This is a genomic window from Litorilinea aerophila (assembly GCF_006569185.2).
GTDB lineage: Bacteria > Chloroflexota > Anaerolineae > Caldilineales > Caldilineaceae > Litorilinea > Litorilinea aerophila.
The window spans coordinates 57,672-172,461 of sequence record NZ_VIGC02000004.1; the positions used below are offsets into that span (position 1 = coordinate 57,672).

A 114,790-nucleotide genomic window follows, 5' to 3' on the forward strand; every position below is an offset into this window, starting at 1 on the left:
GTGGGGGCGGTGCTGGGCGGCGCCTATGGCCTGGTCTGTGAGCAGCTTTTCCCTGGGCTTCCGTTGGCGCCGCCGGCCTTCGCCATGGTGGGCATGGCCGCGGTGCTGGCCGGTGCGGTCCATGCGCCGCTGACGGCCATCATCCTGCTCTTTGAGATGACCAACGACTACCGCATCATCCTGCCCTTGATGTTTGCCGTCACCGTCAGCATCCTGGTTTCCCAGCGGCTGCAGCGGGATTCGGTCTACACCTTGGGGCTGGCCCGCCACGGGATTCGCATCGAGCGGGGGCGGGACGTGGAGGTGCTGGAAGCCATCACCGTGGGCGAAGTCATGCAGCGGACGCCTGTCCTGCTCTTCGAAGATGATACCCTGGAAGAAGCCACTGACAAGCTCATGGAAATTCGTGCCCATGGGCTACCCGTGTTGAATCGGGACGGTGAGCTCACCGGCATTTTGACCGTGCAGGACATCGAGCGGGCCCAGACCGCGGGTAAGACCCGGGTCAGCGAGGCCTGCACCCGGGAGCTGGTGGTGGCGTATCCGGATGAGAGCCTGGCCGTGGCCCTGCGGCGCATGGGCGTGCGGGATATCGGCCGGCTGCCGGTGGTGGACCGGGACAATCCCCGGCGTCTGCTGGGCGTCCTGCGGCGGACGGATGTGATCCGGGCCTACGACCTGGCCTTGACTCGCCGGGAAGCCCTGCGCCACCGGGCCCATCAGGTGCGGTTGGGTGCGGTGAGCGGCCTGAACGTGGAAGAGATCCGCATCGGCCAGGGGGCACCCTGTGCCGGGCGGCGGGTGAGCGAGGTGCCGTGGCCTCGGGACTCGGTCATCGCCACCCTGCGACGCAAACGGAAGACCCTCATCCCCCACGGAGACACCGTGCTCCAGCCCGGGGACATCCTGGCTGTGGTGGCTGAAGGGGAGGCGCTGCAGGAAGTGCGCAGCCTTTGTGGCGACGGAGGCGCAGCACACCGTAACGGTCGAAAGTAAGTCGAGGGTAATCGGTGGGCAGGGAAAGGAGGAGGCCATGGAACTGCTGCTGGGGATTGACATCGGCACCACCAATGTGAAGGCGGTGTTGGCCACCCCGGAAGGGCAGGTGATCGCCCAGGCCTCCGTTTCTTATCCCCTGGCCCATCCCCGCCCCGGGTGGGCAGAACAAGATCCTGCGGACTGGTGGCAGGGAGCTGTCCAGGTCGTCCGGACCCTGGTGGCCCGGGCCGATGTTCGGCCAGAGCAGATTCAGGGGATCGGCGTGAGTGGCCAGGGCTGTGCCGTCACCCTTCTGGATGGGCGTGGCCGCGTGGTTCGCCCGGCCATCATCTGGATGGACAGCCGGGCGGAACCCCAGTGTGATGTCTTGCGGGCCCGGTGTGCTGATGTCATCCTGCAGCGCAACGGCAAGCAGCCTTCTCCCTACAACGCGGATCCGTCCCTCATGTGGCTGCGCGACCACGAGCCGGAATCCCTGGCGGCGGCTCAGGTCAGCCTGACCACGACGGGATACATGAATTTTCGGCTGACAGGCCGGCCTGTGGAAAATCTCTCCGATGCCAGTATCCTTTTTGCGTTTGACCTGGCAACGGAGAGCTGGTCGGAGGAATTGATCCATTGTTTTGGCCTGCCCCGGCACCTGTACCCGCAGTTGGTGCGCTGTCAGGAGGTAATCGGCCCCTTAACTCAACAGGCTGCCGCGGATCTGGGGCTGAGGCCAGGTATCCCGGTGGTGGGCGGGGGCGAGGACACCTCATCAGCCGGGCTGGCCATTGGCGTGGTTTCTCCGGGCCAGGCTTTGCTGTCGCTGGGTACCGCCGGCACCCTGTACACCGTCCAGGATGAGCCGGTTGTGGACCGACACCTGATCGCCTTTCTACATGTGTTGGAGGGTCAGATTTTGTTGGGGGGCTCCATGACGGCGGTGGGCGCTTCCCTGGCCTGGTGTCGCCGCTGGATAGGGGAGGAGCTGGACTACCAGGCCCTGGTGACGTTGGCAGCCCAGAGCCGGCCTGGAGCAGGCGGCCTCCTCTACCTGCCTTACCTGAGTGGCGAGCTGCAACCCATCAATGATGGGTATGCCCGGGGTCTTTTCTTTGGGCTCAACATGGGGACCGACCGGAGTGATCTGGTGCGGGCTGTGCTGGAAGGGACGGCATTTGCCATCCGCCACAACTTGCAGGTGACCCTGGACGCAGGGGTAGCCGTTCACGAGATCCGGGCTGTGGGAGGGCCCACCCGGAGCCGCCTCTGGTGTCAGATCATCGCTGACGTGACAGGACAACCTGTCTCGGTGTTGGCAGAGGGAGCCGGGGCACCCTTGGGCAATGCCCTGCTGGCCGCAGCCGGTATTGGCCTGATCGCCGATGCCGGGGCCACTGCCCGTCGCGCAGCCCGGGTGCAGGAACTGTTCGCGCCGGATCCCGAGGCGCATGCCCTCTATGACCGCCTTTTTCCCATTTACCGTTCCCTCTATCCGGCTCTGAAAGAGCAATTTGCTGCTTTGGTTCGGGCGGCCCAAGCGTAGCCGACCCGTCTTCCCTGGTCGCTCAGCATCGGCGGGAGGGGCATTTTCCCTCGATTTGGCAATCCTGCCAACAGTTGTTATGATTGGGAAGCTATCCCATCAAGTGTGATCGACATCCGAACGAGCTGCCAATCCCCTTCAGCAGCTTTATCGTCACCGGCCCGCGAATTTTCGCATAGCAGTCGCGGTCATCTTTGTGCCCATGCCGCTTTCTTCCCAGGGTGTGGCGCTGGGTGACATCCTGTGAGCTGGCGAGACCTACAGGTGTGGACCCGCCGTCCAGTGCCTGAGTCGACCCAATGGCCGGCGGTACCCGTCCCCAGGGAGCGCTGTGCCTTTCCCTTCCTAATCGGGCAATCCTCGGTACCCCCTGACCGATGGTTGTGTGGTGTACAGATCCGCTATTACCATCAAAAGGAGGAACGACTATGGCGTTTTCCCATCTTTCCCGCCGGCGATTCTTGAAACTGTCGGCCGTGGGCGGAGTTGGCCTGGCCCTGGCGGCCTGCGCGGCTCCGGCGGCGCCAGGAGGCAGCGAGCAGGCAGAGAGTGCTGCTGCTCCTGCCCAGGAGACCACTACCATCCGCTTTATGTCTCGAGCGGGAGCCCGCTATTTGCCCACCTATGAAGAGGTCCTGGCCACCGACTTCCGGGAGCAGAACCCCAACATCGAGGTCCAGATCGAACCGGCGCCCGATGGCTGGCAGGACAAATTGCTGGCGCAGATGGTGGCGGGCACCGCCGTGGACATCTTCCAGGCCTGGGGCAATATCTTCTTCAACTGGACGGAGCGAGACCTGATCCTGGATGTTCAGCCCTATGTGGACCTGACCATGACCGACGAGGAAGTCGCCGACTACAACGAGTTCCAGTGGGAAGGTCTGGTGATGCGTGGGATCCGGGTCGGCATGCCCAAATACATCAACCTGATGACGGTCACCATCAACAAGGATCTTTTCGACCGCTACGACGTGGAATATCCGCCAGAAGACGGGGAGTGGGACCACGACGATTACTACGACATGGCCAGGCGGCTGACCGAGGCAGCCCGCAAGGAGGGCGAAGAAAACCGATGGGGCGGCTGGATTCCAGCCTGGGCCTGGGATCGCTTCTGGTACCGGGTGGACATGTTCGGCGGCCGGGTGGTCGACGAGAAATACGGCACCAAATGCATGTTGGACACGCCCGAATCCCAGGCAGCGCTGCAATGGATCTGGGACGGTATGTGGAAGGACAACTATTTTGCCCAACCGGCCCAGGTGGAGAACCAGTGGTTCCGGGCTGCCATGACCCCGGGCTTCGTCTGTATGGCCGAGAGCGGCACCTATCCCATCTCTACCGAAGACGAACTGCGCCCTGCCTTCCGCTGGGATATGCGCCACGTGCCCAAGGGGCCCACGGGCATTCGCAAGGTCTTGGGCACGACAGATGCCTGGTCCATCACCAAACAGACCAAGCATCCAGACGAGGCCTGGGCCGTGCTCAAGTTCCTCTCAGGTCCCATCTTCCAGCGCAAGGCCATCGTGGGCGCCGAGGGTATTATCCCCGTGCTCAAGTCCTTGATCAGCACGTTCATCGACGACGTGCGGGCCCTGCGGCCGGAGCTGGAGGACGTCCGCCTGGAGACCATCCAGGAGATCCTGGATTGGGGCTATGCAGAGGATACCTTCTGGTTCAAGAACCAGAACGCCGCCTACGAGATTATTAACCCGGCGCTGGAAAAAGTATACATAGTGGGTGACGTGGGTCCCGAGTATTTCATCGAGATCTGCCAACAGGTCAACGAATCTCAGATGGAAAGCTGATCTGGCCATGGCTGGAGGGGGCGCAACCAGGAGTGTCGAGACCTGGTTGCGCCCCCCGGGTTCACCAATGCCCCGCCCAAGGGGTCAGTCCCGCGGAGCTGACTGTTGCGGCGTGGTGTGAGCTGCAGAGGAGTTATGGAATGGCCGTGCAATCTAAGCGTGGGGATCGTCCGGGTCGACCTCGTCGCTTCTATCTTTCTCCCCAGGCTCGAGATAACATCGCTGGTTTTCTGTTCATCTCTCCCTGGCTGATCCATTTTTTGGGGCTCATCGCCTTTGCCATGATCTTCTCGTTCGGGATCAGCCTCACCAAAACCGATCTCCTGACCGGCTTTACCTTTGTCGGTTTCGACAATTATGTTCGTATGTGGAACGATCCTCTCTTCTGGAAATCGTTCCGGGTGACGGCCTACTACACCTTCGTGTTGGTGCCGGCCAATGTGGTGGTTGCCCTGGCCATCGCTATCCTGATGAACCAGAAAGTGGCCTTCATCGGCCTGTGGCGGGTCGTCTACTACCTTCCCTCGGTGGTCAGTGGCGTGGCCGTGGCCCTGCTGTGGGGGTATGTCCTGAATCCCCGTTTCGGCCTCTTAAACGCAGGCCTGGCTGCCATCGGTATCGAAGGACCCCGCTGGCTCTATTCCGAAGAATGGGCCGTGCCCGGCTTCATCTTGATGGGGCTGTGGGGAGCAGGAGGCGCCATGATCCTGTATCTGGCCGGCCTCCAGGGAATTCCCACGTCCCTGTACGAAGCCGCGGAGATCGATGGTGCAAACTCGTGGCACCGTTTCTGGAATGTGACCATCCCCTTGCTGACACCTACCATCTACTTTAACGTGCTGATCAGCATCATCGCCTCCTTTCAGGTCTTCACCCAGGCATACATCCTGACCTCGGGCGGCCCGAACAACGCAACCCTGACCCAGGTACTCTACCTCTACCGTAAAGGATTCCAGGACTTCCAGTTTGGCTACGCCTCAGCCCTGGCCTGGGCGCTCTTCCTGATTATCCTGGTGTTCACAGTGCTGGTAGTTCGGACCTCCGAGAGCTGGGTGTATTACGAAGGGGAGCTGCGCAAATGATCGAGCATGGCAAGGCGTATCCATCGTATCCAGCCCGCCGCGGCACTGACTGGCCATTGGTGGTCACCAAGATCACCGCAATTATTGGCCGAATCCTGCTCTATGTGGTCCTGGCCACAGGGGGGATTCTGTTCATCATGCCCCTGCTGTGGATGATCTCCACTTCAGTCAAGCCGGACCATCTGATCTACAACATCCCCATCGTCTGGATTCCGCCGGAATTGGACTGGCAAAATTACGTTAACGGGTGGACAGCGTTGCCCTTCCCTCGCTTCTACGCCAATACCATCTTCGTGACCATTGTCAACATCATCGGTCTGGTGCTCTCCAGCTCCCTGGTTGCCTTTGGCTTTGCCCGCATCCGGTTTTGGGGACGGGATGTGATTTTTCTGATCCTGCTGGCCACCATGATGCTGCCAAGCCAGGTCACCTTGATCCCCCTCTACCTCTTCTGGTCGAAGCTAGGCCTGGTCAACACCTATTGGCCCCTGATTGTGCCCCAGTGGCTGACCAATGCCTACAATGTTTTTCTGTTGCGCCAGTTCTTCATGACCATCAATCTGGAGCTGGATGACGCCGCCCGCATCGACGGCGCCGGCTGGTTTACCATCTACTCCCGCATCCTCATGCCCCTGTCCAAGCCGGCCCTGGGTGTCATCGCCATCCAGGCCTTTGCCTGGAACTGGAACAACTTTTTTGATCCCCTCATCTATCTCAACGAGCCCAAGAAATACACCATCGCCATCGGCCTGCGCCTCTTCCAGACCACCCAGTCCCAGCAGATTGCCGAGACCATGGCCATGACCCTGGTGGCCCTGATTCCTGTCCTCATCGTCTTCTACATCGCCCAGGCCCGGTTCATCCAGGGCGTGGTCATCACCGGAGTGAAAGGGTAGTTTTCATGCAAATTGGACTCAATTCAGGCATTTTCCCCGCCACCTGGTCGCCCGCCGACAAGGTGGATGCTACGGCCCGGGTTGGGGCAGCCGGGTTGGAGTTGAACATCGATGCCGGCCAGCTATGGACCCAGCGCCTGGATCGGGCTGCCCGCCAGGCGCTGCGGCGTCAGGCGCAGGATGCCGGCGTGGCCATTACGTCCCTCTGCCTCAATGCCCACTGGATCTTCAACCTGGCCAGCCCGGACGTGCGCATCCGGGATCTGGGCGTCAGTTTGCTCCTGGATGCCATCGACATGGCCGCGGAATTGGGCGCGGGCGCAGTCCTGGTACCCGGCTGCGACCAGGAGGAGTCGCCCGAGCACAAGTGGCAACTCTTCCGGGATGGCGTCATGCAAGGGATTGCCCGGGCCGAAAAGGCTGGGGTGACCCTGGCCCTGGAGGCGGTGGGCAAGCCCTTTCTCTTCAACACCGAGAAGCTCCTGCGCATGATCGAAGATTGTGGCGGCTCCCAGGCCCTGGGTATCTACCTGGATGTGGGCAACGCCACCCACGGCGGCATGGACCCGGCAGCGGAAATCCGCGCCGCACAGGGACGGGCCACGCTGGTCCACGTGAAAGACTGGAATCCTGCCCAGCCCACCGAGCGGCGTCTGGGCGCCGGCGGCGTCGATTTTGCATCCGCCCTGGCCGCACTGCGGGCCATCGGCTACGACGGCTTCCTGGTGGTGGAACTGCCGCCAGATCCGGCCGACCCGGACGCGGTGGCCCGCCATTCGGTCCAATTCCTCCAGGAGGTTCTTCATGGCTGAGCAAATTGGTGTCGCCATCATCGGCTGTGGCGGCATTGCCCATTCCCACCTGGACGGCTGGCTGGCCGCCGCAGATCTCTGTGCCGTGCGCGCCCTGGCCGATCCCAATCCGTCGGCCCTGCAGGCTCTCCATGCCAAAGTGCCCTCGGCCAGCGCCTACGCCGATTACCGGGAAGCCCTGGAGCGGCCGGATGTGGCCGTCGTCGAGATTTTGACCCCGCCAGGGCTTCACTACGAGATCGCCCGGGATGCCATCGACGCGGGCAAGGACGTGCTGATCATCAAGCCCTTCACGGTGGAGCTCTCCCACGCCGACGACCTCATCGCCCGAGCCAGGTCCAGGGGGGTGCGCCTCATGGCCGGGCAGCCCATGCGCTTTGATCCCCACTTTGCCAAGGCCCGTGAGCTGATCCAGGCCGGACGCATCGGCACCCCCACCCGCTTCTACAGCCGGGGCTTCATGCGGCAGGAGTGGCTGCGCAAGGCCACCCACTGGTTCTCCAACCTGGCCATCAGCGGCGGCATCACCATCGAAAATATCGTCCACCAGACCGACGCCATGGCCTGGATGGGCGGCCCGGTGCGCTCGGTGTTTGGCCTGGCCGGCACCTTCCACACGGCCGACTGGCCTGGCGGCGGCCTGCCGGATGATCAGATCTCGTTCCTGATGCATTTTGCCAGCGGCGCCATCGGTGTGGTGGAAGGGGGCACCGCCCAACCCACCGGCATGCCATCCTTCATGTTCGAAGTCGTGGGCACCGAAGGCGGCATCTATCTGGACCATGGCGCGCTGGTGGTGGGCCGTGGCGTCCGGGAAAGCGACGGCTATGCCGAGCGCTATGAATTTCGCCGCGGGCGCAGTGAAGCGGCCATGATCCGGGCCTTCCTGGAAGCCATCCACGCCGGCGAGGATGTACCGGTGCCGGCCGCCGACGGACGTTACGCGGTGGAGCTCTGCTGGGCCGCCCTCCAATCTGCCCGTAGCGGGCAGCCAGTCTCCCTTCCCCTGGACCCGGCCCATTACCCCACGTATGCCACCAGTCACTGAAAAACCACAACGGAAGACTTTATGGTAGAGGCGCGCGGCCGCGCGCCTCTACCGTTCACCCAGATATGGCCATAATTTCCTTCTGCATCCGTCCGTGATAGACTGATGGTATCAACCGACGTCCACATTCACCGACAGACGTGCTGCAGAAACTCCCCAGCATCCATCCTTAACTGCGCCCATGCCACGGCGCCTAGAGGAGGTAACCCATGGCCAAACGCAAAGTCCTTGTCACCGGCGCATCTGGTCTGATCGCCGGTCTCTTGTTGCCAGCGTTCCAGGAACGCTACGACCTGACCCTGTTGGACGTGCGCACCACCAACCGACTTGGCCAGGAGATCCCCGGCATCCAGATCGCCGACCTGACCGACCGCAACCGGGACAACTACCGCCACCATTTCCAGGGGGTGGACACTGTAGTCCACTGCGGTTTTGTACGCGCGGCGGACGAAAACGACCCAGACCAGCGCTTCTGGGCCGAGTTCGCCAACGTGCAGATGGCCTACAACGTCTACCAGGTATCCTGGGAAGAGGGCGTGCGCCGGGTGGTGGTGGCCAGCTCCAACCACGCGGCCGACTACTACGAACCCCTGATCCTGGACCACAAAATGGACGTGGTCACGCCGGACATGCGGGCCCTGTCGGACAACTACTACGGCTGGGCCAAGGAAGCCTACGAGCACCTGGGCTTCGTCTTTGCCGTGGGCAAAGTAAACGCGGCCCTGGCGCCGGGCGTGCAGCAGCGGATCGGCCACCACGGCGGCGCCACCATCCTGGACCGGGCCCAAGGCCGCCCCCTGGAAAATGTCCAGATCCGCATCGGCGGCCCCCGGGAGACCGACGTGGCCAACTGCCCCAAGGGCGACCTGCGCTGCATGCGCCGCGCCCTGGCCGCCTACATCAGCCAGCGGGATCTGCAACAGCTCTTCATCAAAAGCATCGAAACCGAGGACATCCGGGACGAGAATGGCGTGCCCTTCCAGATCTTCTACGGCGTCAGCAACAATCCCCACGCCTTCTGGAGCATTGTCAACGCCCGCAAGGTCATCGGCTACGAGCCCCAGGACAACAGCGAAGTGCGCTTCCATGCCCTGGTGACCGAGCACATCCGCGCTGCCCAGGAAAAAGAGAGGCAGGGCACACAGAAACCGGAAACAGAGTAGCAGGAAAAACAGTCCAGGTCTGCTGAATCACCCCACCTACACCCACATCCACGGAGGAACCACCATGTCCCAACCCTGGCGAGGGATCTTCGTCATCGTCGTGACGCCCTTCACATCCGGCTACGAGCTGGACGAGGAGAGCCTCCGCAAAGAGGTGCGCTACTGCATCGAGGCTGGCGCCCATGGCCTGGTCGGGCCGGCCAACGCCAGCGAGTTCCCCACCCTCTCCGACGACGAGCGCCGGCGTTGGATCGAGATCGTGGTCGCCGAAGCCGGCGGCCAGATCCCGGTCATCGCGGCCACCACGTCCGGCCACTGGCTGCCCGCCCTGGAACTGAGCCGCCATGCCCAGCGGGTGGGCGCGGATGGCATCATGGCCATGCCTCCCCATGTCCTCCACCCAGATGCCGAAGGCTGCTATGCGTACTACAAAGCCCTCTCCGACGGCCTGGAGATCCCCATCTTCGTGCAAAATTACATCGGTCCGGTGGGCACGCCCATGAGCCCCCAGCTCCTGGCCCGCATGTGCCGGGAACTGAAGCACGTGGATTACCTGAAGGAAGAGACCTTGCCAGAGCCCAGGCAGATCAGCGCCACCATCGCCGCGGCTGGCGATGCCTGCAAAGGGGTCTTTGGTGGGCAGGGCGGCATTTACATGCTGGATGAGTATCGGCGGGGCGCCTGTGGCAACATGCCCGCCAGCCAGGCCACCGAGGTGCACGTGGCCATCTGGGAGAAGCTGGAGCAGGGCGACGAGGCCGGCGCCCGCCAGCTCTTCAACCGCTTGCTCCCGCTCATCAACTTCGAGCGCATGCACGGCGTGGCCGCCTACAAAGAGGTGCTCTACCGCCGGGGCATCTTCGCCACCCGCCTCTCCCGCGCGCCGGGCAAATACCTGGACGACCTGGATCGGGTCGAGCTGGATGCCATCCTGGCCGATGTGGAACCATTGTTTACAATATCGTAAATTTCTTTGAGGGAGGTTGTCCATGAACCCCTTGGGGATCCGGGCTGAACGGAGCATCCACATCCCGGATTGGGCGCTGCGTCAGCGCCACCTGATCGCTGTCATGAACGAAGCCGCGCCCCTGTACCAGGAGCGCTACACCCGCCAGGATGGCACCTTTGTCTGGCGGGAATCCTGGCCCGGGATGGATGGCTCAGACGACGGCTACGAGAGCTATCACAACTGGCCCCTCTTCTACGCCCTGGGCGGCGACGAAGAACTCCACCGGCGCAGCCGCTTCCTCTGGGAGGCAGTGACCCGCCAGTTCACCCAGTATGGCCAGATCTACCGGGAGTTCGACGCCTACTACGACTGGATGCACCACGGCGAGTCCTCCATCTATTTTTACTACTTTGGCCTGGCCGATCCCAACTGGGAGCCGGATCGAGCCCGGGCCTTGCGCTTCGCCGGGTTCTACATGGGCGATGATCCAACCGTGCCCAACTGGGATCCGGAAAAGCGCATGATCCGTTCGCCCATCAACGGCAGCAAGGGGCCTCGCTTCGAAAATTCCTGGGACGACTGGTCCACCCACCGGTGGGTCCTGGCCGAATATCCCGTCCCCTTCGACGACCTGGACGTCCCCACCGAGCTCAAACCCTGGCGCGGGGAGATGGTCCCCATGGCCGACTGGAACGACGACGCGGTCTACGCCGTGATCCTGGAGGCCCTAAACCGGCGCCAGATGCGCTGCGACGTGCCCCTCAACCTGACCGCCACCAGCCTGATCACCCACGCCTTTCTCTACACGGGCGAGGACCGCTATCGGGCATGGGTGTTGGACTACCTGGAAGCGTGGGCGGACCGTATCCGGCAGAATGGCGGCATCTGCCCCGACAACGTGGGGCCCAACGGCATCATCGGTGAAACCATGGACGGCAAGTGGTGGGGCGGCTACTACGGCTGGCGCTGGCCCCACGGCTTCATGACCATCATCGAGCCCCTGACCATCGCCGCCATGAACGCGGTGCTCCTCACCGGCGACATGAGCTACCTGGACATCCCCCGGGGCCAGCTGGATCGGCTGTTGGAGCTGGGCCGGGAAGAAGGAGGCCAGCTTCTGGTGCCCTACCGCCACACCGACGCCGGCTGGACTTCCTACCGGCCCATGCAGCCCCACCACGCCGCCCAGATCTGGTACATGTCCCAGGATCCCCGAGACCGGCAGCGGCTGGACAGCATCCCCGAAACCCGGACCACCTGGCTGGAGGTGCGGCCCGGCCGGGGCAAGGGGGATGACATCCACTTCGGCCCCTGGTACTGCTACCTGGATGGGCGCAACCCGGACTACCCCCGGCGCATTCTGGAGGAGCAGTACGCGGAGGTGCTGCGGCGCATGGACCAGATCCGCAACGACCACGGCGACCCGGAGACGTGGGACGTGCACCACTGGCAGAATGTCAACCCGGTGCACACCGAGGCCCTGGTGCAGCTCACCTGTGGCGGCCCCCAGATTATCTACCACGGCGGCCTGCTCCACGTGCGCCTGCGCTACTTTGATGCCCAGGCCCGACGCCCCGGCCTGCCGCCAGACGTCTCTGCCCTGGTCTCCCACCTGGACGCCAACAGCACTACCGTCACCCTGGTGAACACCAGCCCCATCCACGAGCGCCGACCCATCCTGCAGGCGGGCGCGTTCGGTGAGCATCGCTTTACCGCCGCCACCGAGCTGGATGAAGCCGGCAACGCGCTACCCGGCCGTACCGTAGCAGTGAACGGCCGGCATCTGGCCGTGACCCTGCCGCCGGGTCGGGCCCTGACCCTGCGCCTGCAGATGGACCGCTACTGCCATACGCCCGACTATGCACAACCTGTGTGACTTGTAAGTCTGTGGATAAATCTATGGACATGTTGGGACAGGACATGTTGGAGCAGGATATGCTGGAACACACCCTCAACCCCTTCAACGGCGTCGTTGTGAATACCGACGCGCTGCCGGCCGATCCGGAGGATTTCCGGCAGCAGCTGTTGCCCTCCCTGGAAGCCTGGCAGGCGCGGGGCCACCAGGTAGTCTGGCTGGAGCTGCCCATCGAGCGCGCCCGGCTGGTGCCGGTGGCCACGGAGGCGGGCTTCCGCTTCCATCACAGCTCCGAGGAAGCCTTGACCCTCACCTACCGCCTGCAGCCCGAAGCCCTGATCCCCCATTTCGCCACCCACTACATTGGCGCGGGCGGGGTGGTCCTTAACAGCCGCCAGGAGCTGCTGGTGGTCTGCGAGCGCCACCGGCGGGATCGCAGCCGGCCCTACTATAAGCTGCCCGGCGGCGCGCTTCACCCGGGCGAGCACCTGGTGGATGCCGTGATCCGAGAAGTGTACGAAGAGACGGGCGTCCAGGCCCGGTTCGAGGCGCTGGTCTGCTTCCGCCACTGGCACGGCTACCGCTACCACAAGTCCGACATCTACTTCATCTGCCGTCTCTCGCCCATCAGCCAGGAGATCACCATCCAGCCCTCTGAAATTGAAGAGGCCTGCTGGATGCCCGTGGCAGAGTATCTGAACAGCGAGTATGTGAGCGTCTTCAACAAGCGCATCGTCCAGGCCGCACTGGAATGCCCAGGCATCGTGCCCACCTGGATCGACGGCTACGACGACCCTGCGCGCTATGAGTTTTTTATGCCAGTGAATGGGGTAGACGGTAGACAGTAGACGGTAGATGCCCCCGTCGCGTCCACTACCGTCTACCGTCTACTGACTACCGTCTACCGACTACCCTCGACCCACCCACCCACAGGAGTACCCTATGGCTAAGCCTGTCACAATTGAGGACGTCAAAGTCATCACGACCCAGCCTGCGGGCTCACGGCTGGTGATCGTCAAAGTCATCACCTCGGAGCCGGGCCTGTACGGCCTGGGCTGCGCCACCTTCACCCAGCGTTTCCACGCGGTGGTTACCGCCATCGAAAAGCACCTCAAGCCTTTCCTTCTGGGCCGAGATGTCTCCCGCATCGAGGAGATCTACCGCATGGCCACGGTGCACAGCTACTGGCGCAACGGGCCGGTGCTGAACAACGCCATCTCCGGCGTGGACCAGGCCCTGTGGGACATCAAAGGCAAGATGGCCAACATGCCGGTCTACGACCTGTTGGGCGGCAAGTGTCGGGAGGCAGCTGCGGTCTATGTCCACGCGGATGGCCAGACGCCCCAGGAAGTGGCCGAGAATGTCCAGCGCTTCATGGAGCAGGGGTACCGCTACATTCGAGTCCAGATGGGGGGGTATGGCGGCAAGGGCGCGGCCATGGTGAAGCCCGAGGGGGCTCCCGAAGGCGCCTACTACGATCCCCGGGCCTACATGCGCAACATGGTGAAGATGATCGAATACGTGCGCAACACGGTGGGTGAGGAAGTGGAGCTGCTCCACGACATCCACGAGCGGCTCCAGCCCATCGACGCGGTCCAGTTCGCCAAGGACGTGGAACCCTTCAAGCTCTTCTTCCTGGAGGACGCGCTGGCCCCCGAGGACATTGAGTGGTTTGCCCGCATCCGGGAGCAGTGTGCCACGCCCCTGGCTATGGGCGAGCTCTTCAACAATCCCCGGGAGTGGCAGCCCCTGATCGCGGAGAAGCTCATCGACTTCATCCGCATGCACGTCAGCCAGATGGGCGGCATCACCCCGGCCCGGGAAGTGGCCCTCTTCGCCCGCATGTACGGCGTACGCACCGCCTGGCACGGGCCGGGTGACACCTCGCCGGTGGGCCATGCGGCCAACCTGCATCTGGACCTGTGGGCGCCCAACTTCGGCATCCAGGAGTGGTGCCGCTTCCCCGAGCACGTCTATGAGATCTTCCCCGGCCTGCCCCAGGTGCGCAACGGGTACATGTACCCCAACGACAAACCCGGGCTGGGCATCGACATCGACGAAAAGCTGGCCGCCCAGTACCCGTGCCAGGATCAGGTGGAGTTCTGGACCCAAACCCGCTGGCCGGACGGCAGTCCCGCCCGGCCATGACCGGGTTTCATGACGATTCCAGTAGGGGCGGGGCTTGTCCCGCCCGGCTTGCCCTGCCCGTCCGGGCAGGGCAAGCCCCTGTCCCTACAGGGATTGGGGGCGGATGGCCAGCATGCGCAGGCCGTTGGTGACCACCACCAGGGTGCTGCCTTCGTGGCCCACCACGCCCAGGGGCAGGGGCAGGTAGAAGCCGGGGATGAAGATGGGCAGGACGATGGTGGCCAGAACCAGGCTCACGATCACGGCGACGGAGAAAATCACATTTTGGCGCACGATCTGTTCGGCCCGGCGCCCCAGGTGTAGCAGGAAGGGCAACTTGCTCAGATCGCTGGCCATGAGGACCACGTCCGCCGTCTCCAGGGCCACGTCGGTGCCCCCCGCGCCCATGGCGATGCCCAGGGTGGCCGTGGCCAGGGCCGGTGCATCGTTCACCCCGTCGCCCACCATGGCCGTCTTCCCCTCCTGCACCAGTTGTTGGACGATCTCCACCTTCTGTTCCGGCAGCAGTTCGCTGTAGACCTCTTCGATGCCCACCTCCTGGGCGATGTTGTTGGCCACGGCCCGGTTATCGCCCGTGAGCATGACGATCCGTTGGATCCCCTGCTTTCGTAAGGCTTCCACCGTGGCCCGGGCCTCTGGGCGGACGGTGTCGGCCACGGCGATGTAGCCCACCACCTCCCAGTCCCGCTCCGAGCCCAGGGTATCCTCCACCGTGCTGCGGCGCACCACCAGCATGGCCGTCTTGCCCTGCTTTTGCAGCGCGTCGCCGATGACCCGAATGGCCGGCGAGAAGTCCATCTTTTCGTTCATGAAAAGCTTATCATTGCCGATGAAGATGGTCTCGGTGTGATCTCCCCGCTCGAAAGTGGCCTGGATGCCGTGGCCGGCCACGGCATGGAACTCGGCCGGCGTCTCCAGGGGGATCCCTTCCTGCTGGGCCATTTCCACGATGGCCCGGCCGATGTGGTGTTCGCTGAGCAACTCGGCGCTCCCCGCCAGCCGGAGCAGATCTTCCCGGCTGTGGCCGCTCAGGGGGTGGAGGTTGGTCACCACCGGCTTACCGTGGGTGAGGGTGCCCGTCTTGTCGAAGGCCACGATGGAGATGTGGGCGGCCTTCTCCAGATAGGCGCCTCCCTTGAAGAGCACACCGCCCCGCGCGGCGGCTGCGATGGCGCTCAAGATGCTGGCCGGCGTGCTGATGATCAGGGCGCAGGGGCTGGCCACCACCATCAGGGTCATGGCCCGGTAGAGGGTGTCGCTGAAGGGTTCGTCCACCCAGAGCCAGGGGATGACGATGGCCAGCAGCGTGGCGATGATCACCCCGTAGGTGTAGGGCTGGCTGAAGCGGTCAATGAACCGTTGGGTGGGCGAAGCGTCCTGCCGGGCCTCTGCCACCAGCTTGATGATCTTGCTCAGGGTGCTCTCGGACGCGGGCTTGGTGACCTCTACCTCCAGGGCCCCGCCTCCGTTGATGGTCCCCGCGTAGACCTGGTCGCCGGGCTCTTTGTAGACGGGGACGCTTTCGCCGGTGATGGGGCTCTGGTCGATGTGGGTGGTGCCCTTGATTACCACGCCGTCCACCGGGAGCCGTTCGCCGGGGCGCACCAACACCACGTCGCCTACCACGAGCTCTTCCACCGGCAGGGTCAGCTCCTGGCCATCCCGGCGCACCACGGCCACCTCGGGCCGCAGGTCGCTCAGGGCCTCGATGGCCTTGCGGGTGCGGTCCATGGCGAACTCTTCCAGCGCGCCGCTGAGGGTGAAGAGGAAGAGCAGGAGCGCCCCTTCCTCCCATTCGCCGATGGCCGCCGCACCCAGGGCAGCGGTGATCATCAGGAAGTCGATATCCAGTCGGCCCTGTCTGGCTTCTTCGATGGCGCCCATCAGGCCGGAGTAGCCGCCGGCCATGAAGGCAACCACCGCGGCCATGGTGACGGCCCAACCCGGCAGCACCTGGGTCACGCTGCCGCCCAGCCAGCCTATCAGCAGGGCCACCAGGGTGATGGCGGCCAGAAATAGCTCGTAGTTGGACTTCCAGACAGCGAAGACCTGGCTGGCCGAGAACGATTGGGCGCTGACCTGGGCGCCGGCGACGCTGCTCTTAACTGACTGTGTCGTCATGATTCCCCTCCTGCTTTGAGTCATCTGTTGTGCCGCGTTGACTGTGCCACTGGGCCAGAATCTCAGCCTTTTTCCGTTCCCGACATTCCCGACAGAAGCCGACCACCTCCACCTTGGCGGCGACGGGCTGGAACCCGGTCTCTCGCGCCATCCACTCCTCATCGCCCAGGGCGGGCAGGGGCCCCTCGTAGTCTATGATCTTGTGACAGCGCAGGCAGATCAGGTTGATGTGGGGCGCCGGGTTGGTCTCGTAGTGGGAATGGCCGGCGCCGAACCCGATCTCCACAATGACCCCCAATTCCTGGAGGGTGTTGAGGGTGTTGTAGACCGTGGCCCGACTGATGTCCGGGTGCTCTCGGGAGAGTTCCTCGTAGACCTGGTAGGGGGTGGGGTGGGAATGGGTCTGGGCCAGGTATTCGCAGATGATGCGCCGTTGAGGCGTGATGCGATACCCTGCCTGTTTGAGGGCATTTAGAAATCGGTTGGCCTGGGTCATGGTGTTTCCCCCTGACACGCTTCTCTGCCGGATCGACACCGGCGAGCTGATCCATGGGATCTCATGGTGTTAATTAGAATCATTCTAATTAATGCTGGCTGTATTATAGCGCTATCTGCTGCCTCTGTCAAGTTAGTTTAGAACGAATCTAATTTTGATCCGTCGTTCTGTTGACAATTTTTCTGAACCCTGTCATAATAATTGCCGCCGCGGGGCATATTCGTGTGGATGTGGGAAACCGACGAAATGTGGCCGCGTGTTGTATCTGCGCCGGGCGGCGGCCGAGGGGCGCTCTGGCCCACCACCACCGAGGAATCAGGCCCCGGCCAGCCGGTGTTTGTTTGACATCTTTTGTGAACTCTGGTACAATCGCCGCCGTCCATGTCCACCTTCAGCGATCGGGCGTCCGTTGTGTTGCGCAAAATTTTGACCCTGGCCATTCTCATCAGCACCGCCCTCTGGCTGGTCCTCAGCTACCTTCCCGGCGTCCGCTCCTTGCTTCCCCAATTTTCCTGGCAGGCTTTGGGCGCTGGGCGCGCTTTTTCCTGGCTGGCACTCTTCAGCCTGGTGGCCTTCGTGGCCATTCAGCTCTGGCTGCTGTGGCACACCCTGCACCTCTTGCGGGGCCAGCGCTCTAGTAGCCGGGGGGACGTGCAGGGGTTTCCCATCCGTCTGGACATGGAGCTACTCTGGACGGCACTGCCGCTGGTGCTGACCTTGGGCCTGGCCGTGGCCAGCTATCGGCTCTGGTCTTCCCTGGCCGCGTGGCCATGAACGGATCATGAACCATTCATGAACCATGGCAGTGTTACGGGAAAGGCGGGCCCGGGTCGGCGCGCTTGAAAGGACGTCGGTCGGCTCTCAATATGTGCACTCTTGGCAGACTGGTTGTATAATCGGGATGCCACTTTCTGAAATGTTTTCGCCGCTGTGGACAGCGGAAGAGCCATCGCCAACCTGGCCAGATGGGCCGCAAAAATCAGGAGCGAATCGATAGCTATGCCCAAGTCCTCAACAGACAAGCGCCATTTCATCATCGTCGCCGCGCTGATTGCCATTTCGACCGTTGTGCTGGATTGGCTGCTGCGGACGGTGTTGCCCCTGCCCGTCCAGGCCAGCCTGGAGGCGATGACGGTGGACTGGCTGATCGGCCTCCACCTGCTTTTGATCTCCTTCCTCTTTTCCCTGGTCGTGGTCTTCATGCTCTACGGCCTCTTTGTGTTCCGCAAGCGGGATGGGGATGAAGAAGACGGTGAGCACTTTCATGGCCACACCACCCTGGAAATTGCCTGGACCGTCATACCGTTGCTGCTGGTGCTGGTTTTCGGCTTTATCGCCATGAATGCCCTGGCGGACATCACCCGCAGCGAATCGGATGAAGTGACGGTTCAGGTGACCGGTTTCCAGTGGGCCTGGCGTTTTGACTATCCGGAAGGCTTCAGCTCCCAGGAGCTGGTACTGCCGGTCAACCGGCGGGTGCGCCTGGAGATGACGGCGACCGACGTCATCCATTCCTTCTGGGTGCCGGAATTCCGGGTGAAGCAGGATCTGGTCCCGGGCATGACCACCACGCTACGCTTTACCCCGGTGGAGGTGGGCGAATACAAGGTGCGCTGTGCCGAGCTCTGCGGGCTGAGCCACTGGAGCATGTTGGCGCCGGTCCGTGTGGTCGAGGAAGCAGAGTACCGGCAGTGGCTGCAGGAGAAGACCGCGGGGCTGGATCCCGCCCTGGTGCAGGGTGAGTCGGCCTCGACAGAATAGCATAGCGCTGAAAACAAATCCCAGTCGTTCTGAAGCCTGTGATTTACAGAATGGGTTGGCACGAGAGTATCCAGTGGTAAGGAGAACGTGACATGTCGCTTCTGTCGTTAGGCATTGTGCGTGGCCTGATCGGCCAGCTGGTGGGCACCGCCGGTGGCATGGCCCTGACCATGCTCATCCGCCTGATGTTGGGCCTGCCCGCCTGGAAGGAAGAGCCGGTGTGGGTGGTGGGCCTGATCCTGGGCGGTATCGGCTTTCTGATCGGCGTCGGTGCTGTTAGCGACTGGTTCAAGTGGATGAAGGGGATCGAGACTCCTCTGCACCACGGCCCGCCGGCCGACAAGCCCGCCTGGACCCGCTATTTCGGCGTAGACTACAACCACAAGGTGATCGGCATCCAATATGCGGTGACGGGCCTGGTCATGCTCATCATCGGCGGTAGCTTTGCCGTGATCTTCCGCACGGAGCTGGCCCGTTCTGGCCTCCAGTTTTTGACGGCCAACCAGTTTAACTCCTTCCTGGGCATGCATGGCTGGGCCGCGCTCTTCGGCATCTTCATCAGCATCGGCGGCATGGCCAACTACCTGGTGCCCCTGATGCTGGGTGCGGAGGATATGGCCTTTCCCCGGCTGAACGCCTTCGCCTACTGGCTGAACGTGCCGGCCATCGTCATGCTGCTGGGCGCCGTTTACTTCGGCTGGGATGCGGGCTGGACGGTCTATCCGCCCTTGAGCACCAAGGGGCCGGTGGGCTTCCAGTTCCTCTTCTATGCCGTCTTCTTCCTGGGGATGTCGTCCATCCTGGGTTCGTTGAACCTGCTGGTGACCATCTTCCGCATGCGCCCGCCGGGCATGAGCCTCTTCCGCATGCCCATCTTCTGCTGGGCCATCGTGGCCACCAGCCTGATCCAGCTCACGGCCACCCAGCTGATCGGTATGTCCTTCCTCATGCTCTCGGTGGAGCGGGTGTTGGGTATGGGCTTCTTCGACCCGGCCAAGGGGGGGACGCCCATCCTCTTCCAGCATCTCTTCTGGTTTTACTCCCACCCGGCCGTGTACGTCTGGGTGTTGCCCGGCCTGGGCATCATCAGCGAGATCCTGCCGGTCTTTTCCCGCAAGCCCCTCTTCGGCTACCGCTGGATCGCGCTGTCCAGCGTGGCCATCGCCCTGGTGGGCTTCCTGGTCTGGGGGCACCACATGTTCGTCTCCGGCTATAGCGACTATCTGCGGGTGCCCTTCATGATCTCCACCATGCTGGTGGCCGTGCCCACGGGTGTGAAGTTCTTTAGCTGGCTGGGGACCATTTGGGGCGGCAAGATCTCCTTCCCCACGCCCATGCTCTTTGTCCTGGGGGCCATTTCGGTCTTCCTCATCGGCGGTTTGAGCGGCCCCATCCTGGCCACCGTGCCCACCGACCTGCACCTGCATGACAGCTACTTTGTGGTGGGCCACTTCCACGCCACCATTTTTGGCGGCTTCGTCTTCCCCTTCTTCGCGGCCATCTACTACTGGTATCCCAAGATCACGGGGCGCATGTACGATGAGCGGCTGGGCAAGCTCCACTTCTGGATCATGACCCCGGGCTTCTGGCTGCAGAGCATCGGCCAGATGTCGGTGGGCGTCATGGGCATGCGCCGTCGCATCGCCGACTATGATCCTGCCCTGGGCATTGAGCCTGGCCACATCCTCATCACCATTGCCGGCTTCGCCATTGCCTTCTCCATCCTGCTGATGATCTACAACCTGTTCCACAGCGCGGATGTGGGCGAGCTGGCCGGTGCCAACCCCTGGCGCTCCCGGTCGCCCGAGTGGCAGATCCCCTCGCCGGTGCCGGAGCACAGCTACGCCAGCCCCATCACAGTGGTGGGTGAGCCCTACGACTACGGCCTGGCCGGTTCGACTTACATCCGTATGGCGCCGGCCTCGGCAGGACATGACTGAAACGGAAGGAAGACGGGTTTATGAAGGAAAAGCGTGCAGCCGCCTATCGCCTGAGTGCAACGGTAGCCCTGGTCCTGGCGGCCCTGACCGTGTTGGAGTTCTTCGTGGCCGTCTATATGGCCAGCACGGCCCTGTTGTTTCTGATCGCCCTCTTCAAGGGGGCCGCGGTGGTTCATTTCTTCATGCACGTATCGCGCCTCTGGAGCCAGGAAGGAGGCCACTGAGCCATGAGTGCAATTGCTGAAACCGTTGAAAACTACACCGACCAGCTTCGCAACAATCGACTGGGCCTGTGGATGTTCTTCATCTCCGAGGCCTTCCTCTTCGGGGGGCTGCTGGTCACCCGCTTTTACCTGTGGGGAAACACCCGCCCCGAGCTGGATCAGACCATCGGTCTGATCGTCACCTCGGTGCTGCTGCTGAGCAGCTTTTCCATGAACCTGGCGGAGACGGCCATGGAACATGGTGACCGCAAGACCTTCCTGCGGGGTCTGGTGGCCACGGCCGTGCTCGGGCTCATCTTCCTGGTGGGCGTGCTGGTTTTTGAGTGGGGGCTCTTCCCGTTTCTGTACGAGGGGCATCTGAAGCCCTGGGAAGATGTCTATGGGGCGGTGGTCTTTGCCATGACGGGCATGCACGCCCTCCACGTGGTCAGCGGGATCGTCTTCATCGCCATCGTCTGGAATCTGGGCCGCAAGGGCCACTACTCGCCCGAGCGGCACTGGGGGGTGGAAGCCTGCGCCATTTACTGGCACTACGTGGACCTGGTCTGGATCTTTTTCTACCCGGCCCTATACCTCATCGGCACGGTGGCCCACTGATTGGTGTTGTGTAGAGGTGCCGGCCACGAACGGTGAACGGCCCCAGCCCACGGGTGGGGCGCCTGTTCCACAAGTTCGTGGCCGGTTTTTTCACCCGGCTTGCCGGCGGGGTGGTTTCCTATGCATCCATTGGTTCGAGCGCTCCTGAGCGCATGGGAATGGCGCCCAGAGGTCCTGATCGTTCTGATCACCCTGGGCACCTTGTATGTGACGGGCTGGCGCAGGCTGCGCCGTCAGCGGCCGGGCTCCCGGCTGGCGTCGGTGCCCCGCCTGGCCGCCTACCTGGGAGGGCTGTTCGCCCTGGCCGTTTCCCTGCTCTCGCCCATCGACCGCCTGGGTGGACAGCTTTTCTACATGCACATGATCCAGCATCTGCTGTCCATCATGGTGGCCGCGCCCCTGCTGTGGCTGGGCATGCCCTTCCCGGTGGCCCTGTGGGGCCTGCCGGCCCATTTGCGGCGCGCCGTTGCCCGTTTCTTCGTGCGGGACTCTCGCTTTCGGCAGGGGTTGCGGCAGGCCACCCGGCCAGCCATTGCCTGGCTGGCCTTCATTACCATCTACGTGGGCTGGCACGACGCCAATCTCTACAACCTGGCCCTGGAGCGGGATTGGGTACACGACCTGGAGCATATCACCTTTTTCGGCGCGGCTCTTCTCTACTGGTGGCATGTGGTAGGGGCAGGGCCCCGCATCCACGGCCGCTTCCCCGCCTGGGCCCGCATCGGTTACCTGATCGGGACCGTGCCGCCCAACATGCTGTTGGGGGTCATCATCGCCTACAGCGACTCGGTGATCTACACCTACTATCTCTCCGTACCCCGGATCTGGGGCGTCACCGCGCTGCAGGATCAGATGATCGGCGGGGTGATCATGTGGATCCCGGGGAGTATGATGTTCATCGTCGCGGCCCTCATCGTCCTGGCCCGGGCCCTGGACGGTGATGAGCCCCAACCCGACTCTCGGGCGGGCTGGGACGACGAAGCCCACATGGTGGCGCCGGGGCTGGAGCATCGGGTGACCCAGAACCGGTGGCGCCGGCTGCATGCCTCCCGGACTCGCACGGTTGATGCCCCATGAGGAAAAGCCGACACGGGCAGCGTGGGGGGACCAGTATGATGGGCTGGCTTCTGATGCTGCTGGCCGCCCTGGCTGCCTGCTTTCCCCAGGTGGCCAATGCCCATGCGGCCGGCACGCCCCAGCTTTCCAACGTGCCCGCCGGCCCGTATCGGGTTTACGTCTGGACCGACCCGGAGCCCTTGCGGGTGGGCGACATGCACCTCTCGGTGTTGGTGACCATGGTGCCCGAATCCGGCGACGCGACAGATCCGCAACAGCCGGAGCGCCCGGTGGAGGATGCCCAGGTGACGGTTCAGTTCGTGCCGGCAAGCGGCGAAGGCGACCCTCTGACCTGGCATCCCGTGCCCCAGGAGAGCCTGGGCACCGTTTACTACGAACTGGACGCAACCTTGCCGACCCCGGGCGACTGGCTGTTTAAGATTCAGGTGGAAGGGCCCGAGGGCGAAGGTGCCGTCGATTTCCAGGACGAGGTTGCGCCGGCCCGCGAGGTGAACTGGGGATTGCTGGCTGTTGGTGCCCTGGTTCTGCTGCTGGCTGTGGCCCTGGCCGGGCGCTGGTCTCGCCGGGGGGAGGCACAGACTATCCCGGCGAGGAGAACCCGCCGATCCAGCCAGGGGCGAACCGGTCCGGACCGGGTTTGACGAGATCGGTTATCGAGGAGTGAACGGTGGTTGTGTTGAAGCTGTTCAATCGTCGTTGGTGGTGGACCACGCTATTGGTAATTGCCGGCGTGGCCGTTCTGATTCGCCTGGGCTTCTGGCAGCTGGATCGCCTGGAGCAGCGCCGGGCCTTCAACGCCATGGTGGCCGAGCGGTGGAAGCAGGAACCCTACGACCTGGCCCATAATCCGCTGCCGGCGGACCTGCAGGAGCTGGAATATCGGCGGGTGGAGGTCGAGGGGGAGTTCGACTACGAGCGGCAGCTCGTCCTTGTTAGCCAGACCCGCTCCGACGGTGCGCCCGGGGTGATCCTGGTGACGCCCCTGGTCTTTGAGGATGGCCGGGCGGTGTTGGTGGCCCGGGGATGGATTCCCTCTGATCTGGCCGCCCCTGAGAACTGGCCCCAGTTCCAGGAGCCGCCTGGCCAGCCGGTGATCGGCCTGATCCAGGAGTCCCAGATGCTGCCCAACGGCGAGGCGCCGCCAATTCCGGATTCCCCCCAGACGGAGTGGTTCCGGATCAACATCGACGCGATCCAGCCTCAGATGCCCTACCAGCTGCTGCCCGTGTTCATCCTGCAGCTGCCCGAGGAAGGTCGCCCCTACGACGCGCTGCCCTACCGGGAGGAGCCGCTGCGGCTGGATGAAGGTTCGCACCTGAGCTACGCCATCCAATGGTTCACCTTTGCCGCCATCCTGGCCTTTGGCTATCTCCAGTTTATCCAGCATCAGGAGCGGCGGGAGCAGATGCTCCAGGCTCAGGCGGTTGCGGCAGAAGAAGCGACCGCGGTGGAAGGAGAGGCACCCTCTGGCACCCTACCTTCCGGTGTGGATACGCAGGCCGGGGGGCTGCCGCGCCGGGAAGGCCACGCCTGAGGGAAGTGGGCCGGCCGAGAACTTGGATCCCAAACATCGACCATCCCCATGGGCATTACTGACATGGGCGTGCACTGAGGAGTAAGGCAGACCGGATGCAACTGCAAAGTACCATCGCCGAATCGATGCATAAGGTAGAGCAGCCCACTTCCGAGGCGGGCATGGGGCGCGAGCAGGCCTTGCTGCGTCTGGCCGTCAGCGACTATCTGACCCTGACCAAGCCGCGCATCATTGCCCTCCTGCTGGTGACGACCTTCGTGCCCATGTTCCTGGCCGGCAACGAGCCACCCAGCCTGGCGCTGGTCTTCTGGACCTTGCTGGGCGGCTTTCTGGCCGCCGGCGGCGCGAATACCATCAACCAATATGTGGATCGGGACATCGACTACGTGATGGTGCGCACCCGGCGTCGGCCCCTGCCCTCCGGCCGGCTGACGCCCCAACAGGTGCTGGCCTTCGGCATCGCCCTCAGCCTCCTCAGTGTGCTCCAGTTATGGTGGACGGTCAACCCCCTCACGGCCCTGTTGGCGCTGGCCGGCATTCTCTACTATGTGATTTTCTACACGGGCATTCTGAAGCGTACCAGCACCCAGAACATCGTCATCGGTGGCGGGGCGGGCGCCATTCCGCCTCTGGTGGGCTGGGCTGCCGTGGCCAACGAGCTTTCCCTGCTGCCCATCTTTCTTTTCATGATCGTCTTCTATTGGACGCCGCCCCATTTCTGGGCGTTGGCCCTGATGCGCCGCAAGGAATACCGGGCCGCGGGCGTGCCCATGCTGCCGGTCCTGGTGGGGGAACGCCCCACCCACCTGCAGATTCTCCTCTACAGCGTGTTGCTCCTTTTGATCTCCCTGGCGCCCGTCTTCCTGGGGATGTTCGGGCCTGTCTATCTGGTCTGCGCCCTGATCTTAAACGGCCTCTTCCTGTGGGACGCGGTGGCCATCTGGCGTGTCCCCTCCAATGGCCACGTCTGGAGGCTGTACAAATACAGCCTCCTCTACCTGGCCCTCCTCTTCCTGGCCATGGGGATCGACCACCTCTTCTACACCATGCCAGCCGCCGCGCTGTCGCCCAGTTTTCGTCTGCCCTTCTGAGGAAAGTGTGTGGGGGGCTGCCTCAGTGGTCGATGGCAGCCCCATCGTCGGGGTGGAACAGGCCCGGATGTCGCCGGGGTTCCCCAAAGCGTTGCTGGACTGCCTCTTCGTCCAGCTCGATACCCAGGCCCGGGCCGGTGGGCAGGGGTAGGTACCCGTCCACCACCCTGAAGGGCTCGCGCAAGTAGCCCTCCCCCAGGTGAATTTGCTCCTGGGCCAGGAAATTGGGGATGGCCGCATCCAGCTGCAGGCAGGCTGCCAGGGAGATGGGACCCAGGGGACAATGGGGGGCTACCGCGCCGTAGTAGGCTTCCGCCATGCCCGCGATAAGGCGCCCTTCCCAAATGCCGCCGGCGTGGGAAAGGTCGGGCTGCACAATGGAGGCGCCCCCTTTTTCCAGCAGTTCCCGAAAAGCCCATTTGGTAAAGAGCCGCTCTCCCGCGGCAATGGGGATGTGGGTCTTGCGGGCCAGATCCGCCATCACTTCCACGTTCTGGCACTGGACGATCTCTTCGTAGAACATGGGGCGGATAGGTTCCAGCGCCTTGATCAGCAGGCCTGCCGTCTGGGGGCTCACCGCGCCGTGAAAATCCACGGCGATATCGATCTCTGGCCCAACAGCCTCCCGCAGGGCGGACAGCCGCGCGACCACCCCGTCGATGAACCCGGGGGTCTCCACCACCCGGGCAGGCCGCGGTCCGTGGATGCCCGTCTTCAGGGCGGTGAAGCCCTGGGCCACCAGCTCCTGGCCATGACGGGCCAGCGCCTCGGGGGTTTCTCCCCGGCAATGGGCATAGACCCGGATGCGATCCCGCAGGGGCCCGCCCAGCAGTTTGTAGACCGGCACACCCGCGGCCTTCCCGGCCAGGTCCCAGAGGGCGTGCTCCACGCCGGAGAGCGCGCTGGTGAGGACCGGCCCGCCCCGGTAGAAGGCGTGTTTGTACATGGCCTGCCAGTGGTGCACAACCCGAGTGGGATCCTTGCCGATCAGGTAGGGTTCCAGCTCGTGGACCGCCTGCGCGACGGTATAGGCCCGGTTCTCCAGGGTAGGTTCGCCCAGGCCGATCAAGCCTTCGTCCGTGTGGACGCGCAAAATGACCCAGCGGGGTTCAACAATCCACGTTTCCAGTTGGGTGATTCGCATGGTGGCGCTCCGTGAGATGATGGCGTGGTGAAAGGGTGGAGAGCCGCCGGGTCCGCAGCGTCCCGTTTCCTGGCAGGAAGCTAAATCGCTCGACGCCCGGCCCAGGATCGGCCCAGGGCCCCAGCCATGGCCGCGTGCCACCGGGTCTGCGTGTCCGGTTGCCGGGCATGAAATTGGTAGCCCACGTTGCGCAGGGTGATCAGCCGCTGTGGCTGGGACGGATCTTCCTCCAGTTTACAGCGCAGACGCCGAATGGCCAATTCCACGATGTTTCCTCGACTGTCGGCAGGGGCATAGCCCCAGACCTCTTCTAACAGTTCAGCTTTGCTGACCGGCCGATGGGCGTGGCGCATCAGGTATGCCAGGAGCCGACATTCGGTTTCGGTGAGGGTCTGGGTATGGCCTGCCACGGTGACGGTGGATAGCTCCTCGTCCAGGGAGGTATCGCCCTGGACAAGCAGGTGCCGTGCGTGATGGGCAGGATTGCCCTGGAGGGTACGCCGGAGCAATGCTTCGATGCGGGCGTGGATTTCGCTAAAATGAAATGGCTTGGTGACATAGGCATCCGCGCCCATCTCCAGAGCACGGACAATGTCATCGGCCCGATTGAGTGCAGAAATAATCATGATGGGCACGCTGGAGAAGTGCCGCAGTCGAGTGCACAGCTCGAACCCGTCCACATCCGGCAGAAGCAGCTCAAACAAAACCAGGTCGAACTGTCGCTCCCGGACCAGCTCCAGGACGGCCTGACCACTGGTGGTGCTGACCACGTGGTAGCCCTGGCGCTGGAGGGATATGGAGAGGAGCCGGTTGAGGTTTATCTCGCTATCCGCCACCAGGATCTCCACCGGACGTTGGACCGTCCAGGGGACCGTGAGCCGATCTGAATACCGCAGTTGGGAGGTCGGGCGGTCGTCCTCCGCTGCGGAGATCACCGAGTGCTGTTCCATTGTGTTTCCTCCTCGGGTTTGTGTTGGATTGCAGGTGCAGCTCCGATCTGTTTGGTCCGACATACAAGTATACGCACCAGTATACCGGGCAAGCGTGACTGCTTCGTGACAATCGCCCACCGGTTCACTGACAGGAGAACCGGGCGCCATGTGTCCGCTGTTGTCCTTTTGTCCTTTGTCCTTTTGGACCAATTGACAAACATCGCCCCCCTATGTTAGCCTTGAGCCGACAGAATGGTCAGATCATTTTGCCGAAGGTCTGCCTCTGTCTGCCCGCACTCTCCCTGTTTGCAAACCTGTTTGCAAACAACGTCTCCCTCCGGCCCCAACCCCAGAAAATTCCGGCAGAAATTCGCCGGTGGGCCAGAGGCAGGGCTGCCGAATGGCTGCCGTGATGTTGACGCAGGCTTGCATGGGTTTCCTGGGAGAGGGGGGACCAGGCGGCAGCGCCGCCATGCCCGACGACCGTGATCTCCATGCCAAAACCAGACAGTCCGGAGCGGTAAATGGCCATGTCCCAACCTGCGCGTCCCAACCTCCTCTACATCCACACCGACCAACACAACCCGTTCGTGACCGGCTGTTACGGCGACCCCCTGGTGGAGACGCCCCACCTGGACCGACTGGCCGCCAGCGGTGCCCTCTTCCAGCATGTTTACTGTACTTCGCCCATCTGTGTGCCCTCTCGCATGTCCATGCTCACAGGCCGCCATCCGCATCAGAATCAGGTGTGGACCAACAACCACATCCTGGATTCGGGTATCCCCACCCTGGCCCATGCCATGGGCGCTGCCGGCTATCGCCCGGCCCTCATCGGCCGCATGCACGCGGTGGGGCCGGACCAGCTCCACGGCTATGTGGAACGGCTGGTGGGCGATCACAGCCCCAACCACATCGGCGGCAGCCCGGTGGACCGGGGGGCGCTGGATGGGACCGCCGGCCCGGAGCGCATCAGCCTGGTGCGATCTGGGGCCGGCCAGTCGGCCTACCAGGTCCACGATGAATATGTGGCCGCAGCCGCCGTCGATTACCTGAATCGTCTGGGCATCGAGAAGCGCTCCCGGGGACATCTGGAGCCGTTCAGCCTGTCCGTGGGCTTCATGTTGCCCCACCCGCCCTACGTGGCCCGTCGGGAGGACTTCGCCCGCTACGCGGACGCCATCACCCTGCCCCGCAAGCCCACCCCCTTTGATCAGGTGCAGCACCCCTACCTGCGTCGGTGGCGGGAACACACCGGCATCGTGGAGGTGAGCGAGGAGGAGATCCTGCGCGCCCGGGCCGCCTACTGGGGGTTGGTCCACCGGGTGGATGCGCTCATCGGCCAGATCCTGGCTGCCCTGGAGGCCAACGACCTGGCGGACAACACCCTCATCGTCTACACGTCGGACCACGGGGACATGCAGGGTGAGCATGGTCTCTGGTGGAAGCACGTCTTCTACGAGGAGTCGGTCTGCGTGCCCCTGATCATGGCCTGGCCCGGTGTGATCCCGGCAGGCCAGCGCTGCGACCGGGTCGTCAGCGCCCTGGATGTCACCGCCACCCTCCTGGACGCCCTGGATGCGCCCCCGTTGCCCCAGTCGCCCGGCCGTTCCCTCCTGGGGCTGGTCAGCGAGCTGCGGCCCACGCCCCAGTGGGAGGACGTGGCCTTTTCCGAGTACTGCGCCGACCAGTATGCCCCCGATGGCGAGACCTACCAGCGTATGATCCGCCTGGGCGACTGGAAGCTGATCTATTACCACGGCTACGAACCCCAGCTCTTCAACCTGGCCGAAGATCCCGGCGAAGAAGTGGACCGGGCTCAGGATCCCGCCTGTCGGGCCATCCGGGACGAACTGGTCGCCCGAGTGTTGGCCGACTGGGATCCCGACCGGATCGCCCAGATCATGGCGGCCAAACGGGCCGACAACGCCATCCTCCAGCGTTGGGCCCGACAGACCCATCCCCCGGACCAGTATCGCTGGCCCCTGCGGCCGGAGATGAACTACCTGGAGCCGAGCACCTGACCGCGCCCCGGGGTACGGGCATGGCTCCGTACACGGGATAAACGCGGTATCTATCTCCCATCCCTTTCAACCGTCGGGTGTCTGCCCCATGAAGGGACGCACCCCAACCGACTCATCTGCAGAGGAGGAAACCATGCAGAACCTGCGTATCCGCTTCCCCATGCTTGGCGCGTTGCTCCTGCTCTTGATCCTGGCTGTGGGCGCGTGCGCGCCGGCAACCCCTGCGGCTCAGGAGCCAGCCGCCGCACCGGGCGGCCAGGAGGAAGCCACGCCCGCCATGGCCGAGGGCGACGTCTTCACCTATTGGGGCGGCCTCATCTTTTCCGACGCGGCCAACCAGATGCTGGTGGATCGCATCGAGCAGTGGGGCCAGGAACGAGGCGTGGAAGTCGACGTGGTCATGATCAACCAGAACGAGACCGTGCAGCGGGTCTCCGCGGCCATCGAGGCCGGCACCATGCCCGACGCCCTGGACGTGGGCCGGGGGCACATGCTGCTCTTGAGCGAGAGCGGCCAGCTGGAGCCCCTGGACGACCTCTACGATGAGATCGGCGAGATGGTGGGCGGCTGGCTCCCCGCGGCCGACGAGGCCACCAACCCGGAGCGCTACGGCGGCCACCGCTATGGCATCCCCTTCAGCCTGGGCGGCAACGTCCTCTACCGCCGGGCCGACATCCTGGAGCCGGCCGGCTTCACCGAGCCCCCCGCCACCTGGATGGAACTGGCCGACATGGCCCGCCAGACCCAGAAGCCGCCGGAGTACTACGGCATGGGCTTCGCCCTCTCCAACGTGGGGGATGGCAACCTGACCACCACCATGCTCCACTCGTGGGGAGGACGGGTGGCCGACGATGCCGGTGAGAACTGCACCCTGGATTCCCAGGAGACTCGGGACTTCCTCCAGTGGATCACCGATGCCTACAACGAGGGCCTCTTCCCGCCTGGCGTGACCACCTGGGACGGCGCCGGTGACAACGTGGCCTACCAGTCCGGCAACGCCATCTTCATCGCCAACCCGGGCAGCGTCTACCTCTACATGCGGGACAACGACCCCGAGCTGGCCGCAGCCACCAAGTACTCCGCGCTCCCGGCCGGCCCCAAGATGCGGGTCTCGCCGGTGGACGCCAACGTGCGGGTCATTCCCACCTCCAGCAAGCACAAGGAGCTGGCCCGGGACCTGCTCAAGTATCTCTCCGAGCCGGAGTTCATGAAGGAGTACTACTACAACGCCATCTACGGTCCCTCGGCCGTCGCCTACCAGGACGCGCCCATCTTCCAGGAGAGTGAAGTCCACCAGGGGCTGTTGGACCTGGCCCTCAACGGCACCTTCGGCGCTTATCCGGATGTGGACAACCCGGCCTTCGCCGAGTATCAGACCAACTTCCTCACCCCCCGCATGATCCAGCGGGTGGTGGTGGACGGCCTGAGCGTGGACGAGGCCGTGCTGGAAACCCAGCAGGCCTGCCAGGATATTTACGACAAGTACAAGTGATGTCCGTCTGAACCGGCAGGGAGAGCGGACCTTCCCTCTCCCTGCCCACCTGACTGCCCATGACCAAAGAAATCGTATCCGATCTGAACAAAGCAGGCGCCGCGCGCCCGCGCCTTTCCATGGGGCAACGAACCAGCCTGATGGGCTATCTGCTGGTGGCGCCGGTGGTGATCTGCCTGTCCATCCTGGTGATCTACCCCTTCTTCTTCGCCATCTGGATCAGCTTCACGGACCGCATGGTGGGCCGGGAGGGCCACTTCATCGGCCTGGGCAACTACATCTACCTCCTCAACTGGGTGGATTTCCGGGCCACGGTGCGCAACACCATCGTGCTGGTGGGCTCGGTGCAGACCCTGAAATTGGTGTTGGGGTTGGGCATTGCCCTGCTCCTCAACCAGCCCATCCGGGGCCGACCCTTCTGGCGGGGGCTGATCCTGCTGCCCTGGGCCATGCCGGCCTTCGTCGCTTTCATCACCTGGAAGCTGCTCTTTGCCCCCCAGGGCGGCGCTTTCAACTACATCCTCATCAACACCGGCCTGGTCCAGAGCCACGTGGACTTCTTGAGCACCAAGGCCCTGGCCATGCCCAGCGTGATCACGGCCAGCTTCTGGCGGGGCTTCCCGTTTTGGGTGATCTCCTTCCTGGCCGCCCTTCAGAATGTGCCCCCGGAGCTCTACGAGGCCGCCGCCATCGACGGGGCCGGCGCCTGGCAGCGTTTCCGTCACGTCACCCTGCCGGGGATCCGCCATGTGGTGCTGGTGGTGGTGCTGCTATCTACCATCTGGACCACCAACAGCTTTGAGGCGGTGTGGCTGCTGACCCAGGGCGGTCCATCGAACGCGACCATGACCTTCCCGGTTCTGGCCTACTACGGGTTGCAGAGCCTACGCATCGGCGAAGCGGCCGCGGTCTCCGTCTCCATGCTGCCCGTCTTTGCCGTGCTGGCCTTTATCATCGCCAAATTGCTGCAGGAGGAGTAGCTGTGTTACACAAATTAAGCCCAGGACAGAAAATTCTGTACTATACCCTCCTGTGCCTGTTGGCCCTGATCATCCTGTTTCCCATTTACTACATGTTGTCCATTTCCCTGAAGTTGCCCCGGGATATTTACCGATCCCCGTCCCTGTTGCCCATCAACCCGACCCTGCAGAACTACATCGATCTCTTCACCAAAATGCGGTTCGGGATTAACATCCGCAACAGCTTCATCGTGGCCGGCTCGGCCACCTTGATCTCGGTCTTCATCAGCTGTCTGGCCGCCTATAGCCTGGTGCGCCTGCGCTATCGCTACCGGGACTGGATCGGCCGCCTGATCCTCTTCACCTACCTGACGCCGGCGGCGCTGCTCTTCATCCCGCTTTCGGTGATCATCGCCCGCCTCCAGTTGGGCAACACCCTCCATGGGCTCATCTTCGTCTACCTGACCTTTGCCGCACCCCTGAGCACCTGGCTGCTGATGGGGTACTTCCGCAGCATCCCGGTGGACCTGGAGGAGCAGGCCATGGTGGATGGGGCGACCCGTCTGGTTGCCCTTTTCCGGGTGGTATTGCCCCTGGCCGCGCCAGGGCTGATCGCGGTCAGCGTCTTCACCTTCACCGGCGCGTGGAACGAACTGCTGCTGGCCCTCATCTTCATCACTTCCCCGGAGAAGCAGACCGTGCCCGTCGCAGTCAGCTACCTGATCACCGGCGACGTCTTCCGCTGGGGCCTGATCATGGCTGGCTCCGTCTCCGCAGCAGTGCCGGTCATGGTCCTCTACTACCTGGGCCAGCGTTTCGTGGTCCAGGGCCTGGCCGCGGGCGCGGTGAAGGGCTAATTGGATCTAACGATAACAACGAAAAATCACAACCATTCACCCCCCTCATCCCCAACCCCTCACCCCCGGCTTTCCCGGGGGAGAGGGGAGAAGAGAACCGTTTGTGTTTGCGGCGCAGCACACCGCAAACACGCCATCATTCCCCCTTCCCCCCCGCGGGGGGGAAGGGGGTTAGGGGGATGGGGGATGAACAGTTAGGAAAAATCATAAGGAGAAGCCATATGCCTGATGTGGTTCGACTGGGTATTGTGGGCACGGGCAGCATCACCCTGCGGGGGCTGCTACCCCACCTGACCATGGAGGATGTGCAGGATCGGGTGCGGGTGACCGCGGTGTGTGACCCGGTGGTGGAGCGGGCCCAGGCTGCGGCGGCCAAATTCGGCGTGCCCGCCGCCTACGCCTCCATGGAGGAGATGCTGGAGGCCGGCGATGTGGATGCGGTGAGCATTGCGTCGCCCATCGGCTTCCATTTCCAGCAGGGGATGCTGGCTGTGGAGCACGGCGTCCATGTCCACTTCAACAAGACCATGACCACCACGGTGGACGAGGCCGATCAGCTGATTGCCCGGGCCGCCGAGAAGGGGGTCAAACTGGTCTCGTCGCCTGGCGAGATGCTGAACCCCCGGCTCCAGGCCATCAAGGCGCTCATCGACCAGGGCGCCCTGGGCACCCTCACCTGGGCAGTCACCGGTGCCACCTTCGGCCGCTACCATGAGAACGAGGCGCGAGTGCGCCACGGCACCGATCCCTTGAGCAACGTGAACCCAGCCTGGTACTTCCGTCGGCCAGGGGGCGGCCCCCTCTACGACATGACCGTCTACGGGCTCCACGCCATGACGGGCATCCTGGGGCCGGCCAAGCGGGTCACGGCCTTTTCCGGCGTGCGCATCCGCGAGCGGGAATTCCAGGGCCAGATGCTCCCCACAGACATGGACGACCAGACCCTGATGGTCCTGGACTTTGGGGATGCCTTTTTTGCCTTTGTCTATGGCGTGGCTGCCGGCGGGCTGCCCAACATGGGGCGCCCCCTCATCTTCGGCACTAGGGGCGTTATCAACGGCGATACCCTAAACGGAGAGCCCATCGACTTCCCAGGCCGGGAGATCGCCCAGCAGTACGGCTATACCGCCACCCTGCCCCATGTGGTGGGCAAGCACCGGGAGATGGAGGAGGCCCACGTTTACGAGGATGTGATGCAGCTGGTGGACTGGATCCGGGAGGATAAACCCACCGTGGCCACGGCGGAACATGCCCGCCACGTCATCGAGATCATCGACGCGGCCTATCGCTCCGCGGAGACCGGCCAGGCCCAGACCCTGCGCACCACGTTCTAAAATGTATGCACTGTGGTATCGGTTTCCGTAGGTGCGGACCGCCGTACCCGCCCGTTGTCACCAATTGCGAAAGAGTACCGGTTTGCTGTAGGGGCGGCTCCCAGCCGCCCGTTGTCGCCACACCCCGGCGGATGAAGGGATGGCGACGGCTGCGCAGCTACGAGCTGCGCCTACGAGGTGGCACCGGGCGGATGTCGATACCCCGTAGAGCCGGTCACCTCCGGCGGGCCGGAGGCCCGCCCTACGTCCAGTTGCGTCCAATCTGGGCTGTCGTAGGTGCGGTTTCTAACCGCACGAGGTCGCCAGTTCCGGGCGGGTGAAGGGGTGGCGACGGCTGCGCAGCTACGAGCTGCGCCTACGACGTGGCACCGATTTTCATTGGGCGGGCCCTCGGCCCGCCCAATGTCGTTCTGCTACTTCTTCCTTTACCGCTTTCTTTACCGTACCCGAAGGATGGCCCCCTCAGGAATCCGGTGGGGGTTGCGAATCTGAGGGTTCAGCCTCAAGAGCTGACGTACCGTGGTGCGGTACATCTGGGCGATCTCGCTCAGGGTTTCTCCCGCCTGAACCCGATGGAAGAGCTTGTGCTCGGGGGGCGGCGGCATCTCCACCCGGGGGATGCAGAGTCGCTGCCCCACAAAGATGCGGTGGGGATTGCGGATCCTGTTGATGCGCTGGAGCACTTCCACCGTGGTGCCAAACTTCCGGGCAATCTCCGACAGGGTGTCCCGATGGCGGACCACGTAAATCTGGGCACACTGGGCGCTCTTGCCCGGGTGGACCGGATGGAAGCGGTTCCCAGCGGGCGGTTTACTGCGGGCGCCGGCCGTCGGTGCTGCCAGGACGCTGGCCGGGAGCAGTGCCCCAATCAGGCTCAGGGTGAGAATGGTGGTGAGGAGGATGAGACGACTTCGGGAAAATATCCGCTGAAAGAGGGAACCAGGGAACAGGGAGCTTTTTGCCCACATAGGGATCTCCTTTGGAAAAGAAATGGTGCGCTGCGTTCCAGAGAATCAGAAAGGGAATCAGAAAGGGAAGGGAGCCATGTTATCGATGCCACCGGGCTGGTGTATACCAGTGCCGACTATTATACATGATTCGAGGGAAAAAAGATACGCTGAATTTTGCCGGCCCGCAGGTGGAAGCGGCGGGCCAGCGCATACGCCAGGATGCAGCCCAGCCCCAGCACCGGCGGCACCAGCAGCAGGTTCAACCCGACGGTCAGGCTGAAGCGGTCGGCCACCATGCCTGTGAGGGAAGCGCCCAGGCCACCGGGCAGCCAGCCCAACCCCATGAGCAGGCCCGAAGCTACGCCGGCCTGGCGGGGCCAGGCGTCCAGAGCCAGGGCGATGCTGGTGGGAAAGGTGGCGCCGATGGTGATGCCCACCACCGCCAGCCATACCAATTGCAGCACTCCCTGGGTGTTCAGGAACAGCCACAGAGCCGGCGCCATGGCCGCCAGGCTCAGCGCCACCACCTGCCAGAGGCCCAGACGGTCCCCGGCGGGCCCGCCCACAAAGCTGCCCACGCTGATGGCAAAAAGGAGCACCGAAAGGTAGCGCCCCCCCACCGCGACGCCACCTCCCGCCTGATCGATCCAGACGGGCAGGTAGGTGGTCAAGGCCACCTGAAACCAGGAGCGGAACATTACCGCCACCACCACCAGAATCAGCCCCAGCAGAAATCCATCGGCCGCGGCGTGCCCCCTGTCTGCGCCCTGCTTTTGCCGGGCGGACGGCGTCGGCCGCAGCAGCCGGTAGGCCAGGATGCCCGCCAGCAGGCCGATGGGCATGAGGGTGGCCGTTCCAGCCATCCCGAAGAGCCCCAGGGCTGTCGCCATCCACAGGGGGCTGAGGGCCGAGCCAATGTTGCCGCCTACGGAGAAAATCGACAGACCCGCCCCACGCCTGGGGCCGCTGTGGCTGGCTGCCAGCACAGCCGCGGCCGGGTGGAAGGCCGCAGAACCCAGCGCGCCCAGGGCGATGAGGAGCAGCAGGGATGGGTAGTTCCAGGCAAAGCCCACCAGCCCCATCACGACCCCGATCCAAATGATGCTGAGGCTGGCCATCCGCTCGGATCCCCAGCGGTCGCTGAGATAGCCGAAAAAGGGCTGGGCCAGGGTTGTGGCGGTGGTGGCCACCAGCGCAATGGTCCCCACCTGGGTGAAGTTCAACCCCATGTGGACCATGAGCAGCGGATAGAGGATGGGCAGGAAGTTGCTGCTGAATTCGATGGCCAGGTGGCCTAACGCGGCCATGATCAATCCGTTGGACAGGCGTGTCTGCATGCAGAGCCTCCATGGCGGGCTGGTTTTCGGCTGGCAGCTTTCCTGCTATTGTAGCAGCAGGGCCGTGGATCGCCCATGCTGGGCCAGGGGTGAAATCCGGCCAAAGTACCAATGGCCGGGATGACCGCCTCCGCTTTTGGATGGCGATCCCGGCTGTGTTAAAATTCACCCTTGTGAACACGTTGGTAGAGATCCTTGCCTCACCGGTCGGCCCGGCTGTCGTTCTTCTGGTCGGCGCCGTGGTCGAGTTGATCATAGGGCGCTGGGTGCGCCGGCCTGGCATACTGACCGGGTTGGCGTTGTTTTTTGTTGCTATTGCCACCTGGCTCTTCCTGGGCCTGCGCACAGAACCGGTGGTCCCGGTCTTCAGCCAGCCCTGGCAGCCACCCCTCCACAGCGGGACCAACCTGCTTTGGGTGGGTGACGGCTGGAACTGGTACATTTCCGGCCTGATTCTGCTCCTGGGCGGTGTGGGCATTCTGCTGGAGCTGAACAACGTTGGGAGCGTCCAGGGGCAGGGCCGACGTCGCCATCCTGCCCTGGCGGTCCATCTGGGTGTCTTGGCCGCCGGCCTGCTCTTCGTGGGCAGCGGCAACGTCCTCACCACCATGCTGACCTGGGTGGTGTTGGACCTCTTCATCCTGGTTCGGGGGACCCTTCAGCCCGAGGGCGACGACGGGGAGCGGCCGGGAGGCGCCTCGACCCAACAGGCCCGGGGCCTGAGCCTGTTGGGAGCGCTCCTGTTGCTCATCGGCCTGCTGCCTGCCGGCCCCCTGGGACCAGGACAGCCGCTCCAGGGGGGGAGCCTTCCCCCGGAAACCTTGCTGCTCATGTTCCTGGCCAGCCTGATCCGGGCCGGGATCTATCCGTTTCACCTCTGGCTGCTCTCGCCCGAGCGGCCTCAGCTGGATGTGGCCGAACGCCTGCTGGACCACATGATCCCGGTGTTGTGCGGCCTCTGGCTGCTGGGGTGGACCATGGACCTGGGGACCGAATTTTTCTTGCCCCAGGCCGACATTGTGGCCCTGTTGCTGCTTTCCCTGTTGGGGAGCGCCCTGGCCGCGTGGACGGCCCAGCAGCAGCCAGACCACACCACCCTGGTCCTGGTTACATCGGCCGGGCTGGCTGCCCTGGCCAGCGCGCTGGCCTACAACCGGGGGCCCGAAGGCCTGATCTGGCCCACCACGGCCTTTGCCCTGGGCGGCGCCCTCTGGCTGGTGGGTGACCAGGTGTGGCAGGCCTGGGGCTGGCAGATCCCCGTGAGCGTGGGCGCGCTGGCTCTGGTGGGCGTCCCCTTCACGCCCGGGTTTCTCACCCAGCCGGCCGTGGCCCGGCTCCTGATCCTGGGCGACTTCTTCTACCTGCTCCTCTTCGGCCTGTTTGTTGTCGCCCAGAGCATGCAGATTGCCGCCCTGCTCCAGAGCTGGAGCACGGCTCAGAAGGTAGAGCTGCCGACCCTGCAGCCAGGCGTCCTGGTGCGCCTTCTGGTGGCGGCCGTCCTCCTGGGCCTGGCGCTGGCCATCACCGGCTTCTTCCCGGAAACCATCGCCGGGCTGGCCAGTATGCCGGAAGCCATTCCGCCCACCCTGGGTAACCCACCCAACGTGGTGGCGGAGGTGCCTGTCTGGATCGCCCTGGGCCTGCCGCTGTTGCTGGGCATTGGCCTGGTGATGGTTCAGCCGGCCCTCTGGCGCATGCTGGGCCCCTGGCCGGAGCGGCTGAGCGTCCTGTCCCGGCTGGAATGGCTCTTTCAGATGGGTTGGTGGGGCGTTAACCGGGCCAGCGTGGCCTGGGGCACCGTGTTGAATGTGGTGGAAGGAGCCGGCTACGTGGGGTGGGTGCTGGTCTTTTTGTTGATGGGATACCTGCTCGTTCGGTGAGGCTCGGCAGGGGGCTGTCCACTGACGGGCATCCGACTGTGACCGGATTGACATGGAGAATTTTTTCACTTCCCTGGGTTTATGGACCGGCGACCTCAGCCTGTTGGCGGCTGGCCTGGCTGCAGCGCTGATTGTTCTCGTGTGGGATTGGCGCGCCAGCCTGGTGGGCCTGGTGGCCGTGGAGCTGGGCGTAGCCCTGGCGGCCATCCGGCATCTGAGCCTGCCGCTGCCCTGGGCCACCATCCAGGGCCTGGTGATCGTCCTGGCCTGCCTGATCCTGGCCCTGTCCATCCGGCAGGTGGCGGCCCATGCCTCCCTGTACCAGGCCGGCACCTGGATGCTGCGGGTGGGGGCCTTGCTGCTGGCCTTTTGGGCATGGCTTTCCCTGCGCCAATGGCTGTCGCTGCCCATGCTGGAAGGCGGCCTCATGGATCTCTTTATCTGGCTGGGGCTCTGCGTCCTGGTGTTGCTGGGCCTGAGCGACAACCCCTTTTACACCGGGGTGGGCCTGCTGCTCTGGTGCATCCCTGCCCAGGTGATCGTCTCCGCGCTGTTGGCCGTCCCCGCCTTGATCGCCATCATCGGCATCCTGGAGCTGCTGTTGGCCCTGGCCTGTAGCTACCTCATCCTGGCCGAGCGGCTTCCCGAAGAGTCCGAAAAGCTGGTCCTCACCGATATCGTGTTTCCCGAGCCGACGGCTCGCCGGGAGATGCCGACCCGCGGGTCAGCCAGGCGTCTGCCTCGCTGGCGTCGCCTGTTGGGCCAGTGGGGCCTGGCGGGGCGTGCCCGGGTCGGCCAGGAGGAGGACTCCCTGTTGATGCGGAGGCGCCCGTGAACCCGGCAGCGACGTCAGCCCTCAACCTGCCTGCCCTCCTGATCGGCAGCATGCTGGCCATGGCGGCCATCACTTATCTCTTTCGCACCTGGGAACGGGTAACCGCGCTGGTGGCCACCCTCTTTGTGGCCGGTTGGGCCCTGTGGCTCTGGCAGACAGACCTGAGCGCGCCCATCCGCACCTTGCCCCTGGTCCGGCAGCCGGTGGATCTGAGCGCCCCCTTGCAGCGCCTGGGCTTCACCTTCCGCCTGGAGCCCGGCGCCGTGCCCATTCTGGTGGCCAGTCTGTTGCTGGTGGCGGCGGCTTTCCTGCTGGCCGCCTGCATCAGCCAGGGGCACAGCTTTGTCCCCTTCACCCTGGTGCTCATGGCCGGGTACACCATGCTGGCCCTGCTGACCACGGGACCGCTGGCGCCGCCCTTGTTGGGCCCCCTGTTTCTGGTGGCCCTGAGCAGCGTGGGCATCTTCATCCTGCAGGCGGGCCGACTGGTCCGGCCGGATGGTCCCCTTCGTTCCCTGCTGCCGCCGGTCTTTGCCTTTCCCCTGTTTCTGGTGGCTGCCTGGTATGTGGAGCAGATCCCCCTCAACCCCCAGGACGACACGGCCGCACGCATGGCCGCCCAGTTGCTGGGCCTGGCCCTGGTGATCCTGCTGGCGCCTGCGCCCCTGCACGGCGCCCAGCCGGCCATTGCCCGCTCGGCGCCGCCGGTGGTGACCGCCCTGTTGACCCTGCTCTACCAGCTCGCCCTGTTGCACCTCCTCTACCGGGTGCTCAGCACCTTCCAGTTCGTCTCCCAGGAGGCGCCCCTGGGTCTGTGGCTCACGTGGGCGGGGCTGGCCACTGCGGTGTGGGGCGGCATCGCGGCCGCGGGCACCGATCATCCCGGCCGCCTGTGGGGCTATGCCGCGCTCCACGACTGGGGCCTGTTGCTGCTGGTGCTGGCCGTGCCCGGCATTCGAAGCTGGCCTCTGGTTCTCTTTCTGTTCGGCCTGCGCATTGTGAGCATGTTGACCACGGCTGTGGGGCTCTCTGCCCTGGAACAGCATGTGGGCGGACTGGACGCGTCCCGGCTCCAGGGAGCGGGCAGCCGGCTCCCCTGGAACAGCGCGGCCTTTTTGCTGGGCGGGCTGGGGCTGGCCGGCTTCCCCTTGAGCGCGGGCTTTACCGGCCATTGGGCAGCCCTGCAGATCCTGGCCGAAAATGACTGGCGGCCGGCGGCGCTGGTCTTGCTGGCCTCTGCCGGCGCCATCTTTGGCTTTGTACGCATGGCCTGGATCATCTACGGCCCCCTGGAAAACCGCTACCTGGTCCGGGAGCGTCCCCTGCAAATGGCCCTGGCCGCAGCCGTTCTGCTGCTGTCGGTGGGGTTGGCCGTCATGCCCCAGCTGATGGATGCACCCATTGCCCGGGCCCTGCTGGCCTTCAGCGGTTGACCCATGGCCAACGCCATTTCTACCCCTCGGAATCCCCATTTCCTGACCGCCCCGGCTGCTGACCACCCTGTCCTTTACGACCCTGGCAGTTTTTGAGAGCCGAGCTGTGGTACCCTGGCCCAAGAAAAGCCCGGCCTGGCCGGGCGTTGTGAATCTGTCACCAGAAGGGTAAGGCCCAATGACCGAGACCCAACCGACACCCCGCTCTTCTCGATTGAGCGGCTTTTACCAATTACCCATGGACGAGCGGCTGGCCCTGGTGGCCCGCTGGGCCGGGTTGACCCCCGAAGAGGTGGCCTGGCTGCAGGATGGCCTTTCCCTGGCCCAGGCCGACAAGATGGTGGAGAACGTGGTGGGGCGCTATGCCCTCCCCCTGGCCATCGGCGCCAACTTCACCATCAACGGCCGGGATATCCTGATCCCCATGGTCATCGAAGAGCCGTCGGTGGTGGCGGCGGTCAGCTACGCGGCCCGGCTGGCCCGACTGGGCGGCGGCTTCCGCACGGGCAGCACCGAGCCGGTGATGATCGGCCAGATCCAGCTCCTGGAGGTGCCCGACATGGAACGGGCCATGGCCGCCATCCAGGCGGATCGGGAGGAGTTGCTGGCGTTGGCCAACACCAGCGCCACCATCGCACGCCAGGGCGGCGGCCCGGTGGACATCCAGGCGCGCCCCCTGCCCGAAACCCCCGCCGGCCCCATGCTCATCGTCCACCTGCTCTTCGACACCCGGGATGCCATGGGCGCCAACGCCATCAACACCGCGGTGGAGACCCTGGCGCCCCGCCTGGAACGGATCACCGGCGGCCGGGCCCTGTTGCGCATCCTCAGCAACCTGTCGGACCAGCGCCGGGCCTGGGCCGAGGTGGCCATCCCCGCGTCGGCCTTCAGCTCCATGGACTTCAACGGGCTGGAGGTGATCCAGGGCATCGCCCAGGCCAATGCCTTCGCTGTGGCCGACCCCTACCGGGCCGCCACCCACAACAAGGGCATCCTCAACGGCATCGACGCGGTGGTCCTGGCTACGGGCAACGACTGGCGCGCGGTGGAGGCCGGCGCCCACGCCTACGCCGCCCGGGATGGCCGCTACCGGGCCCTGACCGAGTGGCGGGTGGTGGAAGACCTGGCCGGCGAGCTGCCTGAGCTCCACGCCTGGCGGGCGGCGGGGCAGGCTGCTGCCGGGGTCAACCATCCGCTGGACGAGCCTCACCTTTACGGCCGCCTGGAGATGCCCCTGGCCGTGGGCATTGTGGGCGGTGCCACCCGCGCCCACCCGACGGCCCGGGTCGCGCTCAAGATCCTGGGCGTCACTTCCGCGCGGGAGCTGGCGGAGGTGATGGCCGCGGTGGGGCTGGCCCAGAACCTGGCTGCGCTGCGGGCCCTGGCCACGGAAGGCATCCAGCGGGGACACATGGCCCTCCATGCCCGCCAGATCGCCGTTTCCGCCGGCGCCCAGGGCGCCCAGGTGGATCGTATCGCCGCCCGGCTGGTGCAGGAGGGGCAGATCCGGCTGGAGCGAGCTCGTGAATTGTTGCAAGGGGAGGATCAAGAAAATGTTTAAACAGCCATTGCGCCCGGTTGGCATCGTGGGCTACGGCGCCTACGTCCCCCGCTATCGCCTGCCGGGAAATGAGATCAGCCGGGTCTGGACGGGGGGGCACAGCGCCAGCCCGGTGCGGGAGAAGGCCGTGCCCGGCCTGGATGAGGACACGGCCACCATGAGCATCGAGGCGGCCCGCAATGCGCTGGCCCGTGCAGGCATCGACCCCCGCCAGATTCGGGCCGTCTGGGTGGGCAGCGAAAGCCACCCCTACGCGGTCAAGCCCACCGGCACCATCGTGGCCGAGGCCATCGGCGCCACCCCGGCCACCCTGGCCGCGGACTGGCAGTTCGCCTGCAAGGCGGGCACCGAGGCCATGCAGGCGGGCATCGGCTTTGTGGGCAGCGCCATGGCCGACTACGTGTTGAGCATCGGCATGGACACCGCCCAGGGGCGGCCTGGCGACGCGCTGGAGTACACGGCGGGCGCCGGCGGCGCTGCCTTCATCCTGGGGCCAGCGGAGGAAGCTGCCGCGGAGATCCTGCGTACCCTGAGCTACGTCTCCGACACCACGGACTTCTGGCGGCGGCCCACCACCCACTACCCCAGCCATGCGGAGCGCTTCAGTGGCGACCCCGGCTACTTTGGCCATGTGGTGCCCGCGGCCCAGCAGATGATGGCGGAGATGGGCACGGCTCCAGCCGACTACGACCACGTCATCTTCCATCAGCCCAACCGTAAATTCCCCATCCGGGCCATGGCCAGCCTGGGCTTCCAGGCGGCTCAGTGGGAAGCCGGGCTGCTGGTCAACGAGATCGGCAACACCTACGCGGGGTCGGCCCTCATCGGCCTCACCGCCGTGCTGGACGTGGCCCGACCGGGCCAGCGCATCCTGGTGGTGAGCTACGGAAGCGGCGCCGGATCCGATGCCATGGACCTGCGGGTGACCGACCGCATTCTGGAGATCCAGCAGGCCGCGCCCACCACCCGGGACTACATCCGCCGTCGGGTGCCCATCGACTACGCCCAGTATGTGCGCCTGCGCCGCAAGCTGGCCACCCATTGACCCACAGGTGCACAAGGCCCCGCACAAGCAGAACCGGCGCCCACATCCACAAGGGTGTGCCGGGGCGCCGGTTTATCCCACATTTATCCCACACGAATGTGGGATAAATGTGGGATAATGTGGGAAAAGGGCCACCCTATCCCACATAACCCACACATTTCCCACATGAGGTTCAGCCGTAGGCCATAATTTCCAACACCCGGACCAGGGCTGCCCGCCAATAGCCGGCCTCGTCCACGGGCAGGTAGATGGCCCGGCGGGCCACCCGGGCCATCTCGTCGGGCGGCACCTCTCCCTCCATCTGGCGGAGGCCCTGGCGCAGGCGATGCTGCAGGGCCTGGCGGTTCATGTTTTCCAGGGCGTCGCTGCGGATGACCAGTTGATCCAGCTCCCGCCCGATGTTCTGCACCCCCGCCCGAAGGGCCAGGATCTTGACCCGAATCTGGAAGAAGAGGTTTTCCACCTCCTCGGGGACGGACCCGGTGTTGGGGTCCGTGCCGAAGCGGTCGATCATCTCCTGGCGCATTTCGTCGATGCTCTCCAGGTGGGTCAGGCCTGCGATGCGTCGGTACATCTGGAGGCGCAGGGCCTCGTCCTCGATGTAATAGACGGGGATCTGGGCCTCGATGGGCAGATCCAGGGTGACCGGCGGGCTCAGGGGATCCTCCAGGTCGAAGGGCGCCTCCAGATCCAGCAAGGGGGGATGCGCCGTGGGCGCGCCGGGCGCGTGGCCGTCTGTCTCTGTGGCGGCCTGTTGGGCCTGTTCCGCCTGGTCGAAGAGGGCTTTGCGCCGTTTCGCCTCGTTGATGGCCTGGGCCAGGAGGCGGGTGTAGAGGTCGAAGCCCACGCTGCTGATGTGCCCATGCTGGCGAGCACCCAGCAGATCGCCGGCCCCCCGGATCTCCAGGTCGCGCATGGCGATGCGGAAGCCCGCGCCCAGCTCGTCGCTGCTCTCGATGATGGCCGACAGGCGGCGCCGGGCGTCGTAGCTCAGGGGCTTGTGCTTCTCGTAGAGAAGGTAGCAGTGGCCCCGTTGGGCGCCCCGACCCACCCGGCCCCGAAGCTGGTAGAGCTGGGCCAGGCCGAAATGGTCGGCCCGGTTGATGATGATGGTGTTGGCGTTGGGGATATCCAGGCCATTTTCGATGATGGTGGTGGCCACCAGCACATCGATCTCACCCTCGGCAAAACGGATCATCACCTCTTCCAGTTGTCGCTCGGCCATCTGGCCGTGGCCCACCTCCACCACCGCGTCGGGCACCAGGCGGCGGATGCGGTCGGCCAGCTGCTGGATGCCCCGCACCCGGTCATTCACCACGTAGACCTGGCCGTTGCGGTCGAGCTCCCGGCGGATGGCCTGGCGCACCAGGATGTCGTCGTATTCAGCCAGCACCGTGTGGATGGGCAGCCGCTCCTTGGGCGGCGTGTTGATGGTGCTCATGTCCCGGATGCCGCTCAGGCTCATGTGGAGCGTCCGGGGGATGGGGGTGGCGCTGAGGGTGAGCACATCGATCTTGGTGCGGAGCTGCTTGAGCTTCTCCTTCTGGACCACGCCGAAGCGCTGTTCCTCGTCCACGATGAGCAGGCCCAGGTCTTTGAACTCCAGGTCGTCGCTGAGCAGGCGGTGGGTGCCCACCACCAGGTCCACGGTGCCTTCGCGTAGTCCTCGGATGATGCGCTCCTGCTGGGCGGGGGTCCGGAAGCGGCTGAGCATCTCCACGTTGACCGGAAAGCGGGCCAGCCGCCGGCTAAGGGTGCGGTAGTGCTGTTGGGCCAGCACCGTGGTGGGCACCAGCATGGCCACCTGCTTGCCGTCGGTGATGGCCTTGAACGCGGCCCGCACGGCCACTTCGGTCTTGCCGTAGCCCACATCGCCGCAGATGAGCCGATCCATGGGGCGGGGGGCCTCCATATCCCGACGCACTGCCTCGATGGCCTCTAGCTGGTCGTCGGTCTCTTCGTAGGGGAAGCTGGCCGCCAACTCCTCCTGCCAGGGGCCATCCGGGCTGAAGGCGTAGCCCGGGGTGAGCTCCCGCTCGGCGTAGAGCTTCAGGAGGTCGTCGGCAATGTCGGCCACCGCCCGGCGGGTCCGCTCCTTGACCATCTGCCAGTCCGCGGTGCCCAGCCGGCTGATGGGCGGGACCTTTTCCCCCGTGCCCACGTACCGGCTCAGGCGGTCGGCCTGGTGCACGGGGACGTAGAGCTTGTCTCCCCGGGCGTAGCTCACCTGCAGGTACTCCCGCTGGACGCCATCCAGCTCCAGCTTGACCAGGCCGTCGTAGATGCCGATGCCGTGCTCCAGGTGGACCACCGGGTCGCCCGGTTTGACATCGGCGAAGAAGATCTCCGGCGCCACCTTGCTCTGGGGCTTGGAGCGGCGCCGCGCCTGGGGCTTGCTCCAGCCGAAGAGCTCGGTGTCGGTCAGGAAGTGGAGCTCGAAGCTGCCTTTGCCGTCGGGCGTGGGGACGCCCCGCATCACGAAGCCTTCCGGCCCGATGCCCTGGAGCAGGGCCAGGCTGCGGGGGGCCGGCGGGTGGCGCAGTTCGTGCTGGACGTGCACCGGCAGATCGGCGGCCTGGAGCAGCTCCTGCAGGCGGGCGGCCTGGCGGGTGGCCAGCACGGTGGCATGGCCCGCCTGCCGCCACTGGGCCACATCAGCGACGATCTGCCGGGTTTTGCCGCCGTAGCGGGGGCCGGGCGCGAAGCTGCGAGCCAGGGGCGTGTTGGCGCTGGTGCTGCGGCCGTGCAGGTCACCGTACCCCAGCAAGAGGTGCTGGCGGGCCAGAAGCTGTTCCCGGAGCTCCTCGCCGGTGAAGAAGCTGCTGGCGAAGCCCTGGGGCAGCTCCCCTGTGCGCAGGAGCTCCTCCCGCAGGGCCGCGGCCTGGCCCTCCAGCTCGTGGAGGGTGGCGAACAGGTCGGCTGCATCATCCACCACCAGCAGGCTGTCGGCGGGGAGATAATCCAGCAGGCTGGCGGGCCGGTCGTAGAGGTAGGGCAGGTACCACTCGATGCCGTGGAAGGCGTGGCCCTGGGCCAGGTGTTCCACCTCCAGGCGGATCTCCTCTCGCACGGCCAGGAGCAGGTGGGGGTCGGTCAGGGGGCTGCCGGCCGGGTCTACGTTCAGGTTCTCCTTGCTCTGGAGGCGGGTGCCCAGGCTGCCTTCCTGGACGCCCAGGCGAGCCAGCGCGGCCGGGCCGTACTTGCTGAGGGCTTCGCTGCCCGGCCCAATCTCGATGCTTTCCACCTGGCGGATGGTGCGCTGGGTGGCGGGGTCGAAGATGCGCAGGCTTTCCACTTCATCGCCGAACAGGTCGATGCGCACCGGGTGGGAGAGGTTGGGCGGCCAGATGTCCACGATGCCCCCCCGCCGGGCGAAGACGCCCGGCTCCTCCACCACTTCCGCCGGGTTGTAGCCGGTCTGGACCCAGTTCTGGGTCATCTGATCCAGGCGGACGACGCTGCCCACCTTCACCTGACGCAGGGCCAGGCGAAGCTCCCGGGCGGGGAGGGTCTTCTGCATCAGGGCGCGCGCGCTGGCCACCACGATGGGGCGAGGGCCGGCGGCGCGGCTCTGGAGGGCGGCCAGCGCGGTCAGCCGCTGTTGTCGGGTGGCGCTGCTCCAGGCGATACGCTCGTAGGGCAGGGCGTCCGGCTCGGCGAACAGGTGCAGGGAAGGGCCTCCCTCCTCCACGGGGGGCAGCCAGCTCTCCAGTTGGACCAGGAGCTGCTGGGCCATTTCACCCCGCGCGGTGAGGAAGACCACGGCCCTGGGCCTGTGGACGGCCAGCCCGGCCACCACGAAGGGGCGGGCCGCCTGGAGCAGGGCCTGGGGCTGGGTGTCGCCCTCTTCCAGGAGCTGGCGAAAGGCCGGCATCTGGCCAAGCAGGGTCAACAAACCGGTGAGTTTCATGGTTATCGGTTGAAGCGATTCATGGCTGCTTCAATGCCCTCGAACAGCCAACAGACCACAGCATCACAGACGGTGACCCGCAGGGGACCGAAGATCTCGGCCTCCTCCTGGGGGCTGAAGTCTTGCAGCACGTAGGCGGCCGGATCCATCCGCCCGGGCGGCCGGCCGATGCCCACCCGGGCCCGGTGGAAATCCTGGCTGCCCAACTGGTTGATGATGGACTGGACGCCCCGCTGGCCGCCGGAGCTGCCGTTGCGGCGCAGGCGCAGGCGTCCCGCCTCCAGGTCCAGGTCGTCGTGGATGACCAGGATCTCCTCTGGGGCGATCCGGTAGTAGCGGGCCAGGGGGGCGACGGCCTCGCCGGAGGCGTTCATGTAGGTCAGGGGTTTGACCAGGAGGACCCGCTGCCGGCGGCCATTGTCCTGGACCCAGCCGCTGCCCAGGCGTGCCCGATGTTGCATTTTGTCCAGGGGGATCTGGTGCCGCTCGCTGAACAGATCCACGCACTGGAAGCCGATGTTGTGCCTGTTTTTCGCATAGCGCGGGCCGGGATTGCCCAGGCCCACGATCATCTTGATTTCTGCCACGATATCCTATTCCAACACAAAAGGCCCATCTTCCGCCAATGGGGGGCTTATCGACCTGCGTTTTGGCTGCGCAGGCGGCCTCCCATTGGGAAGATGAGCAAATCGGGGTGAGCAAACAGAGAAAGGGCAATCACTCCCGAACGGGAGGCTTGCCCCTGTCATCACATCCGATCAGCTGTACTGTTTCCAGAGCCAGCTGAAGAGCCGTTTGCCCGCGTACAGGGCGGCCACGCCGAAGAACAGGGCGGCGCTGAAGCGCACGCCGTTCCAGAACTGCCGGCGCAGACGATTCAGGGACAACGCCTCGCCCAGCTGCCGGGTGACGCTGTCGCCGGGCTCCGCCACCACCGCCGGGCTCTCACCGGCCGTCCCGACCACGGAGCCACCGGCCCCGGCTGCGCCTGCTGTGTCTGTGCTCGTGTCCGCCGGGGGGGCCAGCACAGCTGCCACGGCCACGGTGGGGGTGGGTGTCGGTTCGGCCAGTTCCGGCTGGCTGACTTCCCCCACCACGGGTGTGGGTTGGGGCGCAGGCGTGAACGTGGCCGTGGGGATGGGCGTCGGCGTCGGTTCGCTGGGCGTTGGCGTCGGGGTAGGCGCCAGGTTGACGCTCAGGTTTTTGGCGAAATATTCTGCGTAATTGCCGTCAATCTTCACCACCCGCAGCCGGATGCTGTAGACGCCCGGGGGCAGGCCGCCCGCATGCCAGACACCCAGCTGGCCGTTGATCACCGGCTGGGTGCCGCCATCAAAGTAGATGTAGGCATCGTCGCCGCTGGGCTCCGCCTTGTAGTGGAGCTCATATTTCTGAAAAGGCTCGATCACGGCCGTGCCAAAGATGGGCACATCCCCCGCCACAGCGGAGCCAGTTGCCGGGGATGTAATGCCGGACTCCACTCCCTGGGCCTGGGCCACTGCTGGGGGCGACAGAAGGGTCAGGAGCACGCCCACGGCCAGCCCCAGCCGCGCTGTCCATTCGCGCAGGCCACGCTGCCAGCGCATCCACCCGGACAGGAGGCTTTCCTTCCTGGCCGTCACCGGGGACATCTTCCCATCTCGGGTCGAGCCATGACGCCAGACCGTCCGAATCATTGATATTGTCATCATCTCCAAAGGCCGATCATCCCGTCGGCCGGGCCGTTCAATTGCTCCCACTGGCTGCCAGCAGCCGATCAATCTCCGCGGCCAGCCCGTTGTAATCGAAGGGGTTCTCCACCTGCTGACCGTTGATCATGATGGACGGCGTCCCGGTGAAGCCCAGGGCGATGGCCTGGTTGGCCGACTCCTGCACGGCGGTGCGATACTTCTGGCTGCTCATGCACTGGAGGAAGGCCCGGCTGTCCAGCCCCAATTCATCCGCGTACTGGACCAGGGCATCCAGCAGATAGCCGGCCTGGCCTCGATCCTGGGCCTGGAAGAGGCGGTCGTGGTAGGGCCAGAAGGCGTTCTGGTCGGCGGCGCACATGCCCGCCATGGCGGCCATTTCCGAGCCCGGTGCGAAGCTCTGCAGGGGGAAGAAATGATATTCCAGCTTCACCTGGCCTGTCTTCACGTAGGCCTCCATCAACTGGGGCTTGATCTGCTCAGTCCACTGGCGACAGTGGGGACACAGAAAATCTTCCCACATTTGAACGGTCACCGGCGCGTCCGGGTTCCCCAGGCTGGTGCCGTTGACCCACTCGGCCGGCACGTCCGGCGGGGTGATTTCTGCCACCGACTGGCGGCTGTTCAGGGCGGCCAGGGCGATGACCAGGATCACCACTGCCGCGGAGATGCCGATGATCCAGTAGCCGATGGCGTTTTGATTTTTGCTGCGCCGACGCACCTTGCTGGTACGTCTCGTCGCTGTTTTGGCCATGACGATTTTACTCCCCGTCCGTCATTCAAACGGACTCCATGCAATCAGCGATCCGGGCTTTGAGCCCGAGCCTGTCCTCTGGGATCGAAGATCCTCGATCCCCCGTCTGCGATCGAATGAGCCTGCCCGCCGACCCCACCCCTGGAGGAGGGCAGGCGGCATGGCGTCTCCAGTATACGTGTTTTGGGGCGGCCGGGCAAGAAGATCCAGGGTGTGGATGCGTACCTTGTCCCGTCACCAGCCGCTGGCGGTGAAGACCCGTTGAAGGATCACTTCCCGCTCCTCCGGCGTGGCCCAGCGGGGCTGGCCGTAATCCTCCAGCACCGTGGGCAGCAGGCGGGTGCTGATGTGGCGCCCCTGGTAGATGGTGTGCTTCACGATCAGCCCCTGGCGGGTGGTCTCGCTCCACATCTGGTCGAAGAAGAGGTTGCCCAGGCCGTAGAGGATGAGCCGGCCGTTCAGGAACTGGATGGCCTGGGGGACGTGGCTCTGGACGCCGGTCACCACGTCGGCGCCGGCCCGCACCAGGGCCGAGAAGTCCTGTCGCTGTTCCCACAGGGGTTGGACGTCGTAGCTCTCCTGGTACTGCAGTTCGGCGAAGACCACGTCGGCCCGACCCTGTTCCTTGATGTTGCGGATGGTGGCGGACATGATGTTCAGGTCGAAGGGCGCGCTGCCCGGTCGGGAGTCGGTGGCCCAGGCGGACGGCGGGCCATAGCTGTTGGCGCCCAGAAAGGCCAGGCGGTTGCCGTTGTGTTCGATGTAGAGGGGGGCAAAGGCGGCTTCCCGGTTTTCGCCGCCGCCGTAGACGGGCAGGCCCGCCTCGGCATAGATGGCCAGGGACTGGAGGGCCGCTTCCACGCCGTAGTCGTTCTGGTGGTTGCCGGTCAGGCCCACGATGTCCACCCCCGAGGCAGTGAGGGCCTCCATGTACTCCGGCTTGCTGCAGAAGACCAGGTTGTCCAGGTCGGTGTTGGTTTCGCAGCCGGGCACGAAGGGGACCTCGTTGCTGATGGCCGTGATGTCGGCGCTGGCCAGCTCTGGTCCGACGATGGCCGCGGGCCAGTCATAGCCGTAGCGATCCATCTGGGCCGCGGTCAGCCGGGTCATGGCGGTGACGCCGGTCATGGCCACCACAGTCAGCCGATCCGGGTCCCGGTTGGCGGGGGCCATCTGGGCGAAGAGGGCGTCGATGGCCCGGCCCTGGGCCGGGGTGACGGGGTGGATGTGGGCGTAGACCGTAGCCACCAGGGGATAGGCTTCTGGATCGAAGTGGTGGGCATTTTCCACCGGGTTTTGACCGTCCACGGCCAGGACGGCCAGCCGTGGCTCCAGCAACTCGAAGGGGAGGAGGGCCAGGGTGGGGGTGCTGCCCCAGGTGGCCTCCCGCAGCTGTTCCACCGTGGCGTACCCCTGAACGGTGGGGCCCGGCCCGGCCAGGATCTGGCTCAAGGCAGGGATGGTCTGGGTGAGCACGGCCACCGCCTGGAAGCGTTCGTCCTCCCCCTGCCAGGCCGCCTCCAGCTCGGCCCAGGTGATGTCGGGCTCGACCACGTCGAAGCGGGTGGCCGCGGCGAAGAAGAGGCGGTAGATGGGGCGCCCCGCGGTGCCGTCGCTGGCCTCTGGCTCCAGGCTCAGGGTGACGCTGGGCGTGTCAGCCGGTACGGTGGTCGTGAGCACGTTGACATAGCCGCTCACCACCTGGTCCACTGCGCTGCGGACGGTGGGCGGCAGCGCCGGATCCAGAACCAGGACGATGGGGGTGCCCTCCCTGGCCACGGTGGCAGGCGGGGAGGACGCCGGCGGCGTTGCGGTGGGCGTTGCTCGGGGGGCCAGCAGCGCGGCCAGCCCGTCATCCCCGGGGCCGGCGGCCGCCTGGACCGGCCGGTTGCCCGGTGTATGGGGGATGTGGGTCAGGGACCAGATGGCCAGCGCGATGCCGGCCAGGATCATGAGCGCACTGGCCAGAACAGTCAGTTTGCGAGCCAGGGATGTGTTGGACATGGAGCAAAGGGACCTTCCAGGGATGGGTCGATGGGTTCACGGTTCATGGTTGGCTTTACCTGGCCAGTATAGCGCAGAGCAGGCCGGACTGCAACGGAAAAGGCGGGAGAGCTCCTCTCCCGCCTTTTCCGTTGCCTGTTGATCGGTTTGGGGATCAGATGGAAACCGATCGGGTGGTGAATTGTCCTGGGTTCAAGGCGTTTCGGTGCTTCGTGATCAGCTTCGGATCACCATCAGCTCATTGACTACCGATGTGACGCCGGGCTGGGCGGCGGCAACCTCCTCGGCTGCCTGGCGCATTTCGGGGCTCTGCACGTCGCCCTGGAGGATGATCACTCCCCGGTCGTCGATGACCTCGATCACCGCGTTTTGGGTGCGGGGATCCCGGCTGAGGGCAGCCTGGACCCTGGCCACCACGCTGGTGGGCTCCGGCGTGCCTGTGGCGGAGCCCTCCGGTGTAAGCAGGTGCTCCACCAGGGCCGGTCCGGCTTCTTCCGGGGGCGAGTAGCGAGGCAGCCGGTCCAGCTCGTCGTTGGAGATGGAAGTGAAGATCTCATCTTCGTAGAAATCCTCCACCTGCTCCACGGGGAGCACCAGCCGCTGCGGGATCAACCCCCGGCGGATGACCAGGTGGGTGATCTCCCGGCTCTGGGGATGGATCAGGACGTGATCCAGATGGCCGATGGTCTTGTGCAGGTTCTCCACCTTGGTGTCCCGCCCCAACACCACCCGATCCGAGGAGACGCCCGTGCGGACTCGCCTGCGTACCATGACCGGTTCTGCCGGCAGTGGTCCAAAACCCGGGGCCACCCCGCTGGCGGAGACATAGCGGCCGCCTTCACTGGCAGGCTCGCTGATCTCGGTCTCTCCGTACTCGGTGAAATCCTCCAGCTGGGCCTCGCTCACATCCAGCAAGATACCCTCTGGCGTCGTCCCGACCAGGGTGGAGATGGGCACGACCCGGCTGTGCTTGAGGAGCATGCCCCGTTCCACGATCAGGTCGGTGACCTGATGGGTCTCTGGATCCACGGCCACTTTCAACAACCTGCCGCCCGCGGTGTCGTTGCACAACACCCGTGCGCCCAAGTTCAGGTCAAGCTCGTACATGCTGCACCTCCTGCAGTCAGTCCCATGGCCCGGGGGAAGCCATGTGGAGCCGTAAGCCGTGCCCCTATTATGGCAGCATTTGGACTGGCAAGCCGGTCTCTTGTGGGACCCGTGTCGGACGTTATGTTTACTGGTTGGCGACTGGGGGCTGGTGCAATCTGGACGGATTGCTGACGGGCGGCCCACCGGCATCTGTCGCTGTCCCTTCACCCACCTGGGTTTGGCACCATCGGGCGGCTGCGAGCCGTCGCTACGAGAGAATCTTTGATAGCCCCTGTTCGGCCTGTTCGGAGGCACTTGACCGGCCCCTGGAAGTAAGCTATAAGTCAGGGAGGATGTTTCAATCTCTACCCAAGGAGGTATCCCGTGACAATCCCGGTCGGTCTCAACATCTGGTCCGGTTTGGTGGGCCATACCATTCCCTATCTGGACGCCACGGTGGCGCCCTTCGATTCCATCTGGATGCCGGACCACGTCCAGTATGGGGCGAAGCCGGTGGCAGAAGGGTGGAGCCTGCTGGTCTACGCCCTGGCCCGCTATGAGGATAAGATCTGCGGCCATCAGGTGCTCTGCAACAGCTTCCGCAACCCGGCCCACCTGGCCAAGATGGCGGCCACCTGCCAGATCCTCTCCGGCGGCCGGGTAGTGGTGGGCATTGGCGCCGGCTGGAACGAGGAGGAGTATCTGGCCTACGGCTGGCCCTTCCCCAGCCATCGGGTGCGCATCGCCCAACTGGCCGAGGCCATCTAGATTCTGCGGGCCATGTGGCGGGAGGCGCCGGCCACCTTCCAGGGCGAGCACTACCAGATCGAAAATGCCTACTGCGAGCCAAAGCCCGATCCCATACCGCCCATCATGGTCGGCGGATCTGGCGAAAAGTATCTGCTGCGGGTGGTGGCCGAACATGCCGACTGGTGGAATTACATCTACCAGGACCGGGCCACCTATGCCCATAAGCAGCAGGTGCTCCAGGAACACTGCCGCCAGGTCGGCCGGGACTACGACGAAATCGTGCAGGTCATCGCCTCCCAGATCCTGATCGCCGAAAACGAGACGGACCTCAAGCGGCTCCAGGAAGATCCGGCCGTCCGCCCGGTCACCAGTAACGGCCTGGCCGGCACCCCGGAGCAGATCACCGAACAGCTGCTGGCCGGCATCCAGCAGGGCGCCCGGCGGGTTCACGTCAGCTTTGCCGATTCCCCCCGTACCGACGGGACCCTGCTCTTTGCCGAAAGGGTACTGCCCCATCTGTAAAGCCGCAGAGTTCACAGATGGTTCGACTGCTGGTTCGCCTGCAAGAAGGTGAAATCAGGACGCTGACCCACGCACATGAACGCCGATTCGGTTTACTCTTTCCTGCGTTTCTTTGCGTCTTTGCACCTTTGCGCCTTTGCGTTCAAAAATGCCCTTTTTGCAGGGAAGCCAGGAAAAGGACGATAGCATCCGATGGTCGCTGCCTACTGGAGCACGCTGCGCCTTTTCAACCGCAACGTGCTGCTCTACCTGGGTGCCACCGCGTTGCTGGGTTTTGCCGTGGATGGCGGTGTGTATGCCGTCATCTTCAACCTGTATCTGTTGCGCCTGGGCTTTGGGCCAGAATTCATCGGCCAGGTCAACTCGGCTGGCCTCTTCGTCTTTGCCGTGGCCTGTCTGCCGGCAGGGGCCCTGGGTGGGCGGTGGGGAAGCCGTCCCCTGCTCCTCGTCGGCATGGCACTGATGGGGCTGGGGGCCTGGCTCAGCGCCCTGGCAGAGCTGGCTGCTCCCGGGGCGCCGGGCGGCTGGCTATTGGTGGCCAACATGGTGGTTTACCTGGGGATGGCCCTCTACTACACCAATGCAGCCCCCTTCATCATGGAAGCCACCACACCCGCCGAGCGCAACCATCTCTTTTCCATGCAGACCGCGGTGCTGGCGCTGGCCGGCTTCACCGGCAGCCTGCTGGGGGGCTTCCTGCCCCGCCTCTTTGCCCTGGCCACCGGGATTCCCCAGGAGGAGCCTGCCCCCTACCGCTTTCCCCTGTTTCTGACGGCCTGTCTGCTCCTGCCCGCCCTGTGGGCCCTGTGGCAGACGCGCCTGGCGCCCCCACCGGGGCTCTCCCAGGCCGAGGGGCCTGGGCCGGTATCCCCGTGGCTGCCCCGCCATCGGCTGGCCCGCATGGGGTCTTCCTTGTTGGGATTGATGCTCGCCCTCATCTGGATTCGGTTTCTGCAGGTGGCCGGGGTGGGCGCGGCCACCACCTTCTTCAATGTCTACATGGATCAGGCTCTGCAGGTGAAGACCGCCCAGATCGGCCTGCTCACGGCCCTGGGACGCCTGTCCGCGGTGCCGGCGGCCCTGTTCACCCCCATCCTGATGCAGCGCTGGGGCGCACCCCAGACGGTGATCCTGGCCTCGGGGGCGACGGTGCTGGGACTGCTCCCCCTGGCCATCGGCGGCCACTGGGCCATGGCGGGTCTGGGCTTTATCGGCGTGGCGGCGGCTTCGTCCATCCGCTACCCGGCCTACATGGCGTTTACCATGGAGCTGGTGCCTCCCCAATGGCGGGCTACCCTCTCCGGTGCCGGGGAGATGGCCGGCGGCCTCAGCTTTGCCGCCATGGCCCTGGTCGGCGGGTACGTGATCGCCCACTACGGCTACCCGCCTTTGTTTCTGCTCAGTGCCGGCCTGGCGTTCCTGGGCACTGTCACCTTCTGGCGCTATTTTCGGGATCGATGACTGACTCTGCTGCACAAAGGTCAAATGAGGACGCTGACCCACGCACATGAACGCTGATTTGGGTGATTCTCGCCTGCGTTTCTTTGCGCCCTTGCGCCTTCGCGCCTTTGCGTTCAAAAATGCCCTTTTTGCAGGGGAGTCACGATGAAGAGGAAAAATGGGTGAAAGTCTTGCCAATCTTGGGTCCAAAAGGAGGAGATGGAATGGCTCTTGAATCGATCAACCCGGCGACGGGCGAGGTGGTGGCGCGCTACGAGGAGATGAAGCCGCAGCAGGTGGAAGAGATCCTCCAGCAGGCCCACCAGGCGTTCCAGTCCTGGCGCCGGACGCCCTTCGCCCGGCGGGCGGACTTGCTCCGGGAGGCAGCCCGGGTGTTGCGGGGGCGGGCTCAGGAGTATGCCCGCCTCATGGCCCTGGAGATGGGCAAGCCGGTGCGGGATGGCCGGGCCGAGGTGGAGAAGTGCGCGTGGGCCTGCGAGTACTACGCGGAGAAGGGTGAAGCGTTCCTGGCGCCCGAGCTGGTGGAGACCGACGCCAGCAAGAGCTACGTGAGCTATCAGCCCCTGGGCGTGGTGCTGGCCGTGATGCCCTGGAATTTCCCCTTCTGGCAGGTGATCCGCTTTGCTGCGCCAGGGCTCATGGCCGGCAATGTGGGCGTCCTCAAACATGCCTCCAACGTCTCCGGCTGTGCCCTTGCCCTGGAGGAGCTCTTCCGGGAAGCCGGCTTCCCGGAAAACACTTTCCGCACCTTGCTGGTGAGCAGCAAACAGGTGGAGGCCATCATCGAAAACCGCCACGTGATGGCTGTGACCCTCACCGGGAGCACGCCGGCTGGCCGGGCTGTGGCCGCCAGGGCCGGCGCCATGCTCAAAAAGACGGTGCTGGAGCTGGGAGGCAGCGACCCGTACGTGGTGCTGGAGGACGCCGACCTGGCCGCCGCGGTGGAGACCTGTGTGGCCGGCCGGATGATCAACGGCGGCCAGAGCTGCATCGCGGCCAAACGCTTCATCGTGGTGGACGCCGTGCGGGAAGAGTTCCAGGCCCGGGTGGTGGAACAGATGGCCAGCTACCAGCCCGGCGATCCCCTGGACGAGGCCACCCGCATGGGGCCCCTGGCCCGGGTAGACCTGCGGGACGAACTCCACGCCCAGGTCCAGGAGAGCATCCGCCAGGGCGCCCGCTGTCTGCTGGGCGGGGAGGTGCCGCCGGGCCCCGGCGCCTACTACCCACCCACGGTGCTGGCGGATGTGGGACCCGGCATGCCGGCCTACCACGAGGAGCTCTTCGGCCCGGTGGCCACCATCATCGCTGCCCGGGACGAAACGGACGCCATTCGCATCGCCAATGACACTGCCTTCGGCCTGGGCGCGGCTGTCTTCACCCGGGACGTGGCCCGGGGAGAGCGCATCGCCCGGGAGGAGCTCCAGGCGGGCTCCTGCTTCGTCAACGCCTTCGTCAAGTCCGACCCCCGGCTGCCCTTCGGCGGGGTGAAGGAGAGCGGCTACGGCCGGGAGCTCTCCTACCACGGCATCCGGGAGTTCGTGAACGTGAAGACCGTCTGGATCCGGTGAGCCTCAGAGGGGCGCGATTTCCGCCAGCCGGACCGGGCGGTTCTCGTCGTACGAGCGGCGGGCCGCCAGCCCCATGATCACGGGAATGCGGCCGTCACGGCCGTTGACCGGGGTGGGCCGGTCCTGCAGCACCGCCTCCACGAAGGCGTTCATCTCGGCCACGTAGCTGTCGATGTAGCGCTCCAGAAAGAAGTAGAGGGGCGGATCTCGCCGCACCTGGCCGGCAGTGCTCACCACCGCGGTGTTGGGGTAGTTGTTGGCGGTGGCGACGCTTCCCTTGCTGCCCAGCACCTCCACCCGCTGGTCGTAGCCGTAGACGGCCTGGCGGCTGTTGTCGATGACGCCCATGGCGCCGTTTTCAAACTTCAGGGTGATGAGGGCCGTGTCCAGGTCGCCCGCCTGGCCGATCTGGGGATCCACCAGGACGCCGGCTGCCGTGTAGACTTCCGTGGCCTCGCAGCCCATGAGGAAGCGGGCCATGTCGAAGTCGTGGATGGTCATGTCCAGGAAGATGCCGCCGGAGACCTGGATGTAGCTCAGGGGAGGCGGCGCCGGATCCCGGCTGATGATGTGCATCAGGTGAGGCGCGCCGATCTCCCCGTCGGCGATGGCCTGGCGGACCCGGGCGTAGTTGGCGTCAAAGCGCCGGTTGAAGCCGATCTGGAGCTTCACCCCGGCCCTGGCCACCGCGTCCAACGCCTGGTCGATTTTGGCCAGGTCGTGGTCGATGGGTTTTTCACAGAAGATGTGCTTGCCCGCGGCCGCGGCTTCCTGGATGATCTGGGCGTGGGTATGGGTGGCAGAGCAGATCACCACGGCCTCGATGGCCGGGTCCTCCAACAGGCGACGGTAGTCCTGGACCGCGGTGGGCACCCGCAGGCGGCGGGCCACCTCCTGGGCGGCCTCCTCGATCACGTCGGCCACGGCGATCAGGTTGGCTTTGGGAATGCGGTGGGCCAGGTGCTCGGCGTGCATGCGGCCGATGCGGCCGACGCCGATGAGGCCCAGGTTCAGGCTGTTGCTCATGTTTTTGGCCAATTCTGTAACTTCCCTGCGAAGAGGGCATTTTTCAACGCAAAGACGCCAAGACGCAATGCACTACCGGCTACAGGCCGATGGAGCGGAGGTAGGCCCGATTGCGGGCCGCGCTCTCCTTGGGCGTGCCCATGCCGGGCAGCACATCCTGCTCCACGGTGATGTAGCCCTGGTAGTCGTGGGCGCGCAGCCAGGCCAACACCCCGGGGAAGTCCACGCAGCCCTGGCCCAGCTCACAGAAAATGCCGTGGCGGACGGCCGTGAAGTAGTCCCACTCCTCCCGGCGGGCCTGCTCCAGCCGTTCCTGGCTGCAGTCCTTGAAATGGATGTAGCGGATGCGATCGGCGAAGCGGTCCAGGGCCTCCAGCAGGGTGGCGCAGCCGCCGGCGCCGAACGCGTAGTGGCCGGTGTCGAAGACCAGCCCCAGCAAGACTGGGTCCGTCAGTTTCAGCAGCCGCTCGATCTCCGCGGGGGTTTCCACAAAGCCGGCGCAGTGGGGGTGAAAGACGGTGGTCAGGCCGGTCTCGGCCGCGACGGCCCGGGCGATGCGGTTGGCGCCCTGGGCAAAGATCTCCCACTCAGCCTCGCTCATGCCCATGGCCGGCGTCACCCGGCCCGCGTGGGCCGTGCGCACCGGGTCGGTGCCGTTGGCGTCGGCCAGCACCAAAAAGGGGCGCACCGGCTGGCCCAGGGCGTCGGCCACGGCCGCCAGGAGCCGGGCCGTGCGCAGGGCCACGGCCTCCCCCGGCTTGTGGCTGACCGGATCCCGCAGGGGGAAGCCCACGTAGGCGCCGGTCAGATGTAGCTGGCGGGAGGCCAGCTCCTCCTGGAGCAGTTCCGGCTCCGTGGGCATGAATCCCCAGTCGCCCAGCTCCGTGCCGGTGTAGCCGGTTTCGGCCAGCTCATCCAGCATCTGCTGGTAGCCGATGGGCTGTTGCGGGAGGCCTTCGAATTCCAGGGTTCCCCAGGAACAGGGCGCGTTGCCGACGAGGATGGTGCCCATAGGTTCTCTCCCGGTTGATGGCAGGCTGTGGGCAGCCCCGGGGGGACAGCCCCCACAGCCCGCAAGGTTACTCATCCAGTTCTGTCCAGCAGGTCACGTTTCCATACGTGACCGTTTGTCCGGTTGACCGCTTGTCCGGTATGGAAACCGGACCTACGGAATCGTGAGCGCCATTTCGCAGGACAAACGGCTTTACTCATCCAGTTCAGTCCAGCGTTTGTAGTAAAAGTCGCTGTTTTCGTCGTTGTTAAGCCGGGCCATCACCTCGAACATCCACTCGTCCAGGTGGGCATCGTGGCGATCCGCCCGGGGGAAGGGGTTGTCGTAGCCTTCGGTCAGGGCGCGGCCGACGAAGTCCAGGCCCATCAGGGCCAGCTCGGGCACGTCGATGTGGCGGATTCCCTCGATCTGCATGAGTTTCTGGTTGACGTTGGCCGTGGTGACGCCGCCGGGGATGAGGGGCAGGGCCCGGGTGCGCATCATGGGGTAGAAGATGTCCAGCACCACCCGGTCGGTGCCGATGGCGGAGCGGGTGGCCTCTTGCAGGAATTCCTTGGGGATGTAGAGGCTGGTGGAGTAGGCGCCCTGGCGGCCGTATTCCCGTTGGGTCGGGTCCCGGCTGATCTTGTCCAGGCTGCCCCGCCAGTCGGCGAAGACGCTGGCCTCCACGGCGATGCCGTTTTCTTCCAGCACCGAGGGGAAGCGCACGGCCATCTCGCCCATGACGAAGCGGGTGATCTCGATCTCCTTTTCCGTCAGGGGGCGCAGCTTCCACTGGAAGAGGCCATTTTCGTCCACATCCTTGACGTAGACGGGCGGCATGCCGGGCAGCAGGCCGGAAATGGCCGCGGCCACCGTGTTGAAGTAGACCACCCGGTCCGCGCCGGCTTCCTTCAAGGCCTGGAGCAGGGCAGCCAGGGGCGGCCCTTCCAGGGCCATGCCGTCGTTGAGCCAGTGGAAGCGATTGCCCATGCCCGCGGCCTCGGCCTGGGCCTGCATGGCCTTGCCCGTCTCGTAGTTCAGGGAGCGGGTGAGGTCCCGGCCGATGATGGTGACGCTGGCGGCCTTCCCCGTGCCCAGGATGGCGGAGGCGAAGGCGCCGCCCAGGCCGGGGCCGGTGGCGCCGGCCAGCAGGAAGTGGCGGCCCTCCACCCAGTCCAGGTTGAACTGGCCGGCCTCCAGCAGCGCCGACTGGGCCTCCCAGTTCTTGCGCAGCAGCGCGGCGGCTTCCTCTGGGAACGCGGCGATCTCCTCCTTGGTGGGGCGGGTGAGCGCGGGTGCCCCCTCGCGGATGGGCAGGTTGGGGTCTGGGCGACCAAAGGGACTGATGATGTTGTTTGTCATGGCTACCTCATGCCTCTGTTTCTCATGTTGGGCGGATGCAGTTGTTGCCGGGCACCGTCAGGCCGGCTCCTGGCGTTCCAGGCTGACCACCTCTTCCCAGGTGCCGCTCTCCCAGGAGCGTACCATGGCCGCCTGGACGCTGGCCAGCTGGAGGGCTTCCCGGAAGCCGGGGGGGCGGGGGGTGCCCTCCACCACCGCCTGCAGGAACTGATAGGCCTCGATGGCTTTCAGATCCTCATAGCCGATGCCGATGCCGTCCCCCGGGTTGAAACGGCCGTGGAACGGGAAGCCGGGTCCGGCCAGCAGGCGGGTATAGCCGTCGTGGGCCTGGGTGCCCTCGGGCAAGTATAGCTCCAATTCGTTCATCCGCTCAAAGTTCCACCGGGCTGCGCCGCGGGTGCCGTTGAGCTCAAAGGCCATCTCGCACTTGGGGCCGAAGATGACCCGGCAGCTCTCCAGGGTGCCCTGGGCGCCGTTCTCGAATTCCACCAGGGCGCTGACGTAGTCCTCGTTGGTCACCGGCCCTTTGGGATCGTCGGGCTGGCCCACGGCAAAGTGGGTGCCCCCGGCGGCGGGCCGGGGCAGGGGCCGCTCGGTGATGAAGGTGTGGCGGCGGCTGACCACCCGGCGGATGGGGCCGGCCAGCATGTGGGCCATGTCCACCACGTGGGACATGATGTCGCCCAGCACGCCCAGCCCCGCCTGTTCCCGGTCGAAGCGCCACGTCAGCAGGCCATACGGGTTGCTCCCGTACATGGAGAAGAAGCGCCCGCGGTAGTGGGTGAGCCGGCCCAGCTGCCCCTCCTGGATGAGCTGGTGGGTGTACTGGACCATGGGCGCCCAGCGGTAGTTGAAGCCCACAAAGCTGAGCACGCCGGCCTTCCGGGCCAGATACTCGATCTCGGCCGTTTCTTCCGGCGTACGGCCTACCGGTTTCTCGCAGAAGATGTGTTTGCCGGCGGCCGCGGCGGCCCGCACCATCTCCAGGTGGAGGTAGTTGGGCGCGGCGATGTTGACCACCTGGACCGCGGGGTGCTCCACCACTTCCCGCCAGTCGGTGGTGACCTGTTCGAAGCCCAGGGTCTCCTGGGCCCGGCGGGTCCGCTCTTCCGCTTCATCGGCACAGATGACCAGCCGGGGCCGAATGCCGCTCTCGTAGAAACGGTCCGCCACCTGACGGTAGGCCCGGCTGTGGACCATGCCCATCCAGCCCATGCCGATGACGCCGATGCCGATCTGATGTGTCATGAAGAAGGTTCCTTTTATCAAAACTTCCGGCTCCACTCGCGCGGCCAGCGTTCCACCACCACCTTGGTCTGGGTGTAGAACTCGACGCCGTGGCGCCCCTGGGCGTGGAGGTCGCCGAAGAAGCTCTCGTTCCAGCCGCTGAAGGGGAAGAAGGCCATGGGGGCGGCCACGCCGATGTTGATGCCCACGTTGCCCGCGTCCACCTCGTAGCGGAACTGGCGGGCGGTGGCGCCGCTGCTGGTGAAGATGCAGGCCATGTTGCCGTAGGGCCGCTTGTTGACCAGCTCGATAGCCTCGTCGATGTCCCGGGCATGCATCAGGCTGAGCACCGGCCCAAAGATCTCGGTGCGGGCGATTTCCCCCTCTGGGTTGACGCTGTCCAGCACGGTGGGGAAGACCCAGAAGCCCTCCTCATAGCCGCTCACCTGTTTGCCCCGGCCGTCCACCAGCACCCGGGCACCTTCCTGCTCGCCTTTGGTGATGAGGCTTTCGATGCGGGCCTTGCTCTCCCGGGTGATGACCGGCCCCATCTCCACCCCTTCGTCCAGGCCGTAGCCCACCTTGCGGCTGGCCGCGGCGTCGGCGATCTGCTCGGTGAAGATGTCCCGAGCTTCCCCCACGGTGATGGCCACCGAGGCAGCCAGGCAGCGCTGGCCTGCGCAGCCGAAGGCGGAATCGGCCATGATGCGGGTGGCCGCGTCCATGTCGGCGTCCGGCATGATGACCACCGGGTTCTTGGCGCCGCCCTGGCACTGGGCGCGCTTGCCGTTGGCCGCGGCCCGGCTGTAGACGTACTTGGCCACCGGCGTGGAGCCCACGAAGCTGATGGCTTTGATGCCCGGGTGATCCAGCAGCGCGTCCACCGTTTCCTTGCTGCCGTTGACCAGTTGCACCACGCCGGGCGGGAAGCCCGCCGCCTCCAGGAGCTCGAAGAGCTTCTGGCTGGTCATGGGCACCTTTTCGCTGGGTTTCAGGATGAAGCAGTTGCCCGTGGCCAGCGCGTAGGGCATGAACCAGAGGGGGATCATGCCGGGGAAGTTGAAGGGGGTAATGGCCGCCACCACGCCCAGGGGCTGCCGGATCATGTGCTCATCGATGCCCCGGGCGATGTCCTCGTTGTTGTAGCCCTGCATCAGGCTGGGCGCGCCGCAGGCCACTTCCACATTCTCGATGCCCCGGCGCATCTCCCCCACGCTCTCCGCGTAGGTCTTGCCGCACTCGTTGGTGATGGTGCGGGCGATCTCGTCCAGGTGTTCTTCCAACAGGTTCTTCAGCTTAAACAGGTACTGGATCCGGTCGGTGACCGGCGTCCGCCGCCACTCGGTGAAAGCCTGCAGCCCGGCCTGGACCGCCGCGTCCACTTCGGCGGCGGGGGAAAGGGGCACCCGGGTCATGACCCGGGCGGTGGCCGGGTTGGTCACGTCCAGGTACTGGCTGGCGCTGGAGCGCTGCCACTGTCCGTTGATAAAGTTGAGAAGCTGTCCATTGGTGCTCATGGGTTTGTTCCTTCTTTCAATTCCAGCAATGCCGGCTTCGACAGCCGTTTTCATTCAGGACGGAGCCGCACCGGCGGAGGCCCACTTCGCCAATGGGCCATCCTCGTGGTGTACTGGCTCCGTGCCACCCCAGCCTCCGGACTCCGGACTTCGGACCCCGGACTCTGGACTCCTGACCGCCTTTTTTACAGGGGCCGCACCCGCAGCGCCCAGGTGGCTTCCTGGGGCGGGTTCACCGCGCGCAGGATGACCCGGGTCAGGTGATCTCCCCAGATGCCGCCCAGGCGTTCGTCGTGGATGGGGATGGTCTCCAGCTCCACCTGGAAATCGTCGGCCCCGTAGTGGACCTGCGCCGCACCGGCCATGCGGCCCTCGGGCAGGGGCGCCGGGGTCAGGTGGAGGACGCCGGGCGACGGCTGTTCCACCTGACAGGGGGTCACCAGGCTCAGGGTGATCTCCCCGGCCGGCGCGGTCAGCCGGTAGCCGTCCTGGATGACCACCTCCCGCCCCCGGTGCAGGGTGACCGTCCGCGCCCAGCGCTCCAGCTTGGCCTCGGGGGGGTAGGCCCCGGCGATGTCCAGGTGCAGGCTCGCCTGCGCTTCGTCCACGCTGTAGTGGACATCCCGCGCGGCGAAGTCCCGGCCCGGCGCCTGCATGACGCCGTCGATGGTGGGCAGGGTGTGGTAGGCCGACTGCATGGTCCAGATGGTGTAGCGTTCGGCGCTGAAGGTCTTGGCAGTGTAGGTTTCCACGCCGGCGTCCACGATGACGGGCCGGCCCTCCACGTAGACGATGGCGTTGCCCACGTCGTTGTGGTTGTGGCTTTCCTCGTTGTGGCCGCCCTTGGCAGCGACGAACAGGCCGGCGGGGGATCGGGCCTGATCCCGGGCCACCATCACCTGAATTTCCGGGAGCCAGACGTCTCGGGGCAGGGGTGGGTAGGCGCGCCCCGAGCGCTCCTGCTCCTGGAGTTCTTCGGCCAGGAAGAGGGCCGGCAGGCGGCGGCCCATGCTGGTGGGCACGTGCTCTTTCGGCTCCCGGAGCTGGCTGAAGGCGGCCCATTCCCGCGCCGCCCGCCAGGCGCCCAGGGCCATCATCTCCGGGTCGCCGATGCGCTGGCCGTACCGATAGATCAGGGCGCCATCTGGATACACCAGCGCGGGGGCGTCGGCGAAGTTGATGTAGTAGTCGTCCGCGATCTGAACCCGGTAGATGAAGCGGCCGATCTCCTGGATGAGGGGTTCGTCGTAGACGTGGATTTCACCGTCGGTGGCGCTGTGCAACAGCTCCAGGCAGTCGAAGAGGGATGCGCCGGCTCGCCCCCAGTAGCTGGGCCCCTCGTCGCAGCCGCCGTCCCGGGGGTAGGGATCGATGAATTTGTCCAGGCTGCGCAGGATCTTGGCCACGGCTGCCAGGCGGCGCGCCGGATCTGCCTCCAGCAGCAAGGTACAGGTAAGCCAGTTGGAGTTCACCCACGGGTTCCAGTTGTTGACCCGGCGCTGGCCGAAACCCATCCACCAGAAGTCGTCCCGCTCCAGGCAGGGGGTGAGGATGCGCTGTTGCACTTCCCGCTGGATGCGCTGGTTGATCAGAGGCGAGATGCTGTCCAGTTGGGGGCCCAGCAGGTAGCTACACCAGGCCAGGAGCGCGCCGGTCTCCGCGGCGAAGAGATCCACCGTGGGTTCGGCCGTGTCGGGCAGGCCAACCCCCGCCCGCTGCATGCGCACGTGCGCGGGGACGCCCCAGTAGGATTCTTCACAGATAGCCCAGATGCCGTTGACAATGTCGTCCAGGAAGCGGCCTTTGCCTTCCAGACACTCGGCCACCACCAGGTTGCCCAGGGCGCCCCGGCGGGCGAAGTGTTGCCGTTCGTAGTTGCGCCGGTTGCCGATGCGGACATACTCCAGGAAGAGGGTGGCGGGCAGGGCGGGCCATGTATGGTTGAGCAACGCCTCGCCCAGGCGGATGTTCTGGGCGCGCACCGGGTCGGGCAGGGCCTCCCAGGCGCCCCGCTGGGATGCGGTGGGGTAAGGGTGCCAGCGGTCCCGGGGGATCAGGGCGGCCGCCAGCCGGGCTTCTGGATAACGTTCAGCTAACATGCGGTGAAAGATGCCTTTCCAGGTTGGCTCATCTACCCCAAATGTGCGCTACCCATCCCGGTTTCGCAGGGAACCAGGCAGGTTGGTACACATTGGGGAGATGCGCCTCCAGATTTTACGGTTTTACAGGTAGTAACGTTCCCGGCTGCGCATCTCCTCCCACTCTTCCCGGGCGGCGCGCACCGAGTCCATCTCGCTCACCTCCGCCACCGGCACGTCCCACCAGCTCTCATAGCCGGGCACGGAGACGTAGCGGTCGTTCTGCACGTAGATGACCGTGGTGCGGTCTATCTCCCTGGCCTTGCCCAGGGCCGCCACCACGTCGTCGTAGCTCTGGCACTCGATCACGTGGGCGCCCAGGCTGCGGGCGTTCATGGCCAGATCCACGGGCAGATCCGCCACCGCCTCGCCGGCTTCGTCCGAGGGCAGGCCGCCGTCCTTGGGATAGGCATAGCGGGTGCCGAAGCCCTGGGAGCCCAGGGAGCGGCTCAGGGAGCCGATGCTCTTGAAGCCCCGGTTGTCCATGAGGACGATGGTCAGTTTATACCCTTCCTGGATGGATGTGATAATTTCGTTGGCCAGCATCAGGTAGCTGCCGTCGCCCACCAGCACGTAGACCTCCCGTTCGGGGTCGGCCATCTTGATGCCCAGGCCGCCCGCGATTTCATAGCCCATGCAGCTATAGCCGTACTCCAGGTGGTATTGCTTGGGGTGGCGGGCCCGCCAGAGCTTGTGCAGGTCGCCGGGGAGGCTGCCCGCGGCGCAGACCATCACCGCGTCCGGGTCGCCGTGCTCGTTGACCGCGCCGATGAGCTCTCCCTGGCTGGGAAGGGGCTGGTTGCGGATGGCGTAGATGCGGTCCACCTCGGCCTCCCAGCGGTCGTGGAGCTCCTGGGCCCGGGCCCGGTAGGCGTCGTCCACCCGGTAGCCCTGGAGCAACTGGGCCAGCTCCTCCAGGGTGACCCGGGCGTCGCCTACCAGGGGCAGGGCGCTGTGCTTGTAGGCATCGAACTCGGCCACGTTGATGTTGATGAAGCGCACGTCCGGGTGTTGGAACTGGGTCTTGCTGGCCGTGGTGAAGTCGCTGTAGCGGGTGCCGATGCCGATGACCAGGTCGGCCTCCTTGGCCAGGATGTTGGCGGCCAGGGTGCCGGTGACGCCGATGGCGCCCAGGCAGAGGGGATGGTCGTAGCGCAGGCTGCCCTTGCCGGCCATGGTCTCGCCCACGGGGATGCCCGTCTGGTCCACAAACTGGCGCAGGGTTTCGGTAGCCTCGCTGTAGATGACGCCCCCGCCGGCGATGATGAGGGGCTGTTTCGCCGCCCGGATCCACTCGGCGGCCCGCTGTAGGGATGCGGTGTCCGGCCGGTTGCGGGGGATATGCCAGACCCGCTTCTCGAAGAGGGCGGCCGGGAAGTCGAAGGCCTCGGCCTGGACGTCCTGGGGCAGGGAGAGGGTGACCGCGCCGGTCTCGGCCGGGCTGGTGAGGACCCGCATGGCTTCGGGCAGGGCGGTGATGATCTGCTCGGGCCGGTTGATGCGGTCCCAGTAGCGGCTCACCGGTTTGAAGCAGTCGTTGACCGAGATGTCCTGGGTGTGCTCCGATTCCAACTGCTGGAGCACGGGGGCCACGTTGCGGCGGGCAAAGATGTCCCCCGGCAGCAGGAGCACCGGCAGCCGGTTGATGGTGGCGGTGGCCGCGCCGGTGACCATGTTGGTGGCGCCCGGCCCGATGGAGCTGGTGCAGGCCAGGGTGCGCAGCCGGTTGCTGTGCTTGGCAAAGGCGGCGGCGGTGTGGACCATGGCCTGCTCGTTGCGGGTCTGGTAGTAGCGGAAGTCGGGATACTGCTGCAGGGCCTGGCCGATGCCCGCCACGTTGCCGTGGCCGAAGATGCCAAAACAGCCGGCAAAGAAGGGCCGTTCCACGCCGTCACGGGCCGTGTACTGGACTTTCAAAAAGCGGACAATGGCCTGGGCTGTGGTCAGGCGGATGGTTTGTGCACTCATGGAATCCTTCCTCAACAACTTGGCTGTGGAAAGCCAGGGCCTGGTTGGACTGGGCGTTTCCCGGTCTGCTTAGCGGGCCCTGGGTGGACGATCTTTTTGTTCCGTGCCTTCCTGGAAAAGCTCTTCCCCCTCTTCCAGGGCATGGGCAATGGCTTGCTCCATGCTGCTCAACTCCTGGTCCTCCTGGAAGGCATCCTGGGCGGAGAGGGCAGCCAGTTCGTGGCTGAGTTCATCCAGTTCATCCGCGCCGGACATCATGCGCACCATCTCCTCGCGGCTGAGCTCCGCTTTGGTGAAGACGCCCACTGTCCGCCCCCGTTTGAGGATGGTGAAGCGGTCGCCCACCGCGTAGGCGTGGTGGGGGTTGTGGGTGATGAAGATCACCCCCAGGCCCCGGCTCCGCGCCTGGGCGATGTAGCGGAGCACCGTGCCCGCCTGCTTGACCCCCAGGGCCGCGGTGGGCTCGTCCAGGATCAGGACCTTGGCGCCGAAGTAGACTGCCCGCGCGATGGCCACCGACTGGCGTTCACCGCCCGACAGCGTGCCCACCGGCTGGGAGGGATCCCGGATGTCGATGCCCATTTTGTGCAGCTCTTCCCGGGCCACCCGGTTGGCGAAGCCCATGTCCAGGCGGCGGAAGGGGCCCCACCCCCGGGTCGGTTCCGAGCCCAGGAAGAAGTTGCGGGTGATGCTCATGAGGGGGATCATGGCCAGATCCTGGTAGACCGTGGCGATGCCCCGGTCCAGCGCGTCCCGGGGCGAGTCGAAGTTCACAGGCTGGCCTTCCACCAGGTACTGGCCCTCATCCGGCTTGTGGACGCCGGACAGGATCTTGATCAGGGTGGATTTGCCTGCGCCGTTGTCGCCCAGGAGGCACATGACTTCGCCGCTGTAGACCTGCATGGAGACATCGTTGAGGGCGATGACGTTGCCGAAGAATTTGGAGACGTGGCGGACTTCCAGCAGGGGGATCCGGTTGCTGTTTGCCTGGCTGTTCATCGTCTGGCTTTCTCCGCTGCCTGCCGTACGTAATTGTTCACCAGCACCGCAATGATGAGCATGGTGCCCAAAAAAACGTTGAACCAGTCGGCATCCACGCCGGCAAAGACAATGCCCTGTTTCACCATGCCGAAGATGAGCGCGCCCAGCATGGCGCCGATGGCCGAGCCATAACCGCCCGTGAGCAGGGTGCCGCCAATCACCGCGGCGATGATGGCGATGAATTCCTGTTGTTCTCCCCGCAACGTATCCGCCGACTTGACTACCGTGATCTGGATGGCGGCCACCAGCCAGGCTGCAAAGGCGGTGGTCATGAAGAGGCCGATTTTGAGCTTATCCACCGGCACACCCACGTTGCGGGCTGCTTCCGGCGCCCCGCCCGCGCCGAAGATCCAGTTGCCCACCCGGGTGCGCAGCAGGACCCACGTGGCCAGCGCGCCCACCAGCAACCACCAGAGGATGGAGGCGCGAAAGCGAGCCCCCCCCACCATCAGCTCGCCAGCGAAGAGCACCCGCATCAGCTCGTAGCCGTCCACCCTGTCCAGGCCGCCGATCTGGGTGCGACCGGTGATCATGCGGGTGAAGGCAATGGTCAGCCCTCGAATGATAAAGAGGCTGCCCAAGGTGATGATAAAGGAGGGCAACTTGGTCCGGATCACCAGGTAGCCGTTGATGAACCCGACACCCAGGGCAATGACCAGGGCAACCAGCGCGGCCAGGTAGAGGGGGATCCCCTGGGTGGTGCTGAGGATGGCCATGGTGGCGCCGGCCAGGCCGATCATGGAGCCGACAGAGAGGTCGAACTCGCCGCCGATCATGAGCAGGGCCACCGCCACGGCCAGGATGCCCAGGTGAGAGGCCACCTCCAGGTAGCTGGCCGTGCCCCGCAGGCTCAGGAAGCCCGTGGGCGCCGTGATGGCGAAGAAGATCCAGACCAGGATGGCGCCGCCCAGGGCGCCCAGCTCCGGCCGGGTGAGCAGCCGCCGCAGCAGGCCGGACTCCACCAGCCGTTCGTCCCGGCTGCCCGGTGCAGCCGTTGTGGTCGTGGTCATCAGGTTCCTCCGTAAAACCTCCAACGTTTCCGTGTCGGGGGTGGCCAGGGGTGATGGGGGAATTCGGTGATTGGGGATTGGGGAGGAAGTTGGCAAGATCGTTCACCTTGTTGCCAATCCCCCACTCCCCGAATCCCCCAATCCCCTACTCCTCAGCGGGTGCCGGCCGCCGAAAGCTCGATCACCTGGGCTGCCGTCTCCTGGGTGACGAAGCCCGGTCCGGTCATGATGACATCGTTGGCCACGGTGTTCAGGTTTTCCTTGTAGAGGGTGAGCAGGACGATGGGCAGGTACCCCTGCAGATACTGCTGCTGGTCGATGGCGAAGAGCATGTTGCCATCCCGGATCGCCTCCAGCACCTCCGGCGACAGGTCGAAGGTGGCCAGCTTGATCTGGCCCAGGAGCCCGGCCTCTTCCAACGCGGCCAGGGCCGGTGCTGCGCCCGTGGGCCCCAGGGTCAGGATGCTGTCCACGTCGGGGTTGGCCGTCAGGGCCGCGGCGATGCGCTGCTGGGCATCCACCGGGTCGGCCAGCTCCACCGCCAGCACTTCCACCGTGCCGCCGGCCTCGGCCATGGCGTCGGCAAAGCCCTGGCAACGCAGGTCCAGGGCCACGTTGCCCACCTCCTGGTTGACGCAGAGGGCATGGGTGGCGCCGGCCGCGGCCATGCGCTGGCCACCGCCGTAGCCCGCCTCATACTCGGTCTGGCCCACGTGGTTGAGCACGCCCAGCTCCTTGGCCACGTCGCTGCCGGAGTTCATGGAGATGACCGGGATGCCGGCCTCCACGGCGGCCCGGATGGAATCGCCCAGCGCATCGGGGTCAGGGATGGAGACCACCAGGCCGTCGGGCTTGGAGGCCACCGCCGCGTCAATGAGCTGGGCCATGGCCACCATGTCGAAGGTCTGGGGGGCCTGGTATTCCACCTGGACCCGCATGTCCCGGGCCGCCTGGTCTACGCCGTTCTTCACCACGGACCAGAACGGGTCCGAGGCCTGCCCATGGCTGACCACCACGATGCGGATGTCCCGCATGTCCTGTTGCTGGGCCGGTGCCGGAGCCTCTGCCGTGGAGACCGGTGCCGGCGCCGCGCCGAAGCAGGCGGCCACGACCATGCCGATAAACATGGCTGCCACGAGTCCCAATGCATACATCTTGCCTGTCCACTTCATTGGGTTCCTCCTTTTGGTGATGAAAGATAGGATTGTTGGAACTTTGACCGCCGAGGGCCCAGGGCGCCGTGCTGGATCGCGGTTTCTCTGCGCCCTTCGGCGGTTGAAAGCGCCGGCCGGCCTTAATCCAGGCCGCCGCGCTCGGCCACAAACGCCATCACCTCCTCGTAGGTGGGCATGAAGTTGGCGCAGCCGTGCTTGGTGACCACGATGGCCCCGCAGGCGTTGCCCAGGCGGGCCGCCTTGTACCAATCCCACCCGTTCACGTAGCCGTAGAGGAAGCCGGCGCCGAAGGCGTCGCCCGCGCCCAGGATGTTGTAGATCTCCACCGGGTAGCCCGGCGCGTCGATGGTCTCGCCACTGGCCAGGTGGATCCGCGCCCCTTTGGCGCCGATCTTCTCCACCACGGCCTTGGGGCCGGCGGCCAGCATGCGCTCGATGGCCCGTTCCACGTCGCCCTCCACCCGGGTATCCGAAACCTGGGAATGGGTCAGGCGCATCTGGGCCGGGTCGGTGAGCATGGTGGCGTTGATCTCATCTTCCGTGCCGATGACCACGTCCACCAGGGGGAGTACCGAGCGCACCACCACGCCGAAGGCCCGGGGATCGTGCCACTGGTCCGGCCGGAAGTCGATGTCGAAAATCACATGGGTGCCGGCCTGGCGGGCCAGCTCCGCGGCGAACATGGTGGCGCTGCGGCTGGGCTCCTTGCTCAGGTTGGTGCCGGCGAACTGGAAGACCTTGCTGTCGGCCACCGGTGCCGCCAGCACGTCGTCGATGGTCAGCTCGATGTCGGCGCAGTTGTCCCGGTAGTAGACCAGGGGAAATTTGTCTGGCGGTTCGATGCCCAGCACCACCGCGCTGGTGCGGTGACCTGGCTTGCGGGGGCTGAACTTCGTTTCAACGCCCTCCTTGCGCAGGAAGTGCAGGATGAAATCGCCCACCGGATCTTCGCCCAGGCCGGTGAGCAGGGCTGTCTTCAGGCCCAGGCGGCGGGCGCCGACGCTGATGTTGGTGGGCGAGCCGCCCACGTAGGCGGCAAAGCTCTTGATCTCCTCAAAGGGCGCGCCCACGTCGTTGCTGTAGAGGTCGATGGACGAACGGCCCATGTGCAGGGAGTCATAGGTGCGGGAGGAGGCATCGTTCATGGTCAGTTATCCTTGTTAGTACAGCGGTAACCGCGGATCCACCGTCTTGTAGGTCTCCTTCACCCACGCGTAGCGGGGATCGTCCTGGTTGGCCAGGCTCTGGGCGCTGCCGGCCAGGACGTTCAGGTAGTAGGTGGTGTAGCCCGGCGCGCTGACCACCGGGTGGTAGCCTTCCGGAACCAGCACCACGCAGTTTTCGGTAGGGCGCACCAACGCGTCGATGGGGTAGCCGGCCTGGTGGAGGGGGGAGTTCTCGTCGGTGTAGACCCGCTGGTAGGCGTAGCCCTCGGGCCGGTCGAATTTGTAGAAGTAGATCTCCTCCAGATCGGCCTCGATCAGGTTCCCTGCTTCATCCTCGATGTGGACATCGTGTTTGTGGCCGGGGTAGCTGCTCCAGTTGCCGCTGGGGGTGTAGACCTCCACCAGCACCAGCCGATGGACCGGGGAGCCGGGCGGCAGCAGGTCGTTGATCTGGCGGCTCACGTTGTCGCCGCCCCGGATGGAGATGGCCACGTCCTCGGGGCGGATCAGCCAGGGGTCGTGGTCCTGGTCGGTGGGCACCCAGGCCACGGCAAATTCGCCGCCTTCTTCAGCAGTCACGGTGAACGTGGTGTGGCGGGGCAGGTAGAGGGCGTGGGCGGCCCCGGTAAAGACGTTGGCGCGGCCGCCGATGCCGTGCCACTCGCCCCGGTTGGAGGTGACCGTGTAGCGGCCGCTCAGGTTGACGAAGGCCAGCTCGTGCTCGCCCGTCTGGAAGGACCACTGCTGGCCCGTTGCCAGCCGCCGGGCCTGGAACGAAATGTACTCCCAGCCGGCCCGCTCTGGGGTCACTTCGACGATCAGATCGGGGTCATCGGCCCGGGGGGATGGGCAGATCAGGATATTTTCTGCGGTGTATTGAATGGCCATGGTGATTGGCGACTCCCTTTCCAGGTTTCAGGGAATGGATAATGGAAAATTGAGAATGGAAAATGGTTAAGTGTGTTCATGGTCAGACGCGACTCAACTGGACCGGCGCACCACCAGCTGGCCTATCAGCGTCCGCACCTGGCGGGGCGGGTGGGGGTTGGTCTGGCCCAGCAGGCTGAGCATGACCTGCATGGCTTCGACGCCCAGCTGGTGGCGGGGCTGGTGGAAGGTGGTCAGCGGGGGCTCCAGGTAAGCGGCCACGTCGATGTCGTCGAAGCCGGTGATGGCCACGTCGTCGGGAATGCGCAGGCCGCAACGGCGCAGTACGGCCATGGCGCCGATGGCCATGGTGTCGTTATAGCAGCAGATGGCATCCGGTGGTGCGCCCCACCGTTCCCGGGCAGCCGGCAACAGCGCTTCCGCTGCCTGGACCCCGCCCGCCAGCCGGCCGTTGGGGCCGTAGATGGCCAGCCCTGGCGCCAAACCGGCGGCCCGCAGGGAATCTTCCCAGGCCCGGTGGCGGTCGGTGTTGGCTTTGCCGGCCCGGGCGTTGCCCAGGTAGGCGATGCGGCGGTAGCCCCGCTCCAGCAGGTGGGCCATGAGCTGACAGCCGCCGGCGTAGTCATCATGGTGTACGGCATGGAAATGGCTGCCGGCCACGTGGGAATTGATGAGAACAATGGGGATGCCCGTTTCCTGGAGGAGATCGGCGTAGTCGTCGCCCACCCGGCTGGAGGAGACGATGATGCCGTCCACCTGGCGTCCCTGGAAGCTGCGCACCACTTCCTTTTCCCGCTCGGCGTTGACGCCGGTGCTGGCCACAAAGATGTCGTAGCCGTGACGGATGGCCTCCTCTTCCACCCCCTGGACCACTTCGTTGTGGAAGGGGTCGGCAAAGGTGGTGATGACCAGACCGATGAGGTGGCTGCGTTGGGTGACCAGGCCGCGCGCCACCAGGCTGGGCGTGTAGCCCATCTCCTGGGCCAGTTCCAGGATGCGCTGGCGGGTTTCGTCGCTCATGCGGCCTTCCCCGCGCAGGGCCCGGCTGACCGTGGGGTGGCTGACGCCTGCCGCCTCGGCGATATCTTTGATGGAGACGCGCTTCTGGGGCATGGGTCTATCTTCCGGGTGACACAACCAGGGATGGACGCCTGGCCTTTTGCCGGGCAGTTGGAAGGGTTATCGCGTTGGGAGCTGCATTGGGAATGCACAAACGTGTGCTCATTTTTAGTATAGCACAGGGGCGGGGGGCGTGTCAAGGGGGATAAAGTTGGCCAATTCACTAACTTTTATGAAACGGGGAAACGCTTTTCGTTGCGGTCCATTTTGGCCTGGACCGCGGCGGCCACGTCGATCTGGGCGCTGTTGGCGAAGCTGAGGCAGTAGATGATCACGTCCGCCAGCTCGTCGGCAATGGCTGCCCGCTGGACTGGATCGGCCACCAGGTCGCCGGCCGCGTCCACGTCGCACCACTGGAAATGTTCCATGAGCTCGGCCGCTTCGATGGCAATGCTCATGGCCAGATTTTTAGGGGTGTGAAAGCCGTCCCAATGGCGGGCTTCCACAAATTGTTGCACCCGCGTGCGCAGTTCCTGCAGGGTTGTCTCTGCATCCATGGTTTGCTTCTTCCGCGATGGTCAGGTGCGAGCCGTGAGCCGTTCCCGCCGCTGCTGTCGTTCCCGACGGATCTGTTCGCTGAGGGAGACGGCCGGCCCGCCCCGCATGACGTTGATGATTTCGGCCATGATGCAGACCGCGATCTCCGCGGGCGTCTGCGCGCCGATGTCCAGGCCGATGGGGGCGTAGACCCGGTCGAACTTTTCCGGCGGGATGCCTTGTTCGCTTTCCAGCAGTTGGAAGACCGCCCGGATGCGTCGCTGGCTGCCGATCATGCCGATGTAGGCCAGGGGGTCGTCCAGCACCTCCACCAGGCAGTCCACGTCGTGTTGATGTCCCCGGGTCACCAGCACGATGTAGGTATGCTCGTCCAGCATCCCCTGTTCCCGCAGCTTGCGCAGTTCGGGGCGGAAGGGGCCGGCGATGACCTGGTCCGCGGTGGGGAAGCGGGCGGGGTGGGCGTATTGGGGCCGGTCGTCCAGCACCGTGACCTGGAAGTCACAGAGTTTGCCCATGGCGGCCAGGGGCACCGCGATGTGGCCGGCGCCCACGATGAGCAGGTGGGGCGGCTGGGCCTGGACTTCGGCAAAGATCTGGACGCTCCCCTCGGCGTCCCGATAGCGCAGATGCCGATGCTGGCGAGCGGCCAGGGCCTGGCGGGCATCCGCGTACACCTGGTCGGCCAGCTCGCCCAGGCCCAGGTCTCCCACCACCCCACGGGCCGGGTCACTCCAGAGGAGGCAGTGGCGACCGACCGCGTCGGCATAGCGTCCCTCGCCGTGGGTCACACTGAGCAGGACGACAGACTCGTGGTGGCGCAGGGCGTTCAGCAGCGCCTGCAAGATCGGTTGGTTCATGATGCAACGGGTGGTATCAGTTGGCCGCGGATGGGGCGGCTTCGGTGGTGGATACGTCGCCAGTCTGCGGACGCCAGGGCTCGACAAAGACGTTCATGATGCCGCCGCAGACACCCAGGCTGTTCATGGAGATCTCCTCGGTCAGGTCCACCTGGACGTTGCGGGGCTGGCCGTCCTGGATCACATCCAGCCCGACCCGGATGACGTCGGCCTCACCACAGCCGCCGCCGATGGTGCCCACATGCTGGCCGTAGGGGTGGATGATCATTTTGGCGCCGACCTCCCGGGGTACGGAACCCTTGACGTCGGTGATGGTGGCCACGGCGACGGTCAGGCCCTGGTCCAGTAGCTGCTGTAAATGTTGATAAATGGTGGCAGATGCCATACCTGCTCTACTCCCATGCCATGCTCAATCATCGTGGATGAAGTGGAGGATCCACAGATCTGGCGTTATCTGCGTCATCTGTGGCTGCAAACCATCTGTGGATCTCTTTTATCTTGTATCTTGCTTCAGTATACCACGACCTCCCGACCCCGCTGTGTCAGGGCGTTCCCATTTTCCGACCCTGGGATTTTCGGAGCTGCTCCTGCAGCGTCTGGTACTCGTCCGGTGTGTCCATGTCCCGCAGGATGGCGTCGCTTTCCACCGGGACGTAGACGATGTCCTGCCGGCGGCGCATGAGGGCCCGCAGGGTCTCCTCCGGTCCCAGGGCCAGCAGCTCCGGCCAGAGGACGGCGGGCAGGTAGAAGGGATGCCCTCGGCGCATGGCGTAGCTGGGCACCACCGGCTGATGGGGCGTCCGTTGGGCCTGTTCCACCACGGCCCGGATGATGTCCACCGGGATGTGGGGCTGATCGCCCAGGGCCAGCAGGGTCCCGGCCAGGGGCTCTCCTTGCTCCAACAGGTGGCGCACGCCGGCCTGGTAGGAGCTGAGCATTTCGCCCTGGCGATACTCTTCATTGTGGACCAGGTGGGCTGGCGTGTTGGCCAGGGCCTGGGCCACCTCCTCCCGGCGATGGCCCAGGACACAGACCACCGGTTCCGCGCCGGCGGCGGCCAGGTTTTGGACCACCGCCGCGATCACCGTGGTCTCTCCCCACGGCAGAAGCTGCTTGAGCTGGCCCATGCGTTGGCTGCGCCCCGCGGCCGCCACCACAGCCGCCACCCGGATGGGCGGATGGGACGATCTCATGGCAGCCACCTCGTCGCCCGGCTTCCGCTCACCGCTCCTGCTGCGCCCATCGGTCGATCAGCATCACCAGCCCGAAGCCCACCAACGCCAGGCCCAGGGCGTACAGGATCTCCAGGTTGAAAGCCCCCTGGACGGTCAGCGGCGGCAATATGTTGCGTTCCACGGTGGGCAGGATGGCCCCGTGGCGGTCGGTGATGAAGGCCACCGTCTCCTTCCACGGCCAGACCTTGCGCAGGCTGCCCAGCATCAGGCCGGTGAGAAGCGCCACCGTCGGGTCGTGATAGCGTTTGAAGAGCCATCCCAACACCTGGGCGAAACTCACCAGCCCCACGGCCGCGCCCATTCCCGCCAGGGCCAGGCTGACCAGATCTCGCTGGTTGACTGCACTGACGAAGAACTGGTACTTTCCCAACAGCACCAGGATGAACGAGCCGGAGATGCCCGGCAGGATCATGGCACAGATGGCCAGGGCGCCGCTCAGAAAGAGGAACCACCAGGTCTCTGGCGTCTGCACCGGCACCATGCCCACCAGCAGATAGGCGCCTACCATCCCCACCGCCAGGGAAAGCCAGAGGCCCGGCGTCCAGCGGCGGATCCGTTTGCTGACCGTGAAAACCGAGGCCAGCACCAGCCCGAAAAAGAAGCTCCACAGGAGGACAGGCTGGTGAAGCAGCAGCCATTCGATGCCGGGCGCCAGGGTCACCACGGCCAGGACAATCCCGGCCAGGATCGCGGCCAGGAAGGCCGCGTTGACCAGCTCCAGCGCCTGCCGAATCCGCAGGCCCAACACCGCCCGCACAAATTCTGGCCGGCCCACCATGCGGATGCTCTGGATCAGCTCCTCATAGATACCCAAAATAAAGGCCATGGTGCCGCCGGAAACGCCCGGCACCACATCGGCGCTGCCCATGAGGAATCCTCGGGCCACCAGACCCAGATAATCCAGCAGGGCCCGGGACCGGACCGGTCGGGCAGCTACACCCACCTTGGTTGCACTGGTTTCCATGGACATACTTCAGACAGGTTTCCTTTGTTTCTCGAAATTGGATTGCTCTGGCATGACAGCGGCCACGATACCCCAAGCGGGCCAAAATGGCAAGACCTATGGGCCATGGAGCACCGGGCCGTCCAGGCAGAGGAGTCGACCGTCGTGTTCACAGGCGCCACAGATGCCCACCGCGCAGCGCATGTAGGCTTCCCAGCTCAACTGGCAGGGCACGCCATAGCGGGCACCCAGGGCTTCCAGCGCGGCCAGCATGCCGTGGGGACCGCAGGCGTAGATGCCGTCCACCTGCCCCGCGGCCAGCAGGGGCTCCAGCGCGTCGGTGACCCGTCCCGGTTGGCCCAGGGAGCCGTCCTCCGTGGTGATCATTACCTGGTGGCGGGTCATGGTGCGGATGGCCGTGGCGTCCCCCTCGGGCACAGCCTGGAGGGGGATCTGTTCAAAGAGCTGGAAGTGATGGGCATAGAGCACGTCGGCCGCGGTGCGGGCGCCGATGATGGTGGTGATCTGGGGCGTCTGTCCACTTTGGGCGCGAGCCAGCCAGTAGAGGGGGGCCACGCCATAGCCGCCACCCACCAGGGCGATGTGTTGGTGGTGGGTGGGCACCTGGAAGCCCTGGCCGAAGGGCCCCCGGATCCAGATGCGGTCGCCGGCACGTTTTTCGTGTAGCAGGCCGGTGAAGGGACCCACCGCTGTGACCATCAGGGTCACCGGGTCGGCGTTGACCAGGGAGAAGGGCTTTTCATCAAAACGGGGGAGCCAGGCCATCACAAACTGGCCCGGGCGAGCGTCCAGGCGGGCATCCAGCACGAAGGTCTTGGTCCGGTAGTTGTCCCGGCGGATGGCCTGGATGGTGGCTGCCAGCGGCAGGTTGACATGTCCGGATAGGTCCATAAGTCTGCTTCGTCGCCTTTTCTAGAAACTCCGTATCATACCGATTGTCTTATCAAGAGGCATAGACCGCTTGCCCGGTATGGAAACCGGACCTGCGAAATCATGGGCGCCACCCTGGCTCATCGGTGGAGCCTTCTCTCACGCAGCGGGTCGCCGAGCCACGAAAATCACCGTCTGGGGGATGAGGGCCAGTGGAGCCAGCGGGCTATCCTCGGGCCATTCCTGGGCCACCAGGGCCGGATCCGGCGGCGGTTCCAACAGGTGGAGCAGCTGAAAGCCTGCCCCGTGGATGGTGTCCAGCCAGGCAGAGAGGGGGCGATGGTAGGTCTGCATGGGTACCTGCTCCACACCGAAGCGCCAGTGCAAGCCCTCCGCCTGGAAGTAGCTGCGCACCGGGTAGCTGACCATCTCCTGCTCCTCGACGTCGAAGAAACAGTTGCGAAAGGGATGGTCCAGGCTGAAGATGAGCCGTCCCCCTGGGCGCAACAGGCGATGGCAGGCAGCCAGGCAGGAGTCGACCTCCGCCACGTAGTGCAGGGCGTAGATGCTCAGGATCAGGTCCCAGGTAGCGTCGGGCAATCCCTCCAGGGCCTCCATGGCCGCCCGGAGGAACCGTACCGGTACGCCGACCTCCTGGGCCAGCGCCCGGGCCGCGGCCACCTGCGCGTCGCTGATGTCCACGCCGGTGACCTCTGCCCCCTGGCGTGCCAGGGCCACGCTGATGTGGCCGCCGCCGCAACCCAGCTCCAGAATGCGCTTCCCCTGCACCGGACCCAGCAGCCGGACCTGCTCTTCGTCCGGTCCCCACGGCCCATAGTGGATCGGCACATCGGTGCGCTGGTAGCGCGCCAGATAGTCCGGGCTGGCCCGATTCCAGGCCGCCCGCGGGTCCATCTCGCCCCCTTGCATGGCGTTTACACCGGCCTTTCCCAATTCTTCCAAAGTCCCGGCTGATGTTATCCTGATACCATCACCGCCGTCAAACCTGGGGGGAGATGGAGGGACCGGGAAGCGGTTCTCGTAGGGGCGGCGACAATGCGCAGCTGCGAGCTGCGCCTACTGTGGGGCGACCATGTTCTTGTGTGGGGGGGCATGCCCCAACCGCATACCCGCCTGCCTGTAAAATCTGTGTCATCTGTGGACGAAGACAAGCTACCAGGATCCTGAATTCCTGTGTCAGAAAGGGGGAGCCATGAACTTTGAATTTGCCACCGCCACCCGCATCCTGTTTGGACCTGGGGTACTGGAGGCGGGGATCGACGCGGCGGCCGGGTTGGGGGCGCGGGCCCTGGTGGTGACCGGCCGCCATACGGAGCGGGCCATCCCGCTGCTGGATGGGCTCCAGGCCCGGGGTGTGGAGAGCCAGGTCTTTCCCATCTCTGGGGAGCCGGACGTTCGCCAGGTGCAGGAAGGGGTGGCGGAGGCCCGCCGGTTCAAGGCTGCCTTCGTGGTGGGGATGGGCGGCGGCAGCGCCATCGATGCAGGCAAGGCCATCGCCGCTTTGCTCACCAATCCGGGCGATCCCCTGGATTACCTGGAGGTGGTGGGGCGGGGTCAGCCCCTTCAAGAGCCCTCCGCCCCCTTTGTGGCCATCCCCACCACGGCCGGCACCGGCGCGGAGGTGACCCGGAACGCGGTGCTGGCCGTCCCCGCGGAGCGGGTGAAGGTCAGCCTGCGCAGCCCCCACATGCTACCCCGGCTGGCCGTGGTCGACCCCATGCTCACCCTCTCCCTGCCCCCTGCCGTGACCGCCAGTACCGGCCTGGACGCTCTGACCCAATGCCTGGAGCCCTTCGTTTCCATCCAGGCCAATCCGCTGACCGATGCCATCGCCCGGCTGGGGCTCCAGCGGGCGGCCCGTTCCCTGCGGCGGGCATACAGCCACGGCGAGGATGCGTCGGCCCGGGAGGACATGGCACTGGCCAGCCTCTGCGGCGGCCTGGCCCTGGCCAACGCCAGGCTGGGCGCGGTGCATGGCCTGGCCGGTGTCCTTGGCGGCATGTTTCCCATCCCCCATGGCGTCATCTGCGCCCGGCTCCTGCCCCTGGTCATGGAGGTGAACCTCCGTGCCCTGGCCCAGCGCCAGCCAGATTCGCCCATCCGGGCCCGCTACGACGAGGTGGCCCGGATCCTCACGGGCAACCCGGCGGCCGACGCGGCTGACGGTGTGGCCTGGGTGGAGGCCCTCTGCGCGGATCTGCAGGTGCCTTCCCTGGGCGCACCCAACTGGACGCCTGGGCTTGGGGTGGCGGACATTCCCGCGGTGGTGGAGAAAGCCCAGCGTTCCAGCAGTATGAAGGGCAACCCCCTGCCGCTGACCGATGAGGAACTGGCCGAGATTCTGTCCCGCGCCCTGTAGCGCCGGCGGATTTAACGAGGTGGGGGGAGGGCAGCATCCTCAGGGGGGAGGGGCAGCGGCATTGCCACCGCGTCGTCCATCATCGGCGGCAGCCGATACGCCTGGCCGTCCTGATCGCAAAAGTAGAGGCGGGAGGGGGAAGGTTGGCGTCCGTGACCGTCGGCCCACAGGGCGTAGAAGCCAGGGTGGGCCTGGAGGGGACGGCGGACGTAGGTGTGGTTGTAGGGGCTGTGATGGGTGATCTGGCGCGCCAGGGTCCAGCTCCGCCCCTGATCGTGGCTGAGCCACATGCCCACCTCACCACCCGGGTTGTACGGTTGGGGGCCGGGCAGGGCCGGCGCGATGATCCGCCACCGGTCGGGCGCCTCCAGGTAGAGGGAGCCCATGTCGTAGTTGCTGTCCGACTGGAAGACGGGCCGGATCTCCCAGTCGCTGCCGGTCCAGCGGGCCGTATGCCAGATGCGGGGGCCATCTTCGGGGCCGGGCCTGTACCCGCCGCTGGTCAGGTAGAGGATGACAGGGTGGCCCGCGTCGTCGAGCTGGATATCCTTGAGGTAGACGTTGCGCCCCTCCGCCTGGTAGTCGTGGACCAGGGCCGGGTTATGGGCCGCGGTCAGGGGAAGCTCCAGGCGCCGGCCGTCGGCCGAGTGCCAGGTTTCTCCCAGATCGTCGCTGGCCATGTAATAAAGGTTGGTGCGCCAGTTCAGGCCCTTGCCAGCCGGGTGCATGTTGAAGGCAGTGGCCAGCCGGCCATGCTGGAAGGTACTGATCTGGTAGTGTCCCTCTTCGATGGCGGCCAGGCGTCGCTGCTCCCAGACCATGCCATCCCGGCTGCGCAACGTGAAGAGGGTCCGGATCGCGGGGTCCCGATAGCGGGTGAAGCAGCCCACAAACCCGCCGTCGGGCACCGTGGCCATCTGCAGGTAGGAGAAGTTGTCCACGGGCGTTGATTCCCCGCCTGGGTTCTGCCAGCGGGCTGCCACCGGCTGGAAGGCGTCGATGTCATAGGGCCGCAGGCTGCGGTGGATGAAGGACGGACGGCTGCGGCCGTGGGAGGTGGAGAAGATCCAGAGATGCCCCTCCCTGTCCACAGCCAGCACCGGGTTGTCGTGGGCGTCAGCTGTCCCTTTGTCCAGCAGGATGGTGGGCCTGGGCACCAGGCCGCTCCCATGGTCGAAGTAGGAGACCATGTGGAGCAAGAAGCCGGGACGGGGTCGCTCCAGCTGGCGTCCTTCCCGCAGATCTTCCGCCGTGTAGCCCAGATGGCTGTTGGCCGTGGTCCCCCCGTAACAGAAGAAAGTCTTCTCCACAGCTGGACAGTAGACGGCGAAGGGGCTGTGCTTGGCGCAGTAGGTGCCCAGGCCGCCGCTGTACTTGAAGACATACTCGTCGCCGGTGGGCTGGTTCATGTACCAGATGCCCCGGTAGCCGTCCGCCTTCGCGTTGAGGGTTATCATGCTGCTAACGATGGGGGCTCACCCGGTGGGCCAGTTGTCTTCCTTGGCCAGGTTGCGCCCGATCATGGAATATTGCTCCAGTTCGTAGACCACGCCGTTGGCTGGGGCCGACAGGTCGGAGAGCCAGAAGACGATGTGCGCGGCCACTTCCTCTGGGGCCAACAGGCGGCCGGTGGGCGCGTAGGTCTTGGGCACGTGCTTTTCCCAGCCGGGCGGCAGGCCCTCCCGCTGTTTCAGGGCAATTTCGTTGGGGGTGGCCACCCAGCCCACGTTCAGGTGGTTGATGCGGATGCGCTCCTCGGCCAGGGCGTTGGCCAGGTTGCGGGACATGGTGGCCAGGCCGCCTTTGGCCGCGGAGTAGGCCAGCAGGTTGGGCTCGCCGGCCAGGGCATTGACCGAGCCGATGTTCACCACCGCACCGCCCCCCTGCCGGCGAAAGTGGGGCACCGCGGCCCGGATGATGAGCAGCGGCGCGCGTAGATTCACCGCCACGATGCGGTCGAAGGTAGCGGCGTCGGTGGTCTCCAGGTTGCTGCGGGTGGTCAGCGCGGCGTTGTTCACCACGCCGTCCAGGCGGCCGAAGTGGGCCACCGCTGCGGCCACCACCCCTTCACAGTGGGCCGGATCGCCCAGGTCGCCGATGTAGTAGTGGCTGTCGCCGCCCAACTCCCGGCAGACCGCCCGGGCCCGCTCTTCGTCGCGACCGTGCACAAAGACCCGGGCCCCCTCGGCCACGCAACGCCGGGCGGTGGCCTCGCCGATGCCTGTGGTGGAGCCGGTCACCAGGATGACTTTCCCCTGCAACAATGGTTCAGCCACGTCTTCATCTCCCCCCAAATTTTACCAACAACCCAATCTTCAATCTTCAATTTTCAACCTTCAACCCTCATCGCAGGGACGGCGCCACCCAACGGTGGGTAGAGGCGCCCTGATAGAGGGCCTCCATCACCGCGCTGCGCACCGCGGCCTCCTGCGCGCCGACCAGGGGCACGTCGGGCTTGCCCACCACCGCGTCCAGGAAGAGCTCGAAGGCATGGGGCCAGGGCTCGGGCAGGTCGGTCCAGGGCTGTTCGCCATCGGCGCCGGGCACATGGCTGCTCTTGAAGTAGAGCTGGCCGTTGCTGACGTAGGCATGGCCCTCGGTGCCGCTCAGGATCAGGTTCACCGGATGGGCCACGTCCACCCAGCCCGCGGCCAGGCTGCCCACGGTGCCATCTCCGAACTCCAGCAACCCCTCGCCGTACTCGTCGCAGTCGCCGTAGCGGCCGGTGGCCACGTGGACGCTGGCTGTGACCTGGCGCACATCTTCCCCCAGCAGCCAGAGCATGATGTCCAGGGAATGGGTGCCCAGATCACCGAAGGCACCCACGCCTGCCTGGGCGGGGTCAGTCATCCAGAGCCATTCGGGCGTGAACCAGTCGCCCAGGGAGCCACTGTGGCAGTTGCTGTGGCGCAGGCGGGTGATGCGGCCGAAGTGGCCCTGTTCAATCTGTTCTTTCAGGAAGCGGTGGACCGGATTTCCCCGCTGGAAGTAGCCCGTCTGGAAGAGGACGCCGGCCCGGTCGATGGCGTCGGCCATGGCGTAGGCATCGGCTGCGCCCATGCCCAGGGGCTTCTCCACGAAGAGGTGCTTCCCGGCGGCCGCCGCGGCCAGCACCAGGGGCTCGTGGCGGTTCGTCTCGGAGCAGATGATGACGGCCTCGATCTGGTCGTCCGCCCAGATGGCGTCCACATCGGCGGCGGTGGCCGCGCCCAGTTCCGCGGCCCACTTCTCGGCCCGAGCCGGCTGGTGGTCCCAGACGGTCTTTACCTGCACATCGGAGCGGGCCTGAAGGCGTTTGACAAAACCGGGGGTGTGGATGTGGGCACACCCCACCAGGGCAAGCTGCTTCATGATGGAAAACTCCTGAAAGGGAGGTGATGGGTTGGTTTACCAGGAGAGGCCGGCTGCCTGCCAGACCTGTTGCATGGCGGTGGCGGTCTCCTGCACTGCCTGGTCAGGCGGCATCTCCCGCAGGCGCTGGCTGAAGGGCTCGGCCGTCACCGGCCCATCGTAGCCAATGGCCTGCAGGGTCTGCAGGAAGCCCACGATGTCCAGCACGCCGGTCTCGCCGGGTAGGGCCCGCACGTTGTCCACCTGTTCGTCGACCGGAATGCCCGCCGGCGCGTCGTTGACGTGGACCACCACCACGTCGTCGTTGGTCAGCTCCCGGACGTCATCCAGGGTGCCGTGGGAGGTGTAGAGGTGCCAGATGTCCAGAAGCAGGCCCACGTTGCCGGTGCCGATGGCCGCGGCCAGGGCGCGCATGCCTTCCAGGGTGTGGATGAAGCCATATTTGCGGGAGCGGCGCAGGGTCTTGGGGCCGATGAACTCCAGGCCGAAGCGACAGCCATACTCGCTCAGGATCTGGGCGATGGGGCGCAGCCGCTCCAGATGGAAGTGGAAGTTGGCCTGGAAATCCCGCTCATCATCGCAGGGAAGGATCCAGGTGGCGGTGCGCAGGCAGCCCAGCTCCTGGGCCAGGTTGGCCAGGGCGGGCAGCTGCTCCAGTCCGGCCCGCCAGGTGGCGGCATCCTGGCGGTAGTCCACAGGCAGGCCCCACGAGCCGGGCTGGACGCCGGCGGCGTCGAACAGGTCTCGGACGTAGGCGACGCCGTGGGCCTGGGCCAGCTCCGCCGCCTCGGTGATGGAAAAGTCGACGCCCTTGAAGCCATGTTGGCGGGCGTATTCCAGGGTCTCTGCCAGGGAGGCGCGGACCCCGATGGCGCCGGTGTTCAGGTTGGGAAACATGCGCAGGCTCCGTTTTCGGTCCATGGGCCCGGTCAGGCCAGATTCCACGGGCTGACCATGTTGCCCTGCTCGTCAAAACGCAGGGGCACTTCCTCGGCGATGGTCAGCCGGGGGTGCTCCAACACGGCCTGGCGCAGGCTGGGGCTGACCCAGAGATGGTCCAGGGTGAGGGTATCCCGGATGAAGGTCATGCCGGCCTGGTCGTGGGGGCGGGCACAGCCCCGCAGGGCTACCTGGAGGGCCCGGCGGTCATCGGCCATGGTGATGGGCATGCTCACCCGCCACATGCCGAAGATGCCGGAGGTGATGGCGTTGGTGTAGGTGGCGACCCAGTCGATCTTCTTCACCACCCGGGCCGTGGTGACGTTGGCCAGGCCCAGGCCGGCCACATTGCCGTGGGTCTCCTCGGTCAGGTCCAGCACGGCGATGACCGCGATGTCCACGTTGCCGAAGTTCTCCGGCTGGCGGGGGATCATCAGGCGGCCGATGATGTTGGTGTCCATGCCCGTGCCGCTGATGTTTTTGCCCAGGTTGCGCACCACCAGCACGTCGATCTCCGGGAAGGGGAGGCTGGCCATGAGGGCCTTGGCCTTCTCCAGGAGGGCCGCCTCCTTGGGGCCGCCTACCTCCGCCGCGGTGAGGCCCACCATCTCGGCCGTTTCGTCGTAGGCGTTTTCGATGGGGCAGATGGCGCCCACGAAGTTGGTGTTGGTTTCGTAGATGCGGGCCGCCGGAGCCAGGTATTTCTGGAAGTTGGCGCCGCCGCCCGCGTGCATGAGGGCCGCGCCGTGCTGTTTGCCCAGGCCGATGACGCACATCTTGGAGGGGCCGCTCTCCAGGTGGCTGCGGAAGTCGGTGTGGGGCTTGATGCGGCTGATCAGGATGGTGTGGTCCGCGGCCATGGAGTCCACACCCTGGTAGAGGGGTGGGCCATCGGGGATGCGGCCTATTTCTTTCACCTCCATGGTGGCCCGGATCTCCACGCCGGTGCTTTCTTCGGTGACGCCCAGCTCGGCCAGGAGTTCCTTCTGGCCTTCAGCCGTGGCGCCGCCGTGGCTGCCCATGGCCGGCACGATGTAGGGCTTCAGGCCCGCTTCCTTGAGCCGGTCCACCGCGGCCCGGACGATCTGGGGGAGGTTGGCGATGCCGCGGCTGCCCACGCCCACGGCCACGGTGTTGCCCGGCGTCATGCGGGCCAGCAGGCCGCTCTCCTCCAGCGCCCGGCGGGTAGCAGCAGTCAGATCCTCGACCTTGGGCGCATCGAAGCGCTGGTCCACGGCCAGCAGGGTTTCAGGTAAAGTTGCCGGAAAGTTTAGCGTCTGAATTTGTTCCAACAGTTTCATGGTTGGTTGCTCCGTTTTGATTGTAGACCGAGATCAGGGGGCTCGACGTTTTACCGCCTGGACAATGGAGCGTAACACGTCTTCGAAGTTGTCGCCCACGGCCTTGAACTCGGTGCCGCTGATGACCAGGGGCGCGCCGAAGACCACAATTTGGGCGCCCATCTCCAGGGTCTGGAGGGCCTGCTCCACGGTCAGCCCGCCCACGGCCTGGACGGGGATCTCCACTGCCTCCAGCACCGCGGGCAGGTCGTCCAGGGGGCTGAGGCCGGGGATCATGTTGCGCTCGTCGAAGCCGGTGTGGACGATGATGTAATCCACGCCCAGTTCCTGGGCCTCCCGGGCCCGGCGGGGCTTGTCCGGGCAGAGCATGACGTCGCACATCACCTGGCCGCCGTAGCGGCGGGCCATCTTGACCTGTTCGATGATGCTGGCGTCGTGGGCCTGACCCATGACCACCGTCATGTTGGCCCCGGCCTTGAACATCATCTCCGCCTCCAGCCCGGCGCCGTCCATGGTCTTCAGGTCGGCCACGATGGGCACTTGGGGGAAGTGGGCGCGCAGGGCCCGGACGCAGCGCAGGCCCTCGGCCAGGATGAGGGGCGTACCGGCTTCCAGCCAGTCCACCCCGGCCCGGACCGCGGCGTGGGCCAGCTCCAGGGCTTCGTCGATGGTGGTCACATCCAGGGAGACCTGGATGATGGGATTCTGGGGCATGATGGTCCTTCACTCCAGTTCTGCTTCGGCGAAGACGGCGGCCACGTCCACCGCGAATCCTGGCAGCAGGACAGAAGTGGCCTGATCTCCTTCGCCAAACTCACCGTGTACCCGATACGCCTGGTCGCTCAGGGTAAGGACCAGGATCTGCCTGGCCGATGGATCCACAATCCAGTATTCGGGGATGCCCGCCTGGGCGTACTCCCGACGCTTGATGACCTGATCACGACGGCGATCATCCGGGCTGATCACCTCCATGACCAGATCGGCTCCGTCCCAGTAGTGTTCGCCCCGCCGATGGTCGTGCTCCTTGAGCATGAACAGGATGTCTGGCTCCCGGTACTTCCCAGGCCAGAGGCGCATGCGCATGGGGGCCACCAGAACGGTACCCAACTGCCGGGCCTTGACAAAAGAGCGAAGCCACTGAAAGAGCGCGATGACCAGCAGTTGATGCGACTGAGTCGGCATGGGCAATACTTCCAGGTGGCCGTGGGAGAATTCGACCAGTCGGTTGGTCTGGAGGGATAGATACTCCTCCTCGCTCCAGTTGCCCTGGGAGGGAAATAATTCGGCGATCTCCCAGGTGGGTTCGGTTTGGGGATCAGCTGCCGCATTTCGACGCGCCATGGATGCCTCCTGGCGGCTCAAGCCCGCCCCTATCCGCTGATCTGCAACACCGATTTGACGTTGTCGCCCCGCTCCATGGCGTGAAAGGCCTCCTCCCACTCCGTCAGGGGGTAGACGCCGCCGATGACCGGTCCCAGGTTGATCTGGCCGGTGGAGAGCAGGCCCAGGGCTCGCTCCCAGGTGGGGTAGGTGTGGCTGAAGGAGCCCTGCAGGGTGACGGCCTTGCCCACCAGGGGGTCCAGGCTGAAGTCCAGGGGTTGGGGCCCCCAGCCGATCTTGGTGATGCGGCCGTTGGGGCGGACCAGCTCCAGGGACTGTTGCAGGGCCCGGCTGACCCCGGTGCAGTCCACCACCAGGTCGGCGCCAAAGCCATCGCCCAGGGAGCGAATGAGGGCCACCGGGTCGTCCCGCTGGATGTTGAGGACGTAGTGGGCGCCTAGCTCCTCGGCCACCTCCAGGCGGTGTTGGTCCACGTCGGTGCCCAGCACCACGAGAGTCCCGGCGCCCCGCAGACGGGCGATCTGGAGGGCCATGATGCCGATAGGGCCGGGCCCCTGGATCACCACCAGATCACCGGGCTTCATGGCGGTCTTCTCCACCAGGGCGTTGTAGGCCACGCAGATGGGCTCGGTGAGTGCAGCGTGTTCAAAGGGGACATTGTCCGGGATGCGGTGGAGGATTTGCGGGCGGGCCACCACGTAGCGGGTGAAGGCGCCGTCGGCCAGGGCCCCGTAGCCCAGGCGATGGGGGCAGAGGTTATAGTTGCCGCTCAGGCAGTAGACACATTGGCCACATACGGCCGCCGCGGTCTCACAGGCCACCCGGTCGCCCACCTGAAAGCCGGTGACGCCTTCGCCCACTTCGGCCACCACGCCGCAAAATTCATGGCCCAGGATGAGGGGAAGCTTGATGGCCCAACTGTGATTTTCCCGCCACATGTGAAGGTCGCTGCCGCAGACGCCGGCCGCCTTCACTTCCAGGAGCACCTGACCGGGGCCGGGGCGTGGCTCCGGCACTTCCCGGATTTCCACATCGCCGTCGTGGTTGCCGAATTTGACCAATGCCTGCATGGGAGATCGCTCCTGCTCCAGTCGGGGGATGCTATGGGAAAATGGATGGGTTGATGGGTGTGCACCGCCGGATGGTTCGCCCGACTCATGGACAGGAACATGGACAGCCGGGCAGCAAGTTTTCCAGGGTGGAACCACCTTCAAATGGTCCCACCATTCGGTGGTTTTGTCAACCTGGGCAGCGTTTTAGAAGTACGATGAGGTTCGGTTGCCGGGTTTCGTTCCAGTTTGACACCTGCCCCAAATGCCATTATGGTATACTCTTCCTGCAGCGAACCTTTGTCCAGGGCATTACCCTCACCGGCATCAAAGGCTAAGCATCAAAGGCGAAAAGGAATAACATCATGTCCGACCAACCGTTACGCCTGGCCCTCATCGGCTGTGGCGGCATCGCCCGGCGCCACGTTCTGGCCATGAAGGACCTGCAACAGCGGGGGCTGGGCGGCTTTGAGATCACCGCCGTCTGCGACGCCAACGTGGAGAATGCCCAGGAGCTGGCCGAGTTGCTCAACCAGGAGCTGGGACACACGCCGACCGTCTACACCCACCACGCCGAGCTCCTGGACCGGGAACCGCTGGATGGCGCCGATCTCTGCCTGCCCCACGGCCTGCACCATTCCATCGCCACCGACTGCATGGAGGCCGGCGTCCATGTGCTCTGCGAAAAGCCCATCGGCGTCACCATCAAGGCCGGCCGGCGCATGGCCGAGGCCGCCGAGCGCACCGGCCGCATCCTCTCCATTGCCGTCCCCCATCGCCGCCAGCCCGGCCAGCGCACCGTCCACTGGCTGCTCAACCAATCGGGGTTGATCGGCGAGCCCCTGACCTTCTTCCACCACTACAGCCGCCCCCCAGAAGCACGCACAGACAGCGGCCCCCTGCCGCCCCGGGTCCTCTGGCGGCGGGATCGGCTCATGTCCGGCGGCGGGATGACCCTGGACAGCGGCTTCCACTACTGCGACAGCATGCGCTACTTCCTGGGCGACGTGGAAAAGGTCTATGCGGAGATGCGGGAGATCCGCTCGGGCCAGGTGCGCTCTGTGCAGGAGCACCCGGAAGACACCATCTTCGTCACCCTGACCTTCAAGAGCGGCGTGGTGGGCAACTGGGCGTGGAGCGTGGCTGCGCCCGGCCAGTCCCACTGCAACGTGGTCTTCCACGGCAGCAAGGGCTCTCTGGAGGATACCACCGACAGCCGCTTCCGCATCTTTCACCTCTTCGAACGCAAGCCCGGCCAGCGGGAAAGTGGTCGGGTCACCCTGGACGACGGCACTACCTACACCCTGGCCCAGGTGGAAGAGATGTACCGGGCCTCCCTCAGCCCGGAGGAAGCCCAGCGGCTCTTCCCCGGCGGCGCCGACGACGGCTTCGCCATCGAGATCTGGGAGTTTATCGAATTGCTCCAGGGCAAGCGCACCCGACCCGAGGTGGACGCATGGGAAGGACTGCGCTCCCTGGCCCTCGGCGACGCCATCTATGAGTCCGCCTACACCGGGGACGTGGTTTACGTGGAGGATGTGCTCACCGGAAAGCGGGGCACCTTCCAGGCGCCCATCGACGAACATTGGGGGTTGTGAGATGAAACTGGGTGTGGATGTCTTCAGCCTGCGTTTCAACGACTGGAACGCCTTCCAGCTCCTGGACTACTGCCACCGCATCGGGCTGGAAGTGGTCCATTTCTCCGATCTGGAGCCCTTCGAAAGCCTGGAGGCCGACTACCTGCGGCAGGTCAAGGCCCGGGCCGACGAACTGGGCATGGCCATCGAGGTGGGGATGGGCTCCATCTGCCCCACCTCCACCACCTTCTCCGACGCCCGGGGCACCGCCGTGGAGCAACTCACCCAGATGCTCCACCTGGCTCACACCCTGGGTTCACCGGCGGTGCGCTGCTACCTGGGCTCCAACGCGGACCGTCGTACCGAACTGCCCCTGCGGGCCCACGTGGAGGCTACCATCGCCACCTGCCGGGCCGTGCGGGATGTGGCCATGGAGCTGGGCGTTAAAATCGCCATCGAAAACCACGCCGGCGACCTCCAGGGTCGGGAGCTGCGGGCCCTCATCGAGGAGGCCGGGCCCGAGTTCGTGGGCGCGTGCATCGATGCAGGCAACCCCCTGTGGGTGGGGGAGAGCCCCTTCGTCACCCTGGAGCACCTGGCCCCCTACGTCCTCATGAGCCACATCCGGGACACCGCGGTCTGGCCTCACCCGGAGGGCGCTGTGGTTCAGTGGGTGGCCATGGGCGACGGCACCATCGGCATCCAGGAGTGGGCCCGGCGCTACCGGGAACTCTGCCCCCACACCCATTTCACCCTGGAGATCATCACCAGCCTGCCGCCCCGGGTGCTCAACTATCTGGACCCATCCTACTGGGAGGTCTACCCGGAGACGCCGGCCGCAGAGTTTGCCCGCTTCCTGGCGCTGGTGCAACGGGGCCGTCCCTACACCGAACCGGTCCTGACCGCCTCCTGGGCCGACCTGCCGCCGGAATACCGGGCCGCGCTGGCCGTGCAGCAGCAACGCCAACTGGAGAAGAGTGTGGCGTTCTGCCGCCATGTCTTGAATATTTGAGACCGGACGTGGATGCCACTTCGCAAGACAGTCGGTGGCAGCCGTTGCCGGTCACGCTGTGGCCGGCGTCAATCGAGCGAAATGGAAACCTCCCGGCCCTCCCGCTGGCTGCGGTAGATGCCGTCCAGGATGGCCATCACCTGGAGGGATTGTTCGGCCGGCACCGGTGAGGGCGCGCCCGTGGCCACCGCGCGGGCAAACTCCACACACTCCAGTGCATGGGGCTCCATGGTATCCCGAGTCAGCTTCAGCGTCCGGTTGTAGAACTGCCGGGTCTGGTAGTTGGTGGAGAGGAACTCCCCCTTGGGCCAGTGGCAGCCGCCTTCGGTGCCGTAGAGCCACATCTGCATGTCCTCCCCTTCGATGTCATGATGCAGGAGCCAGCTCACCTCCAGCACCAGGGTGGCGCCGTTCTCGAAGCGCACGAACGCGGCCGCGTAATCTTCCACGTCAAATTCGGGCGGGATGGGCGTGCCCGTCCAGGCGGCAAAGGCCCCTTTGTGATGGGCCAGGGGGGCTCGGGCCACGCCAGTGACGGCCACCGGTTTGGGGTTGCCCATGAGCCAGAGGGTCAGGTCCAGGATGTGGACGCCGATGTCGATGCAGGGACCGCCGCCGCTGTGCTGCTGGAGGATGAAGCTGGGCGAGGGGATGAAGCCGTTGCGCCGTAGCATCCATCCCCGGGCATGGTAGATGTCGCCCAGGACGCCGGTCTCGATCTCCCGCTTCATGGCCTGGGAGATGCCCTTGAAGCGGAAGTGCTGGGCGGTCATCAGTAGCTTGCCCGCCCGATTCCGGGCCTCGATCATCTGGCGGATCTCCTGGGGCGTGGGCGCCAGGGGCTTCTCGCAGATCACATGCTTGCCTGCGTTCAGCGCCGCGATGGCCAGGGGCGCATGGTAGCGGTTGGGCGTGCAGATGTCCACAATGTCGATGTCCGGGTCGTTGAAAATGTCGGCCGGGTCGGTGGACAGTCGGCCCACGCCGTGGAGTTTTCCCCACTCCTCCAGGACGGCGGCGTTGATGTCGCTGCCGGCGATGACCTCCGCGTGTTCCGACGCGGCCCAGCCGGGCATGTGGGTCCGTGCGATGCCGCCCACCCCAATTACGCCCACTTTCAGCGTACCTGCCATGGTGATGCCTCCTTGTTCATGCTCATTTTTGAACAGCCGTAGGTCACGCATCCCTGCGTGACATGGCTTCCCGTTACGTTTGGTGCGGATGTCCGGCCAGGAGACCGGACCTACCCATCCGGGTTCATCTGTGAAATCTGTGGTTTCTGCCGTGGCGTCATCGGTGGAGCAAATAGTAGGCCGCGATGCCGAAGGCGATGGCCACGTTCAGGGATTCTTTTACGCCGTGCATGGGAATGCAGCAGATCTGATCGCACAGGGACAGGATGCCCGGGTCGACGCCAGTGACCTCGTTGCCCACCACCAGGGCCAGCCGGGACGGTGGACCCTCGGCCGTGGATGGGCTCTCGAAGAGGGAGACGGCCCCGGGGCTGCTCTCCAGCGCCCAGAGCCGATACCCCTGATCCTGGAGGGAACGGGCCAGGGCCACACCGTTCGGGCCATAGGCCCAGGACACGCTCCGCTCGGCACCCAGGGCGGTTTTGGCCAGGCGGGGCTGCTCGGGCGTGGGCGTGATCCCGGCCAGGTAGAGATGGTCCACGCCAGCGCCGTCGGCGGTGCGGAAGATGGAGCCCACATTGAAGACGCTGCGCAGGTTGTCCAGCAGGGCTACCAGGCGCAGGGGCCGGTCCCTGGCCTGTTTCCAGCTTCTTCGGGCTTCCGGTGCACGGGTGGCGGCCAGGGTCAGCGGCCCGCCACAGCGGGGACAGGACGACTGGGGGCCGTCCTGTGGGGTGGCGGGGAAGCGCAGGTCACAGGTGGGGCGACGGCACTGATAGAACCGGATCATGGGTGGGTCTGGTCGGCATTCCCGGGTACCGCCTGGAGGTAGCCGGCTTCCACCGCCCGGCGCACCAGCGCGTCCGCATATTCCCACAGGCGCCGGGAGCCCGCTGCGATGGCCGACACCCGCTGCTCTACCTGGCCCTGGTCTACGCCGTGGGCCTGCCAGGATTCGCCTTCGGTGTGGAAGTTGTGGAGCAGAGGCATCAGCCGATCCACCGCGTGGGCAAACTTGGCCTCGGCCGTTTCGCCGGCATCAAACTCCTGCCACAGGGCCTGCAGCTCCGCTGCCTGGTCCGCGGGGAGGAGGCCAAAGATGCGTTCGGCAGCAGCCGCCTCCCGCTCGGCCTGGTCCACCTTGCCGCTGGGGTCATAGGCGTAGGTGTCGCCGGCGTCGATCTCCACGATGTCGTGGACCAACAGCATTTTGAGCACCCGGCAGAGATCGACCGGCGCTTCGGCATACTCGGCCAGCACCAGGGCCATGACGGCAATGTGCCAGCTATGTTCGGCCGAGTTCTCCCGGCGTCGGCCGTCAATCAGGAGCGAGCGACGCTGGATGGCCTTGAGCCGGTCGATTTCCACCAGAAAGCGAATTTGGCGTTCCAGGCGTTCAGACATGGCGGGTGGATTGTCCACGGTGGACCTCCTTCAAGTCGAAATCCCGGTTGTGGTTAGCTGCGGTTGCGGATGAAATAGGCCTGCTGGACGACCTCCTCGATCTGCTCCACGGGCGCGTCGGCCAGTTCTAACAGCGCCTGATAGGGGTCGCCGGGCAGGTGGAAAAACTCGCCGAAGGCCGGCTCGGTCTTCATGCCCTGGGCCTTCATCTGGACGATGGTGTCCCGGGCCGACTCGCCGGCGAAGCGCAGAAGCTGGGCCTCGGCGACCAGATGGCGGTAGGCATTCTGCTCCTGGGTAGGTCGGGGCTGGCCGAAGATTTCGATGGGAAAGCGCCCATAAGTAAAGCGACAGACCATCGTGGGCAGGCCTCCGATCTCCTTCTCCTCCAGGGTAAATCCCTCATAGTCGCCGTACATGGCCGTGAGGATGTGCCGGAAACGAGGAAATTCGGCTTCCGGCACGTAGCAGATCAGGTCCAGGTCACTGCCAGGAACATCGATGCCCAATGGGATGGTGCCCACCAGGATCGGGTCATAGTCGGCCAGCACACTGAAAAGATCCAGCTCAATCAGGACACGGTAGGCATCTCGTTGCCGGTCATTTCCCTGTTGCAGATAGGCAATATTGTCCCACCACATGGCTTCTTCCTCCTCATCCCCATCAGGCCGGATGCGGCTGGCGCTCTCTCCTCCTGCTGCGCCTGGAATGGAAGTCTGGCCTCAACCTTTTGGGATCAGAATAAAGCATAAAGAAACGGCCCGGTCAAAGGCCGGGCCGTTCGGGAGGTGGAGATGGCGGGAGTCGAACCCGCGTCCGAGACATTCGTCCATAGACATCTACAGGCTTAGTCGCACTTTTGCTGTTTCGCCGGGCGGACTCCGTGCGACAGGATTCCTTTGCCCGGCTAGCCGATGGGTCTTAGGTCACCTTATCGGCGTCCAGTGACCGCAGCTCAACAGTCTATGGCGGCTACCGTCCGGCCTGAGAGCAGCACCGGTACGGGCCGAGACCCTGTATGAGAGGGTCTGGTGCCTTCACTTAGGCAGCCACCGCCGCAGGAGCAGCGTTGGCGAACCCGAAGTTGAAGACTTTGCCACTGTTGTTGGCATTTGTAGGTGTTGCGCCTTTTTAACGTAGTCGACGCTCTACGGCCTGCAGTCTATGAACAGCCTGCCCCGTCGAAACCGGTCATCCCCATGTGCCTCCATCTTAGCACAAATGGGCGGCTTTGTAAAGCAAAATCGGGCCTGCCCGTGTTAGACTATTGTTAGATCTTATGACAAGTGCTGGCCGGTCTGCTGGCCCGCTGGGGCGAGACCGCGCTTGGGAATGCTTGTGACCTGTCCCCATCGAATTTCCATGGGATTTGCCGGATTTGCCAAAAAACGGGAAAGATCGTAGAAATAGAGGAAAAATGGACGGCGGGATTCGTCGTTCCAGCCTTCCCAGCGGAGGAACAGGCCTCAGGCCTGGCATCGGGCCTACCGTAGATTCACAGCCGATGAATTGTATATCCCAACGGGACAATATATCATGACCTCTTCCCCCCAACCCTACCATGTGGTAATTGTGGGCGGCGGCATCACCGGTCTGGCCGCCGCATACTTTCTCCTGACCCGCTCCAAGACCATGGACCTGCCACTTCAGTGTACCGTGCTGGAGAGTAGCTCCCGGGCCGGCGGCAAAGTCTATACCGAATTGGTGGACGGCTACGGCCCGGAGCCTTTCGTCATCGAAGCCGGCCCCGATTCCTTCCTGACCCAGAAACCATGGGCCCTGGAGTTGGCCCTCGAACTGGGCCTGGAAGAGCGCCTGTTGGGCACCAACGACGAGCGGCGCAAAACCTACGTGCTGTTGAAGGGGCAGCCGGTTCCCCTGCCTGAAGGGGTGGTGCTCATCGCCCCCACCCGCCTGCAGCCCTTCCTGGAGTCCCCCCTGATCTCCCCCCTGGGCAAACTGCGCATGGCCCTGGACCTGATCCTCCCGCCCAAACGGGGCAACGAGGACGAGTCCCTGGCCGATTTCATTCGCCGCCGGCTGGGGAAAGAGGCCCTGGACAAAATCGCGGAGCCGCTGCTGGCCGGCATCTACAACGCGGAGGCCGAGGAGCAGAGTCTCCTGGCCACCTTCCCCCGCCTTCGAGAGCTGGAGAAAAAACACGGCAGCCTGATCCGGGGGATGCTGGCAGGCCACCGGCAGCGCAGCGCCCCCAACCAGGAGGCCACCGGCCGCCCCCGCTCCGCCTTCATGAGCTTCCGCAACGGCACCCAGGAACTCATCGACGCGCTGGTCAAAGCCCTGCCGCCGGGCTGCCTGCGCCTCAAGAGCCCTGTCCAGGTGATGGGGCGTGAGCACGATGGCCGCTACCGCGTCTACAACCCCATCGACCCGCCCTTCATCGCCGACGCGGTGCTCATGACCACGCCCTCCCACGTCACCGGCCGGCTGGTGGCCAACCTGGCCCCCGATGCCACCTTCCAGTTGATGTATATCCGCTACGTGGACACCGGCACCATCTCCCTGGCCTACCGCCGGGAAGATGTGTCCCACCCCCTGGACGGGTTCGGGGTGGTGATTCCCCGCAGCGAGCGCCGGTCCATCAACGCCATCACCTGGACGTCCAGCAAGTTCAAGCACCGGGCGCCCGAGGGCTACGTTCTGCTGCGGGTCTTCTTCGGTGGGTCGCGCACGCCCCACATGATGGAGTTGGACGACGAGGAAATTTTGGCCACGGTGCGGCGGGAGCTGGGGGAGATCCTGGGCATCCAGGCAGCGCCTGTGTTCCACCGCATCTTCCGCTGGATCGAGGCCACGCCCCAGTATACTGTGGGGCATTTGAAGCGGGTGGAGACCATCGAGTCCGTGCTGCCCCGCAACCTCCTGGTCGCGGGCAGCCCCTACCGGGGCATCGGCCTGCCCGACTGCGTGCACCAGGCTCAACTGGCCGCGGAGAAGATCCTGGCCAACCTGGCCCGACAGGCACGCATCGGGCAGACCTCCATCCCGGCTCAGGCGCCCACCCAGGCCCGGGACAGGTAGTCGCTGAGGGTCAACAGCGCCAGGATGGCCAGCCAGACGAATCCAGTGCCGGCAAAGAGCCACGTCAGCCGGCTGCTGTAGCGGACGTGCATGAAGTAGAGGATCACCAGCAGTGCCTTGACCACGGCGATGGTCATGGCGACCGCGGCGCTCAGGGGCCCCAGGTCCACGTAGGCCACAGCCACCGTGACTACCAACAGGAGCATCAGGGCCGCGAAGATTCGCCAGTAGATCCGGGTGGTGTCGTGGGTCGCGTTCATCAGTGCCTCAGCAGGTAGAGCAGGGGAAAGAGGAAGATCCAGACGATATCGATGAAGTGCCAGTAGAGCCCCAGCACCTCGACGGGAGTGGGAGACTCATCGTACCAGCCCCGGTGGGCCAGCCAGCTCATCACCCCGACTGCCCCAATGCCCAGGATCAGGTGGAGGGCGTGTAGCCCGGTCATCACAAAGTAGAGCACGAAAAAGAGCTGGGCCACGTTCCCCTGGTCGCCCTCCCACACAAAGCCTGGGCCGGGGAAGAGATGTTCTCGAAACTCCAGCGAGTACTCCACCGCTTTGATCCCCAAAAAGACCAGCCCTAAGCCGGCCGTGGCCAGCAGCAGCCAGACCAGGCGCTGCCGCTGGCGTCGCGCGGCCGCATCCACGGCCAGAGCCATGGTCAGGCTGCTGGTGAGGAGGACTGCCGTGTTGACTGTGCCCAGGAGCACGTTCAGGTGGGTGCTGGCCTCCCGGAAGACCGGCGTATAGGCGGCACGGTAGACCAGAAACGCCACAATCAGCCCGCCGAAGAAGAGGACTTCCGTGGCCAGGAAGGTCCACATGCCCAACAGGCTGGCCTCATGCTCCTGCTCTTCCCGGCCGGTCTCGGCCTCCGGCTCGGCCATAGGGGAAACGGCGACAGTGCTGGTATCAGCCATGGTCTTCCTCCGGGGTGGCCCCCACGGTGCCCTGGGGCGTGTAGCTCAAATCTTCCGGGTTGTACTGGTAGGGCGGGGCCGTGACCACCACCGGCGCCTCGAAGTTGTGGGGCGGCGGCGGCGACGGGATCTGCCACTCCAGGCCGGTGGCCCGCCAGGGGTTGGCCCCGGCGATGGCGCCGTTGCGCATGGACCAGAAGAGGTAGAGCAGGGGCAGGATGTAGCCCACGGCCAGGATGGACGCGCCCGCGGTGGACATGACGTTCAGCACCTGATAGTAGGGGGCGTACTCGTAGTAGCGCCGGGGCATGCCCTCATAGCCCAGGATAAACTGGGGGAAGAAGGTCAGGTTGAAGCCCACAAAGATGATGATGGCCGCGGCCTTCCCCCACCCTTCGGGATACATCCGCCCGGAGATTTTGGGCCACCAGAAGTGGATGCCGCCCAGGTAGGCCATGATCATGCCGCCCACCATGATGTAGTGGAAGTGGGCCACCACGAAATAGGTGTCGGTCACGTGGACGTCGATGGGCAGGGTGGCCAGGAACAGGCCGGTCAGGCCGCCGATGGTAAACAGGCCGATGAAACCCAGGGCGTACAACATGGGCGTGTCCAGGGCGATGTTCCCCTTGTAGAGGGTGGCCGTCCAGTTGAACACCTTCACCGCCGAGGGGATGGCCACGATGAAGCTCAAAGCCGAGAAGATGAGGCCGGCGTAGATGGACTGCCCGCTCACGAACATGTGGTGTCCCCAGACCAGGAAGCCGAAGACGGCGATGGCCAGGCTGGAGGCCGCGATGAATTTGTAACCGTAGATGGGCTTGCGGGCGAAACAGGTGATGAGCTCGTTGATGACCCCCATGCCGGGCAAAATCATGATGTACACGGCCGGGTGGGAGTAGAACCAGAAGAGGTGCTGGAAGAGCAGGGGATCGCCGCCCAGGGCCGGGTCGAAGATGCCCACGCCCCACAGCCGTTCCACCGCCACCAGCAGGAGGGTGATGGCCAGGACCGGCGTCCCCAGGACCATGATCAGGGCCGTGGCGTACTGGGCCCACACGAAGAGGGGCAGTCGGAACCAGGTCATCCCGGGCGCCCGCAGCTTGTGCACGGTGACGATGATGTTGATGCCTGTGAAAATCGAGGAGAAGCCGGCAATGAAGATCCCCACCGCCATGGCGATGACGTAGCCGTTGGAGTAGGTGGTGCTGTAGGGCGTGTAGAAGGTCCAGCCCGTGTCCACACCGCCGGCAATCAGGGAAAAGAGGGCAAAGAGGCTGCCCAGCACGAAGACATACCAGCTGGCCAGGTTGAGCCGGGGGAAGGCCATGTCCTGGGCGCCGATCATGATGGGGACCAGAAAGTTGCCCAGGGTCGCCGGAATGGAGGGCACCAGGAAGAAGAAGATCATGATGGTGCCGTGCATGGTGAACAGCTTGTTATAGGTCTCCGGCAACATCAGATCCCCCTGGGGCGTCAACAGCTCCAGGCGGATGAGGGTGGCCGCCAACCCGCCGATGAAGAAGAAGCAGGTGATGGTGGCCAGGTAGAGCATGCCGATGCGCTTGTGGTCGGTGGTCAACAGCCAGGAGCGGGCCGTATAGCTGACGTTCAGGTAGGTGGGATGTCGTGCCAGCGTCGGCGACGTCACGGCCATGATGGTCTCCTCCTTCTACGTATCGTTCAGTTGCTGCCCGGGCTCTGCCCGCCGCTTTCCGCCGGGCTCCCTCCCAACGACTTGATGTACTCCAGCAGCGCGGCGAGCTGTTCCTCACTCACCTGGCCGGCGAAGGTGGGCATGATGGGGTTGTAGCCGGCTACCACCTGGGCGTTGGGGTTCAGGATGGACTCCCGGAGATATTGGGTATCCGCGGTCACGGTCTGGCCATCGGCCAGGGTGACCTCCCGGCCATAGAGCCCTACCAGCGAGGGCGCCGGCCCGCTGCCGTCCGCCAGGTGGCAGCTACTGCAGCCCAGGCTCTGGAAGAGCTGCGCCCCGGCTTCGGCCAGGGTGGCAGGCTGCCCGCCCCCAGCCGCCTGGCCCGATGCCTCTGGAATGGGCGCCGCACCGGTGATGGGCTGCCGGGTCAGCCACTCGGCGTACTGGCGGGGCTCCATCACGATGACCCGGCCCACCATGCGGGAATGTTCTGTGCCGCAAAATTCGGCACAGAAGAGGTCATAGCTGCCCGGCTCGGTGGCCTCAAACCAGGCGGTGGTGTAGTTCCCGGGCAACACGTCTCGCTTGACCCGGAACGCCGGGACGTAAAAGCTGTGAATCACATCTTCGGAAATCATGGTCAGGCGGATGGGGCGCCCCGCGGGCACGTGGAGTTCGTTGATCTCTCGCTGGCCTGTGGGGTGCTGGAACTTCCACATCCATTGCTTGCCCACCACGTAGATGTCCAGCCCGTCCGCCGGCAGCCGGTAGAGGTCCACGTACAGCCGCGCACCCCAGAAGAAGATCCCCAGGGCCAGCCCCAGGGGAATGACGATCCAGGTGACCTCCAGGGCCATGTTCTGGTGGAGGGCGCCGGCCCGGCTGGCCGGCGTGCCCCGCCGATACTTGACGGCAAAGTAGATGACCAGGGCGGCCACCGGCACGGCAAAGAGCAGAGCCAGGCCGATCAAGGTCAGGAAGAGCAGATCCACCCGGCCCGCGACGGTCGAAGCATCTTGAGGCAAAAATGGCAAGTTCCACATGATTCCTACCCGGCCTTCTCTCCGTGTACCACGTCCTCTTGCCCGGCGCCCCGATCCACCTGCCGGAAGCTTTCTTCTCCGGCGCCTCCCCGCTGAAACAGCACCAGCAGCAGGCCGCCCAGCCCCAGGACCGTCACCAACCCGGCCACCCGCAACACGTTGTTGATCAGCAGGCTGTAGCGGCCCGTGGCCGGATCGTAGTGATAACAGTAGAGGAGGACCTGATCGATGGGCGAACCAATCCGCCCCTCGGCGGCCTCCATCAACCCCAGGCGCAGATCCCGCTCCGGGTAGGTAAGCCCGAAAAAGTAGCGGGCCACCCGTCCGTCGGGCGTCAGCAGGACGATGCCGCTGGGATGGGCGTACTGATCCTGCTCCGGGTCGTAGCGATAGCGAAAGCCCACCGCCTGGGCCAGCCGCTGGATGGAGTCCTCTTCGCCCACCAGGAAGTGCCAGCCCCCTTCGCTGCCCGGCCGGCCGTAGGCCCACAGGTTCTGCTGTTTCACAGCCGCGGCCACCTGGGGGCTCTCGCCAGGGTCGATGCTGACTTCCACCACCTGAAACTCCTGACCGGCGGTGAACTTCAGGGGCTGCAGGCTTTCCACCAGCCCCTGGCGCACCAGCGAGCACAGGTTAGGACAGGTGAAGTAGCCCATCACCAGGATCACGGGCAGGTCGTGGAAGTACTCGGCCAGCGTCACCACCTGACCCGCTTCATCCCGAAAGGGCAAGTCCAGGGGTATGGGCTCATCCAGCCGCTGGTCGAAGCCGATTTCCTGCAGAACGTCATCCGCCGGTCCGCCATCCCAGGCCAGCGCCGGAACACCCCAGCCGCCTGCTGAGAGCGCCAGCCAGCTGGCCAGGAGCAGGCTCAGCAGACCATACCGTATCGCCTTCACGAATTTCCCCCTCGGTCCCCTTCACCGGCCGGGGGCTATCGGCCCCTGGCCGCCGGTGCTGTCCAGCCGGTAGGCCGGCCCCAGGCCAAATTGGGGCGGCGGTCCGTCCCGGGCGGGGAGGCCCTGCTCCACCAGCATCTCCATGGCCTGGGTGATGGGCACGTGGACGATGCCGGCCTCCCGATCCACCCAGCCGTAGCTGCCCAGCCGCTGGCTCTGCTCCTGGAGGTAGGCGTCCAGCTCCTGGGAGGGGGCGGCCACCAGGCCAGGCCCCGGGGCGGCTACCGGGGTGACCAGGGCCGGGGCCACCTGGGGACCGGCCGTCAAGGGCTGGTTGAGCCAGCCAGTCAGCAAAAGCCGGAGCAGCCCGTACACCAGCAGCAGGGTCAGCAGCACGGCCAGCCCAAAGAGGGCCACGGCCCGCACATCCGCATCGCGGACCTCGTAGGAGGCCCGTTCAGGAACGCCGCCGCTTGCCGGAGCCATCTCACGATTGTCCATGGGCTGTCCTCCCCTGGGATTTGCGGCCCGCCCTTGCTTCCCCATGCCCGGCCTGCTCCCGGGCCGGGGCGCCCGGCCCAAAGCGGGGAAGCAAGGGCCGCTGCGCCAGTTGCCACAGAAAGACCGCCAGCCAGATCCCCCCCATGGCCACGGGTGTGACCACATGCAGCCAGTGGAGGTGAAACTGACCCGGATAGAAGGCCGGGATCACCAGCCAGTAGAGGTAAACCAGGTCCATCCCCAACAGCCAGATGGCGATTCGGCTCAGCTTCTCCGGGCTGCGCCGGATCCGCCCGGACAGGAGCAGGGCGAAGGGCACGGCAAAGTGCCCCAGCAGCAGGAGGGCGCTCACCCACTGCCAGCCCCCCTCCAGCCGATCCAGAAAGTGGACCACCTCTTCGGGCAGGTTCGCCGACCAGATGATCAGATATTCAGCAAAGGTCAGGTAGGCCCACAACAACGTCATGGCCATGAAGAACTTGCCCAGGTCATCCCAGTGATCGGGCGTCAACACCCGGGCCAGGGGCTCCCGGTGGGCCAGCCGCTGCAGGACCACCAGGGTGAAGGCCAGCCCGGTCAGGGCCTGGGACGCCGCCACCACCATGCCGTAGATGGTGGAGTACCAGTGGGGCTCCAGGGACATGCCCCAGTCGATGGCGGCGAAGGTGACGGTCAGCCCGAAGAGGGCCAGGGCCGGCCCGCTGGAGCGCCGCAGCCGCTCCCCGATGGCTTCGGCCCGGTCCGGCTCCTCTTCCTGACGGCGGGCCTGGTGGTTAATCCAGAGGGAAACGGCGATCCAGATGGCAAAATAGAATAGACTGCGCCCGGTGAAGAAGGGCACGTTCAGGTAGGCCTGCTTGTGCTGCAGCAGGGGATCCGCGGCCACCGTTTCGGGCCGGGCCCAGGCATAGAGCCGCCCCAGCCCCGCGTACAGAGGAAGGAAGAGCACGGCCATCAGGACGGCCAGGCGAGCCGTCGTTTCCACGATGTTCCGGATCACAAAGCCCCAGCGGCCGCCGGTCATGTAGTAGATCAGGGCCCAGACCAGGCTGCCCAGGGTGATGCCCAGCCAGAAGAGGTAGGCAAAGAGGTAGGCCTGGAAAAACTGGTCGGGCGCCAGCCAGAGCCCCAGCAGGCAGAGCAGGGCGCCCACACCACCCGTGGCCAGGGCCTGGCGCCGAAGTCGTTGAAATGTGGGGTCAGCTGTCAGGTCCGAGGCAGCTCGTCGCTCCATGGTCTGTTCCCCTGGTTTCTCCATCACGCTTCACCCGTCACGGTTGGCTTTGGACCGGCTCCGCCAGCAGTTGTTGCCGGATCTCCGGCGGCAGTTCTTCGACGGACACGTGCTGGCTCAGCTGCAGAGCCCGGATGTAGGCCACAATGGCCCAGCGGTCGTCGGGCTGGATGCGATCGCCGTAGCTGTACATGGTCCCAAATCCGTTGGTGATGACATTAAACAGATAGCCCGGCGGCAGGTTGCGCAGCCGGTCCGAGTGAAAGGACGGGGGGTGCTTCAATCCTCGACGCACGATCATGCCGTCGCCGCTGCCGTCGTAGCCGTGGCAGGGGGAGCAGAAGATGTTGTACCGTTCCTGTCCCCGCTGCAACACTTCCAGGGTCACGGGGAAGGGGAAGAGCTCGGCCGGTGCTCCCTCCATCCGTCCCGTGTAGCGCAGGGTGTCGGTGTAGGCCAGACCCCGGGCCACGGTATGGGGCACCAGCGGTCGGGCAGCGGCGCCGTCGTCAAAGAAGGTGCTGGCCGCCAGGGGCTCGTAACGGGGCTGGGCCCGCATGCGGCCGGCACATCCGGTCAGCAGCAACCCGGCCAGCAGCAGCCCGGCCAAGATCGGTCCAACCCAGAGGGACGCGTGGGGCGTCCCTTCCAGCTGTGAAATCTGTGGTTTCTGCAGTGGACTCATCCGTTTCTTCACGGCTCCACCTCGAACACGCCACGGGCGCCCAGGGTCTCCAGGAACGCGCGGGTCTCCTGGAGGTCGAAGCGGGGATCCGTGGCCTCAATGCACAGAAAGAAGCGGTCCCGAGAGGCGGCCGAAAACTCAGCCACGTTGAAGACGGGATGGTAGGGCTGGGGCAGGCCGTTGAGGGCAAACATGCCCAGGACGGCGGACAGGGCCGCCACCAGGATGGTGAGCTCGAAGGTCACCGGAATGAAGGCCGGCCAGCTGGCATGGGGGCGCCCGCCCACGTTGAAGGGGTAGTTCACCGCCGCCGCATACCATTGAAGCAGGAGCCCGGTCGCGCCGCCCACCAGGCCGCCGCCCAGCACAATGAGGGGCAGGCGTCGCCCCCGCACGCTCAACACCTCGGGCAGCCCTTCCACGGGGAAGGGCGTGTACGCCTCCATGCGTCGGTATCCCTGTTCCCGCGCAGCCCGGGCGGCCCGCAACAGGGCTTCCCCATCTTCGAACTCCGCCATCAGGCCGTAGAGTCCAACATCGGATGCGGCGATTGCCATGGCGCTATCCTCCCACTTCCCTGAACAGCCCGGCTACACGGCCTCCCCCGCCCGGGGAGCCGGATGGGCCTCGCCGTGTCGCTCGCTCTCGGCCACCAGCTCCCGCATTTCGAAGATGGAGATGGCCGGGAGCAGTCGCACAAAGAGGAAGAGCAGGGCGAAGAAGAGCCCGATGGTCCCCACATAGAGCGCCCAGTCCCAGCGGGTGGGCACATACATCCCCCACGCCGCCGGTATAAAGTCCCGGTGGAGGCTGGTCACCACGATGATGAAGCGCTCCAGCCACATGCCCACGTTGACGATGATGGAAATCACCAGCAGCGCAGGCACATGGCGCCGGACCCGCCGGGACCAGAACAGCTGCGGGACCACCACATTGGCCCCGATCATGAGCCAGTAGGCCGGGGCGTAGGGTCCCAGCATGCGGTTGACCGTCATGTACCATTCGAACTGGTTGCCGCTGTACCACGCGGTGAAGATTTCGATCAGGTAGCCGTAGGCCACGATGAGGCCGGTGGCCAGCATCACCTTGGCCATGTTGTTCAGGTGGCGCATGGTGATGAAATCCTCCAGCCCGAACACCCGGCGCAAGGGAATGGCGATGGTCATCACCATGGCGAAGCCGGAAAAGATGGCCCCGGCCACGAAGTAGGGCGGGAAGATGGTGGAGTGCCAGCCGGGGATGAGACCGGCGGCAAAGTCCAGCCCCACCACGCTGTGCACCGAAACCACCAGCGGTGTGGCCAGGGCGGCCAGCAGGTAGTAGGCGGTCTGATAGCGCTGCCAGTGGGAGGCCGCGTTCCGCCACCCCATGGCCAGAAAGCCATAGATCACCTGGGCCAGGCGATGCTGGGATCGGTCCCGCAGGGTGGCCAGATCCGGGATCAGGCCCACGTACCAGAACATCAGCGAGACGGTGGCATAGGTACCCACGGCGAACACGTCCCAAACCAGGGGGCTGCGCCACTGGGGCCAGAGGCCCATGGTGTTGGGGTAGGGCAGGAGCCAGTAGAAGAGCTGGGGACGCCCCAGGTGGAGCAGGGGGAAAAGCCCGGCGCAGGCCACGGCAAAGAGGGTCATGGCCTCGGCAAAGCGGTTGATGGAGGTCCGCCACTCCTGGCGCAGGAGCAGCAGAATGGCCGAGATCAGGGTGCCCGCGTGGCCGATGCCGATCCACCAGACGAAGTTGATGATGGCAAAGCCCCAACCCACCGGGATGTTCACCCCCCAGATGCCCACGCCCCGGAGCAGCAGGTAGGCCACAGCGTACAGGAGCAGCATCACCAGCGCAAACATCAGGGCTGCCCCCACGAACCACCAGCGAGGCGTGCGCCGGGTGAGCACGATGGCGCTGATCTTGTCGGTGACCGTCGCGTAGGTATATCCCGGTGCGATCACCGGGGCGGGTCCGTCGGCGTGCTGTTGTTGGGGCATGGACTCACCTGCCATACTCGTCTCCTCCCCTTAGCCGCTGAGGGCCGGGTTGGGGTTGCGCACCTCGGCCAGGTAGCTGGTTCGGGGCCGGGTGCCCAACTCGGCCAACAGGGTGTAGTTCAAAGGATGCTCCTTGAGCCGGGCCACCGGGTCCTCCTCGGCGTTGATGTCGCCGAACACGATGGCCTGGGTGGGACAGGCCTGCTGGCAGGCCGTCAGGATTTCCCCCGGCCCAATGGGGCGCCCCTCCTTCTGGGCTTCGATGCGGGCCGCGTTGATCCGCTGGATGCAGTAGGTGCATTTTTCCATGACGCCCCGGTTGCGGACGGTCACATCCGGGTTGCGCCACATCTGTAACAGGGGGCTCTCGTCGCTCGGCACATAGTCGAAGAAGTTGAAACGGCGCACCTTGTACGGGCAATTGTTGGAGCAGTAGCGGGTGCCCACGCAGCGGTTGTAGATCATCTCGTTCAGCCCCTCCGCATCGTGCACCGTAGCCTCCACCGGGCAGACCGGCTCACAGGGCGCCCGCTCGCAGTGCATGCAGGGCCGGGGCTGAAAGTGCACCGTAGGATTCTCCGGCGGCCCGCTGAAATATTGGTCCACCTTAAGCCAGTGCATCTCCCGACCCATGGCCACGTTTTCTTTCCCCACCACCGGGATGTTGTTCTCCATCTGGCAGGCGATGGTGCAGGCGTTACAGCCGATGCACGCGGTCAGGTCAATCACCATGCCCCAGGCATGGCCTTCGTACGGATAGGGCGGGTAGAGGGAGGGCTGCTCGTGTTCATCGTGTTCGTGGTGGGCAAAGGCCGGATCCTGCCGGTAGTGCTCCAGGTCCGCCGAGCGAACCAGCTCCCGGCCTTCCATCAGGAAGTGATTCTGGGTGGTGGCCAGGGGATAGCGCCGGTTGAGCTTCTGGAGCTGTACCCCCTGGGCGTGCCAAAAGCCCTCTGACGTGCGCAGGAGGTAGGCGTTGAAGCCCACGTCCTGGCTGACCTGGCCAGCCCAGGGTCGACCGTAGCCCAGGTGCAGGGTCATCGCCTCGTCGGGGTGGCCGGGCATCACGTAGACGGGCACCTCCAGACGCCGGCCCTGATGCTCCAGCCGCACCAGGTCGCCCGTGGAGAGGCCCAGGCGGGCCGCCGTCCCGGGGCTGATCAGCCCGGCATTGTCCCATGTGAGGGTGGTCAGGTGCCGGGGCAGCTCCTGCAGCCAGGCGTTGTTGGCAAAGCGGCCATCCCAGATGGCGGTGTCCGGCCGGAAGATCAGCTCCAGCCCCTCCGTCGGCCCTGTCGGCCCGGTCGGGAGGGCATCCGCCCAGTCCGGGCGGAGCTGCACCTCCACGGGAGGCAGGGCGGTGCCCGCCACCACGCCGTCGTGCAGGCAGGTGCGCCAGAAGGATTCCGCGTCGGGCTGGGCCGGCTGCTCCTGGGCCTGGTAATACGCGTCCCACTGGCGGCGCACCACGTCATAGCCGGACTGGGGCTGGCCGATCAACGCGGCCAGGAGCTCGTGGGGCGAGCGGCCATCGAAGAGGGGTGCAATCAGGGGCTGGAGGATGGTGACCGTCCCGTCGTAGGCCCGCACATCTCCCCACATTTCCAGGTAGTGGGTTGCGGGCACGTGCCAGGTACAGCGGGCGGCCGTTTCATCCAGGTAGGGGCTGAGGGCCACGGAAAAGGCCACCTGCTCCAACCCGGCCGCGAAGTCGAAATCCGCCGGCGCGGTGAGCACGGGGTTGCAGTCCACCACGATCAGCGCATCCACCTGGCCGGCCTGGAGCTCCTCCACCAGGGTGCCCAGGGACGCCACGCCCTGGCTCGGCTCCACTTCCACCGGTTCGGTGTAGGTGACCGTGTTGCCCACATTGCCCAGGGCCAGGTTCATGGCATGGGCCAGCGCGTGGACCGCCGGGGGCTGGGTTTCGCCGGCTACGATGAGGCTGGCGCCGGCGTGCTCCTGGAGATCCCGGGCTGCCGCCGCCAGCCAGGCAGCCTGGGCTTCGTCCAGCATGCCCGGCGTACCTTCCGGCACGGCCAGCCCCAATTCCCGGGCCAGCAGCCGGGCGGCGGCCTCCACCTGGGCAGCCTGCAGGGGCAGGCGGTGGTCGGCCCGGGCCCCGGTGATGGTGGGCGTACTCTCCACCGCGTAGAGGCGGTTCATGGTCGCCGTATCGGCTGCCCCGTCCCGCAGGCGGCGGCCGGCCGCGAAGTCCCGGGCATGGCGGATGCTGCCAGGGAAGGTGTAGAGGAAGTCGGCGTCCAGCGACAGGATGCGGGCGGCCTGTGCCACGTGATAGACGGTGTTGAGGACCCGTCCGAAGGCCAGGCGGGCCCCCTCCCGGAGGTTGTCCAGGCCGGCCGGTTCGTACTGGTACCAGCGAGCCTGGGGGAAGGCTTCCAGCAGGGCCTGAAGCTGGGCGCCCAGGGTGGGCGAGGTGATCGTGCCGGTGAGGATGCGCAGCCCGGCTCCCTGGGTCTCCTGCCACCCGGCCCGGCGGGCCTGGAGGGCGTTCAGGAAATCCTGCCAGGTGCGGATCTGTCCCTGTTCGGTCACCACCTGGGCCCGGTCCGGGTCGTAGAGGCCCAGGATGGACGCCTGGAGAAAGGGGTTGGAGCCGCCCAGGCTGGCAGGGTGCTGGGGATTGCCCTCCACCTTGGTGGGCCGTCCCTCGTGGCTCTCCACCAGGACGCCGATGCCGTACCCGCCCAGGGGCATGGCGGTGGCAAAGTAGAGGGGCTTGCCGGGGATGACCGTCTCGGGCGCGTTCACGTAGGGCACGATCTGGCGCCGGGGGGGACGTACGCTGCAGCCGGCCATGAGCAGGGCCGCGCCCATCAGCTTCAGAAATGTCCGCCGGCTGGTGGTGGGGCCAGGGATGGCCATCTGGGGGAATTCCTGGCGCAACAGGGCCTGGAAGGCGGGCGTGTCGGCCAGCTCCTCCAGGCTCCGCCAGAAGGCCTTCCGGTCTGGATTTTGGGCCAGACGTTGGCGCAGCGTATTCCAGTCGAATTGGGTTGCGTCCATGATGCGCCTCTTCGTGTTTCCGTACCTGCCGTGATGCCAGTGCGGTAGGTTCGGTCTTCCAGCCGGACAGGGGGGCCAGGGTTCCATCCCCCCTGTCACGCAAAAATGCGAGACCTACGCCGTTAGCGGTGGCAGACGTAACAGTCAGTCAAACGAGCCTTCTCGATCCCATATTCCTCCACCAACTGGGTGCCCAGGGCCAACTGATCTGGCGGGGGCTCATAGCGCATGTTGAAGACCTCTTCCCGGGGCCGGATGTAACGTTCCGGCTGGCGGTGGCAGTCCAGGCACCACTCCATGGTCATGGGCTCGGCCTTCCACATGAGGGGCATCTGGTCTACCGGGCCATGGCAGGTGGCACAGCCGATACCCTTTTGCACGTGAATGCTGTGGTTGAAGTAGACGAAGTCGGAGAGGTTGTGGACCCGGTTCCAGGCCAGGGGCTGATCGGTGGCGTAGCTTTCGCGCACGGGCTGCAGCATGGGGCTGGTGTTCCAGATCTGGGAGTGGCAGGTCATGCAGGTGTGGGTGGGGGGGAGGCCGGCGAAGGAGGAATCCTCCACTGCGGTGTGACAGTAGCGGCAGTCCAGCCCCAGGCCGCCCACATGGTGGGCATGGCTGAAGGGCACGGGCTGGGGTTCCACCACCCCCACACCGGTCACGTAGCTGGAGCGCAGGAACATGAGGGCAAACGCGGCCACACCGGCCAGGAAGAAGACTGCGCCAAAGATGCTGACCTTGGAAAAGGTGTTGGTGCTGGGATGGAAGATCTGCCCCATAGCCACAGCTCCCTACGGTCACAACGATACGACAGCCCAGGGGCGACAGGCCCGACATGGTGGGGTGGGCTATCCCGGCAGGGTGGGACTCGTCAATTTCCACCCAGATTCCATCCAGGACGAAGTGTGCTCGAGGCAATGCCAGGAGCCAGATCCCGGAAGCTTGACCGTGGTATGGATGCCGGAATGCACCGACCCCGGTTTGTGGGTGTGGTTGATACCCGGGCCGATGGCCGGATCAACCGGAAAGGGGACTCAATGACGGAAGGACAATGCCAAGGCCCGGCAGGGACTCCCTTCCGTGCCAGGTTGGGACCATCTTACCATAGGGCAAGGATGGCTTGCAACCGTCAATTTTCAGGCTTTTCGGGCGCGGGCAGAAGCAGAAGGGGTGGGGCGGGACTTGCCCGCCCCAAGTGAGTGAGTAATGGGTCAGTCCAGGCCGCCCTCGGCCACCCGGGGACGGTTGTGGAGGGAGATGGGCTCCGCCTGTTTGCGGACACGGATATTGATCATCTCCACGATAAAGGAAAAGGCCATGGCGAAATAGGCGTAATTTTTCAGATGATATTGGTGGACCAGCTCGCTGTTCCAGCCCTCGATGACCAACAGGGTGCCGATCAGGATCAGGAAGGCCAGGGCCAGGATCTTCATGGTGGGGTGTTGCTCCACAAAGCGGCCGATGGCGCCGGCGAAGGCCACCATCACCACGGCCGCCACCAGGATGGCCGGGATCATAACCCACAGGTTGCCGGAGATGCCCACGGCGGTGATGACCGAGTCCAGGGAGAAAACCACGTCGATGAGGACGACCTGGGCAATGACGGCGGCCAGGGAAGCCACCGCCACCCGAGCCGCCGAGCCATGTTCCACGGCTTCCAACTTTTCGTGAATTTCAAAGGTGCTTTTGCCGATGAGAAAGAGGCCACCCAACAGGAGGATCAGATCCCGGCCCGACAGGTCGTTGCCCAGAAGGGAGAAGAGCGGGTAGGTCAGGCGCATGATCCAGGTGATGGTCAGCAGGAGCAGGATCCGGGTTACGACTGCCAGCCCGATGCCCAAGGTACGGGCCCGGGCCCGCTGATGTTCGGGCAGCTTGCCGGCCAGAATGGCGATGAAGATGACGTTGTCGATGCCCAGGACAATCTCCAGGGCGGTCAGGGTGAGCAGGGCGATCAGGTTTTGAGCGGTGAAAAGTTCGTCCATAAGCATCCTCTCTGGTGCTGCGCAGCAGGTTTCTACAGTCCGATCCAGGCCACGTGATGCGCCCCAGTTTATTCGCCCCCCGGGCAATTCGCCAAATCTTTCCAAGACTTCTCTGAAGAAACCACAGACTCCACAGGGACATCGGGCGGGCACGGGGGCCCGCCCCGACGGGGACTGTCGTCATTCTTTCGTCTGCCGGGATGTGGCACCAACGGGCGGCTGGTAGCCGCCCCTGCGGGAACGGGTACCCCGTCGTAGGCGGCAGGGGCGAATCATGATTCGCCCCTATATATAGCGCAGCCGTCACCGTCCCTTCATCTACCTGGGGCGGGTAACAGCGTGCGGCTGGGAGCCGCACCTACGGTAGGGGCCACTTCCCGTGGGGGCCCGCCCCTGCGGGAACGGGTACCCCGTCGTAGGCGCAGCTCGTAGCTGCGCAGCCGTCGCTGCAGCAGCGGGCGCTAATCCAATTCAAACAAAGCTCTGATGTTTTGCATATGGCATGAAGGCCGTAAAACCGCTAAAGTAGATAGACGAATGTCGTGTGGCCTTTCAGGCAGGAAGTGACCTGCGGCTGCCCATGAAGTAGCTGAACGGCCCAACTGACGTACCTGCACAACGGCATCACGACCTGGTTTGGAAGCAGATGGGATACGCCTCACCCCGGGTTTCCACGGCTGTCAGTTTGGGTCCTGGCTACTTCAGGTGGCCAGGACCTTTGTTTTCCGGTGTTTTCCCGGCATTTCCCCGGTGAACGCCCGAAGGGATGGGGACGCTGCCTGTCGTCTCCGGCGGTCTGGGGCCGACCCTTGCCGTCGCCCCGGCCTTGAGACCGGCTGCATGCTCTGTTATGATTACCTGGGAGGTATTACATGTTTACCCATTTGCTGGTTCCTTTGGATGGGTCAGCCCTGGCCGAGTGTGTCCTGCCCCACGTGGTGGCCTTTGCCCGGAGCTTTCAGGCCCGGGTGACCCTGCTCCACGTTCTGGATGACGAAGGCTTCGCCGAGCAGGACCGCCCGGTGGATCCCCTGGAATGGCACCTGCGCAAAAGCGAATTCCAGGCCTATCTGGACGAGGTGGGCAAACGGCTGGCCGCGGTGGGTGTCGAGACCGAGAAGGTGATCCTGGAAGGTGAACCGGCCCAGACCATCATCGACTTTGCCCGCAGCCAGGCGGTGGACCTGATCGTGCTCAGCAGCCATGGCAAGTCCGGCCTGAATCCCTGGAACGTGAGCAACCTGGTCCACAAGGTGGTGCAGCGGGCCATCACATCGCTCCTGATCGTCCGGGCCTATCGCACCGAGCTGTGCGAACTGGGTGAGTTCCGCTATCGCCGCATCTTGCTGCCCCTGGATGGATCCGTCCGGGCCGAAAATGTGCTGGCGGCCGCCACCGCCCTGGCCGAAGCCAGCGACGCCACCCTGGTGGTGGCCCACGTCTTGCCCCAGCTGGAGCTGGTGGCCCGGGAGCCCCTCTCGGCCCAGGATCGACAACTGGTGGAGCAGGTGCGGGAGCGCAACCGGCGGGAGGCCGAAGCCTATCTGGAACAACTGGCCGCCCGGTTGCCGTCTAATACCAGTCGACACCTGCTGGTCAGCGACGACGTGGAGGCGGCCCTCCACGACCTGGTGATGGAAGAGTCCATCGACCTGGTCATTTTGAGCGCCCACGGCTATTCCGGCCAGCCCCGCTGGCCCGTGGGCAGTGTCACCGCCAATTTCATCATGTACGGCACCACCCCCTTGTTGATCGTCCAGGACCTGGGTCCGGACCAACAGGCGCTGCTGTTTGCCGAACACATTGCACACCAGCAAGGAGGAGTACGCATTCATGTCAGCCGCACAAGCGCCCACCCAACAGAGTGAAAATCCATCCCAGGCCGCTCCCTCGACCGCCGGCCCGGCGGACCAGGAGGCCCCGGCCGAGGGAGGAGCGCCCCAGTCGTTGGAGGACGTGGCGCGGCAGGTGGCAGAGGCCCGGGCCGCGCCACGTCGCGGCCCGGGCCGGCGCGGTTGGCTGCGGGAACGCCTGGACGGGTGCGAGGAGTTGCTGACCCAGGCCCACAGCCACTTTGCCAGTCAGGCGGGCGATGAACGCTGGCAACGCTCCCGGGTCGCCGAGTGGCTTCTGGACAACTATTACGTGGTCCGGCAGACCATCCGTCAGATCCAGGAGGACATGCCGGCCCGCTACTATGCCCAATTGCCCAAGCTTTCCACCCCGGGCGAAACCGACGTCCCCCGGGTCTACAACCTGGCGGTGGAGCTGGCCCGGGCCTGTGAACTCCACCTGGAACCGGAGCGCATTGTACGCTTCCTGCGCGCCTACCAGGAGACGACGCCCCTGACCATAGGCGAGGTCTGGGCCATCCCCGTGATGCTGCGGCTGAGCATGGTGGAGGCGTTGGCCGGCGTGGTGGCCCGGGCCGCAGGCCTGGCCCAGAAGCCCCAGGAAGCCGCCATCCACGCCTGGAGCGACTCCCTCGCCCTGCGGGATGAGGAAGCCGTAGCCCGCACCATCCTCAGCCTGCGAACCCTGGCTGCCCAGGACTGGAAGGAGTTCTTCGAGGAAGTCAACCGGGCTGAACAGGTCCTGCGCAGCGACCCGGCCGGCGTCTACGGCCAGATGGACTTCGACACCCGGGATACCTACCGCAAAGAGGTGGAGAAACTGGCCCTGGCCATCGGCCGGCCCGAGGAGGAGGTGGCCCAGGCGGCCGTGGCCCTGGCCCAGAGCCAGATGGGCGACGGCCAGCAAGATCCCGGGCGCCTGGCCCATGTGGGCTACTACCTGGTAGATGCAGGTCGCCCTCTGCTGGAGCAACACCTGGGCTATCGCCCCTCCTGGTGGCGACGCATGGGGCGCTGGCTGCGCGCCCACCCCACCCCAGTCTACCTGACCCCCATCGCCTTGCTCACTGCCCTGTTGGTGCTGCTCTTCGTGGCCTACGCCTGGCGCCAGGGGGGCAGCTGGCTCCAGCTGGTGGCTGTGGCCCTCCTGACCCTGGTGCCGGCCACCACCGTGGCCGTCAACCTGGTCAACGGCGTGGTCACCCGGGTGGTGCCGCCCAGTCGCCTGCCCAAAATGGATTTCGACGAGGGCATCCCGGCGGAGTACACCACCCTGGTGACTGTGCCGGCCCTCTTGACCGACCAGGAGGAGGTCACGGAGCTGCTGCGCCAGCTGGAACAGCACTATCTGGCCAACGGCGATCCCAACCTCCACTTTGCCCTGCTGACCGACTTTGCCGACGCCGATCAGGAAGAGCTGCCCGGCGACGCGGCGCTCCTGGCCCAGGTCCAGGCCGGCATCGAGGAGCTCAACGCCCGCTACCGCCGGGAGACACCCGGCCCCTTCTACCTCTTCCATCGCCGGCGGACCTGGAACCCCCAGGAGGGGGTGTGGATGGGCTGGGAACGCAAGCGGGGCAAGCTGGGCGAACTCAACCTCATGATCCTGGGCCGGGAACCCTTCTCGCCCTACACCTTCGTGGGCGACCGCTCGATCCTGTCCAAGGTCAAGTACGTGATCACCCTGGACGCGGACACCATCCTCTGGCGAGGTAGCGCCCGGCGGCTGGTGGCGACCCTGGCCCACCCCCTGAACCGGGCCACCTTCGACCCCGAGAGCGGCGAGGTGGTGGCCGGCTACACCATCCTGCAGCCCCGGGTTCAGCTCTCGCCCATGGTGGTCAACCGCTCTCGCTTTGTGCGCATCTTTGGCGGCGACAGCGGCTTCGACCTCTACACCCTGGCCGTCTCCGACGTCTACCAGGACCTCTTCGGCGAGGGCATCTATGTGGGCAAGGGCATCTACGATGTGGCTGCCTTCGAGCGCAGTCTCCAGGGCCGGCGCCTGGAGAACAGCCTGTTGAGCCACGACCTCTTCGAAGGCATCAACGGCCGGGCCGGCCTGGTGACCGATGTGGTGCTCTTCGAGGATTACCCGCCCAACTACCTGGCCTACATGGCCCGCCTCCACCGCTGGGTGCGGGGCGACTGGCAGCTCTTGCCCTGGCTCATGCCCAAGGTGCCCCTGAGCGACGGCCGGAAGGTGCCCAACTACTTCTCCCTCATCGACCGCTGGAAGATTGTGGACAACCTGCGGCGCAGCCTCTTCGCGCCTACCTTGCTGGCCTTGCTGGTGGCCGGGTGGTTCTGGCTGCCTGGCTCGGCCTGGCTGTGGACCCTGGCCGCCGTGCTGGCACCGGGGGTGCCCACCCTGGTCAACATCCTGGACACCGTCACCTGGAACGGCCTGCGTCGCGTCGTGGTCGACTCCGGCGCCCGCTGGCTGCTCTCCCTGATCTTCCTGGCCCACGAGGCCCTGGTCACCCTCCACGCCATCGGCATCACCCTGGTCCGCCTGACCATCACCCGGCGCCATTTGCTCCAGTGGACCACCTCGGCCCACATGGCCCGGATCCTGGGCAGCAACACCGGGCCCCTGCGCCACTGGCTACGCATGGCCAACAGTCCCCTCCTGGTGGTGGCTATCGTCCTGCTGGGCGGGCTGACGCACTTTGCCTGGCTGGCCGCCGCGCCCTTCCTCCTGGCCTGGCTGGTTGCGCCCCAGGTGGCCTACTGGCTGGATCAGCCCCT

General features: G+C 65.4%; 97 protein-coding genes, 1 other RNA gene and 1 pseudogene (2 of these 99 only partly in view). 40 read left to right on the top strand and 59 right to left on the bottom strand.

The annotated features are described in order from the left end of the window. The 12 genes from FKZ61_RS03725 to FKZ61_RS03780 all read left to right on the top strand — a co-directional run. A protein-coding gene (locus FKZ61_RS03725) for a chloride channel protein (RefSeq protein ID WP_141608736.1) crosses the window boundary here: on the top strand, positions 1-996 show its 3' end. Its footprint begins 1,038 nt before the window's first position; only the last 996 of its 2,034 coding nucleotides appear in the window; its start codon lies off the left edge, out of view; the stop codon is at positions 994-996. Positions 997-1,033: 37 nt separating this feature from the next. Further along, on the top strand, positions 1,034-2,527 hold the full coding sequence (xylB, locus tag FKZ61_RS03730) for a xylulokinase (RefSeq protein ID WP_141608737.1): 1,494 nt from the start codon (positions 1,034-1,036) through the stop codon (positions 2,525-2,527). Positions 2,528-2,955: 428 nt separating this feature from the next. Continuing rightward, the gene (locus FKZ61_RS03735; protein WP_170199200.1) at positions 2,956-4,332 is read left to right on the top strand and encodes an extracellular solute-binding protein; all 1,377 of its coding nucleotides are present in this window, start codon (positions 2,956-2,958) and stop codon (positions 4,330-4,332) included. Positions 4,333-4,472: 140 nt separating this feature from the next. Beyond that, entirely contained in the window at positions 4,473-5,414 is a 942-nt protein-coding gene (locus tag FKZ61_RS03740; RefSeq protein ID WP_141608739.1) for a carbohydrate ABC transporter permease, read from the top strand. After that, positions 5,411-6,310 (top strand): carbohydrate ABC transporter permease, encoded by a 900-nt coding sequence (locus FKZ61_RS03745; protein WP_141608740.1) that lies wholly within the window; start codon positions 5,411-5,413, stop codon positions 6,308-6,310. The genes FKZ61_RS03740 and FKZ61_RS03745 overlap by 4 nt, the downstream gene beginning before the upstream one ends. Before the next feature lie 5 nt (positions 6,311-6,315). After that, a complete protein-coding gene (locus tag FKZ61_RS03750; protein WP_141608741.1) occupies positions 6,316-7,122 on the top strand; it encodes a sugar phosphate isomerase/epimerase family protein in 807 nt (268 codons plus the stop codon). Next, on the top strand, positions 7,115-8,170 hold the full coding sequence (locus FKZ61_RS03755) for a Gfo/Idh/MocA family protein (protein WP_141608742.1): 1,056 nt from the start codon (positions 7,115-7,117) through the stop codon (positions 8,168-8,170). Before FKZ61_RS03750 ends, FKZ61_RS03755 begins: the two co-directional genes overlap by 8 nt. 209 nt (positions 8,171-8,379) lie before the next feature. Further along, the gene (locus FKZ61_RS03760) at positions 8,380-9,333 is read left to right on the top strand and encodes an NAD-dependent epimerase/dehydratase family protein (RefSeq protein WP_141608743.1); all 954 of its coding nucleotides are present in this window, start codon (positions 8,380-8,382) and stop codon (positions 9,331-9,333) included. Between the two features lie 64 nt (positions 9,334-9,397). Continuing rightward, positions 9,398-10,300 carry a dihydrodipicolinate synthase family protein gene (locus FKZ61_RS03765; RefSeq protein WP_141608744.1) on the top strand — a complete coding sequence of 301 codons (903 nt, stop codon included), beginning with the start codon at positions 9,398-9,400 and terminating at the stop codon, positions 10,298-10,300. Between the two features lie 22 nt (positions 10,301-10,322). Next, on the top strand, positions 10,323-12,158 hold the full coding sequence (locus tag FKZ61_RS03770) for a hypothetical protein (RefSeq protein WP_229964127.1): 1,836 nt from the start codon (positions 10,323-10,325) through the stop codon (positions 12,156-12,158). A gap of 23 nt (positions 12,159-12,181) precedes the next feature. Next, a complete protein-coding gene (locus FKZ61_RS03775) occupies positions 12,182-12,985 on the top strand; it encodes an NUDIX domain-containing protein (RefSeq protein ID WP_141608745.1) in 804 nt (267 codons plus the stop codon). A gap of 94 nt (positions 12,986-13,079) precedes the next feature. Then, positions 13,080-14,285 (top strand): enolase C-terminal domain-like protein, encoded by a 1,206-nt coding sequence (locus FKZ61_RS03780; RefSeq protein WP_141608746.1) that lies wholly within the window; start codon positions 13,080-13,082, stop codon positions 14,283-14,285. Positions 14,286-14,369: 84 nt separating this feature from the next. Here FKZ61_RS03780 and FKZ61_RS03785 read toward each other — a convergent pair whose 3' ends face one another. Together FKZ61_RS03785 and FKZ61_RS03790 are read right to left on the bottom strand one after the other, a co-directional pair. Then, positions 14,370-16,406, bottom strand: a complete 2,037-nt coding sequence (locus FKZ61_RS03785; protein WP_170199202.1) for a heavy metal translocating P-type ATPase — start codon at positions 16,404-16,406, stop codon at positions 14,370-14,372. After that, positions 16,387-16,902 carry a Fur family transcriptional regulator gene (locus FKZ61_RS03790; protein ID WP_141608748.1) on the bottom strand — a complete coding sequence of 172 codons (516 nt, stop codon included), beginning with the start codon at positions 16,900-16,902 and terminating at the stop codon, positions 16,387-16,389. Before FKZ61_RS03790 ends, FKZ61_RS03785 begins: the two co-directional genes overlap by 20 nt. A 381-nt stretch (positions 16,903-17,283) precedes the next feature. Between FKZ61_RS03790 and FKZ61_RS03795 the strand changes: the two genes are divergently transcribed. From FKZ61_RS03795 to FKZ61_RS03835, 9 genes are all read left to right on the top strand, one after another. Beyond that, complete coding sequence (locus FKZ61_RS03795) at positions 17,284-17,676, top strand: hypothetical protein (protein ID WP_229964128.1); 393 nt, start codon at positions 17,284-17,286, stop codon at positions 17,674-17,676. Between the two features lie 225 nt (positions 17,677-17,901). Continuing rightward, entirely contained in the window at positions 17,902-18,663 is a 762-nt protein-coding gene (gene coxB / locus FKZ61_RS03800) for a cytochrome c oxidase subunit II (protein ID WP_141608750.1), read from the top strand. A gap of 92 nt (positions 18,664-18,755) precedes the next feature. Continuing rightward, on the top strand, positions 18,756-20,603 hold the full coding sequence (locus tag FKZ61_RS03805) for a cytochrome c oxidase subunit I (RefSeq protein WP_229964129.1): 1,848 nt from the start codon (positions 18,756-18,758) through the stop codon (positions 20,601-20,603). Between the two features lie 20 nt (positions 20,604-20,623). Beyond that, entirely contained in the window at positions 20,624-20,827 is a 204-nt protein-coding gene (locus FKZ61_RS03810; RefSeq protein WP_141608751.1) for a hypothetical protein, read from the top strand. A 3-nt stretch (positions 20,828-20,830) separates the two neighbouring features. After that, positions 20,831-21,424: a cytochrome c oxidase subunit 3 gene (locus FKZ61_RS03815; RefSeq protein WP_141608752.1), complete on the top strand. Its 594-nt coding sequence runs from the start codon at positions 20,831-20,833 to the stop codon at positions 21,422-21,424. Positions 21,425-21,544: 120 nt separating this feature from the next. Then, a complete protein-coding gene (locus FKZ61_RS03820; protein WP_141608753.1) occupies positions 21,545-22,501 on the top strand; it encodes a cytochrome c oxidase assembly protein in 957 nt (318 codons plus the stop codon). 35 nt (positions 22,502-22,536) lie between these two features. Beyond that, positions 22,537-23,142, top strand: a complete 606-nt coding sequence (locus tag FKZ61_RS03825; protein ID WP_141608754.1) for a hypothetical protein — start codon at positions 22,537-22,539, stop codon at positions 23,140-23,142. 32 nt (positions 23,143-23,174) lie between these two features. Beyond that, positions 23,175-24,035 (top strand): SURF1 family protein, encoded by an 861-nt coding sequence (locus tag FKZ61_RS03830; protein ID WP_170199204.1) that lies wholly within the window; start codon positions 23,175-23,177, stop codon positions 24,033-24,035. Between the two features lie 95 nt (positions 24,036-24,130). Next, complete coding sequence (locus FKZ61_RS03835; RefSeq protein WP_229964130.1) at positions 24,131-25,126, top strand: heme o synthase; 996 nt, start codon at positions 24,131-24,133, stop codon at positions 25,124-25,126. 22 nt (positions 25,127-25,148) lie between these two features. Here the strand turns inward: FKZ61_RS03835 and dgoD are convergent, their stop codons facing one another. The 3 genes from dgoD to FKZ61_RS03850 form a co-directional block, all read right to left on the bottom strand. Beyond that, positions 25,149-26,270 carry a galactonate dehydratase gene (dgoD, locus tag FKZ61_RS03840; RefSeq protein WP_141608756.1) on the bottom strand — a complete coding sequence of 374 codons (1,122 nt, stop codon included), beginning with the start codon at positions 26,268-26,270 and terminating at the stop codon, positions 25,149-25,151. Positions 26,271-26,350: 80 nt separating this feature from the next. Continuing rightward, positions 26,351-27,220: a response regulator transcription factor gene (locus FKZ61_RS03845; protein ID WP_170199206.1), complete on the bottom strand. Its 870-nt coding sequence runs from the start codon at positions 27,218-27,220 to the stop codon at positions 26,351-26,353. A gap of 238 nt (positions 27,221-27,458) precedes the next feature. Next, entirely contained in the window at positions 27,459-27,734 is a 276-nt protein-coding gene (locus FKZ61_RS03850) for a hypothetical protein (protein ID WP_141608758.1), read from the bottom strand. Between FKZ61_RS03850 and FKZ61_RS03855 the strand changes: the two genes are divergently transcribed. The 5 genes from FKZ61_RS03855 to FKZ61_RS03875 all read left to right on the top strand — a co-directional run bounded on the left by FKZ61_RS03855 (position 27,733) and on the right by FKZ61_RS03875 (position 33,865). Further along, positions 27,733-29,223: a sulfatase-like hydrolase/transferase gene (locus FKZ61_RS03855; protein WP_170199208.1), complete on the top strand. Its 1,491-nt coding sequence runs from the start codon at positions 27,733-27,735 to the stop codon at positions 29,221-29,223. The genes FKZ61_RS03850 and FKZ61_RS03855 overlap by 2 nt on opposite strands. Before the next feature lie 133 nt (positions 29,224-29,356). Continuing rightward, on the top strand, positions 29,357-30,715 hold the full coding sequence (locus tag FKZ61_RS03860) for an ABC transporter substrate-binding protein (RefSeq protein ID WP_170199210.1): 1,359 nt from the start codon (positions 29,357-29,359) through the stop codon (positions 30,713-30,715). A gap of 59 nt (positions 30,716-30,774) precedes the next feature. Further along, positions 30,775-31,695 (top strand): carbohydrate ABC transporter permease, encoded by a 921-nt coding sequence (locus FKZ61_RS03865; RefSeq protein WP_141608761.1) that lies wholly within the window; start codon positions 30,775-30,777, stop codon positions 31,693-31,695. Positions 31,696-31,697: 2 nt separating this feature from the next. Beyond that, a complete protein-coding gene (locus FKZ61_RS03870; RefSeq protein WP_141608762.1) occupies positions 31,698-32,531 on the top strand; it encodes a carbohydrate ABC transporter permease in 834 nt (277 codons plus the stop codon). A 221-nt stretch (positions 32,532-32,752) separates the two neighbouring features. Next, positions 32,753-33,865: a Gfo/Idh/MocA family protein gene (locus FKZ61_RS03875; RefSeq protein ID WP_141608763.1), complete on the top strand. Its 1,113-nt coding sequence runs from the start codon at positions 32,753-32,755 to the stop codon at positions 33,863-33,865. Between the two features lie 437 nt (positions 33,866-34,302). Here FKZ61_RS03875 and FKZ61_RS03880 read toward each other — a convergent pair whose 3' ends face one another. Next, positions 34,303-34,833: a LysM peptidoglycan-binding domain-containing protein gene (locus tag FKZ61_RS03880; RefSeq protein WP_141608764.1), complete on the bottom strand. Its 531-nt coding sequence runs from the start codon at positions 34,831-34,833 to the stop codon at positions 34,303-34,305. Between the two features lie 119 nt (positions 34,834-34,952). Then, a complete protein-coding gene (locus tag FKZ61_RS03885) occupies positions 34,953-36,152 on the bottom strand; it encodes an MFS transporter (protein WP_141608765.1) in 1,200 nt (399 codons plus the stop codon). Positions 36,153-36,391: 239 nt separating this feature from the next. On the opposite strand from FKZ61_RS03885, the gene FKZ61_RS03890 reads away from it, so the two are divergent. The 5 genes from FKZ61_RS03890 (at position 36,392) to FKZ61_RS03910 (ending at position 42,906) form a co-directional block, all read left to right on the top strand. Next, complete coding sequence (locus FKZ61_RS03890; RefSeq protein WP_141608766.1) at positions 36,392-38,032, top strand: hypothetical protein; 1,641 nt, start codon at positions 36,392-36,394, stop codon at positions 38,030-38,032. A 52-nt stretch (positions 38,033-38,084) separates the two neighbouring features. Further along, the gene (locus tag FKZ61_RS03895; RefSeq protein WP_141608767.1) at positions 38,085-38,867 is read left to right on the top strand and encodes a hypothetical protein; all 783 of its coding nucleotides are present in this window, start codon (positions 38,085-38,087) and stop codon (positions 38,865-38,867) included. After that, positions 38,864-40,300 (top strand): proton-conducting transporter transmembrane domain-containing protein, encoded by a 1,437-nt coding sequence (locus FKZ61_RS24225; RefSeq protein ID WP_141608768.1) that lies wholly within the window; start codon positions 38,864-38,866, stop codon positions 40,298-40,300. The genes FKZ61_RS03895 and FKZ61_RS24225 overlap by 4 nt, the downstream gene beginning before the upstream one ends. 178 nt (positions 40,301-40,478) lie before the next feature. Beyond that, the gene (locus FKZ61_RS03905) at positions 40,479-41,861 is read left to right on the top strand and encodes a hydroxymethylglutaryl-CoA reductase, degradative (protein ID WP_141608769.1); all 1,383 of its coding nucleotides are present in this window, start codon (positions 40,479-40,481) and stop codon (positions 41,859-41,861) included. Then, positions 41,845-42,906, top strand: a complete 1,062-nt coding sequence (locus FKZ61_RS03910) for a hydroxymethylglutaryl-CoA synthase (RefSeq protein WP_141608875.1) — start codon at positions 41,845-41,847, stop codon at positions 42,904-42,906. The genes FKZ61_RS03905 and FKZ61_RS03910 overlap by 17 nt, the downstream gene beginning before the upstream one ends. Positions 42,907-43,078: 172 nt before the next feature. Here FKZ61_RS03910 and mfd read toward each other — a convergent pair whose 3' ends face one another. The 6 genes from mfd to FKZ61_RS03940 form a co-directional block, all read right to left on the bottom strand. Then, entirely contained in the window at positions 43,079-46,801 is a 3,723-nt protein-coding gene (gene mfd / locus FKZ61_RS03915) for a transcription-repair coupling factor (RefSeq protein WP_268251868.1), read from the bottom strand. A gap of 17 nt (positions 46,802-46,818) precedes the next feature. Then, positions 46,819-47,388: an aminoacyl-tRNA hydrolase gene (gene pth / locus FKZ61_RS03920; RefSeq protein ID WP_268251875.1), complete on the bottom strand. Its 570-nt coding sequence runs from the start codon at positions 47,386-47,388 to the stop codon at positions 46,819-46,821. A 186-nt stretch (positions 47,389-47,574) separates the two neighbouring features. Further along, entirely contained in the window at positions 47,575-48,492 is a 918-nt protein-coding gene (locus tag FKZ61_RS03925) for a hypothetical protein (RefSeq protein ID WP_229964131.1), read from the bottom strand. A 49-nt stretch (positions 48,493-48,541) separates the two neighbouring features. Continuing rightward, positions 48,542-49,258, bottom strand: a complete 717-nt coding sequence (locus tag FKZ61_RS03930) for a DsbA family protein (protein ID WP_141608772.1) — start codon at positions 49,256-49,258, stop codon at positions 48,542-48,544. 234 nt (positions 49,259-49,492) lie between these two features. Beyond that, entirely contained in the window at positions 49,493-51,262 is a 1,770-nt protein-coding gene (locus FKZ61_RS03935; protein ID WP_141608773.1) for a CapA family protein, read from the bottom strand. 216 nt (positions 51,263-51,478) lie between these two features. Continuing rightward, positions 51,479-52,369 (bottom strand): BON domain-containing protein, encoded by an 891-nt coding sequence (locus tag FKZ61_RS03940; protein ID WP_170199212.1) that lies wholly within the window; start codon positions 52,367-52,369, stop codon positions 51,479-51,481. Positions 52,370-52,807: 438 nt separating this feature from the next. Between FKZ61_RS03940 and FKZ61_RS03945 the strand changes: the two are divergent. The 3 genes and pseudogenes from FKZ61_RS03945 (at position 52,808) to FKZ61_RS03955 (ending at position 56,655) form a co-directional block, all read left to right on the top strand. Continuing rightward, positions 52,808-53,623 (top strand): annotated as a pseudogene (locus FKZ61_RS03945) (LLM class flavin-dependent oxidoreductase). A gap of 192 nt (positions 53,624-53,815) precedes the next feature. Next, a complete protein-coding gene (locus tag FKZ61_RS03950; RefSeq protein WP_141608777.1) occupies positions 53,816-55,084 on the top strand; it encodes an MFS transporter in 1,269 nt (422 codons plus the stop codon). Positions 55,085-55,287: 203 nt separating this feature from the next. Beyond that, positions 55,288-56,655 (top strand): NAD-dependent succinate-semialdehyde dehydrogenase, encoded by a 1,368-nt coding sequence (locus tag FKZ61_RS03955; RefSeq protein WP_141608778.1) that lies wholly within the window; start codon positions 55,288-55,290, stop codon positions 56,653-56,655. A 3-nt stretch (positions 56,656-56,658) separates the two neighbouring features. Here FKZ61_RS03955 and iolG read toward each other — a convergent pair whose 3' ends face one another. From iolG to FKZ61_RS04055, 20 genes are all read right to left on the bottom strand, one after another. Further along, positions 56,659-57,681 carry an inositol 2-dehydrogenase gene (gene iolG, locus FKZ61_RS03960; protein ID WP_141608876.1) on the bottom strand — a complete coding sequence of 341 codons (1,023 nt, stop codon included), beginning with the start codon at positions 57,679-57,681 and terminating at the stop codon, positions 56,659-56,661. 79 nt (positions 57,682-57,760) lie between these two features. Beyond that, positions 57,761-58,693, bottom strand: coding sequence for a sugar phosphate isomerase/epimerase family protein (locus FKZ61_RS03965; RefSeq protein WP_141608779.1), 933 nt, complete (start codon positions 58,691-58,693; stop codon positions 57,761-57,763). 192 nt (positions 58,694-58,885) lie between these two features. Further along, positions 58,886-60,037 (bottom strand): hypothetical protein, encoded by a 1,152-nt coding sequence (locus FKZ61_RS03970; protein ID WP_141608780.1) that lies wholly within the window; start codon positions 60,035-60,037, stop codon positions 58,886-58,888. 57 nt (positions 60,038-60,094) lie between these two features. Beyond that, the gene (locus FKZ61_RS03975; RefSeq protein WP_141608781.1) at positions 60,095-61,285 is read right to left on the bottom strand and encodes a Gfo/Idh/MocA family protein; all 1,191 of its coding nucleotides are present in this window, start codon (positions 61,283-61,285) and stop codon (positions 60,095-60,097) included. Between the two features lie 17 nt (positions 61,286-61,302). Next, positions 61,303-62,781, bottom strand: a complete 1,479-nt coding sequence (locus FKZ61_RS03980) for a CoA-acylating methylmalonate-semialdehyde dehydrogenase (RefSeq protein ID WP_141608782.1) — start codon at positions 62,779-62,781, stop codon at positions 61,303-61,305. A gap of 185 nt (positions 62,782-62,966) precedes the next feature. Continuing rightward, complete coding sequence (locus FKZ61_RS03985) at positions 62,967-64,880, bottom strand: heparinase II/III domain-containing protein (protein WP_141608783.1); 1,914 nt, start codon at positions 64,878-64,880, stop codon at positions 62,967-62,969. Between the two features lie 123 nt (positions 64,881-65,003). Further along, the gene (gene iolD / locus FKZ61_RS03990; RefSeq protein ID WP_141608784.1) at positions 65,004-66,887 is read right to left on the bottom strand and encodes a 3D-(3,5/4)-trihydroxycyclohexane-1,2-dione acylhydrolase (decyclizing); all 1,884 of its coding nucleotides are present in this window, start codon (positions 66,885-66,887) and stop codon (positions 65,004-65,006) included. A gap of 69 nt (positions 66,888-66,956) precedes the next feature. Beyond that, the gene (locus FKZ61_RS03995) at positions 66,957-67,886 is read right to left on the bottom strand and encodes an ATP-binding cassette domain-containing protein (RefSeq protein ID WP_141608785.1); all 930 of its coding nucleotides are present in this window, start codon (positions 67,884-67,886) and stop codon (positions 66,957-66,959) included. Continuing rightward, the gene (locus FKZ61_RS04000; RefSeq protein ID WP_211358395.1) at positions 67,883-68,938 is read right to left on the bottom strand and encodes an ABC transporter permease; all 1,056 of its coding nucleotides are present in this window, start codon (positions 68,936-68,938) and stop codon (positions 67,883-67,885) included. Before FKZ61_RS04000 ends, FKZ61_RS03995 begins: the two co-directional genes overlap by 4 nt. 152 nt (positions 68,939-69,090) lie before the next feature. Beyond that, on the bottom strand, positions 69,091-70,110 hold the full coding sequence (locus tag FKZ61_RS04005) for a sugar ABC transporter substrate-binding protein (RefSeq protein WP_141608786.1): 1,020 nt from the start codon (positions 70,108-70,110) through the stop codon (positions 69,091-69,093). Positions 70,111-70,232: 122 nt separating this feature from the next. Then, a complete protein-coding gene (gene iolC / locus FKZ61_RS04010; RefSeq protein ID WP_141608787.1) occupies positions 70,233-71,258 on the bottom strand; it encodes a 5-dehydro-2-deoxygluconokinase in 1,026 nt (341 codons plus the stop codon). A 15-nt stretch (positions 71,259-71,273) separates the two neighbouring features. Continuing rightward, on the bottom strand, positions 71,274-72,167 hold the full coding sequence (gene iolB, locus FKZ61_RS04015) for a 5-deoxy-glucuronate isomerase (protein ID WP_141608788.1): 894 nt from the start codon (positions 72,165-72,167) through the stop codon (positions 71,274-71,276). 93 nt (positions 72,168-72,260) lie between these two features. Then, positions 72,261-73,280, bottom strand: a complete 1,020-nt coding sequence (locus FKZ61_RS04020) for a LacI family DNA-binding transcriptional regulator (protein ID WP_141608789.1) — start codon at positions 73,278-73,280, stop codon at positions 72,261-72,263. Positions 73,281-73,456: 176 nt separating this feature from the next. After that, positions 73,457-73,783 carry a nucleotide pyrophosphohydrolase gene (locus FKZ61_RS04025; RefSeq protein WP_141608790.1) on the bottom strand — a complete coding sequence of 109 codons (327 nt, stop codon included), beginning with the start codon at positions 73,781-73,783 and terminating at the stop codon, positions 73,457-73,459. Positions 73,784-73,804: 21 nt separating this feature from the next. Next, a complete protein-coding gene (locus FKZ61_RS04030) occupies positions 73,805-74,641 on the bottom strand; it encodes an XdhC family protein (protein ID WP_141608791.1) in 837 nt (278 codons plus the stop codon). A 16-nt stretch (positions 74,642-74,657) separates the two neighbouring features. Beyond that, on the bottom strand, positions 74,658-75,026 hold the full coding sequence (locus FKZ61_RS04035) for an XdhC family protein (RefSeq protein ID WP_141608792.1): 369 nt from the start codon (positions 75,024-75,026) through the stop codon (positions 74,658-74,660). 157 nt (positions 75,027-75,183) lie between these two features. Next, positions 75,184-75,834, bottom strand: a complete 651-nt coding sequence (locus FKZ61_RS04040) for a nucleotidyltransferase family protein (protein WP_141608793.1) — start codon at positions 75,832-75,834, stop codon at positions 75,184-75,186. Positions 75,835-75,862: 28 nt separating this feature from the next. Then, the gene (locus tag FKZ61_RS04045; RefSeq protein ID WP_211358408.1) at positions 75,863-76,840 is read right to left on the bottom strand and encodes a DUF368 domain-containing protein; all 978 of its coding nucleotides are present in this window, start codon (positions 76,838-76,840) and stop codon (positions 75,863-75,865) included. Positions 76,841-76,936: 96 nt separating this feature from the next. Then, positions 76,937-77,731 (bottom strand): iron-sulfur cluster-binding protein, encoded by a 795-nt coding sequence (locus FKZ61_RS04050; protein ID WP_141608879.1) that lies wholly within the window; start codon positions 77,729-77,731, stop codon positions 76,937-76,939. A gap of 138 nt (positions 77,732-77,869) precedes the next feature. Then, positions 77,870-78,625 carry a class I SAM-dependent methyltransferase gene (locus FKZ61_RS04055; RefSeq protein ID WP_170199216.1) on the bottom strand — a complete coding sequence of 252 codons (756 nt, stop codon included), beginning with the start codon at positions 78,623-78,625 and terminating at the stop codon, positions 77,870-77,872. A 298-nt stretch (positions 78,626-78,923) separates the two neighbouring features. Between FKZ61_RS04055 and FKZ61_RS04060 the strand changes: the two genes are divergently transcribed. Then, the gene (locus FKZ61_RS04060; RefSeq protein WP_141608795.1) at positions 78,924-80,090 is read left to right on the top strand and encodes an iron-containing alcohol dehydrogenase; all 1,167 of its coding nucleotides are present in this window, start codon (positions 78,924-78,926) and stop codon (positions 80,088-80,090) included. A gap of 11 nt (positions 80,091-80,101) precedes the next feature. On the opposite strand, the gene FKZ61_RS04065 is transcribed toward FKZ61_RS04060, so the two are convergent. The 8 genes from FKZ61_RS04065 to FKZ61_RS04100 form a co-directional block, all read right to left on the bottom strand. Beyond that, on the bottom strand, positions 80,102-81,547 hold the full coding sequence (locus FKZ61_RS04065) for a BNR-4 repeat-containing protein (RefSeq protein ID WP_141608796.1): 1,446 nt from the start codon (positions 81,545-81,547) through the stop codon (positions 80,102-80,104). Between the two features lie 18 nt (positions 81,548-81,565). Next, positions 81,566-82,366, bottom strand: a complete 801-nt coding sequence (locus FKZ61_RS04070) for an oxidoreductase (protein WP_211358396.1) — start codon at positions 82,364-82,366, stop codon at positions 81,566-81,568. 67 nt (positions 82,367-82,433) lie between these two features. Then, positions 82,434-83,441: a Gfo/Idh/MocA family protein gene (locus FKZ61_RS04075; RefSeq protein ID WP_141608797.1), complete on the bottom strand. Its 1,008-nt coding sequence runs from the start codon at positions 83,439-83,441 to the stop codon at positions 82,434-82,436. A gap of 36 nt (positions 83,442-83,477) precedes the next feature. Next, the gene (locus tag FKZ61_RS04080) at positions 83,478-84,362 is read right to left on the bottom strand and encodes a sugar phosphate isomerase/epimerase family protein (RefSeq protein ID WP_229964132.1); all 885 of its coding nucleotides are present in this window, start codon (positions 84,360-84,362) and stop codon (positions 83,478-83,480) included. Between the two features lie 8 nt (positions 84,363-84,370). Next, complete coding sequence (locus tag FKZ61_RS04085) at positions 84,371-85,681, bottom strand: nickel pincer cofactor-dependent isomerase, group 22 (RefSeq protein ID WP_141608799.1); 1,311 nt, start codon at positions 85,679-85,681, stop codon at positions 84,371-84,373. Positions 85,682-85,714: 33 nt separating this feature from the next. Further along, a complete protein-coding gene (locus tag FKZ61_RS04090; RefSeq protein ID WP_141608800.1) occupies positions 85,715-86,395 on the bottom strand; it encodes an orotidine 5'-phosphate decarboxylase / HUMPS family protein in 681 nt (226 codons plus the stop codon). A 9-nt stretch (positions 86,396-86,404) separates the two neighbouring features. Further along, positions 86,405-87,022: a Uma2 family endonuclease gene (locus FKZ61_RS04095; RefSeq protein WP_141608801.1), complete on the bottom strand. Its 618-nt coding sequence runs from the start codon at positions 87,020-87,022 to the stop codon at positions 86,405-86,407. 29 nt (positions 87,023-87,051) lie between these two features. Then, positions 87,052-88,092, bottom strand: coding sequence for a zinc-binding dehydrogenase (locus FKZ61_RS04100; RefSeq protein WP_141608802.1), 1,041 nt, complete (start codon positions 88,090-88,092; stop codon positions 87,052-87,054). 344 nt (positions 88,093-88,436) lie between these two features. On the opposite strand from FKZ61_RS04100, the gene FKZ61_RS04105 reads away from it, so the two are divergent. Both FKZ61_RS04105 and FKZ61_RS04110 read left to right on the top strand, forming a co-directional pair. Next, complete coding sequence (locus tag FKZ61_RS04105; RefSeq protein ID WP_141608803.1) at positions 88,437-89,669, top strand: Gfo/Idh/MocA family protein; 1,233 nt, start codon at positions 88,437-88,439, stop codon at positions 89,667-89,669. A 1-nt stretch (position 89,670) separates the two neighbouring features. Further along, entirely contained in the window at positions 89,671-90,660 is a 990-nt protein-coding gene (locus tag FKZ61_RS04110) for a sugar phosphate isomerase/epimerase family protein (RefSeq protein WP_170199218.1), read from the top strand. A gap of 68 nt (positions 90,661-90,728) precedes the next feature. On the opposite strand, the gene FKZ61_RS04115 is transcribed toward FKZ61_RS04110, so the two are convergent. The 5 genes from FKZ61_RS04115 to ssrA form a co-directional block, all read right to left on the bottom strand. Continuing rightward, positions 90,729-91,793 (bottom strand): Gfo/Idh/MocA family protein, encoded by a 1,065-nt coding sequence (locus FKZ61_RS04115; protein WP_141608805.1) that lies wholly within the window; start codon positions 91,791-91,793, stop codon positions 90,729-90,731. A gap of 157 nt (positions 91,794-91,950) precedes the next feature. Then, positions 91,951-92,583 (bottom strand): RNA methyltransferase, encoded by a 633-nt coding sequence (locus tag FKZ61_RS04120; protein ID WP_141608806.1) that lies wholly within the window; start codon positions 92,581-92,583, stop codon positions 91,951-91,953. Continuing rightward, the gene (locus FKZ61_RS04125) at positions 92,580-93,215 is read right to left on the bottom strand and encodes an HD domain-containing protein (RefSeq protein WP_229964133.1); all 636 of its coding nucleotides are present in this window, start codon (positions 93,213-93,215) and stop codon (positions 92,580-92,582) included. Before FKZ61_RS04125 ends, FKZ61_RS04120 begins: the two co-directional genes overlap by 4 nt. Before the next feature lie 35 nt (positions 93,216-93,250). Continuing rightward, positions 93,251-93,838 carry a DUF4269 domain-containing protein gene (locus FKZ61_RS04130; protein ID WP_141608807.1) on the bottom strand — a complete coding sequence of 196 codons (588 nt, stop codon included), beginning with the start codon at positions 93,836-93,838 and terminating at the stop codon, positions 93,251-93,253. A 145-nt stretch (positions 93,839-93,983) separates the two neighbouring features. After that, positions 93,984-94,396, bottom strand: a transfer-messenger RNA (tmRNA) gene (gene ssrA, locus FKZ61_RS04135). 337 nt (positions 94,397-94,733) lie between these two features. Here ssrA and hemG point away from each other — a divergent pair. Then, positions 94,734-96,239, top strand: coding sequence for a protoporphyrinogen oxidase (hemG, locus tag FKZ61_RS04140; protein WP_141608808.1), 1,506 nt, complete (start codon positions 94,734-94,736; stop codon positions 96,237-96,239). On the opposite strand, the gene FKZ61_RS04145 is transcribed toward hemG, so the two are convergent. The 13 genes from FKZ61_RS04145 to FKZ61_RS04215 all read right to left on the bottom strand — a co-directional run bounded on the left by FKZ61_RS04145 (position 96,209) and on the right by FKZ61_RS04215 (position 110,186). Then, on the bottom strand, positions 96,209-96,499 hold the full coding sequence (locus tag FKZ61_RS04145; RefSeq protein WP_141608809.1) for a cytochrome C oxidase subunit IV family protein: 291 nt from the start codon (positions 96,497-96,499) through the stop codon (positions 96,209-96,211). The two genes, hemG and FKZ61_RS04145, sit on opposite strands and share 31 nt — an antisense overlap. Continuing rightward, positions 96,499-97,158: a cytochrome c oxidase subunit 3 gene (locus tag FKZ61_RS04150; protein ID WP_141608810.1), complete on the bottom strand. Its 660-nt coding sequence runs from the start codon at positions 97,156-97,158 to the stop codon at positions 96,499-96,501. Before FKZ61_RS04150 ends, FKZ61_RS04145 begins: the two co-directional genes overlap by 1 nt. Further along, positions 97,151-98,815 carry a cytochrome c oxidase subunit I gene (ctaD, locus tag FKZ61_RS04155; protein WP_141608811.1) on the bottom strand — a complete coding sequence of 555 codons (1,665 nt, stop codon included), beginning with the start codon at positions 98,813-98,815 and terminating at the stop codon, positions 97,151-97,153. The genes FKZ61_RS04150 and ctaD overlap by 8 nt, the downstream gene beginning before the upstream one ends. Before the next feature lie 26 nt (positions 98,816-98,841). Continuing rightward, positions 98,842-99,861 carry a cytochrome c oxidase subunit II gene (coxB, locus tag FKZ61_RS04160; protein WP_141608812.1) on the bottom strand — a complete coding sequence of 340 codons (1,020 nt, stop codon included), beginning with the start codon at positions 99,859-99,861 and terminating at the stop codon, positions 98,842-98,844. Positions 99,862-99,866: 5 nt separating this feature from the next. Continuing rightward, positions 99,867-100,760 (bottom strand): SCO family protein, encoded by an 894-nt coding sequence (locus FKZ61_RS04165; RefSeq protein ID WP_170199220.1) that lies wholly within the window; start codon positions 100,758-100,760, stop codon positions 99,867-99,869. 21 nt (positions 100,761-100,781) lie between these two features. Continuing rightward, a complete protein-coding gene (locus FKZ61_RS04170; protein ID WP_141608813.1) occupies positions 100,782-101,261 on the bottom strand; it encodes a hypothetical protein in 480 nt (159 codons plus the stop codon). Then, positions 101,248-102,495, bottom strand: coding sequence for an MMPL family transporter (locus FKZ61_RS04175; RefSeq protein ID WP_141608814.1), 1,248 nt, complete (start codon positions 102,493-102,495; stop codon positions 101,248-101,250). The genes FKZ61_RS04170 and FKZ61_RS04175 overlap by 14 nt, the downstream gene beginning before the upstream one ends. Before the next feature lie 37 nt (positions 102,496-102,532). Next, entirely contained in the window at positions 102,533-103,180 is a 648-nt protein-coding gene (locus FKZ61_RS04180) for a c-type cytochrome (RefSeq protein ID WP_211358397.1), read from the bottom strand. Between the two features lie 8 nt (positions 103,181-103,188). Next, entirely contained in the window at positions 103,189-103,737 is a 549-nt protein-coding gene (locus FKZ61_RS04185) for a DUF3341 domain-containing protein (protein WP_211358398.1), read from the bottom strand. A gap of 33 nt (positions 103,738-103,770) precedes the next feature. Beyond that, positions 103,771-105,171: an NrfD/PsrC family molybdoenzyme membrane anchor subunit gene (gene nrfD / locus FKZ61_RS04190; protein ID WP_141608815.1), complete on the bottom strand. Its 1,401-nt coding sequence runs from the start codon at positions 105,169-105,171 to the stop codon at positions 103,771-103,773. 30 nt (positions 105,172-105,201) lie between these two features. Continuing rightward, positions 105,202-108,201 carry a TAT-variant-translocated molybdopterin oxidoreductase gene (locus tag FKZ61_RS23860; RefSeq protein WP_141608816.1) on the bottom strand — a complete coding sequence of 1,000 codons (3,000 nt, stop codon included), beginning with the start codon at positions 108,199-108,201 and terminating at the stop codon, positions 105,202-105,204. Positions 108,202-108,323: 122 nt separating this feature from the next. Then, positions 108,324-108,980, bottom strand: coding sequence for a cytochrome c3 family protein (locus FKZ61_RS04210; RefSeq protein ID WP_141608817.1), 657 nt, complete (start codon positions 108,978-108,980; stop codon positions 108,324-108,326). Positions 108,981-109,412: 432 nt separating this feature from the next. Continuing rightward, positions 109,413-110,186: a TerC family protein gene (locus FKZ61_RS04215; RefSeq protein WP_141608818.1), complete on the bottom strand. Its 774-nt coding sequence runs from the start codon at positions 110,184-110,186 to the stop codon at positions 109,413-109,415. An 872-nt stretch (positions 110,187-111,058) separates the two neighbouring features. Here FKZ61_RS04215 and FKZ61_RS04220 point away from each other — a divergent pair. Beyond that, positions 111,059-112,054, top strand: coding sequence for a universal stress protein (locus tag FKZ61_RS04220; protein WP_141608819.1), 996 nt, complete (start codon positions 111,059-111,061; stop codon positions 112,052-112,054). After that, positions 112,020-114,790, top strand: partial view of a GH36-type glycosyl hydrolase domain-containing protein gene (locus FKZ61_RS04225; RefSeq protein ID WP_141608820.1) — the start only. It continues 5,869 nt past the right edge of the window; only the first 2,771 of its 8,640 coding nucleotides appear in the window; it begins with the start codon at positions 112,020-112,022; its stop codon lies off the right edge, out of view. The genes FKZ61_RS04220 and FKZ61_RS04225 overlap by 35 nt, the downstream gene beginning before the upstream one ends.

Coding starts and splice junctions, on each gene's coding strand:
- xylB (WP_141608737.1), top strand. CDS start 1,034: ATGGAACTGCTGCTGGGGATTGACATCGGCACCACCAATGTGAAGGCG.
- FKZ61_RS03735 (WP_170199200.1), top strand. CDS start 2,956: ATGGCGTTTTCCCATCTTTCCCGCCGGCGATTCTTGAAACTGTCGGCC.
- FKZ61_RS03740 (WP_141608739.1), top strand. CDS start 4,473: ATGGCCGTGCAATCTAAGCGTGGGGATCGTCCGGGTCGACCTCGTCGC.
- FKZ61_RS03745 (WP_141608740.1), top strand. CDS start 5,411: ATGATCGAGCATGGCAAGGCGTATCCATCGTATCCAGCCCGCCGCGGC.
- FKZ61_RS03750 (WP_141608741.1), top strand. CDS start 6,316: ATGCAAATTGGACTCAATTCAGGCATTTTCCCCGCCACCTGGTCGCCC.
- FKZ61_RS03755 (WP_141608742.1), top strand. CDS start 7,115: ATGGCTGAGCAAATTGGTGTCGCCATCATCGGCTGTGGCGGCATTGCC.
- FKZ61_RS03760 (WP_141608743.1), top strand. CDS start 8,380: ATGGCCAAACGCAAAGTCCTTGTCACCGGCGCATCTGGTCTGATCGCC.
- FKZ61_RS03765 (WP_141608744.1), top strand. CDS start 9,398: ATGTCCCAACCCTGGCGAGGGATCTTCGTCATCGTCGTGACGCCCTTC.
- FKZ61_RS03770 (WP_229964127.1), top strand. CDS start 10,323: ATGAACCCCTTGGGGATCCGGGCTGAACGGAGCATCCACATCCCGGAT.
- FKZ61_RS03775 (WP_141608745.1), top strand. CDS start 12,182: ATGGACATGTTGGGACAGGACATGTTGGAGCAGGATATGCTGGAACAC.
- FKZ61_RS03780 (WP_141608746.1), top strand. CDS start 13,080: ATGGCTAAGCCTGTCACAATTGAGGACGTCAAAGTCATCACGACCCAG.
- FKZ61_RS03785 (WP_170199202.1), bottom strand. CDS start 16,406: ATGACGACACAGTCAGTTAAGAGCAGCGTCGCCGGCGCCCAGGTCAGC.
- FKZ61_RS03790 (WP_141608748.1), bottom strand. CDS start 16,902: ATGACCCAGGCCAACCGATTTCTAAATGCCCTCAAACAGGCAGGGTAT.
- FKZ61_RS03795 (WP_229964128.1), top strand. CDS start 17,284: ATGTCCACCTTCAGCGATCGGGCGTCCGTTGTGTTGCGCAAAATTTTG.
- coxB (WP_141608750.1), top strand. CDS start 17,902: ATGCCCAAGTCCTCAACAGACAAGCGCCATTTCATCATCGTCGCCGCG.
- FKZ61_RS03805 (WP_229964129.1), top strand. CDS start 18,756: ATGTCGCTTCTGTCGTTAGGCATTGTGCGTGGCCTGATCGGCCAGCTG.
- FKZ61_RS03810 (WP_141608751.1), top strand. CDS start 20,624: ATGAAGGAAAAGCGTGCAGCCGCCTATCGCCTGAGTGCAACGGTAGCC.
- FKZ61_RS03815 (WP_141608752.1), top strand. CDS start 20,831: ATGAGTGCAATTGCTGAAACCGTTGAAAACTACACCGACCAGCTTCGC.
- FKZ61_RS03820 (WP_141608753.1), top strand. CDS start 21,545: ATGCATCCATTGGTTCGAGCGCTCCTGAGCGCATGGGAATGGCGCCCA.
- FKZ61_RS03825 (WP_141608754.1), top strand. CDS start 22,537: ATGATGGGCTGGCTTCTGATGCTGCTGGCCGCCCTGGCTGCCTGCTTT.
- FKZ61_RS03835 (WP_229964130.1), top strand. CDS start 24,131: ATGCAACTGCAAAGTACCATCGCCGAATCGATGCATAAGGTAGAGCAG.
- dgoD (WP_141608756.1), bottom strand. CDS start 26,270: ATGCGAATCACCCAACTGGAAACGTGGATTGTTGAACCCCGCTGGGTC.
- FKZ61_RS03845 (WP_170199206.1), bottom strand. CDS start 27,220: ATGGAACAGCACTCGGTGATCTCCGCAGCGGAGGACGACCGCCCGACC.
- FKZ61_RS03855 (WP_170199208.1), top strand. CDS start 27,733: ATGTCCCAACCTGCGCGTCCCAACCTCCTCTACATCCACACCGACCAA.
- FKZ61_RS03850 (WP_141608758.1), bottom strand. CDS start 27,734: ATGGCCATTTACCGCTCCGGACTGTCTGGTTTTGGCATGGAGATCACG.
- FKZ61_RS03860 (WP_170199210.1), top strand. CDS start 29,357: ATGCAGAACCTGCGTATCCGCTTCCCCATGCTTGGCGCGTTGCTCCTG.
- FKZ61_RS03865 (WP_141608761.1), top strand. CDS start 30,775: ATGACCAAAGAAATCGTATCCGATCTGAACAAAGCAGGCGCCGCGCGC.
- FKZ61_RS03875 (WP_141608763.1), top strand. CDS start 32,753: ATGCCTGATGTGGTTCGACTGGGTATTGTGGGCACGGGCAGCATCACC.
- FKZ61_RS03880 (WP_141608764.1), bottom strand. CDS start 34,833: ATGTGGGCAAAAAGCTCCCTGTTCCCTGGTTCCCTCTTTCAGCGGATA.
- FKZ61_RS03885 (WP_141608765.1), bottom strand. CDS start 36,152: ATGCAGACACGCCTGTCCAACGGATTGATCATGGCCGCGTTAGGCCAC.
- FKZ61_RS03895 (WP_141608767.1), top strand. CDS start 38,085: ATGGAGAATTTTTTCACTTCCCTGGGTTTATGGACCGGCGACCTCAGC.
- FKZ61_RS03905 (WP_141608769.1), top strand. CDS start 40,479: ATGACCGAGACCCAACCGACACCCCGCTCTTCTCGATTGAGCGGCTTT.
- pth (WP_268251875.1), bottom strand. CDS start 47,388: ATGATCGTGGGCCTGGGCAATCCCGGCCCGCGCTATGCGAAAAACAGG.
- FKZ61_RS03925 (WP_229964131.1), bottom strand. CDS start 48,492: ATGATTCGGACGGTCTGGCGTCATGGCTCGACCCGAGATGGGAAGATG.
- FKZ61_RS03930 (WP_141608772.1), bottom strand. CDS start 49,258: ATGGCCAAAACAGCGACGAGACGTACCAGCAAGGTGCGTCGGCGCAGC.
- FKZ61_RS03935 (WP_141608773.1), bottom strand. CDS start 51,262: ATGTCCAACACATCCCTGGCTCGCAAACTGACTGTTCTGGCCAGTGCG.
- FKZ61_RS03940 (WP_170199212.1), bottom strand. CDS start 52,369: ATGTACGAGCTTGACCTGAACTTGGGCGCACGGGTGTTGTGCAACGAC.
- FKZ61_RS03950 (WP_141608777.1), top strand. CDS start 53,816: ATGGTCGCTGCCTACTGGAGCACGCTGCGCCTTTTCAACCGCAACGTG.
- FKZ61_RS03955 (WP_141608778.1), top strand. CDS start 55,288: ATGGCTCTTGAATCGATCAACCCGGCGACGGGCGAGGTGGTGGCGCGC.
- iolG (WP_141608876.1), bottom strand. CDS start 57,681: ATGAGCAACAGCCTGAACCTGGGCCTCATCGGCGTCGGCCGCATCGGC.
- FKZ61_RS03965 (WP_141608779.1), bottom strand. CDS start 58,693: ATGGGCACCATCCTCGTCGGCAACGCGCCCTGTTCCTGGGGAACCCTG.
- FKZ61_RS03970 (WP_141608780.1), bottom strand. CDS start 60,037: ATGACAAACAACATCATCAGTCCCTTTGGTCGCCCAGACCCCAACCTG.
- FKZ61_RS03975 (WP_141608781.1), bottom strand. CDS start 61,285: ATGACACATCAGATCGGCATCGGCGTCATCGGCATGGGCTGGATGGGC.
- FKZ61_RS03980 (WP_141608782.1), bottom strand. CDS start 62,781: ATGAGCACCAATGGACAGCTTCTCAACTTTATCAACGGACAGTGGCAG.
- FKZ61_RS03985 (WP_141608783.1), bottom strand. CDS start 64,880: ATGTTAGCTGAACGTTATCCAGAAGCCCGGCTGGCGGCCGCCCTGATC.
- iolD (WP_141608784.1), bottom strand. CDS start 66,887: ATGAGTGCACAAACCATCCGCCTGACCACAGCCCAGGCCATTGTCCGC.
- FKZ61_RS03995 (WP_141608785.1), bottom strand. CDS start 67,886: ATGAACAGCCAGGCAAACAGCAACCGGATCCCCCTGCTGGAAGTCCGC.
- FKZ61_RS04000 (WP_211358395.1), bottom strand. CDS start 68,938: ATGACCACGACCACAACGGCTGCACCGGGCAGCCGGGACGAACGGCTG.
- FKZ61_RS04005 (WP_141608786.1), bottom strand. CDS start 70,110: ATGAAGTGGACAGGCAAGATGTATGCATTGGGACTCGTGGCAGCCATG.
- iolC (WP_141608787.1), bottom strand. CDS start 71,258: ATGAACGATGCCTCCTCCCGCACCTATGACTCCCTGCACATGGGCCGT.
- iolB (WP_141608788.1), bottom strand. CDS start 72,167: ATGGCCATTCAATACACCGCAGAAAATATCCTGATCTGCCCATCCCCC.
- FKZ61_RS04020 (WP_141608789.1), bottom strand. CDS start 73,280: ATGCCCCAGAAGCGCGTCTCCATCAAAGATATCGCCGAGGCGGCAGGC.
- FKZ61_RS04025 (WP_141608790.1), bottom strand. CDS start 73,783: ATGGATGCAGAGACAACCCTGCAGGAACTGCGCACGCGGGTGCAACAA.
- FKZ61_RS04030 (WP_141608791.1), bottom strand. CDS start 74,641: ATGAACCAACCGATCTTGCAGGCGCTGCTGAACGCCCTGCGCCACCAC.
- FKZ61_RS04035 (WP_141608792.1), bottom strand. CDS start 75,026: ATGGCATCTGCCACCATTTATCAACATTTACAGCAGCTACTGGACCAG.
- FKZ61_RS04040 (WP_141608793.1), bottom strand. CDS start 75,834: ATGAGATCGTCCCATCCGCCCATCCGGGTGGCGGCTGTGGTGGCGGCC.
- FKZ61_RS04045 (WP_211358408.1), bottom strand. CDS start 76,840: ATGGAAACCAGTGCAACCAAGGTGGGTGTAGCTGCCCGACCGGTCCGG.
- FKZ61_RS04050 (WP_141608879.1), bottom strand. CDS start 77,731: ATGGACCTATCCGGACATGTCAACCTGCCGCTGGCAGCCACCATCCAG.
- FKZ61_RS04055 (WP_170199216.1), bottom strand. CDS start 78,625: ATGGACCCGCGGGCGGCCTGGAATCGGGCCAGCCCGGACTATCTGGCG.
- FKZ61_RS04060 (WP_141608795.1), top strand. CDS start 78,924: ATGAACTTTGAATTTGCCACCGCCACCCGCATCCTGTTTGGACCTGGG.
- FKZ61_RS04065 (WP_141608796.1), bottom strand. CDS start 81,547: ATGATAACCCTCAACGCGAAGGCGGACGGCTACCGGGGCATCTGGTAC.
- FKZ61_RS04075 (WP_141608797.1), bottom strand. CDS start 83,441: ATGAAGCAGCTTGCCCTGGTGGGGTGTGCCCACATCCACACCCCCGGT.
- FKZ61_RS04080 (WP_229964132.1), bottom strand. CDS start 84,362: ATGGACCGAAAACGGAGCCTGCGCATGTTTCCCAACCTGAACACCGGC.
- FKZ61_RS04085 (WP_141608799.1), bottom strand. CDS start 85,681: ATGAAACTGTTGGAACAAATTCAGACGCTAAACTTTCCGGCAACTTTA.
- FKZ61_RS04090 (WP_141608800.1), bottom strand. CDS start 86,395: ATGCCCCAGAATCCCATCATCCAGGTCTCCCTGGATGTGACCACCATC.
- FKZ61_RS04095 (WP_141608801.1), bottom strand. CDS start 87,022: ATGGCGCGTCGAAATGCGGCAGCTGATCCCCAAACCGAACCCACCTGG.
- FKZ61_RS04100 (WP_141608802.1), bottom strand. CDS start 88,092: ATGCAGGCATTGGTCAAATTCGGCAACCACGACGGCGATGTGGAAATC.
- FKZ61_RS04105 (WP_141608803.1), top strand. CDS start 88,437: ATGTCCGACCAACCGTTACGCCTGGCCCTCATCGGCTGTGGCGGCATC.
- FKZ61_RS04110 (WP_170199218.1), top strand. CDS start 89,671: ATGAAACTGGGTGTGGATGTCTTCAGCCTGCGTTTCAACGACTGGAAC.
- FKZ61_RS04115 (WP_141608805.1), bottom strand. CDS start 91,793: ATGGCAGGTACGCTGAAAGTGGGCGTAATTGGGGTGGGCGGCATCGCA.
- FKZ61_RS04120 (WP_141608806.1), bottom strand. CDS start 92,583: ATGATCCGGTTCTATCAGTGCCGTCGCCCCACCTGTGACCTGCGCTTC.
- FKZ61_RS04130 (WP_141608807.1), bottom strand. CDS start 93,838: ATGTGGTGGGACAATATTGCCTATCTGCAACAGGGAAATGACCGGCAA.
- hemG (WP_141608808.1), top strand. CDS start 94,734: ATGACCTCTTCCCCCCAACCCTACCATGTGGTAATTGTGGGCGGCGGC.
- FKZ61_RS04145 (WP_141608809.1), bottom strand. CDS start 96,499: ATGAACGCGACCCACGACACCACCCGGATCTACTGGCGAATCTTCGCG.
- FKZ61_RS04150 (WP_141608810.1), bottom strand. CDS start 97,158: ATGGCTGATACCAGCACTGTCGCCGTTTCCCCTATGGCCGAGCCGGAG.
- ctaD (WP_141608811.1), bottom strand. CDS start 98,815: ATGGCCGTGACGTCGCCGACGCTGGCACGACATCCCACCTACCTGAAC.
- coxB (WP_141608812.1), bottom strand. CDS start 99,861: ATGTGGAACTTGCCATTTTTGCCTCAAGATGCTTCGACCGTCGCGGGC.
- FKZ61_RS04170 (WP_141608813.1), bottom strand. CDS start 101,261: ATGGACAATCGTGAGATGGCTCCGGCAAGCGGCGGCGTTCCTGAACGG.
- FKZ61_RS04175 (WP_141608814.1), bottom strand. CDS start 102,495: ATGGAGCGACGAGCTGCCTCGGACCTGACAGCTGACCCCACATTTCAA.
- FKZ61_RS04180 (WP_211358397.1), bottom strand. CDS start 103,180: ATGAGTCCACTGCAGAAACCACAGATTTCACAGCTGGAAGGGACGCCC.
- FKZ61_RS04185 (WP_211358398.1), bottom strand. CDS start 103,737: ATGGCAATCGCCGCATCCGATGTTGGACTCTACGGCCTGATGGCGGAG.
- nrfD (WP_141608815.1), bottom strand. CDS start 105,171: ATGCCCCAACAACAGCACGCCGACGGACCCGCCCCGGTGATCGCACCG.
- FKZ61_RS23860 (WP_141608816.1), bottom strand. CDS start 108,201: ATGGACGCAACCCAATTCGACTGGAATACGCTGCGCCAACGTCTGGCC.
- FKZ61_RS04210 (WP_141608817.1), bottom strand. CDS start 108,980: ATGGGGCAGATCTTCCATCCCAGCACCAACACCTTTTCCAAGGTCAGC.
- FKZ61_RS04215 (WP_141608818.1), bottom strand. CDS start 110,186: ATGGACGAACTTTTCACCGCTCAAAACCTGATCGCCCTGCTCACCCTG.
- FKZ61_RS04220 (WP_141608819.1), top strand. CDS start 111,059: ATGTTTACCCATTTGCTGGTTCCTTTGGATGGGTCAGCCCTGGCCGAG.